The 115,343-nt window shown below is 49.4% G+C and carries 106 protein-coding genes, 5 tRNA genes, 3 rRNA genes and 2 pseudogenes (2 of these 116 cut by a window edge); 85 read left to right on the top strand and 31 right to left on the bottom strand.

Annotation, left to right across the window (positions count from 1 at the left end; translation table 11 throughout):
- The 4 genes from PXC00_RS11605 to PXC00_RS11590 all read left to right on the top strand — a co-directional run.
- Nucleotides 1-220 carry the 3' end of a DUF3793 family protein gene (locus PXC00_RS11605; RefSeq protein WP_275846897.1) on the top strand. The gene continues 350 nt to the left of window position 1, outside the view, so only the last 220 of its 570 coding nucleotides appear in the window; its start codon lies beyond the left edge, outside the window; it ends in the stop codon at nt 218-220.
- Between the two features lie 45 nt (nt 221-265).
- Nucleotides 266-694 carry a flavodoxin gene (locus PXC00_RS11600; RefSeq protein ID WP_275846899.1) on the top strand — a complete coding sequence of 143 codons (429 nt, stop codon included), beginning with the start codon at nt 266-268 and terminating at the stop codon, nt 692-694.
- 279 nt (nt 695-973) lie between these two features.
- Nucleotides 974-1,360, top strand: coding sequence for a metal-dependent transcriptional regulator (locus PXC00_RS11595; RefSeq protein ID WP_275846901.1), 387 nt, complete (start codon nt 974-976; stop codon nt 1,358-1,360).
- Nucleotides 1,361-1,386: 26 nt separating this feature from the next.
- Nucleotides 1,387-1,767, top strand: coding sequence for a heavy-metal-associated domain-containing protein (locus tag PXC00_RS11590; RefSeq protein WP_275846903.1), 381 nt, complete (start codon nt 1,387-1,389; stop codon nt 1,765-1,767).
- Nucleotides 1,768-1,967: 200 nt separating this feature from the next.
- Here PXC00_RS11590 and PXC00_RS11585 read toward each other — a convergent pair whose 3' ends face one another.
- On the bottom strand, nt 1,968-2,075 hold the full coding sequence (locus PXC00_RS11585; RefSeq protein ID WP_316935219.1) for an IS3 family transposase: 108 nt from the start codon (nt 2,073-2,075) through the stop codon (nt 1,968-1,970).
- 183 nt (nt 2,076-2,258) lie between these two features.
- Between PXC00_RS11585 and PXC00_RS14205 the strand changes: the two are divergent.
- The 17 genes and pseudogenes from PXC00_RS14205 to PXC00_RS11505 form a co-directional block, all read left to right on the top strand.
- Nucleotides 2,259-2,794, top strand: a pseudogene (locus PXC00_RS14205) (transposase); the annotation flags it as partial.
- A 294-nt stretch (nt 2,795-3,088) separates the two neighbouring features.
- Entirely contained in the window at nt 3,089-3,514 is a 426-nt protein-coding gene (locus tag PXC00_RS11575; RefSeq protein ID WP_275846907.1) for a hypothetical protein, read from the top strand.
- A gap of 129 nt (nt 3,515-3,643) precedes the next feature.
- Nucleotides 3,644-4,525: a hypothetical protein gene (locus PXC00_RS11570; RefSeq protein WP_275846908.1), complete on the top strand. Its 882-nt coding sequence runs from the start codon at nt 3,644-3,646 to the stop codon at nt 4,523-4,525.
- Nucleotides 4,522-5,232 (top strand): hypothetical protein, encoded by a 711-nt coding sequence (locus PXC00_RS11565; RefSeq protein ID WP_316934982.1) that lies wholly within the window; start codon nt 4,522-4,524, stop codon nt 5,230-5,232. Before PXC00_RS11570 ends, PXC00_RS11565 begins: the two co-directional genes overlap by 4 nt.
- On the top strand, nt 5,222-6,028 hold the full coding sequence (locus PXC00_RS11560; protein ID WP_275846912.1) for a hypothetical protein: 807 nt from the start codon (nt 5,222-5,224) through the stop codon (nt 6,026-6,028). Before PXC00_RS11565 ends, PXC00_RS11560 begins: the two co-directional genes overlap by 11 nt.
- Nucleotides 6,029-6,676: an ATP-binding cassette domain-containing protein gene (locus PXC00_RS11555; protein ID WP_275846914.1), complete on the top strand. Its 648-nt coding sequence runs from the start codon at nt 6,029-6,031 to the stop codon at nt 6,674-6,676. It abuts the gene before it with no gap.
- Nucleotides 6,673-7,353 carry a hypothetical protein gene (locus PXC00_RS11550; RefSeq protein WP_275846916.1) on the top strand — a complete coding sequence of 227 codons (681 nt, stop codon included), beginning with the start codon at nt 6,673-6,675 and terminating at the stop codon, nt 7,351-7,353. Before PXC00_RS11555 ends, PXC00_RS11550 begins: the two co-directional genes overlap by 4 nt.
- Before the next feature lie 823 nt (nt 7,354-8,176).
- The gene (locus PXC00_RS14180; protein ID WP_407654337.1) at nt 8,177-8,374 is read left to right on the top strand and encodes an integrase core domain-containing protein; all 198 of its coding nucleotides are present in this window, start codon (nt 8,177-8,179) and stop codon (nt 8,372-8,374) included.
- Nucleotides 8,375-8,478: 104 nt separating this feature from the next.
- Nucleotides 8,479-8,913, top strand: coding sequence for a hypothetical protein (locus PXC00_RS11545; protein ID WP_275846918.1), 435 nt, complete (start codon nt 8,479-8,481; stop codon nt 8,911-8,913).
- 38 nt (nt 8,914-8,951) lie between these two features.
- Nucleotides 8,952-9,917, top strand: a complete 966-nt coding sequence (locus PXC00_RS11540) for an IS5 family transposase (RefSeq protein WP_316935202.1) — start codon at nt 8,952-8,954, stop codon at nt 9,915-9,917.
- Nucleotides 9,918-9,993: 76 nt separating this feature from the next.
- Nucleotides 9,994-10,890, top strand: coding sequence for a hypothetical protein (locus PXC00_RS11535; protein WP_316934981.1), 897 nt, complete (start codon nt 9,994-9,996; stop codon nt 10,888-10,890).
- Entirely contained in the window at nt 10,887-12,425 is a 1,539-nt protein-coding gene (locus PXC00_RS11530; protein WP_275846770.1) for a Cas10/Cmr2 second palm domain-containing protein, read from the top strand. Before PXC00_RS11535 ends, PXC00_RS11530 begins: the two co-directional genes overlap by 4 nt.
- Nucleotides 12,418-13,524 (top strand): type III-B CRISPR module-associated Cmr3 family protein, encoded by a 1,107-nt coding sequence (locus tag PXC00_RS11525; protein WP_275846768.1) that lies wholly within the window; start codon nt 12,418-12,420, stop codon nt 13,522-13,524. Before PXC00_RS11530 ends, PXC00_RS11525 begins: the two co-directional genes overlap by 8 nt.
- Nucleotides 13,521-14,300, top strand: a complete 780-nt coding sequence (gene cmr4, locus PXC00_RS11520) for a type III-B CRISPR module RAMP protein Cmr4 (protein WP_275846766.1) — start codon at nt 13,521-13,523, stop codon at nt 14,298-14,300. The genes PXC00_RS11525 and cmr4 overlap by 4 nt, the downstream gene beginning before the upstream one ends.
- The gene (locus PXC00_RS11515) at nt 14,297-14,671 is read left to right on the top strand and encodes a type III-B CRISPR module-associated protein Cmr5 (RefSeq protein ID WP_275846763.1); all 375 of its coding nucleotides are present in this window, start codon (nt 14,297-14,299) and stop codon (nt 14,669-14,671) included. Before cmr4 ends, PXC00_RS11515 begins: the two co-directional genes overlap by 4 nt.
- 13 nt (nt 14,672-14,684) lie before the next feature.
- Nucleotides 14,685-15,506: a type III-B CRISPR module RAMP protein Cmr6 gene (gene cmr6 / locus PXC00_RS11510; protein ID WP_275846761.1), complete on the top strand. Its 822-nt coding sequence runs from the start codon at nt 14,685-14,687 to the stop codon at nt 15,504-15,506.
- A gap of 8 nt (nt 15,507-15,514) precedes the next feature.
- Entirely contained in the window at nt 15,515-17,182 is a 1,668-nt protein-coding gene (locus PXC00_RS11505) for a hypothetical protein (RefSeq protein WP_275846759.1), read from the top strand.
- 327 nt (nt 17,183-17,509) lie between these two features.
- Here PXC00_RS11505 and PXC00_RS11500 read toward each other — a convergent pair whose 3' ends face one another.
- A complete protein-coding gene (locus PXC00_RS11500; RefSeq protein ID WP_316934980.1) occupies nt 17,510-17,860 on the bottom strand; it encodes a DDE-type integrase/transposase/recombinase in 351 nt (116 codons plus the stop codon).
- 54 nt (nt 17,861-17,914) lie between these two features.
- Nucleotides 17,915-18,181 carry a hypothetical protein gene (locus PXC00_RS11495; protein WP_275846755.1) on the bottom strand — a complete coding sequence of 89 codons (267 nt, stop codon included), beginning with the start codon at nt 18,179-18,181 and terminating at the stop codon, nt 17,915-17,917.
- Between the two features lie 159 nt (nt 18,182-18,340).
- Here PXC00_RS11495 and PXC00_RS14200 point away from each other — a divergent pair, with 159 nt between their 5' ends.
- The 3 genes from PXC00_RS14200 to PXC00_RS11475 all read left to right on the top strand — a co-directional run bounded on the left by PXC00_RS14200 (nt 18,341) and on the right by PXC00_RS11475 (nt 20,826).
- Nucleotides 18,341-18,574, top strand: coding sequence for a transposase (locus tag PXC00_RS14200; RefSeq protein ID WP_275846753.1), 234 nt, complete (start codon nt 18,341-18,343; stop codon nt 18,572-18,574).
- Between the two features lie 466 nt (nt 18,575-19,040).
- Nucleotides 19,041-20,288 (top strand): Nramp family divalent metal transporter, encoded by a 1,248-nt coding sequence (locus tag PXC00_RS11480; protein WP_275846751.1) that lies wholly within the window; start codon nt 19,041-19,043, stop codon nt 20,286-20,288.
- A 100-nt stretch (nt 20,289-20,388) separates the two neighbouring features.
- Nucleotides 20,389-20,826 (top strand): RrF2 family transcriptional regulator, encoded by a 438-nt coding sequence (locus PXC00_RS11475; protein WP_275846773.1) that lies wholly within the window; start codon nt 20,389-20,391, stop codon nt 20,824-20,826.
- A 98-nt stretch (nt 20,827-20,924) separates the two neighbouring features.
- Here the strand turns inward: PXC00_RS11475 and PXC00_RS11470 are convergent, their stop codons facing one another.
- Complete coding sequence (locus tag PXC00_RS11470) at nt 20,925-21,500, bottom strand: TetR/AcrR family transcriptional regulator (RefSeq protein ID WP_275846749.1); 576 nt, start codon at nt 21,498-21,500, stop codon at nt 20,925-20,927.
- 424 nt (nt 21,501-21,924) lie between these two features.
- On the opposite strand from PXC00_RS11470, the gene PXC00_RS11465 reads away from it, so the two are divergent.
- Both PXC00_RS11465 and PXC00_RS11460 read left to right on the top strand, forming a co-directional pair.
- A complete protein-coding gene (locus PXC00_RS11465; protein WP_275846747.1) occupies nt 21,925-24,426 on the top strand; it encodes a YhgE/Pip domain-containing protein in 2,502 nt (833 codons plus the stop codon).
- A gap of 136 nt (nt 24,427-24,562) precedes the next feature.
- Nucleotides 24,563-25,426, top strand: coding sequence for a patatin-like phospholipase family protein (locus tag PXC00_RS11460; protein ID WP_275846745.1), 864 nt, complete (start codon nt 24,563-24,565; stop codon nt 25,424-25,426).
- A gap of 39 nt (nt 25,427-25,465) precedes the next feature.
- On the opposite strand, the gene PXC00_RS11455 is transcribed toward PXC00_RS11460, so the two are convergent.
- The 3 genes from PXC00_RS11455 to PXC00_RS11445 are packed head-to-tail and all read right to left on the bottom strand — an operon-like array spanning nt 25,466 to nt 28,282.
- On the bottom strand, nt 25,466-27,043 hold the full coding sequence (locus PXC00_RS11455) for an ABC transporter permease (RefSeq protein WP_275846743.1): 1,578 nt from the start codon (nt 27,041-27,043) through the stop codon (nt 25,466-25,468).
- Nucleotides 27,027-27,749, bottom strand: a complete 723-nt coding sequence (locus tag PXC00_RS11450; RefSeq protein ID WP_275846741.1) for an ABC transporter ATP-binding protein — start codon at nt 27,747-27,749, stop codon at nt 27,027-27,029. The genes PXC00_RS11455 and PXC00_RS11450 overlap by 17 nt, the downstream gene beginning before the upstream one ends.
- On the bottom strand, nt 27,743-28,282 hold the full coding sequence (locus PXC00_RS11445; protein WP_275846740.1) for a helix-turn-helix domain-containing protein: 540 nt from the start codon (nt 28,280-28,282) through the stop codon (nt 27,743-27,745). Before PXC00_RS11445 ends, PXC00_RS11450 begins: the two co-directional genes overlap by 7 nt.
- A gap of 155 nt (nt 28,283-28,437) precedes the next feature.
- Here PXC00_RS11445 and PXC00_RS11440 point away from each other — a divergent pair, with 155 nt between their 5' ends.
- The 7 genes from PXC00_RS11440 to PXC00_RS11410 all read left to right on the top strand — a co-directional run bounded on the left by PXC00_RS11440 (nt 28,438) and on the right by PXC00_RS11410 (nt 36,639).
- Nucleotides 28,438-28,710, top strand: a complete 273-nt coding sequence (locus PXC00_RS11440) for a DUF6171 family protein (RefSeq protein ID WP_275846738.1) — start codon at nt 28,438-28,440, stop codon at nt 28,708-28,710.
- Nucleotides 28,711-29,148: 438 nt separating this feature from the next.
- Nucleotides 29,149-30,570 carry an ABC transporter substrate-binding protein gene (locus PXC00_RS11435; RefSeq protein ID WP_275846736.1) on the top strand — a complete coding sequence of 474 codons (1,422 nt, stop codon included), beginning with the start codon at nt 29,149-29,151 and terminating at the stop codon, nt 30,568-30,570.
- Nucleotides 30,571-30,681: 111 nt separating this feature from the next.
- Complete coding sequence (locus tag PXC00_RS11430) at nt 30,682-31,623, top strand: carbohydrate ABC transporter permease (RefSeq protein WP_275846735.1); 942 nt, start codon at nt 30,682-30,684, stop codon at nt 31,621-31,623.
- A 14-nt stretch (nt 31,624-31,637) separates the two neighbouring features.
- Nucleotides 31,638-32,513 (top strand): carbohydrate ABC transporter permease, encoded by an 876-nt coding sequence (locus PXC00_RS11425; protein ID WP_275846733.1) that lies wholly within the window; start codon nt 31,638-31,640, stop codon nt 32,511-32,513.
- A gap of 27 nt (nt 32,514-32,540) precedes the next feature.
- Nucleotides 32,541-34,022 carry an arabinosylfuranosidase ArfA gene (arfA, locus tag PXC00_RS11420; RefSeq protein WP_316934979.1) on the top strand — a complete coding sequence of 494 codons (1,482 nt, stop codon included), beginning with the start codon at nt 32,541-32,543 and terminating at the stop codon, nt 34,020-34,022.
- 11 nt (nt 34,023-34,033) lie between these two features.
- Entirely contained in the window at nt 34,034-35,596 is a 1,563-nt protein-coding gene (locus PXC00_RS11415) for an arabinan endo-1,5-alpha-L-arabinosidase (RefSeq protein WP_316934978.1), read from the top strand.
- Between the two features lie 125 nt (nt 35,597-35,721).
- The gene (locus PXC00_RS11410) at nt 35,722-36,639 is read left to right on the top strand and encodes an ArsR/SmtB family transcription factor (protein WP_275846778.1); all 918 of its coding nucleotides are present in this window, start codon (nt 35,722-35,724) and stop codon (nt 36,637-36,639) included.
- A 75-nt stretch (nt 36,640-36,714) separates the two neighbouring features.
- Here PXC00_RS11410 and PXC00_RS11405 read toward each other — a convergent pair whose 3' ends face one another.
- On the bottom strand, nt 36,715-37,599 hold the full coding sequence (locus PXC00_RS11405; RefSeq protein ID WP_316934977.1) for an aldose 1-epimerase family protein: 885 nt from the start codon (nt 37,597-37,599) through the stop codon (nt 36,715-36,717).
- A gap of 210 nt (nt 37,600-37,809) precedes the next feature.
- Between PXC00_RS11405 and PXC00_RS11400 the strand changes: the two genes are divergently transcribed.
- The 4 genes from PXC00_RS11400 to PXC00_RS11385 all read left to right on the top strand — a co-directional run bounded on the left by PXC00_RS11400 (nt 37,810) and on the right by PXC00_RS11385 (nt 42,365).
- Complete coding sequence (locus PXC00_RS11400; RefSeq protein ID WP_275846779.1) at nt 37,810-39,108, top strand: glycoside hydrolase family 27 protein; 1,299 nt, start codon at nt 37,810-37,812, stop codon at nt 39,106-39,108.
- A 140-nt stretch (nt 39,109-39,248) separates the two neighbouring features.
- Entirely contained in the window at nt 39,249-39,620 is a 372-nt protein-coding gene (locus tag PXC00_RS11395; RefSeq protein ID WP_275846782.1) for a GntR family transcriptional regulator, read from the top strand.
- Nucleotides 39,617-40,516 carry an ABC transporter ATP-binding protein gene (locus PXC00_RS11390; protein WP_275846784.1) on the top strand — a complete coding sequence of 300 codons (900 nt, stop codon included), beginning with the start codon at nt 39,617-39,619 and terminating at the stop codon, nt 40,514-40,516. Before PXC00_RS11395 ends, PXC00_RS11390 begins: the two co-directional genes overlap by 4 nt.
- Entirely contained in the window at nt 40,491-42,365 is a 1,875-nt protein-coding gene (locus PXC00_RS11385; protein ID WP_275846786.1) for a hypothetical protein, read from the top strand. The genes PXC00_RS11390 and PXC00_RS11385 overlap by 26 nt, the downstream gene beginning before the upstream one ends.
- 131 nt (nt 42,366-42,496) lie before the next feature.
- On the opposite strand, the gene PXC00_RS11380 is transcribed toward PXC00_RS11385, so the two are convergent.
- Entirely contained in the window at nt 42,497-42,733 is a 237-nt protein-coding gene (locus PXC00_RS11380; protein ID WP_275846788.1) for a DUF6514 family protein, read from the bottom strand.
- A 354-nt stretch (nt 42,734-43,087) separates the two neighbouring features.
- Here PXC00_RS11380 and PXC00_RS11375 point away from each other — a divergent pair, with 354 nt between their 5' ends.
- A complete protein-coding gene (locus tag PXC00_RS11375; RefSeq protein WP_275846790.1) occupies nt 43,088-45,745 on the top strand; it encodes a cation-translocating P-type ATPase in 2,658 nt (885 codons plus the stop codon).
- Nucleotides 45,746-45,770: 25 nt separating this feature from the next.
- Here the strand turns inward: PXC00_RS11375 and PXC00_RS11370 are convergent, their stop codons facing one another.
- The 5 genes from PXC00_RS11370 to PXC00_RS11350 all read right to left on the bottom strand — a co-directional run bounded on the left by PXC00_RS11370 (nt 45,771) and on the right by PXC00_RS11350 (nt 51,968).
- Nucleotides 45,771-46,877: a lysylphosphatidylglycerol synthase transmembrane domain-containing protein gene (locus tag PXC00_RS11370; protein ID WP_275846792.1), complete on the bottom strand. Its 1,107-nt coding sequence runs from the start codon at nt 46,875-46,877 to the stop codon at nt 45,771-45,773.
- Nucleotides 46,878-46,909: 32 nt separating this feature from the next.
- Nucleotides 46,910-47,986: a lysylphosphatidylglycerol synthase transmembrane domain-containing protein gene (locus PXC00_RS11365; RefSeq protein ID WP_316934976.1), complete on the bottom strand. Its 1,077-nt coding sequence runs from the start codon at nt 47,984-47,986 to the stop codon at nt 46,910-46,912.
- A gap of 63 nt (nt 47,987-48,049) precedes the next feature.
- Nucleotides 48,050-49,129: a lysylphosphatidylglycerol synthase transmembrane domain-containing protein gene (locus PXC00_RS11360; protein ID WP_275846796.1), complete on the bottom strand. Its 1,080-nt coding sequence runs from the start codon at nt 49,127-49,129 to the stop codon at nt 48,050-48,052.
- A gap of 264 nt (nt 49,130-49,393) precedes the next feature.
- A complete protein-coding gene (gene trpS, locus PXC00_RS11355) occupies nt 49,394-50,401 on the bottom strand; it encodes a tryptophan--tRNA ligase (RefSeq protein ID WP_316934975.1) in 1,008 nt (335 codons plus the stop codon).
- Between the two features lie 376 nt (nt 50,402-50,777).
- The gene (locus PXC00_RS11350; protein WP_275846808.1) at nt 50,778-51,968 is read right to left on the bottom strand and encodes an aminotransferase-like domain-containing protein; all 1,191 of its coding nucleotides are present in this window, start codon (nt 51,966-51,968) and stop codon (nt 50,778-50,780) included.
- A 301-nt stretch (nt 51,969-52,269) separates the two neighbouring features.
- Here PXC00_RS11350 and PXC00_RS11345 point away from each other — a divergent pair, with 301 nt between their 5' ends.
- The 14 genes from PXC00_RS11345 to PXC00_RS11280 all read left to right on the top strand — a co-directional run bounded on the left by PXC00_RS11345 (nt 52,270) and on the right by PXC00_RS11280 (nt 64,377).
- Nucleotides 52,270-54,393, top strand: a complete 2,124-nt coding sequence (locus PXC00_RS11345; protein WP_316934974.1) for a SpoIIE family protein phosphatase — start codon at nt 52,270-52,272, stop codon at nt 54,391-54,393.
- Nucleotides 54,394-54,549: 156 nt separating this feature from the next.
- Nucleotides 54,550-55,260, top strand: coding sequence for a hypothetical protein (locus tag PXC00_RS11340; protein WP_275846802.1), 711 nt, complete (start codon nt 54,550-54,552; stop codon nt 55,258-55,260).
- Nucleotides 55,261-55,367: 107 nt separating this feature from the next.
- Nucleotides 55,368-56,636 (top strand): transglutaminase domain-containing protein, encoded by a 1,269-nt coding sequence (locus tag PXC00_RS11335; protein ID WP_275846804.1) that lies wholly within the window; start codon nt 55,368-55,370, stop codon nt 56,634-56,636.
- Nucleotides 56,637-57,117: 481 nt separating this feature from the next.
- Nucleotides 57,118-58,630 (top strand): 16S ribosomal RNA (locus PXC00_RS11330).
- 133 nt (nt 58,631-58,763) lie between these two features.
- A tRNA-Ala gene (locus tag PXC00_RS11325) sits at nt 58,764-58,839 on the top strand.
- A 32-nt stretch (nt 58,840-58,871) separates the two neighbouring features.
- A tRNA-Ile gene (locus PXC00_RS11320) sits at nt 58,872-58,948 on the top strand.
- Between the two features lie 171 nt (nt 58,949-59,119).
- Nucleotides 59,120-61,955 (top strand): 23S ribosomal RNA (locus tag PXC00_RS11315).
- A gap of 70 nt (nt 61,956-62,025) precedes the next feature.
- A tRNA-Lys gene (locus PXC00_RS11310) sits at nt 62,026-62,101 on the top strand.
- Nucleotides 62,102-62,103: 2 nt separating this feature from the next.
- Nucleotides 62,104-62,178, top strand: a tRNA-Glu gene (locus PXC00_RS11305).
- A gap of 61 nt (nt 62,179-62,239) precedes the next feature.
- Nucleotides 62,240-62,356: ribosomal RNA gene (rrf, locus tag PXC00_RS11300) — 5S ribosomal RNA — on the top strand.
- The 16S, 23S and 5S rRNA genes sit together here with 5 tRNA genes alongside, the layout of an rRNA operon.
- A gap of 7 nt (nt 62,357-62,363) precedes the next feature.
- Nucleotides 62,364-62,439, top strand: a tRNA-Asn gene (locus PXC00_RS11295).
- A 185-nt stretch (nt 62,440-62,624) separates the two neighbouring features.
- Nucleotides 62,625-63,083, top strand: a complete 459-nt coding sequence (locus tag PXC00_RS11290) for a GNAT family N-acetyltransferase (RefSeq protein WP_275847144.1) — start codon at nt 62,625-62,627, stop codon at nt 63,081-63,083.
- A gap of 86 nt (nt 63,084-63,169) precedes the next feature.
- Complete coding sequence (locus PXC00_RS11285; protein ID WP_316934972.1) at nt 63,170-63,538, top strand: helix-turn-helix domain-containing protein; 369 nt, start codon at nt 63,170-63,172, stop codon at nt 63,536-63,538.
- Nucleotides 63,532-64,377, top strand: a complete 846-nt coding sequence (locus PXC00_RS11280) for an IS3 family transposase (RefSeq protein ID WP_316935218.1) — start codon at nt 63,532-63,534, stop codon at nt 64,375-64,377. Before PXC00_RS11285 ends, PXC00_RS11280 begins: the two co-directional genes overlap by 7 nt.
- Before the next feature lie 65 nt (nt 64,378-64,442).
- Here the strand turns inward: PXC00_RS11280 and PXC00_RS11275 are convergent, their stop codons facing one another.
- Nucleotides 64,443-66,032, bottom strand: coding sequence for a glycoside hydrolase family 25 protein (locus PXC00_RS11275; protein WP_316934971.1), 1,590 nt, complete (start codon nt 66,030-66,032; stop codon nt 64,443-64,445).
- A 271-nt stretch (nt 66,033-66,303) separates the two neighbouring features.
- Between PXC00_RS11275 and PXC00_RS11270 the strand changes: the two genes are divergently transcribed.
- Both PXC00_RS11270 and PXC00_RS11265 read left to right on the top strand, forming a co-directional pair.
- Nucleotides 66,304-67,014 (top strand): 5'-methylthioadenosine/adenosylhomocysteine nucleosidase, encoded by a 711-nt coding sequence (locus PXC00_RS11270; protein ID WP_275847036.1) that lies wholly within the window; start codon nt 66,304-66,306, stop codon nt 67,012-67,014.
- Nucleotides 67,014-67,598 (top strand): cyclase family protein, encoded by a 585-nt coding sequence (locus PXC00_RS11265; protein ID WP_316934970.1) that lies wholly within the window; start codon nt 67,014-67,016, stop codon nt 67,596-67,598. The genes PXC00_RS11270 and PXC00_RS11265 overlap by 1 nt, the downstream gene beginning before the upstream one ends.
- Before the next feature lie 63 nt (nt 67,599-67,661).
- On the opposite strand, the gene lexA is transcribed toward PXC00_RS11265, so the two are convergent.
- Nucleotides 67,662-68,252 (bottom strand): transcriptional repressor LexA, encoded by a 591-nt coding sequence (gene lexA / locus PXC00_RS11260; protein WP_275847032.1) that lies wholly within the window; start codon nt 68,250-68,252, stop codon nt 67,662-67,664.
- Nucleotides 68,253-68,737: 485 nt separating this feature from the next.
- On the opposite strand from lexA, the gene PXC00_RS11255 reads away from it, so the two are divergent.
- Both PXC00_RS11255 and PXC00_RS11250 read left to right on the top strand, forming a co-directional pair.
- Nucleotides 68,738-69,526: a M23 family metallopeptidase gene (locus PXC00_RS11255; protein WP_316934969.1), complete on the top strand. Its 789-nt coding sequence runs from the start codon at nt 68,738-68,740 to the stop codon at nt 69,524-69,526.
- Nucleotides 69,527-69,813: 287 nt separating this feature from the next.
- Nucleotides 69,814-70,248, top strand: coding sequence for a hypothetical protein (locus PXC00_RS11250; protein ID WP_275847028.1), 435 nt, complete (start codon nt 69,814-69,816; stop codon nt 70,246-70,248).
- 50 nt (nt 70,249-70,298) lie between these two features.
- On the opposite strand, the gene spoIIID is transcribed toward PXC00_RS11250, so the two are convergent.
- Nucleotides 70,299-70,562, bottom strand: coding sequence for a sporulation transcriptional regulator SpoIIID (gene spoIIID, locus PXC00_RS11245; RefSeq protein ID WP_275847026.1), 264 nt, complete (start codon nt 70,560-70,562; stop codon nt 70,299-70,301).
- 52 nt (nt 70,563-70,614) lie between these two features.
- Nucleotides 70,615-70,824 (bottom strand): helix-turn-helix domain-containing protein, encoded by a 210-nt coding sequence (locus PXC00_RS14170; protein WP_407654272.1) that lies wholly within the window; start codon nt 70,822-70,824, stop codon nt 70,615-70,617.
- Between the two features lie 158 nt (nt 70,825-70,982).
- Between PXC00_RS14170 and PXC00_RS11240 the strand changes: the two genes are divergently transcribed.
- Nucleotides 70,983-71,225, top strand: a complete 243-nt coding sequence (locus PXC00_RS11240) for a helix-turn-helix domain-containing protein (RefSeq protein ID WP_275847024.1) — start codon at nt 70,983-70,985, stop codon at nt 71,223-71,225.
- A 39-nt stretch (nt 71,226-71,264) separates the two neighbouring features.
- Here PXC00_RS11240 and PXC00_RS11235 read toward each other — a convergent pair whose 3' ends face one another.
- From PXC00_RS11235 to PXC00_RS11210, 6 genes are all read right to left on the bottom strand, one after another.
- Nucleotides 71,265-71,441, bottom strand: coding sequence for a hypothetical protein (locus PXC00_RS11235; RefSeq protein ID WP_275847022.1), 177 nt, complete (start codon nt 71,439-71,441; stop codon nt 71,265-71,267).
- 294 nt (nt 71,442-71,735) lie between these two features.
- On the bottom strand, nt 71,736-72,461 hold the full coding sequence (locus PXC00_RS11230; protein ID WP_275847040.1) for a transposase: 726 nt from the start codon (nt 72,459-72,461) through the stop codon (nt 71,736-71,738).
- The gene (locus PXC00_RS11225; RefSeq protein WP_275847020.1) at nt 72,458-72,904 is read right to left on the bottom strand and encodes a hypothetical protein; all 447 of its coding nucleotides are present in this window, start codon (nt 72,902-72,904) and stop codon (nt 72,458-72,460) included. Before PXC00_RS11225 ends, PXC00_RS11230 begins: the two co-directional genes overlap by 4 nt.
- Before the next feature lies 1 nt (nt 72,905).
- On the bottom strand, nt 72,906-73,325 hold the full coding sequence (locus PXC00_RS11220) for a transposase (protein ID WP_316934968.1): 420 nt from the start codon (nt 73,323-73,325) through the stop codon (nt 72,906-72,908).
- Between the two features lie 103 nt (nt 73,326-73,428).
- Nucleotides 73,429-74,394: an IS5 family transposase gene (locus PXC00_RS11215; protein WP_316935204.1), complete on the bottom strand. Its 966-nt coding sequence runs from the start codon at nt 74,392-74,394 to the stop codon at nt 73,429-73,431.
- 124 nt (nt 74,395-74,518) lie between these two features.
- Nucleotides 74,519-75,415 carry an AraC family transcriptional regulator gene (locus PXC00_RS11210; protein ID WP_275845189.1) on the bottom strand — a complete coding sequence of 299 codons (897 nt, stop codon included), beginning with the start codon at nt 75,413-75,415 and terminating at the stop codon, nt 74,519-74,521.
- Nucleotides 75,416-75,677: 262 nt separating this feature from the next.
- Here PXC00_RS11210 and PXC00_RS11205 point away from each other — a divergent pair, with 262 nt between their 5' ends.
- The 7 genes from PXC00_RS11205 (at nt 75,678) to PXC00_RS11175 (ending at nt 84,001) form a co-directional block, all read left to right on the top strand.
- Entirely contained in the window at nt 75,678-77,222 is a 1,545-nt protein-coding gene (locus PXC00_RS11205; RefSeq protein ID WP_275845188.1) for a glycoside hydrolase family 43 protein, read from the top strand.
- Nucleotides 77,223-77,252: 30 nt separating this feature from the next.
- Nucleotides 77,253-79,058: a family 43 glycosylhydrolase gene (locus PXC00_RS11200; RefSeq protein WP_275845187.1), complete on the top strand. Its 1,806-nt coding sequence runs from the start codon at nt 77,253-77,255 to the stop codon at nt 79,056-79,058.
- Between the two features lie 58 nt (nt 79,059-79,116).
- A complete protein-coding gene (locus tag PXC00_RS11195) occupies nt 79,117-80,625 on the top strand; it encodes a glycoside hydrolase family 43 protein (RefSeq protein WP_275845186.1) in 1,509 nt (502 codons plus the stop codon).
- A 47-nt stretch (nt 80,626-80,672) separates the two neighbouring features.
- Entirely contained in the window at nt 80,673-81,227 is a 555-nt protein-coding gene (locus PXC00_RS11190) for a Gfo/Idh/MocA family protein (protein WP_275845185.1), read from the top strand.
- On the top strand, nt 81,214-81,507 hold the full coding sequence (locus PXC00_RS11185; RefSeq protein WP_275845184.1) for a helix-turn-helix domain-containing protein: 294 nt from the start codon (nt 81,214-81,216) through the stop codon (nt 81,505-81,507). The genes PXC00_RS11190 and PXC00_RS11185 overlap by 14 nt, the downstream gene beginning before the upstream one ends.
- A 124-nt stretch (nt 81,508-81,631) precedes the next feature.
- A complete protein-coding gene (locus tag PXC00_RS11180) occupies nt 81,632-83,332 on the top strand; it encodes a hypothetical protein (protein WP_275845183.1) in 1,701 nt (566 codons plus the stop codon).
- A gap of 345 nt (nt 83,333-83,677) precedes the next feature.
- Nucleotides 83,678-84,001 carry an SPASM domain-containing protein gene (locus tag PXC00_RS11175; protein ID WP_275845182.1) on the top strand — a complete coding sequence of 108 codons (324 nt, stop codon included), beginning with the start codon at nt 83,678-83,680 and terminating at the stop codon, nt 83,999-84,001.
- 89 nt (nt 84,002-84,090) lie between these two features.
- Here PXC00_RS11175 and PXC00_RS11170 read toward each other — a convergent pair whose 3' ends face one another.
- Nucleotides 84,091-84,966 (bottom strand): LysR family transcriptional regulator, encoded by an 876-nt coding sequence (locus PXC00_RS11170; RefSeq protein ID WP_275845181.1) that lies wholly within the window; start codon nt 84,964-84,966, stop codon nt 84,091-84,093.
- A gap of 248 nt (nt 84,967-85,214) precedes the next feature.
- Here PXC00_RS11170 and PXC00_RS11165 point away from each other — a divergent pair, with 248 nt between their 5' ends.
- The 9 genes and pseudogenes from PXC00_RS11165 (at nt 85,215) to PXC00_RS11125 (ending at nt 95,960) form a co-directional block, all read left to right on the top strand.
- A complete protein-coding gene (locus PXC00_RS11165) occupies nt 85,215-87,638 on the top strand; it encodes a plasma-membrane proton-efflux P-type ATPase (RefSeq protein WP_275845180.1) in 2,424 nt (807 codons plus the stop codon).
- 106 nt (nt 87,639-87,744) lie between these two features.
- A complete protein-coding gene (locus PXC00_RS11160) occupies nt 87,745-88,545 on the top strand; it encodes an ABC-2 family transporter protein (RefSeq protein ID WP_316934966.1) in 801 nt (266 codons plus the stop codon).
- 332 nt (nt 88,546-88,877) lie between these two features.
- Nucleotides 88,878-89,864, top strand: coding sequence for a LacI family DNA-binding transcriptional regulator (locus tag PXC00_RS11155; RefSeq protein WP_275845179.1), 987 nt, complete (start codon nt 88,878-88,880; stop codon nt 89,862-89,864).
- Between the two features lie 235 nt (nt 89,865-90,099).
- Nucleotides 90,100-91,164, top strand: a complete 1,065-nt coding sequence (locus PXC00_RS11150; protein ID WP_275845199.1) for a glycoside hydrolase family 53 protein — start codon at nt 90,100-90,102, stop codon at nt 91,162-91,164.
- Nucleotides 91,165-91,191: 27 nt separating this feature from the next.
- The gene (locus PXC00_RS11145) at nt 91,192-92,412 is read left to right on the top strand and encodes a sugar ABC transporter substrate-binding protein (protein WP_275845178.1); all 1,221 of its coding nucleotides are present in this window, start codon (nt 91,192-91,194) and stop codon (nt 92,410-92,412) included.
- A gap of 7 nt (nt 92,413-92,419) precedes the next feature.
- Nucleotides 92,420-93,331 carry a carbohydrate ABC transporter permease gene (locus tag PXC00_RS11140; protein ID WP_316934965.1) on the top strand — a complete coding sequence of 304 codons (912 nt, stop codon included), beginning with the start codon at nt 92,420-92,422 and terminating at the stop codon, nt 93,329-93,331.
- Nucleotides 93,332-93,333: 2 nt separating this feature from the next.
- The gene (locus PXC00_RS11135) at nt 93,334-94,188 is read left to right on the top strand and encodes a sugar ABC transporter permease (RefSeq protein WP_275845176.1); all 855 of its coding nucleotides are present in this window, start codon (nt 93,334-93,336) and stop codon (nt 94,186-94,188) included.
- 61 nt (nt 94,189-94,249) lie between these two features.
- A pseudogene (locus PXC00_RS11130) lies at nt 94,250-95,845 on the top strand (glycoside hydrolase family 53 protein).
- Nucleotides 95,838-95,960, top strand: a complete 123-nt coding sequence (locus PXC00_RS11125) for a hypothetical protein (RefSeq protein ID WP_275845175.1) — start codon at nt 95,838-95,840, stop codon at nt 95,958-95,960. The pseudogene PXC00_RS11130 and the gene PXC00_RS11125 overlap by 8 nt, the downstream one beginning before the upstream one ends.
- 119 nt (nt 95,961-96,079) lie before the next feature.
- Here the strand turns inward: PXC00_RS11125 and PXC00_RS11120 are convergent, their stop codons facing one another.
- Both PXC00_RS11120 and PXC00_RS11115 read right to left on the bottom strand, forming a co-directional pair.
- Entirely contained in the window at nt 96,080-97,270 is a 1,191-nt protein-coding gene (locus tag PXC00_RS11120; RefSeq protein ID WP_275845174.1) for a M20 family metallopeptidase, read from the bottom strand.
- A 106-nt stretch (nt 97,271-97,376) separates the two neighbouring features.
- Nucleotides 97,377-98,264, bottom strand: a complete 888-nt coding sequence (locus tag PXC00_RS11115) for a transporter substrate-binding domain-containing protein (protein ID WP_275845173.1) — start codon at nt 98,262-98,264, stop codon at nt 97,377-97,379.
- Nucleotides 98,265-98,776: 512 nt separating this feature from the next.
- On the opposite strand from PXC00_RS11115, the gene PXC00_RS11110 reads away from it, so the two are divergent.
- From PXC00_RS11110 to PXC00_RS11075, 8 genes are all read left to right on the top strand, one after another.
- A complete protein-coding gene (locus PXC00_RS11110; protein WP_275845172.1) occupies nt 98,777-99,904 on the top strand; it encodes a pyridoxal phosphate-dependent aminotransferase in 1,128 nt (375 codons plus the stop codon).
- Between the two features lie 2 nt (nt 99,905-99,906).
- The gene (locus PXC00_RS11105) at nt 99,907-100,716 is read left to right on the top strand and encodes an amino acid ABC transporter permease (RefSeq protein WP_275845171.1); all 810 of its coding nucleotides are present in this window, start codon (nt 99,907-99,909) and stop codon (nt 100,714-100,716) included.
- A complete protein-coding gene (locus PXC00_RS11100; RefSeq protein WP_275845170.1) occupies nt 100,704-101,456 on the top strand; it encodes an amino acid ABC transporter ATP-binding protein in 753 nt (250 codons plus the stop codon). The genes PXC00_RS11105 and PXC00_RS11100 overlap by 13 nt, the downstream gene beginning before the upstream one ends.
- A 197-nt stretch (nt 101,457-101,653) precedes the next feature.
- On the top strand, nt 101,654-102,793 hold the full coding sequence (locus PXC00_RS11095; protein ID WP_275845169.1) for a tyramine oxidase subunit B: 1,140 nt from the start codon (nt 101,654-101,656) through the stop codon (nt 102,791-102,793).
- 40 nt (nt 102,794-102,833) lie between these two features.
- On the top strand, nt 102,834-103,160 hold the full coding sequence (locus PXC00_RS11090) for a (2Fe-2S)-binding protein (RefSeq protein WP_275845168.1): 327 nt from the start codon (nt 102,834-102,836) through the stop codon (nt 103,158-103,160).
- Nucleotides 103,157-104,740 (top strand): FAD-dependent oxidoreductase, encoded by a 1,584-nt coding sequence (locus PXC00_RS11085; protein ID WP_275845167.1) that lies wholly within the window; start codon nt 103,157-103,159, stop codon nt 104,738-104,740. Before PXC00_RS11090 ends, PXC00_RS11085 begins: the two co-directional genes overlap by 4 nt.
- Nucleotides 104,737-105,066 (top strand): (2Fe-2S)-binding protein, encoded by a 330-nt coding sequence (locus tag PXC00_RS11080; RefSeq protein ID WP_275845166.1) that lies wholly within the window; start codon nt 104,737-104,739, stop codon nt 105,064-105,066. The genes PXC00_RS11085 and PXC00_RS11080 overlap by 4 nt, the downstream gene beginning before the upstream one ends.
- On the top strand, nt 105,063-106,193 hold the full coding sequence (locus tag PXC00_RS11075) for an NAD(P)/FAD-dependent oxidoreductase (protein WP_275845165.1): 1,131 nt from the start codon (nt 105,063-105,065) through the stop codon (nt 106,191-106,193). Before PXC00_RS11080 ends, PXC00_RS11075 begins: the two co-directional genes overlap by 4 nt.
- Before the next feature lie 78 nt (nt 106,194-106,271).
- Here PXC00_RS11075 and PXC00_RS11070 read toward each other — a convergent pair whose 3' ends face one another.
- Complete coding sequence (locus PXC00_RS11070; protein ID WP_275845164.1) at nt 106,272-107,240, bottom strand: C-terminal binding protein; 969 nt, start codon at nt 107,238-107,240, stop codon at nt 106,272-106,274.
- A 633-nt stretch (nt 107,241-107,873) separates the two neighbouring features.
- Between PXC00_RS11070 and asrA the strand changes: the two genes are divergently transcribed.
- The 4 genes from asrA to PXC00_RS11050 are packed head-to-tail and all read left to right on the top strand — an operon-like array spanning nt 107,874 to nt 111,244.
- The gene (gene asrA / locus PXC00_RS11065; protein WP_275845162.1) at nt 107,874-108,932 is read left to right on the top strand and encodes an anaerobic sulfite reductase subunit AsrA; all 1,059 of its coding nucleotides are present in this window, start codon (nt 107,874-107,876) and stop codon (nt 108,930-108,932) included.
- Nucleotides 108,928-109,725 (top strand): anaerobic sulfite reductase subunit AsrB, encoded by a 798-nt coding sequence (gene asrB / locus PXC00_RS11060; protein ID WP_275845198.1) that lies wholly within the window; start codon nt 108,928-108,930, stop codon nt 109,723-109,725. Before asrA ends, asrB begins: the two co-directional genes overlap by 5 nt.
- A gap of 12 nt (nt 109,726-109,737) precedes the next feature.
- A complete protein-coding gene (gene asrC / locus PXC00_RS11055) occupies nt 109,738-110,763 on the top strand; it encodes a sulfite reductase subunit C (RefSeq protein ID WP_275845161.1) in 1,026 nt (341 codons plus the stop codon).
- Nucleotides 110,764-110,779: 16 nt separating this feature from the next.
- Nucleotides 110,780-111,244, top strand: coding sequence for a ferritin-like domain-containing protein (locus PXC00_RS11050; RefSeq protein WP_275845160.1), 465 nt, complete (start codon nt 110,780-110,782; stop codon nt 111,242-111,244).
- Between the two features lie 246 nt (nt 111,245-111,490).
- On the opposite strand, the gene PXC00_RS11045 is transcribed toward PXC00_RS11050, so the two are convergent.
- The 3 genes from PXC00_RS11045 to PXC00_RS11035 all read right to left on the bottom strand — a co-directional run.
- Nucleotides 111,491-112,867: a hypothetical protein gene (locus PXC00_RS11045; RefSeq protein WP_275845159.1), complete on the bottom strand. Its 1,377-nt coding sequence runs from the start codon at nt 112,865-112,867 to the stop codon at nt 111,491-111,493.
- 346 nt (nt 112,868-113,213) lie between these two features.
- Complete coding sequence (locus PXC00_RS11040; protein ID WP_275845158.1) at nt 113,214-115,031, bottom strand: sensor histidine kinase; 1,818 nt, start codon at nt 115,029-115,031, stop codon at nt 113,214-113,216.
- A protein-coding gene (locus PXC00_RS11035) for a response regulator transcription factor (protein WP_275845157.1) crosses the window boundary here: on the bottom strand, nt 115,028-115,343 show its final stretch. Its footprint extends 1,214 nt past the window's final position; only the last 316 of its 1,530 coding nucleotides appear in the window; the start codon falls outside the window, past its right edge; it ends in the stop codon at nt 115,028-115,030. The genes PXC00_RS11040 and PXC00_RS11035 overlap by 4 nt, the downstream gene beginning before the upstream one ends.

Raw genomic sequence — 115,343 nt, 5'->3', positions numbered from 1 at the left:
TCCACATGAAGTGGGTGTCTTTTTGGGCTATCCGCTTCGGGATGTCATTGGCTTTGTGCAGAACCGCGGGGCGCACTGCACCTGCTGCGGTACCTGGAAATGCTACGGGGATGCACGCGAGGCGCAGCGCTACTTTGCACGCTGTGAAAAGTGTCGGGAGATTTATCGTGCAATGTTCCGGCAGGGTACGCCGGTTTTGCGGCTCGTTGTGGCCGCTTAATCTGATAAATGGTTCCAACTACTTAACGAAAGGACTTGAGATTCGATGAAGAAAACAGCTGTCGTATATTGGAGCGGAACAGGCAATACGGAAACCATGGCAAACTTGGTTTTGGAGGGGATTTCCGCGGCAGGCGGACAGGGCAGCCTGTTTCCGGCAGGGGATTTTTCCGCTGAGCAGGCAAAAACATTTGAGGCTTTTGCGCTGGGGTGCCCTTCGATGGGAACCGAACAACTGGAGGAGTCTGAATTTGAACCGCTCTATGAGGAACTGAAACCGTTGCTTTCCGGCAAACCGGTGGTGCTGTTCGGCTCTTACGGTTGGGGCGACGGCGAGTGGATGCGCAATTGGGCAGAAGACTGCGAATCCGCCGGTGCCAACCTTGTGGCTGAACCGGTGACAGCCAACGGCGCACCTGACACGGACGCTTCCGAAGCCTGCAAGGCACTGGGACAGGCGGTTGCCAAAGCCTGACAACGTATCATTCTCTAATTCTTTTTTGATTTTCCTGCATCCTGTTTTCCTTCTTTTAGCGGGCATACAAAGCGCTCTGTGCGGTGCTTTGTATGCCCGCTTTTGGCAGCCAACTGTGAAAAAACGTGCGTGAAAAATGCTTGACAGAAGCAGTTAGCGGTGTTAAACTTAGAAAAGATAACAGGTTAGATTATTCTAACTTTTCGGTCCGGCCTTGAGGTTAGAGAATGCTAATTTTGGCTGGGCACGCAGAATTTCGGACGGGAGTGCAAGCGGCTTATGGAGTTCACGGAAACGCATCTGCGGTATTTGCTTGCGATTTATTCCATTGCCAGGCTGGAGCGCGATGTCTGCTCAACCAGCATTGCGCGCTACCTAAAGGTCAGCGGCGCATCGGTTTCGCGGATGTTGCGGGTGTTGATGGAAAAGCAGTGGATTGTCAAAAAGCGTTATGGAAAGATTTACTTGACAGATCAGGGGTTCCTGCTTGCGCGGGACTTTGACCGGAAGATGAAGATGCTGGAGCAACGGATTCCCATGATGCAACTGCCGTACGAAAAGGAAGAAGCGGAAGAACTGGCTTTTGCAATGGCGGCGGTGCTTTTGCGCAGAGAGCAGGCTGCTTGTGACGGGGAAACCTGCCCGGCATCATGCAAGGCAGAGTAAGCTGCACACAGAAAGGGGAGTCAAAAATGGCAACTGCAATCATCGTTGTTCTGCTGGTACTGCTGGCAGTTTACAGTGTCAAAAGTTTTACTAAAAAGATGGCGAACGGCTGCTGCGGCGGCGGAGACGCCCCGCATAAAGAGAAAGTGGCGGATCGCGACCCGTCCCATTACCCCTATCATGCCACGCTGAAAATAGGTGGGATGTCCTGCAAAAATTGTGAAATTCGGGTGGAAAATGCACTGAACACGCTAGATGGCGTGTGGGCGCGCGTCAGTCTGCGGGACAAAGCGGCCGATGTGCGCTTGAAGCGCCCCTTAAGCGCGGAGCAGCTGGCCGCGCCGGTGTGCCGAGCGGGCTACTCGGTGTCGGATGTCACCTTTTCGAACGATGGAAAAGCAGCATAAACTTGAAATTCAGAAAACACAGGCGGGACGTGGCGGGCAAACCGACGGTGCCCCAAATGAAAAGGAACCCAGCCAACGCATACAGCGAAGGATGGGTTCCTTTTTCGAAGATAGAGTACAATGGTCTTCTGTCAAGATTTAGTTCAAATTGAAATGAGAAATTCTACGGACTAACCGACCATCAATTTTGTAGAGCATTTCTATTCATCCGGTGATATATAATCATAGTGACTGTGAATTCGGACAGTATTGTAAAAGGTTTTGATGTACTCGAACACCAAGCGATAGGCTTGCTGATGATCTTGAATGTGGAAGCAATTCGGCCATTAAATCGCATTAGGCCTGTCCGGGTTGAATTTTTCATCTAGGGCATTATGCAGTTCTCGGCTAAAGGCGGAGTCCCTTGTTGTTGTATTCCACGGCTTTCCTCATAGTGCCTTGATGCCCATACCTTTCATATATTTTCAGACAGTACGTTCGGAAATGATTTCCCGATGCTCAGCATGCTGGAAGGGCTTTGTGCCCAGCTCATGGAAGCAGAGGTTTCCGGCTTTATCGGAGCAGAGAAGAATGTTCATTGCTCCGGCAGGAGTGACTACCGCTGCGGCTATCGGCCGCGAAGGCTGGATACCCGGATGGGAACAATGTATCTGATGGTGCCGAAGCTTCGGAATCACGGATATATCCAGTTTTTCGTGACGGAACGCAAACGCAGCAAAGCGGCGTTCATTTAAAGCCATTCAGGAAGCATTCATACAGGGAGTCTCCGCCCGAAAGATGGAGAAATTGGCCCAAAGTCTGAAAATAGTAAATCTCTCACACAGTCAGATCAGCGAGATGACGAAGGGGCTTGACGAGCAGGTGTAGGACTTTCGAACCCCTTCTTTGGCCAATACCCGGTATCCCGTTATTTGGACAGATGCCCTATACGAAAAAGTCCGCATGGACGGCCGTGTTGTCAGTATGGCGGTGATGGTTGTCTGCGGTGTCAATGAGCAAGAGCAGAGAGGTTCTAGCCGTGGAGCCATGTTGTTGGGACTTTTTCCAACAAGGATTCTTATGTGCGGTTGGTCACCATTTATCTCATGGAGTATGCTGAGGACTGGTCCGTTTTCAGAGTATGCTTAAACCCGAAATCCGTTCAGGCACTGCTGCGAAATGCAGCGTAATTCATTCCCCGGAATCCCTAAATTGTGAACCTTCTTACCACTACCCAATATTATTTTATATCATTTAACGGTTGACATTTTTGGACTAATTGTTATAATGTATTTATACCATAATAAACCAATTAGCGGATGAAAGAAAGGAAGTTGTCCAAATGAAAAAATTATCAAAAAAAGTTTTTGGCATTGCTTCAGCAGCCTTGATGGCTGTTTCGATTGTCACACCTGCGTTTGCTGCGAATAACAAATTTCATTGGGTGCAAGTATTACCACGAATGTCAGGAGAAACAAAAATTGCTCATGCAGGAGTCAAAGATCCAAATGGTACCACTACTACTTCTGTTTGGCTTAATGATTTATCGAAAGGAACTAGTGTTTACTTTAATGTGAGAATTTATCAATCTGGAGATAATTCATTCGGAGAAGAACTTTGCCCAACATTTATTTTAAAACCAGGACAATCTTCCACTAGGGGATTATCTCGCCATATTAACCAAAATACCGTTCTGGAATTAACTGGCGGAAATAATGATAAGGAGATTGTTAGAACAACAGCCATTGGAGACTGCAATTTTGGATAATTTCAGAGTAAATTATTCATTTTGATCGAATGAATAGAATGCTAATCGGAACATCATAATCCATATTTACACTTGATGATGTTTCGGTTAGCATTCATCATCTTTTTTGGGGTGAAGAAAGGAAGAGAAATGTTTCAAAAAGAATTCAAAAGAAACTTTTGCTCTATGTTTCGACAAAAAGAATTTTATATTTCATTTTTACTGTCTTGTTCTATATCAACCATCCCATTATTATTGAGCATGTGGACATTTTATCATAAAAGCCAAATGTATATGCGTCCTGCATGGTCATATTGGGGAGGGAGCGGTACATGGTTTGAGTGGTGGGACAAAATGGGAAGTACAGAAATTTATGTGCGTGTGTTTAATGTCTTTTGCATGATTTTCCTTCCACTGTTAGCATCGTTAGCATATTCCTATATTCATTATGATAATTTGAAAATGGGAATCATTGAAGCTGTAATACCGCGGTTGGGCCGAAGAATATATTATCGAATGAATAGTTTGCTTGTTTTTTTGGCAGGATTCATTATTTCAGCAGTTCCTTTTGTTTTACAGCAAATTATTTTACTGGTTATGCTTCCTTATTCATCTTTATCAACTTTAGGCTCTACTTTTCTTACAGATAACTATGCTTCTTCTTTGCTTGGTCTGTCAGGGTGTCTTGATGCTTTGCAAATTGCACATCCCTATCTTTTTAATTTGATGACGGCATTGAGCATTAGTATTACGGCTGGTACTGCGGCACTATGTGCTTTTTCATTTTCTTTGTATTTTCATAAAAATAGATTTGTGGTTATTTTGTTCATTCCGTTTTTGTTTTTTGTTGCAATACCCGCTATTTTGAGCGCTATGAAGGGAATTTTTCCTTTGATTTCGAGTTACGCAACGATTGGAACAAATGGAAACTACCATTTTGGGATATGGCTAATTGAGATTCTTTTAATACTTTTCATAAATTTTTCAATGATTGAGTTTAAAATAAAGAAAGTCAAGGACGAAACGATATGATTCGGCAGTATTATCAGCGAAAATTTTGTATGCCATTCACATGGATCATTCTCGCGGCAAATTTTTGCCGCTTTATATTAATTATTTCTGATTATTCTAAGCGCTACAGTCCTGATATTAAATTTCGCATTGTCTTTGGGACCGATGATGTCATGGTTTTGTTTTTCTTTCCGCTTTTTTTGTTCTATTGCTTCTGGTGCGTTACCTCTTTTCAGAGGTCAGAAGTGGTTTATCGATTTGAGACATTTCAGAAAGCTTGGTATCAAGCTGAATATATTTTATTGTTGGAAAGTGTTTCATATATTTGTATTTATTATATCATGGTTTTTTTGACTTATTTTTTGGTGAATGATGTGTCTGCTTTTCAGATTTTGTTTCCAAAAGCATTCGCTCTTATTATCGTACAATGTATGACAGCATTCGCATATTCTCTTATACTTATGGTTTTTTCCGTTTTTGCGAAAAATGTTGTTGTAGGATTTTTAATTAGTTACTTATTTATTATGCTTGAAAAGGTGTATGTAGCTGTTTCTGGAAAAGAACCGGTTTATTTTATAGGAGGTATGCTTTTTCAACTACAAAGTAAGTTGTCAGTCATAACAATTATATTGCTCCTTGCCACAATTGTAATTTTTCATTTTTTAGGATTGAAATTTTATAGAAATCAAGATGTTTTATCGAAAAATGGGAATCAAAATGAAAATTAAAAGAATACTACACGGGTCGCAGTGGTTGCTCATTGCAGTTATATTAGATGCTTTTGTAATGCTTCAACTTTCTCAATATTCACCTCCAACAGCAGAAACTTTTTATCTAATGGTCTTTTCCTTAGCGGGGCCTATAAATGATGTAAATACTTTGCTGTTAATAGAATGGTTTATGGTTTACCTGATTTTCTTTTTTGCGGTTTGTAACTCTTTTTTAGAGGATTTTCAGATTAATTATTTGTATATTTTTCCTCGCATTGGTACAAAAAGAAAATGGTTACATCAACAAACACTGTACCTTCTTTTAAAAACAGCTGTTTTCTGGGCACTGCTCTTTTGTATTGCCTTTCTCTACACACAGTTTTTTTCCTTTGCAAAAGCACAAAATGCTATTTTTTATATAGAATTATATATTGGTCTCTTGCTATCTTCGTTTTGTATTGTGTTTTTAGAAAATGTACTGTCCTTACAATTGGGAGCCGCATTGTCTTTTATAATCGGAAGCAGTGTGTTTCTTCTTTCAATATTGATTGGTATGTTTTTATATGACAGCAATCCACTAAATGGGTGGCTGTTCTCTATGATGCCTACTTTAGCATCCCTACTTCAGTGGCATTCTGACAGTTATATTATTAAATCTGTAAAAGACGGTTATTTTTCATATCCTCCGTTAAATGGATTTACTTTATTAAAAAGCTGGGGCATATCTTTTTTGTACTTAATTGTTATGCATCAATACTTATATAGAATGATAGAGAAAAAAGATTCTATGAATTTTGTGAAGGGGGAAAAATAATTGGATGCCGTAGAAATCTGTGGGTTTACTAAAATCTTAAAAGGACGAGAGGTCTTGAAAGATATTAATCTGACTTTAAAACAGGGGACCGTAAATGGGCTGTTTGGACATAATGGATCCGGAAAGTCAATGCTAATGAGGGCAATTTCTGGCCTGATTTATCCGACTAAGGGCTCTGTAACGGTGTTTGGAAAAGAACTTGGGAAAGATATCTCCTTTCCGTCCAGCATGGGGATAGTAATTGAGAATGTGGGCTTCTGGCCGTACTATACAGGATTTGAAAATCTCAAAACGCTCGCTGCTATAAAAAATAAAATTACGGATGAGCAGATTAAGCATAGTATTCAGCGAGTGGGTCTTGACCCTGAAGACAAACGTACTTATCGAAAATATTCGTTAGGAATGAAACAGCGGCTTGGTATCGCACAGGCGATTATGGAAGAACCTGAATTATTAATGCTGGATGAGCCGACGAATGCTTTGGATGATGATGGAATAGAAAAAATTCGGCAAATTATTCATGAAGAAAATGAGCGCGGTGCAACAATTGTTTTAGCCAGCCATAATAAAGAGGATCTTAGGTTGCTTTGTGATCACTTTTATAAAATGAATGATGGTTGTTTGGCAGAGGGAGAGATAGAAAAATGAAAAAACGGTGGTATTTTATTCCGACTTTTTTGTTTATTATTTGTTTCCTTTCGGCCATAATTATTCGGCCGTCCTTTCAACATGATGAAAGTAAAATATATGATTATGATTTTGAAACAGTAAACTCTTTAAATACAGTTTCACAAGAATTTCAGACCAAGGATACTCAAAAAATTGCCCAGAGGCTGATTGCAGAGTCTGATTTGATTATAAGAGGTGTCTACGATGGGAACCGTATAATCACGGGTCAGGGGTTTTACACACCAGTTAAGGTAACGCAAGTTTTGAAAGGTGATAAAAAACAAGAGGGTCAGATGATAAACTTGCTTGAAGAGGAAACAATTTTTACGTTTACAAAATATATCAATACAGGTGGATTGGCTTATATCCCTATACAAAAAAATCAAGAATATCTTTTATTGCTGAAAAAGGCTAAATTTGATTCAAATCGTCAATTAACCTCGTTCGAACGAAGTCAATACTATCCTATAACACAGACCGCTGCGGGAGCATATCGGATTTCTGGAAACAAACAAACAAAAGTTTTTAATTGGGACAAAAAGCGTGAGTGTTTGAACTCGTTAACAGGCTATGATTTACCTGTTCAGGACTCAAAAGAATTGGACTTTTATTACAATATAAAAGATAACGTATTTCAATCACTCCATGTTTCCTGAAGATAGTTATCCACGGATATTGAAACTTCGAAACAACTCCTCCTTATCATTTTGTGTAGGCAGACTGTGTCAGGGGAAGTTCGTATTTTAGGCCCCCGGACGGTGAATGAAGTTGCGTTTCGCAGCAGTGCCTGGATGAATGTTGGATTCAGGTATGCTCTGGGAACTATAATAGCCTAGGAAACTCGACAAAAAATGGCATAAAGATAATGAACCTGATAGAATAAAAATAGAAAAGGAAGTAGGTTGATTATTCATGAAAAAGAGGAACCTTCAACGCCGACTTTAAAGCAAAAATTGTGCCGGAAGTACTGCGCGGGAAAAAGAAATGAATCGTCACCGCCGCAGAAAATGAGATCGTGCCCAATCAGATTCGCAATTGAAAATCGGAGTTTCTGAAAAACGCAGCTGCCGCATTTGACGATAAGAAGCCGAAGATTTAAGAACAGAGCTGAAGGACAAGGAGTACGAAGCAGACAGCCTTTACAAAAAATAGGACAGTTGAACACTCAGATCGACTGGCTCAAAAAAAATCTGAAAAATTGTTTGAATCTGGTTGGAGAGTCAATATACTCCGCGTTTAAACGGGTAGCAAAGAACTGTCGCTTTCTACAGCGGTTGACCTGCTGGATGTAAACCAGCCGAGAGCGCATATTACACTCCGTCTGACTCTTCGGAGCAAGAACTGGCAGCAAAAAAATCTGATTGACCGGCTGCATACAGATAATCCGGCATGGGGATTCTGACAGCAATCCAAACAGCTTAAAAAGCAGCGCCTTCCCATTGGGTTGACAATATTATGATCGAACGCTGATTCCGCGCCCTGAAATATGATAAGGATTATTTGAAGGATTACGAAGATATCCGGGATGCCCGCAGACAGATCGTGAATTTCATCCACGGGTATAATTTCGAAAAGCTGCATTCGGCCCTTGGGTACCAAATTCCTGCGAAAAATTATAATTCCGTCTTGATGACGCAGATGTGTAGCAAAATAACTTGGAAATATCAAGTTCATTAAACCTTAGTTTGTTTTTTGCCTTGGCAATTTAGCTGCTATAAATGCAACATTATAGCATGAGATTGCAATTACGGACAATAATCACATTTAAAAGGAAGAGGAAAATGAATGTTCTAACGAAAGAATATAATTTAACACAGCAAACGCCTTTGATTCATTTTCAAAGCGGCGAGACAGGCGCAACTCTGCGTGCGAGCGAAGTCAAGCCAAAGTTTGACAGGTTTTTGCTTAAACGGCTTGGAGATGGAGATTATGAAAAAGGGATAGATACAGCCAGGGAAAATGGCTGGCTTATCGGCGAACATCCGGCGCTTAAGTATAAGATGAGGTTTAAAGCAATAGGGAATGTGTCTAAATCTAATCCTATATATGAGACAAAAGACAAAAACGGAAAACTTAAAACTTTTTGTTATGGCTGTTATTTCTTAACTGAAAAGAATGATACGACACAATCTTCTTTCTATGAAAAAGTAAAATTACAAATTATCTGTTTTGACAAAGAATTAGGGCAACACCGCACAGAAAAAAAGCTGCGGTAAGAAGCGAGATATGATAAAATAGGTATATGGATAAGCAGATGAGTATGTCAGCTCTGTGCGATGAACTGGCACAGGCGCGTACGAAGAAAAAAGAATTTCTCGAGCAGATTGAGCGCATCGTTCCATGGGGGAAATGGGTGGCCATGATCAAGCCGTGCTACTACAAAGGAGAGCACGGAAACAAGCCCTATGATTTGGAACTGATGCTGCGGCTGTATCTGCTGCAAAACCTATATAATCTATCCGACGAAGCAACGGTGGCTGAAACGATCGACAGTCGTGCCTTTTCGGATTTCTGCGGCGTGGAATCAAGCAATCAGGTGCCGGACGGGGATACGCTGGGAAGATTTCGTAATATTCTCATACAAAACGGTTTGCAGGAGCAGTTGTTTGCGCAGGTGGCAAATTTGCTGCAACAAAAGGGACTGCTTCTGAAAAAGGGTACCATTGTGGATTCCACCATCATAGCCGCTCCGTCCTCCACGAAAAATCAGGAGAAGCAGCGAGACCCGGATGCACATCAGGTGAAGAAGGGCAATGCGTGGCACTTTGGCTACAAGGCACATGTTGGGGTGGATAAGGATAGCGGGCTTGTTCACACGGTTGAGGTAACGGCCGCCAATGTCCATGATGTCGCCATGACCTCCAAACTGCTGACCGGAGAGGAAAGCGTTGTATACGGAGACAGCGGATATTTGGGAGCGGAAAAGCGCGAGGATGCCATTATAAAGAACAATGCTGGCAAGCGTATCCGTTACAAGTTCAATCGTCGCCCATCGCAAATCAAAAAGGGTTCCAACAGGTCGCAAGCCCAACTCAAGCGCAGAGAGCACGAAAAGTCATCGGTTCGTGCCAAAGTAGAACATGTTTTTGCCGTTGTGAAAGGTCTGTTACGGTACCGAAAGACGCGATACCGAGGTCTGCAAAAGCAGACCGCCAAACTGAATATGATGTTTGCGTTGGCGAATCTGATTCTGGCTGACAGGCCCTGCCTGTCAGTCTGATTGCGTTTGCCTTCGCAGATATAATTGGGAGAGTTCCTCGCTGTTTGCCGCCTTTGGCAGATGGCGTGGATTTTTTATGCCATTGTGCGGTGTTGCCTTAGATGAAATAATTAAAGGTTCAATCGACAAATTTTTTGCGATAAACAACTTTGGATTAAGGCAAAATAAAGGCTTTGGGAGTTTTATCATTAGGGATAAAGAAAATGAAAGTTGCAATTATGCAAATACTTCCGGTTATTATTTAAATATCAACTCTACTGATAATAAAGATATATTAAATGGAATTAAAGAATTTTATCAAGAGTTAAAAAACGGAATAAATTATAATGGCGAATATAAGCCGTCTTTTCTTATGAAAGAATTTTTTAAAGAACGCTTAAATGATAAAAAAGCAATGAAGATTGAGATACTTAATACAGGTAAATTTGAACTTGATAGTAAGAAAGAAAATAAAAAATATAACAATCAATTTGTTACGGATAAAAATGCCCTCAAAAAGGATAGAGAAACCAATTATGAATATATAAGAGGTATGCTTGGCTTTGCGAATTTTTATTCTTTTCGGAAAGTAAAATTGAAAGAAAATCTTAATGTTATGTTTGACCTCACGTTTAATGTTAACGGAGGCGAAATAGAACGCTTTAAATCACCAATAACTTTCAAACCGATTAAACTAGGGAAAGCAACAAAAGTTTTTATTATCTTTGATGACGACAATTTAAACAGGATAAATGGAAAAGAAATCTATTTAAAACCCAACAAGATTAATGAAAAATATTTAAAACAATGTACGAGAAATTTATCCTATGAGCAGTGCCAAAAATATATTAAAGTTATAAATTCAGAAATTGATAACATAGAACCCATAAAACTTAATTTAAAAATTCCTGTAGATTTTTTAAAATCGCTAATGAAAGCAGCAAAAGAAAGCAAAAAATTCAAAAATCTTTTTTGTGGAGGTGAACCTCAATGACTAACCAAACCTACATTGCTATAACAATCGGCCCCATCTACGACACAATCACCCTTACAAGCTCCCCTGCTGGACTTTGGGCGGCAAGCTATATGTTTTCTTACATATCAAAAAGGCTTTGCGAAATTATAGTTGCCAATGGAATAACGGAAAAGCCTGAAAATATAATTTCTCCGTATTTTGATAATAAAAAAGCTGCTTCAGACGGAATCGGACGATACCACGACAGAATTGTTTTTATTCCAAGTGACGCTGATTCCGCACTTAAAGAACTTGATGAAGCTTTTAATGAAATCTGCGCTGACTTGTCAATGATATTCAGCGATAACGGCAGTCAAAAAGACTGGTTTAGAGATTATCTACAGCTTCATGCGGTTGTGTTTAGCTGCGACAAACAGCCCCTTTTGGAATGCTCAAAATATCTCGACCCGATAGAACTTGAAAAGACATTTCCAATAGGTGGGGAAAGCCCAGTAAAAGAGCTTTTGGACAGCTCTAAAAATAATCAGAATATCACAATAAAAACCAAAATAAGAGATAAAATGAGCGATGGAAATTGGCCTTTTCCGAATGCAGCAGGCAAAAATGGCAAAGGACGCCTGCCGGATATGGAGGATATAACAGGTCGACGCTCTGAAACAAAAAGCAGTCGAAAACGCAAAAAAATAAACTCTTACTATGCGATTGTAAAAACTGACGGAGATGGCTTTGGCAAATATATTGAGAAACTTGAAAGCGGTGAAGAACGCAAATTTTCTGAAAAATGCTTTGCTTATTGCTCGGATTCGGCAAATTTGATTAAAGATTATGGAGGAATACCGATTTATGCCGGCGGCGACGACTTGCTTTTCATTGCGCCGCTGAAGGATAAAGAAAACGGCGAACGCACAATAATCGATTTAATGGATGACTTAAAAAATAAGTTCGAGTGCCATTTTGGTAAAGGAGAGGACAAGCCGACGCTTTCGGCAGGAGTTGTTATACGCTATTTTAAATATCCGCTTTATGAAGCGTTTGACGAGGCGAATTATCAGCTTTTTCAGCTTTCTAAAAAAGTATATGAAAAAGACGGAAAAGGCGGGAAAAACTCTGTTTCCGTTTCCCTTCAAAAGCACAGTGGAAAATCGGTTGAATTTATTTTAGACAAATTTAATAAAAGCAACGTGACAGAAAAGCTTATTGAGCTTATGAAACTGCACGAAAATGGTGAAGTCCTTCAATCAATTAAGGATAAAATTTGGAAGTATAAAATGCTTTTTATTCATGCCCAAGCAACCGACGCAGATGCACTAAAAAGTGTTTTTGCCAATACCTTTGACGATGATATTCACAATCATTACGAGGACATTTTAAATAGGGTTCGCGAACTTTATGAAGCTTTAGAACCAACCGAGCTGCTTGTTGACCATAGGCTGAATGAACATAAAGAAAAATCGAAAGAAGAAATCAGGCGGCAATTACGGCTTGAAATGCTTGATCAAATGCTTAGGTTTGCGAAGTTTTGGGGAGAGGACGGTGAGGAAAACGATGATTAATAAAGTTATTTTTATAAAGCTCACTCCGTTAGAACCGTATTTTCTCGGCGGCGAACGTGTCTTTGAAATAGGAGAGCAAAACACCCATTATTACATAAGGTCGCTTGATGTTCCGACGCAGACGACGCTTTTCGGGGTTTTGCGATTTATGATGATGAGCGATACGAGAAAGAAAAGCAGTAATGAAAAATACGCTGATAAGCCACGCTTAAACAATGCCGGTTCAACAAGCTTTAACCTGCTTGATAACAGCAAAAGCTTTGGCTGTATCGAGAAAATTTCGCCGCTTTATATCGTTGATAACGACAATAAACTCTACATTCCAACGCCCTCGGATCACAACTCGAATTCAAATGTAGGCGATGACGGCAAAATTATCTACACTCCTTTTAAAACAGATTCAGACTATTATAAAGAAGTCGAAACAACTGACGGGCTGAAAAAATTTCCTGAAGATTATAATGCGAAAAGAGGCAATATCGGGGGCTGGATGCGTGTTGATAACGGGGAAATCTGCATGGATTTGCTAAAAAGCGTTCCCAGAGTGGGAATTTACAAAAAAGGTGACATTGAAGCCTTTTTCAAGCGCGAATATAAAATGCTTAAAAAAGGCTTTTCCTTTGGCTTTTTTGCATATTTTGACGAAAACAAACGTGGCGCACAGACCGGCGAATATATCAAGCAAAAAATTGTTTATTTAGGACAGGGGAAATCACCTTTTTCTGTTGATACATATGGAGATGTTGATGAAAACATTTTTTCAGAGCCAACAGATAAAACAAAAGAGCTTTTACAGCCGCATATTTTATATGCTCAATCTGATTTATATTTAAATGAAATTTATGAAAACGTCCGTGATTTTTATAAAAATTTTTGCTTTGTAAATGCTGAAACCAAGGACTTTCGCGGCTTTGTTACCGACTTTACAAAAACTGATATTAAAAACAGATTTAAGCGCTATTCGATGACGATTAAGCTTATAAAAGCCGGTAGTATTTTTTACGCGAAAAAAAATACTGATTTGATAAAAAAATTCGATACATCTCATGCGAAAATTGCCGGATTCAACAACATTATTTTTAAAGGAGAAAACCTATGAAACCACATATTTTTAAGATTGAATGCCTGACTGATATGCATGTAGGAAACGGCGAGGCAAATTACAACATTATCGACAACGAGGTACAGAAGGATACAGTTTTGCAGGACGTGCCGATTATTCAATCATCTGGAGTTAAAGGTGCGTTAAAACAGCATTTTGAGGGAATTTGGGGAAAGGAATCAAAATATACTAAGCAAGTTTTCGGCGGCGAAATTGAAACAACAGACGCAGATGGCAGCAAGAAAAAAACTACAAAGGAAGGCGCATATAAATTTTTCACAGCCGTTTGTCTTGCGCGTCCGCTTAGAGTTTCAGATGGCGAAAAGCCTTATGTCCTCGCAACTTCATACGATGTTTTGGATTCGTTTAAATCCCTTTTGGATGGGCTTAAACTTAAGAGTGGATATGAAAATTTAATAGGCAGTTTTTTTGATGGAGATAAAGTTGAGGTCGAGGGGAAGCCGACTGTTTTAAAGAAAACTAGTTCTAAAAAATCTATTTTTAAGGAGGATTTCGTCGTTTTTAACAGTTTGCAGGACTTTGCGCTTCCCGTCCGCGCCCGAAACTTCCTAGATGATGGAGGAATAAGCAAAAATCTCTGGTATGAAGAGCTTGTTCCTCACAAAAGCATTTTCTATTTTGCAATTCTTGTTCCCGACGACGACCAGCTTTTTGCTGAATTTAAAGAAAAATTAGAAGCTTCGCCGGTTCAGTTCGGCGGCAATGCAAGCGTTGGAAACGGCTATACAACAGTCACGGAGGTAGAGGTATGAACAAGCGAAAAGTTGACGCGCTTATTCCTCGTGCGTATGATATTTTAGCCAAAGTTGAAATTGCAAAAGACGGCAAAATTGATAAAGCGTGGCGAGGACAGATTGCGTCATTCGGTGCGGCTATTTCAATGGGAAGCCTGCTTTCGGCGGTCTGCTTTTTCAGCGATAACGGAAATGCCGCAGTCGAGCGAAAAAAGTTGATGAATGGGATTTTTTTGTTAATCAAAGATGAATATTCAAAGCAAATCAGCAATGCGAATACGCTGTTCGAGCTTATTAGTCAAAAATCCAATGGCAAGAAGCTTAAGGAAGATATTCTAAACGCGGCAATAGCTTTAAAGCTTGCTATGAACCTTTACACTTTGGAATAGGGAGAAAAAGCCGATGGTGAACTCAAGCAAAAGGAATCTTAACTATTTGTTTTACAAGGCTTATTATGACGAATCAAACGACAAGAACTACGACAAGTGCAACAAGGATTTGTGCGAAAGGGCTTTTAATCTTTCCGAAAAAAATATTCTTTTTCCAACGCATAGTTTTCGCTTGAAAACGACCTACCCAGGATTGCTTATCGGAATCGGAAACACTCACGCGGCGGGCAATAATATCGATAAAGAAAGCAAAAAAGAAATCAAACTTGGCTTTACTCTCGATTATGTAACCGTCTTGCCGATTATTCCTGGAAGCACGATTAAAGGCATTCTCCGAAGTGCGTTTGACAATTATGGGGAATTTGTGAGCAAATTATTGGGAAATATTGAAATAACCGAGCTTACTAAAAAAATATTTGCTGAAGGAACGGAAAAAATTATTTTTTACGACGCAATCCCCGTTAGGGCGAATGAAAGCAACCATCTTTTCGGCTTGGACAACATCACACCTCATTATCCGGATTTGCTTGAAAATCCAATTCCTCTGACTATGCTTAAGGTCTTGCCGGAGGTTGTTTATATGTTTCGGTTTGGCTTCGACAGGTGGAATAATTTCAGCGGAGTTGATTCTGAGGCTCTCTTAGATGCTTTCAAAAACATTATACTAACGCTTGGAGTCGGCGCGAAAACCAATGTCGGTTATGGCGCAATGGAGGAAACAGAGGAAATAGCGGTTGAAGGAGTATGCCAAAAATGCGGAGCAAAAACAGGATTTAATAAAAAAACAAACAAGGTTTATCAATTTTGCAATAAGTGCAATTCAAAGAAAAAGTGAGGCCTGAAATGGAAAACGAAAAAATGCTGCCGTATAGCTATCATACGTTTTTGTTCCCGTTTTTGTGGGATAACGGCGGAGAAACTGAATGGAACGATTTTAAGAAGATATTAGACATCGGAAAACGTTGGATTGATACAAACTGGAATGGTGAAGAAATACCGGGAAACAGGTGTAAAGATGAGTGGCATTTGGATTATGCCGCCTATCAATATTTTACAGAGCCGGCAAGAGCCATTTTATTTAATTCAAGAAATGATGGCGCCGTTCACAGCTTCAGATATAAATATAAAGACAGATATTCAAATAAAATCGGTAAATATATCATTGTAAAGAATCAATCAGATATGGTGCTTGACATCTTTGATATAAAGCTTAATATTTATGAAAGTGGTGTTGCAATTCTTATATTCGAGCTTGAAAATTATAACTATAAGACCCTTAAAGAAGTCAATAAAATCAACGAATATGGTCGCAGAATAAATATGCCGTACATCCCAGATGGTACAAGTCATACTCTTTGCGCCGACGAGATAAAAATTAAGTTTTGCGATGATGATTTTGCGTGTGAAAATTATAAGCAAACCCTAGCAGAACTTGATGAATCCTTTGAAAGCGCAAAAAATAAAATGTCGTTAACTTATGTTATGAGCCCCATTAAGAAGCTTATTGACGGGGGCGGGCTGGAAAACGGAGGACTTCAAGTTACCACAAAAAAAGTTAATGTTGATGTTAATAAATTTTTTATACAGCCGTGTGTTGACGACAGAATGTTTGTTTGCTGTCTTATCAGAGATGCCAAAGCTTTACAAGGCTTAACCGAATGGATACCCATCGGTGAAAGCGGCGAATATTCTTACTTAAATGATTGCTATATGAAGGACCATAAATTTTCTGATGATTTTTACAAAACAATTTTTATTGAAAACGAAATTACCTGTGTAAGCCGAAGAATGAAAAAAGAGCTTCTTAAAAAATGCGTTTATGACAGATGGATTGACTATGGCACATTATATGCCTGTACGCATCATTCTATGATTTGTTTTACAGGGGAATCTGCTGATTTGATACATGTTTATAACTCATTTCTAACCATGTACATTCAGCTTGCTATTCTTGTCTTGGCACAGCGTGCAACTATTTTAGCGCTTTCGGCAAAAGCGTCCAAAGTGTCAAATGAGCTTAAGGAAGATAAGCGAAAAACAACAAAAAATCATTTGGAAAAAATTGAAGAGCTTCAGAAAAAATACGTCATAGCGCAAAATCAACTGTTTATCACGGAGGCGACCGTCCAAGAGCAGGGCGTAGAGATTTACGCGCTTATCAGAGAACAATTATACATAAATGCGAACAAGGCGGAGCTTGACGAGCAGATGAGCAATTTACGCGATGTTGCCGATATTGCCAACGAAAGGATGGAGCGTGAAGCTGATGATAAGCTCAACTGTATTTTACTTTGGTTCACAGTTGTAGGATGTTTATTAGCGTTTATTCAGACCATACTTACGGTTTTCTCGAGCAAAATAATAAAAATAATATCACAATGCTTATTTATTGTTGGAGTTTTTTGCATATTAGTTTTCTCATTAATAAAGCGTATCAGAAGGAAACATAATGGCTCGAAAGTCAAGACAAAAAGCCAGAGAAAATTTAATGAACCGGGTCATTCCAAATGATTTTTTGCAGGGGTTTAGTACAATGAGGCTCGCAAATTCGAGAAGGGTTAGGAACTGTAGGTTAGTCAAATATGTTGGACAGTGTAAGCATGGAGAAATTCGATAGGAGAGAGTCAGTGAAGAGGGCGCATCGGTAAATTATTTGAGCGGAATAGATGAACAGACAGCTGATGATTGCAATCATTAAGGGAATAAAAGCGGTGAGAGCCATAAAAGCGCTTTTGATCTTTCCGATTGCGCGCTCCACCTTGCCGTTATGCCGTGGGGTGTAAGGCCGAATGTGCTTGTGACGAATGTGCATTTTAGCGGCAGTGGCTTCAAAAAGAGTCAGCAGGTTTTTTTAGATGGGGAAAAGCGATTGGTAAATTCAAAGCCATTGTCGGTCTGTACGCATTCCACATGTATGCCGCGGCGTTTAAACCATCGAACCGCTTTCTGAAGGAAATCAGCAGAAGAATAGGTACTTTGCTCTGGGTAGGCCGCAAGAAAATGCAGACGCGAATACTCATCAATCGCTGTATACTGAAACAGACGAAGCTCCGGGTCGGCAATACAGCGCCGAGGAATGACCTTTACGTCAATCTGGATGCGTTCTCCGGGATGTGTCATCTGTTCATATGGCTTTGGCTGATACTTTTTCTTCGGTTTGGGTTCGGGGAACATTCCCATTCGCCGCATGACACGGAACAAGCTTTCCGGGAATCGCTGGTAATCGCGTTTTCGCAGCCGGTGTCACAATTCAATCATGCCAAGCTCTGGATTCCTGCGACGCATATTCCGGATGAGTTCCAACTCTTCTTCCGTATGCTGATTGGGATGGCTGTGTGGACGGTTCGAGTGATTCGCGAGAGACGAAAGAGTCCCGTCGTACCGGGCTTTCCAGAAGTAAATGTACGACCGGCTTCTGTTGTATTTTCGACTGGCGCGGCTGACACCAAACTTCTCTGCGTAGCAAATTAGGGATAGCCTGTACTTCATGTCTTGTGTTACACCGTTCATGCAGGAATGGCACTTCCTTTCGGATAATTGTTGCTGGGCAACGCAATCATAACCGATGGCGTCCATTCCTGTCTCTATTTTTTCTCAACTGTCCAACATCTATTGTAGTTCTACATTCCTGAAATCCTAAAATTGCGAACTTCTCTTGACACTGCCTTTATGGGAATTGGCTTTCTGAAAGAAGAGCAGGTGCCGGATGCCACTACGCTTTGCAAGTTCCGGAAGCTGCTTAACGATAACGGAATAACAAAGCTGTTTTTCGACAGCGTAAAGTCATTTTTAGACCGTCACGGAAAGCTGATGCATGGCGGGACAATTGTAGACGCTACGATCATTGACGCACCGAGTTCAACGAAAAACACGGAGAAACAACGTTACCTGGAAATGCCCTAGGTAAAAAAAGGGGAAAGACGGCCCGGATATTTGGTGGTTCCGGTATATGGAGTATCAGAAGTCACGCGTGCGTTCCAAAGTAGAATATGCTTTTTTGTGATCAAAAGAATCTTCGGTTATCGAAAAGTACGGTACCGGGGCCTTGCTAAAAACCGAACACAGGCGCACATATTATGCGCAAGCGCAAACCTCTACATGCTGGCTCAAGCCGAGCGGTGCAGGGGTTATTAGCTGTTGAAAGACGGCTGCGGTTTTTCAACAATCCGAAAGTCTGTACGGTCGGAATTTCCTTTTAAGCTGAACCCTATTCTGATTGGCCCTTTATTCAGCAGTTACTTAGGCCATTTTTTGTCGAGTTTTATAAGAATCATTATAAACCACTTGACCTTTCTGCTGCGGTATGATATGTTTGATGTGGGTAAGCGTATGCTAACTTTATTTTGGAAACACAGGAGGAAACTCGCTTATGCATCTTTTTTCCGGAGAGCACCATCCCCGCGGCGGGGTGCTTAGCTTTTTTCGCTACATAGGGCCGGGTCTGCTGGTGACCGTTGGATTTATTGACCCTGGTAACTGGGCTTCCAATATTGCGGCAGGCTCTGGTTATGGCTATTCCCTTTTGTGGATGGTGACGCTTTCAACCTTTATGCTCATTCTGCTGCAGCACAATGCCGCACACCTGGGCATTGTGACCGGAAAATGTCTGTCTGAGGCTGCTACGGCTTACCTCAAGCCATGGGTACGCAATGTGGTGCTGGCAACGGCGATGCTGGCGGCGGTTTCGACGGCGCTGGCAGAGATTTTGGGTGGCGCCATTGCCCTGCAGATGCTGTTTCACCTGCCCCTGAAGATTGGTGCACTGCTGGTGACGGGCGTGGCGTTGCTGCTGCAGTTCACCAATGCTTACTCGAAAATCGAAAAAATTATTATCGGGTTCGTTTCTGTGATTGGTCTGTCGTTTCTGGTGGAAATCTGCATGGTGAAAATCGACTGGGGCGCGGCGGCTGTGGGCTGGGTCAAGCCGTCGTTTCCCGCCGGCTCCCTGCCGGTCATCATGAGTGTGCTGGGCGCAGTGGTCATGCCGCACAATCTGTTTTTGCACTCGGAAGTCATTCAAAGCCGGCAGTGGAATCTGGAGGATGATGCGGTCATCTCCAGACAGCTTCGGTATGAGTTCGGTGACACGCTGCTTTCCATGCTGATTGGCTGGGCCATCAACAGCGCTATGATTCTGGTTTCTGCGGCAGTGTTCTTTAAGCAGGGTACGCAGGTGTCCGACCTTTCGCAGGCAGGCAGTATGCTGACACCGCTGCTCGGCGGCGCCGCGTCTGTGCTGTTTGCAGCAGCGTTGCTGTTTGCGGGGCTGTCTTCCAGCATTACGGCGGGCATGGCGGGTGGTTCGATTTTTGCCGGTATTTTTTCCGAACCGTATGATATTGCAGACAGCCACACCAAAGCGGGCGTGCTGCTGACCATGCTTCCTGCGGCGGTAATCATACTGTTTATCCAGTCTCCCTTTGACGGGCTGCTTTATTCGCAGATGCTGTTGAGTTTGCAACTGCCCTTTACGATTTTTACGCTGATTGCGCTGACCTCTTCCAAACGGGTCATGGGGAAGTACGCCAATCCAACCGGCAGTAAGATTCTGCTGTGGGGAATCGGCATTTTAGTTACAGCACTGAACTTGGCGCTGCTGGCAAGCGAACTGGGATGAATCCGCTTGCTGGGGCAGCCCAGACGGAAATCATTTGGCGGACGTTGAAAGCGCCGCCAAACTATGCTATGATAGGGCAGTAGAATGGAAGGATGAGCGTATGAAGATTTCCACCAAAGGGAGATATGCGCTGCGCATGATGCTGGACCTTGCCGAACATCAGGATGACGGGTATGTTTCGCTGAACGCCATCGCGCAGCGGCAGGAAATTTCCAAAAAATATTTGGAGCAGATTGTTCCCATTTTAAACAGTGCCGGTTACCTGTTGACCAGCCGAGGCTCCCAGGGCGGATACCGGCTGGCACAGCTGCCTGTGGAGTATACGGTGGGCGGTCTGCTGCGCCTGACGGAAAGTGGATTAAATCCGGTACCGTGCCTGGAGCAGCAGCCGAACCCCTGCCGCCGCAGTGCCGACTGCCCGACGCTGCCAGTGTGGCAGGGGCTGAGCCGTGTAATTGCGGAGTATTTGGACGGCATTACGCTGCAGGACATTCTGGAGCAGCACAATCAGGCGTGCGTGAACGATTATGTTATTTAACCGGCCGCTGTAAAGAAAGCTTTGCAGCGGTTTTTTGAGTCTGCGTCCGGAAGAAAGCGGAGCGGCCGCTCCTTTTGAGGAGGGCTGCTCCGCTTTCTTTACGCGGTTGCAAGGATACTGCTGCGAATCATCTGCTGCGCGGCTTCCGAAACAGAGCGCAGCGGCAGGTTGGTTTCGGAACGGAACCATTCCAGATACATGGAAACCAGACCGGCGGCGGCAAATTCCAGCGAAAGCTCCCGCAGCTTTGGGCGAGAGGTCGGGCGCTGCGCCGCAAGCAGGCGCAGTTCCTCTTTGAGCGCTTGCTTGACGCTGACCAGAAAGCTGCCGAAGTACTCGCTGCGCACCAGCTGGTGGTAAAACGGCCGATCACGCTGAATCAGGTCGTTGAGTCCGGAAAAAAGTTCACTGATGCCGCTCTGCCGGTTGGCAAAGTCGCAGGCGTGCAGCAGCGTGTGCAGGCTGCGCAGCAGGTCGGATTCGATTTCACGGAAGACATCGGTCAGGTCTGCATAATGCAGGTAAAAGGTCTTGCGGCTGATATTGGCGGTTTCTGTCAGTTCCCGCACGGTGATTTCGGAAACAGCTTTTCGGGACATCAGCTGAATCAGCGCGTTGTGAATGGCTTGCTTAGTCTTTAAAATTCGCCGGTCGGCGCTGTGCATCTGTACCATGTTCTGCTCCTTTTCTGTGCAAAAACTGATTTCTGCACAAGTGCGTCTTTTTCTACATCTGTGTATTATAGCATGCTTATGTAGAAACTGCAACCGAGAGCGAGACTTTCTAAAAACCGCGGAAGAAAGCGGATTGCAGTCTGCTGGGCAGCGGAATACGGCAGAAACCGAAAAACGAAAAAATTTAAATATGCATAAAAATATTTATAATAATTCGTATAAAATAGGGATGAATTAAATCCCGGAATTTTTTTGATTGGACAGTTTTCGAAATTTGTAAAAAAATTATACACAGGTCTGTCCGTGACTATTGTAGCGGAAATACAGCTTTGCTAAACTGGACTTCGTTGGGAGCCAAACGGCTTCTGAAACTGCCCACAGCACTGTGCGGCAGCGGATACTTTCGAAGAAAGGAGTATGCAACATGATAAAGCGAGAGTGGCAGAAACTGTGGCGCAATAAATTCTTGGTTCTGGCGGTGCTGATCATGGCACTGATTCCGACTTTGTATGCGACCATTTTTCTTGCCTCTATGTGGGACCCCTACGGACAGATTGATCAGCTTCCCGTGGCAGTGGTCAACAACGACAAGCCGGTGACGTACGAGAGCAAAAAACTCAGTGTCGGCAGCGACTTAGTTGACCGGCTGAAAAAAGAAAAGCCACTGAACTGCAACTTTGTCAGCGCGGCGACCGCCGCCGCGGGTCTGAAAGACCACAGCTACTATATGGTCATTACGATTCCGGAGGATTTTTCAAAAAATGCAACAACGCTGATGGATGACAGCCCGAAGAAAATGGAACTGCACTACGAGTTAAACTCCGGTGCCAATTTCATTGCCTCCAAGCTTTCGACCAGCGCCTCCGACCGGATTACCAAACAGGTCAGCGAAGAGGTCACCAAGACCTATGCGGAGACGTTGTTCAGCAAACTGGATGAAATTAAGGACGGTTTTTCCGCCGCGGCGGACGGTTCGCAGAAATTGGACAGCGGCGCGAAGGAACTTGCCACCGGCAACCAGACCATCACGCAGAACCTGCAGAAGCTGGCAAGCTCCAGCCTGACGTTCCGTGACGGCGCCAGCCAACTGGAGGTCGGAATCAAGCAGTATCAGGCCGGCGCACAGCAGTTGGCGAGCGGCACGCAGCAGCTTGCCGACGGCGCCGGTCAAATGCAGAGCGGTGTATCGGCGCTGAACACCGGCGCGGGCACGCTGCAGAAGGGCGTTACGCAGTACACGCAGGGCGCAGGGAAGATTGACAGCGGCCTGCAGAAGCTGTCGAAAAATTCCCAGAGTCTCAAGTCTGGCGCGGCGCAGGTGTCGCAGGGGCTGACACAGCTGCAGACGCAGCTGCCGGCACTGACTTCCGGCCTGACCAAATTAAGCGAGGGCGGCGCAAGCCTGCAGGAAGGCATTGATGCCTACACCAGCGGTGTGAGCCAGCTTTCCGCAGGCGCCAAGCAGCTGGAACAAAACGGTGGGCAGCTGGGCAGCGGTGCTTCCAGCCTGGCAAGCGGCGCAGAAACCGTTTCTACGACCCTGCAGGCTGCTGCACAGAAGTTTCAGCAGAGCGATCCTGCAGCTGCTGCCGTTATGCAGAAAATTGCGGCGCAGGTAAACAGCAGCCTTGTGCCGGGCGCCAAACAGCTGGCAAACGGTGTGAGCACGTACACCACTGGCGTTTCAACGCTTGCGTCCGGTTTGGAAAAGCTGGACAGCAGTACGGCATCGCTGAAAGCAGGCTCCAAGCAGCTGACAGACGGTGTCCAGCAGATTGGGGCAAAGGCGCCGGCTCTTTCCAAGGGGCTGCAGCAGCTGACCGTTGGCGCGTCCGCCGTTTCCAGCGGTGTAAATGCCTACACGGACGGCGTGGCACAGCTGACTGCCGGCAGTACCACGCTGACGAAAAACAGCGCGGCGCTGGTCAGCGGTTCGCAGCAACTCAGCAGCGGACTTACGCAGCTGAGCGGCAAAGTACCGGCACTGGTCAGCGGCGTACAGCAGGTCAACAGCGGTGCGCAGAAACTGGGCACCAGCGCGAATGCCCTGGTTTCCGGTGCAGACCAGTTGGGCAGCGGCGCACAGCAGATCAGCGACGGCGCGGGCAAGTTGGCAGATGGCTCTGCCACACTGGGCAGCGGCCTTTCTACCTTGAAAAATGGCACCGCCGAACTGAGCACCAAGCTTTCGGACGGCAACAAGAAGGTTTCGGACGTGCACACCTCTGACGCGACTTCACAGATGATGAGCGAGCCGGTCACTGCGGTTCTGTCTGACTACGCACCTGCCAAAGACAACCTGCACGGCATGGCGCCGTACATGATGTCGATTGCACTGTTCATCGGCGGCATCGTTATGTGCTTCATTTATCCGGTGTTTGATCCTTCTGTGGAATCACCGCGCAACGGCACTGTCTGGTGGGCAAGTAAAGCATCAGTTTGGATGCTGGTTGCGGTGGCGCAGGCAGTGGTTGAAGTAACCATGCTGATGGCACTCAACGGATTGCGCCCGGAAAATGTCGGGCTGACGTATCTGGTGGCGATTTTGACCTCCATGGCGTTTATGGCGCTCATCAGCCTGTTTGCAACCGCATTGGGCCGCGTTGGTTCGTTCATCATGATCGTGTTCATGATTCTGCAGATCAGCGGTTCTGCCGGTACGTATCCGATTGAGATTACAAACGGCTTTTACCAGAAGCTGCGCCCGTACCTGCCAATGACCTACAGCGTGGATGCGTTCCGCCAGGCGGTCGATATGGGCAGCAAAGGCCCCGGTGTTGCGGGCGACCTGTTTGTACTCATTATGGTTGCCATGGTCAGCACCTTCCTGTGCATTATTTTCTACAGCGCACGCGTTTTTGTAAAGGAGCGCAAGGGGCACGAATTGGCTCCGGCAATTCTTTCTGCGCAGATGATGCACGACTGATTCGTTTTTTAAAAGGGGACCTCGGCTGCAAGCCGCCGGGGTCTCTTTTTGTCTGCCGCCGGATGTTCTTGTGTTTTGCGCCGGGTTCTTCTATAATGAGCAGTAAGAAAAAGAAAAGCGTAGGAGGGATGCTGTCGTGTCAGTCGGTTTGGTTTTGGAGGGTGGCGGAATGCGCGGGGCGTACACCGCCGGTGTGTTGGACGAGTTTCTGAAAAACAACGTTTTGTTTCCGGTTATTTACGCGGTTTCCGCGGGTTCTTGCTGTGCGCTGAGTTATCTTTCCGGACAGTACGAGCGAAACAAAGAAATCTTTTACCGCTATGTTGCAGACAGCCGGTATGTGAGTATTCATAACCTGCGGCAGACCGGCTCCCTGTTTGGCTTTGACTTCATATTCGGCGAGCTGTTTCAAAAGCTGGTTCCATTTGATGAGGAGGCGTTCCGCGGTTCAAAAATGCGGCTGATGGCAGGGGCAACCGACTTGCTGACCGGCGGCATGGCGTACTTCAGTCAGGCAGACATGGACGAGCGTTTTCTGCCGATTCAAGCTTCCAGCTCTCTGCCGTTTTTGTCCAACGTCATTACCATTAACGGACGACCGTACCTGGACGGCGGCATTGCCGCGCCGGTGCCCTATGAGCGTTCCTTGGCAGACGGAAATGCCAAAAATGTGGTGGTCCTCACGCGAGATTACTCCTTCCGCAAGGCGGCACAGCCGGATTATCCGCGTGCGGTTATCAATGCGTGGTACCATGATTATCCCGCATTCGTAGATACGCTGCAGGCGCGGCCGAATGTGTACAATCATCAGCTGCTGTCCATTCGTCGGCAGGAGGAGATGGGAAACATGGTTGTGCTGCGTCCGAGCGGGCCGATTAACATCAGCCGCTACGAAAAGAATCCCGAAACGCTCATGGAAATCTATCGCATGGGCCGCCGGGACGCGCAGCAGAAGCTTCCGTTGGTACAGCGGTTGCTGGAACAGAACGGAATTTCCTAAAAAACACGCCGGTTCCTTTGAGGAAACCGGCGTGTTTTTTTAGGAAATGGCTGTTAGGCTGACGTGGTGAATCATGCGGTACAGGAACAGGGTAAGCACGGCAAACAGCACCGAGGTGACGGTCAAAATCAGGTTCGCCAGACCGGCAGACAACAGCAGCACAAGAATCAGCGGAACCCCTGCACTGAGAAGACCGAGCAGCATGGTGATGACGACAGCAGCGCTCTGCTTTACAACGGCAGCTTCAGAGTCCCAGCTAAAGTTCGGCATCTTGAGGTTGATGAACAGCCCGAGCACCGAAGAAAACAGGATGTAAAGCAGGGGAACCAGCAGCAGCCAGAGTGTTTCCACAGCGTTCAGACGCAGCACGGACAGCACAATGAGCACCGTTGCTGCCCAGCAGGGCAGTGCAATCGTCAGGCTGACCAGCAGCTTACTATTTAAGATTTCCTTAGAGGAAAGCGGCAGGCTCTTGAGGAGGTCCCACTGCTTGCCCTCGATAGAAATTGCCGAAGCAGTGGTGGGGGAAATACAGGCGAGCAGCGCCACAAACAGCGGCAGCAGCAGCCGGAACTTTGGAACTTCGTGAAACAGCGGTGTGCCTGCCACTGCGATGGCGACGGCGGTAATGACCATCATGAGATAGCAGGTGACGGTGTTGAGCACATACACACTGGATGCGAAGTAACGCTTTAATTCCTTGCGGTACAGCGCCTTGGGAACCGAGGTTTGCGCCTGTGTGCGCATGACGTAGTTCCGCTTGGCTTCATGGGCAGAGAGCGCCGTGCTGATGGCAACAAATTTGCGCTGGACAACCCACGCGAACAGCCCGAATAGCAGCAGGGAAATCCCCATGAAAAGCAGGTAACTGCCCAAACTGCCGTCAACAGCTCCCTCGGAAAACAGGACAGCCGGCGGGTAAAAAGTGCAGACTTCGTCGTACAGCACAGCCGCCGCAGCGGTTATTTGGTCTGTGGTGCATTCTGAACTGATTGCGGAAAATGCAAACGAGGCGACACACACCGCGAGAACCGCCACCACGGACAGCAGCGTTGTAAAAAATGTTTTGTGCTTCATGCGGGACGAAACTGCCGTGACCAGAGCGCCGATGGCGGCGGCAACCGTAATCGGCAGAAGCGGAATGAAGAAAATACCGAGCAGCATAGCAATGTAAAACGAAGCCGCGGGTTTTTGGAAGAACCCGTACACCACCATGCCCGGCAAAATCACCGGCAAGCTTAGGACAACGTCAAACAGATAAATGGTCAGAAAGCGGCTAATGAGAATCGCCGCGGGTTCCACCGGCAGCACAATGACCCTTTCGTAGGTCTGCAGGTTAAACAGAATGCCGCCCGACTTGAAAATGGTAAAAAACAGAATCATCAAGCTAACCAGAATGCAGAGCAGTGCCGGTACGATTCTTGCCATGCCGATGATAGCCAGTCCGGCGGTGAGCACAGCGATGTAAAACATGAGAAGCAAGCCGGCGAACAGAGACAAAGCAGCCAGAAGCACCCCATTCCTCTGCTTTTTTGTGTTCATGCCCCGGCGGGCTTCGTGTGGGCTGAACGCGCCGCGCAGTTCTACGCCGGTGAGCAGCTTAATCTGCTTCCACATGAGCGACCACCTCCAGAAATACAGATTCCAATGACTGCCCGTGTGTCAACTCCTCAGTTTTGCCGGAGGTGACCAGACTGCCGTTTTTGATGATGGCAATTTTGTTGCACAGCTTTTCCGCAACGTCCAGTACGTGGGTGGAGAAAAAAATGGCGCTGCCTTCGCGGCAGAGTTCCCGCATGATTTCTTTTAGGGTAAAGGCTGCCTGCGGGTCCAGCCCAACAAACGGCTCATCCAGCACCAAAAGCTTGGGGTGATGGGCTAAGGCTGCGATGACTGCCAGCTTTTGCTTCATGCCATGGGAGTAAGAGGAGATCGGGTCGCCGAGCGCCGAAGTAATTTCAAAGACTTTGGCGTATTTCTGGATGCGGTCGGTGCGGTCGTCCTGTGAAATTCCGAAAATGTCCGCGATGAAGTTCAGGTACTGGATGCCGGTCAGATGCTCGTAAAGATCCGGGTTGTCAGGAATGTAAGCGGTCAGCGATTTGCACAGGATGGGTTCTTCCTGAATGGAGTGCCCGTCGATGCGGATTTCCCCTTCGTCGAAGTCTAAAATGCCGACTGCGCACTTGATGGTGGTGGTTTTACCGGCGCCGTTGTGGCCGATGAAGCCGTAGATATCGCCGGCCTCAATGTCCAGCGTGAGGTTGGAAACGGCTTTTTTGCCGCCTTTGTAGGTCTTGGAAAGATTCTTGATGTTTAGCATGGGGACTCTCCTTTGCTTGGCTTTGGCGGAGCGGAAATAAAGGTCAGACATCTTTCTTTTCGCCCTGCACTGGGTTTGTTGTTGAGGTATGTTTGATAAACCTGACCGATCCGGCGGAGCAGCTCGGCAAATTCATCGTCAGTGAGCAGCAGCGTGCAGGAAGAAACGCTGAGCAAATCTTTTTGCGCGTCTGCTGTATCATGTGTTTGAAAATACTGGGCAAATGAAGTCATAACCGCGTACAACAGGTTTTGAATGAGCGCGGAAACTTCTTTTTCAGAAGCATTCTCTCCCATGGGCTGTGCAGTCAGGCAGTAGGTTTTCTCCTCTGTGCCGCGCACTGGGTGGGTTTCTAAAACTTGCAAGTATCCCGCATCATAAAGCATTTTAATGTGGCGGTACAGACTGGCACGCGGAATATCCGGAAGCGCCTCAGCCAGCTGTCCGGAAGTGCCTTTCTTGTGCAAAACGAAATACTGGATGATTCGCTGGCGCGCCGGATTCATGAGAATATCTGCCGGATTTTTCGGCATACAACCACCCTTTCCTTTCTCTTGCCATGCGATGCTATCAGAATAGTCTTATTTTTGAGAAAAGTCAATAGGCAGGCCGTGCTTGCACGCCGGGCGGCTTTGTAGTATGATTTTTACGAAGAAACCGCTGCGGCGGCCGGAAAGGACAGGGAGCAATGAACACACTGGACCGTCCCCCCTGCAGGCGGTGCCTGCTGGAAGATATGACGGAAGAAACGAAGCTGTTTGCAACGGTGCGGGAGTATTTGGCGGCGGTTCCGCGGAACGTGAAAACGCCGGACTCTGCATACCGTGCACGCTTGGAAACCTGCCGCAGATGTGAAAATCTGCGCAACGGTATGTGCGCGCTGTGCGGCTGCTTTGTGGAAATGCGGGCAGTAAAAGCGACAAATACCTGCCCGGACACACCGCCACGCTGGTCCGAATAGTTGATGCAGTATTTCACGGGTGTAAAAAGGAGCAGACGGCAGTCCTGCCGGTACGAGTAAAAACCGTATGGCAGGGCTGTTTTTTGCGTTTAGTTGAAAAAGCGATTCATGAAATGAAAATACGCAGGGTTGTTAAATGTAAAAATAATCCAATTATGGTATGAACTCGTTTCGAAGTTTTCGTTAATCTTAATTATAATAATTATCTTAACAATAAATTTTGCGGTACGAGTCTTCCAAACAAAAATTATGAAGATATCAGAGAAATGGAAAATTAAAAGAGAAAAAATTTGCTTCTTTGTGCAAAAAAGCATTGACATAGGCAAACAATCATGTTAATATTGGCTCATGAAAGCAAAAGGAATATAATTAAATAAATTCTTAATTATATTTCGTGGGCGCTGGAGACGCCCAAAAAAACATTTGGGAGGATTTGTAATGAAGAAAGTTACACGCGTTACAAGCTTGCTGCTTTCAGCGGCTTTGGTAGCAGGCAGTATGGCTGGCTGCGGAAGCAGCAGCAGCGGCGCAAAAACAGCTGATGGGAAGGCAAATCTGAATATCCTGGTGTATATGCAGGATCACGAAAAGAAAGTTTACACCAAGCTGATCAATGAGTTTAAAAAAACACATGCAAGTGAAGTCGGAAACATCAATTTTCAAGTTACGACACAGGATGAGTACAACACGAAAATGACAGCAGCCATGACTTCCAAAAAGCTGCCGGATATTTTTTATGTTGGACCGGATTCTGTGCGCAGCTACGTCGACAATGGTTATGTGATGCCGTTGGATGATTTGATTGCTAAAAACAAGGATGTTAAGATTGATGATCTTTGGCCGACCATTATCAAGTCTTACCGCTATGATGGAAGCAAGACGGGGCAGGGCAAGCTTTATGCGCTTCCGAAAGACCTTTCCACCTTTGCCTATGCGTACAACAAAGATATGTTTGACAAGGCGGGAATCGCCTATCCGGATCCCAACAAGCCGTACACCTATCAGGAATTCCTGAAAGTTTGCCAGAAACTCACCAAGGACACAAACGGTGACGGCAAAACGGATCAATGGGGAGCAAGTTTTGCAGATTCATTTATGTTGAATCCATTCATCTACGGCAATGGCGCACATTACCTGACTGACGATTACAGCAAAGTGGATATTGTTGGGCAGAAAGCATTTAAAGACGCTCTGCAGTTCTACTGTGACTTGACGACAAAATATAAAGTAACGCCGACCGTACAGGAAGATTCCGCCGTTGGTCCTTATCAGCGCTGGCTGGCAGGTCAGGTTGGCTTCTATGGCTGCGGCACTTGGGATGTCGGTGCATTCATGGACAAAAAGACGCTGCCGTTTAACTGGAATCTCTGCGCATGGCCGGTTGGTGACAGCGGGAAAACAACAACATGGCTTGGCACAGTCGGATATGCAATTTCCAGCAAGTGCCAGAGTCCTGACATTGCACTCCAACTGATTTCTTACCTTTCCACAAATCTGAACGGACAAAAAGAAGTTTCTGGTGCAACCGGCGAAGAATCCATTCAGCTGCCGAACATTATGTCCTATGCAAAGGGTGACTTTAAGAATGCTGTGAAGGCGGGAAAAGTCAAGTATCCTTCAAACGTTGATGTCATGTTCAATTACATTGGCAGTGAAAATAACTACAAGGGAATCTTTACAGAAACAACCTATACGTACAATTCTGATTGGTTCAATACGTTCACAGATGGCTTGACCGATGTAAAGTCCGGCAAAAAGACAGTTGACCAGTATATCACAGAGATTCAGCCCAAGATGCAAAAGGATCTTGACAAGGCGATTGCCCTGCAGAACAAAAACAAAAAGTCAAGTTCTAAATAAAACATTTAGAGTTTTCTCATCACTGAAAGTTCTAATAAAGAAAGAGCCGCCGCGCTGGTTGCCGCGGTTCTTTTCTTATCGATAACGCTGAAAATCGAGGAGGTTTTCCTTATGACAACTGCTGCGAGGGCTGCAGAAAAGCAGCCCAAGGCTCCCAAAAAGAAACTTGGCAAGGTGGCTTTGAAAGAGGAACGCACAGCCTATCTATTTATCCTTCTACCCTGTGTCGGGTTTCTGCTGTTCACAATTTATCCGCTCCTTTTTTCCGTTGCAGCCAGTGCAACGGACTGGACCGGTATGAATGATATGGTTTTTAACGGCTTTCAAAACTACACGCAGCTTTTTCAAGATGAAAAGTTTTGGAAATCGTTGGCGAATACCTTAATCTACTTAATTGGCATTCCGATCGGAATGATTTTAGGTTTGCTTCTGGCCATGGGTATGAACCGGAAAATTGTTGGTGTGCGTGTGCTGCGCACCATGTACTATATTCCGGTGATTTCCTCATTGGTTGCAGTTTCCATCCTTTGGGCATGGGTATACAACTATGACTACGGCTTGCTTAACAACATTCTGCGTATGTTCTTCCACGTACAGGGGCCGGCTTGGCTGAGCAGTGAAAGCTGGGTCAAAGTGGCCATGATTATTTTCATGGTATGGGGCGGCTTGGGCAACAGCATTGTACTATACCTGGCAGGCTTGCAGAACATTCCACGCGTGTATTACGAAGCGGCTGAAATTGACGGTGCAAATGCTTGGCAAAAGTTCCGCCATATCACACTGGCGCTGATCAGCCCGGTTACTTTCTATATTTTGATTACCAGCCTTATTGGCGGTATGCAGGTCTTCGTACAGGTGCAAGTCATGGTTTCTGACGGCGGCACAAACTACAGTGCGGCTACCGTTGTGTTTTACGAGTATCAGCAGGCATTTGAGAGTGGCGCGATGGGTTACAGCTGCGCAATTGCTTGGATTCTTGCACTCATCATCCTGGTGTTGACACTGGTGAATTTCAAACTGCAGAAACATTGGGTCAACACCATGGATGAATAAGGAGGGAAAAGAAAATGGCGAAGGCAAATGCTGTTTCGATGCCGCGGGGAGTAGCTTCTAGAAGAACCCGCATTATCAATATTATTATTACAATTGTATTGTGGCTTGGCGCGATTGTAATGGTATTTCCACTGATTTACATGGTCTTTATGTCGTTTATGACGAAAAATCAGATTCTTTCCGCAAATTTTTCGATTTTGCCGCATCCGTGGGTGTTCGGAAAATACAGTGAAGTGCTGCAAAAAGGCAACTTTATTAGTGGCGTTATCAACAGCTTTACAGTTGCAATACCGGTACTGCTGTTTGGCGGCTTCAGTTCCACACTGGCGGCTTTTGCGTTTTCAAAAATGCATTTCCGTGGCCGGAAAGTGATTTTCTTTGTACTGCTTTCAGCAATCATGATGCCATTTGCGGCAGTCATGATTCCACAGTATGTTATGTTTACAAACATTGGATGGACAGATACCCTGCTGCCTCTGATTATTCCGGGCTGCCTTGGGAACATCGGCATGATATTTTTCCTGCAGCAGAATGCAGGTGGTGTACCGTCCAGCTTGATTGAGGCCGCAAAGATCGATGGCTGCGGGTATTTTCGCATTTACTGGCAAATGTATCTGCCGTTGATGAAGGGCGCTATTGCCACACAGTTGATTCTGTGGTTTATGGGAATTTGGAACGATTATCTTGCACCAACGATCTTCCTGCAGGATGAGAGCAAATGGACTCTTCAGGTGGTTATTCGTTCGTTCAACTCCTATTATGCGGTGCAAAGCGACTATGCGCTGATTATGGCTGCTTCCGTAATTGCAATGATTCCGACGCTGTTGCTGTTCTTCTTCTTCCAGCGGTACATCATTGAGTCTGTTGCAATTACTGGTATGAAGAGCTGATTTTGGTTTTAGAAAGGATTCAAGCAAATGAAACAGGCAAAACTGCACGTTGAAAAGGATTTTCGCGTTGCACAGGTGGACGACCGGCTGTTCAGCTCGTTTTTGGAACATCTGGGGCGCGCCATTTACACAGGCATTTATGAGCCGGAGCATCCGCTGGCGGATGCAAACGGCTACCGGACGGATGTGCTCAAACTTATTCAGCAGCTGGGCATTTCCCATATCCGCTACCCCGGCGGCAACTTTCTTTCCGGTTACGACTGGAAAGACGGCATTGGCCCCAAGGCGGAACGTCCGCGCCGGTTGGACTTGGCGTGGCACACGATTGAGAGCAACCAGTTCGGCATTGATGAATTTTACGACTGGAGCCAAAAGGCGGGCACGCAGATTATGGGCGCGGTCAATATGGGCACCGGCACGCCCAAAGACGCAGGGCAGCTGGTGGAGTACTGCAACTATCCCGGCGGCACGTACTGGAGCGATTTGCGTGCAAAGAACGGCCATAAAGACCCCCTGAACATCAAGCTCTGGTGCATCGGAAACGAGATGGACGGCGAATGGCAGATTTGCCACCTGGATGCGGACGACTACGGCAAAAAAGCAGTGGAAGCCGCAAAAATCATGCGCTGGATTGACGACAGCATCGAGTTGGTCGCCTGCGGCAGTGCCAGCACCATGCAGAAGACATACCCGGAGTGGGACCGCAAGGTGATGGAATACACCTACGATTATGTGGACTATCTGTCACTGCACCGCTACTACGAAAACGAGGGTAATGACTTCGATTTCCTCGCTTCGTTTGTGGATATGGACCGCTTCATTCACACCTTAGAGGGTACCGCAGACTACGTCAAGGCGCTTAAGCGCGGCAGCAAAGACATCAACTTCTCCTTTGATGAGTGGAACGTCTGGTATCAGCTCAAGCAGAAGGCACATCCGTGGCAGGAGGCGCCGGAGATTCTGGAAGACCACTACACACTGTTGGATGCACTGGTGTTTGCCGGGATGAGCATGACGCTGCTGAACCACGCAGACCGTGTGAAGATTGCGTGCTTAGCGCAGCTGGTCAACGTCATCGCGCCGATTTTCACGAAAAAGGGCGGCGGCGTTCTCAAGCAGAGCATTTTCTACCCGTTCGCTTATCTGTCGAAGTACGGCCGTGGCACGGTGCTCAAGCCGGTCGTCACAGCGCCGGCCGCCGAGAGCCGCTACGGTGAAACGCCGCTGCTGCAGCAGAGCGTGGTTTACAACGAGCAGGAAAAGACGGTCACCGTGTTTGCGCTGAACATCGGCGCGGAAGAGATGCAGCTTACGCTGAACCTGCGTTCCTTCGGGGAAGTGACCATGCAGGAGCACATCTGCATGGCAGGTGACCTTTCCGCTGTCAATACGTTTGCGCAGCCGGACGCGGTTGTGCCAAAGCAGCTTCCGGTACAGCAGGGGACGCTGCGCACCTGCGACGTCGTTCTGCCGCCGCAGTCCTATCATGTGCTGCGCTTTAAATTGTAAGGAGGCCCGCTTTGGGTTACAACAAAGCAAGACATCTATTTCGAAAAACAATGTGTGTGGTACTCAGTGCGGTTTTGCTGATGGGTTCCGCTGGCTGCGGAGCAAGTGCCAATCACGCGGGGATGGAGGAACTGCAAATGCCAAAAGAAGCAGACTTCGCTTTTGGTACGACAAAATACAGCGAAAATGCACAGGTGGGCGGTCATGATCCCTGCATGATTAAGGATACTTCCAGTGGATATTACTATGCCTATTCTACGGATAATTCGGTGGATTCGACAAAGCCGGGCAAGGGCATTCAGATTCGTCGGTCAAAAGATTTGGTGAATTGGGAGTACGTTGGAATTGCTCTGTCAGAGAAAGCTATTCTGCAGGCGCAGGACAACGGCCCAGACGAAAAGGCGGTGGAAACGTTCTGGGCGCCCTGTGTGCAGTATGTTAACGGTCAGTATCGACTGTACTACGCCGCAACAAAGGCCTTTGGCAGTGACGAATCGCGCATTTGGCTTGCAACGTCGGCTTCTCCACAAGGCCCATTTGAAAACCGGGGCATTGTTGTCAGCAGCTGGGCGGAAGATGGCGCTCCGACCGGTCCAAACGCGATTGATCCGGAAATTGTGACGACGCCGGAAGGTAAAACGTACATGACGTACGGCTCGTTTTTCGGCGGCATTTTCCTGAAAGAGCTGAAAGCGGACGGAATGGCGGTCAACACCGACCGCAAGTCGGCGGATTATTTTGGAACGTGCATTGCCAATAAGGGCGGCAGCGCAATCGATGGCCCGGAGGGGTCATCCATCCTTTATAACAAGGCGACCGGATATTACTATCTGTTTTTGTCCTATGGATGGTTGGGAGATACCTATGACATCCGTGTGGGCCGCAGTAAGGCGGTTACCGGTCCCTATAAAGATTACTTGGGTCATGAGATGACCGAAAAGCAAACGGGTCTGACCACCGGAACGAAGCTTGCCGCAAGCTACCGCTTTACGGCGTCAAAGCCGGGCGGAACGCAAAAATATACCGGCGATGACTGGGCTTGGGGTGGCTTTCGCGGACCCGGCCACGGCTCGCCGTACCAGGATGGCGATAACTTTTATTTCATTCATCATATTCGAGACGGCGCCGACTGCTATAAAACGGAATCTGATGGCAAAGATACGTATACGATGCATTATATGATGGTACGCAAAATGTACTTTGTCGATGGTTGGCCGGTGCTCAGTCCGGAGCGATACGCCGGAGAAAAAGAGCAGAAAATTTCGGCGGGTACACTTTCTGGAAATTGGGAGTGCATTTCTTTCACTAGTTATGACAACAGTCAGGAAACGTCAGTGAAGGCATCTCTCAGTCCGCTTGGAGAGGATGGAACCGGCAAGCTGGAGCTTGACGGGAAGTCCGGAAGCTGGAGTTACAATGAGGGACAGAACCTGCTGACTTTGAAACTGCCGGATGGAAGCGTTCTGCACGCGAAAGCGGAAACCTGCTGGGATCTTGAAAACAGCAAGGCAGCCCTGTGCTTTACCGGTTTGAGCAGTGACGGCGTTGCATGGTGGGGAAAGTCCACAACCTAAAAACAAGCAGGTCTTTTCCGCAGCATCAGAAATACCCACCAGTTCTTTGGTGGGTATTTCTATGGAATTTTTTAAGGAATCATGTTATAATTAAGTTTCTTATTAAAAGCAGAGGAGAGTATGCTATGCGGGAATACTTGACAAAAGAGGAGACGGTGACTTTTTGCAAAGCACTTAGCTCTGAACTGCGGGTGGATATGCTGCAGTATATTTATAAGCACAAGGGCGTCAGCCTGATTGATTTGGCAGACACGCTGGGGGTCAGCCGTGCGGCGATTACACAGAACATGAAAATTTTGACTGAGGCTGATCTGGTGGAGATCAAACCGGTCAGCGGTCAGCGGGATGCCCGCAAAGCCTGCTTTTTGAAGGAGGACCGCTTTGCAATTTCTCTGGGCGAGCGGTTTGATTCCGATAATATTTATTTTGCGGAGATTCCCATCGGGCAGTATACAGACTATAAGGCGCAGCCGACCTGCGGCATTGCGAATACCTCCTCGCTGATTGGTATTGTCGATGACCCGCGTTATTTTGACGACCCGCTGCGCGTGGGCGCCAGTATCCTTTGGTTCAGCTCCGGTTTTGTCGAGTATCGGCTGCCAAATTACCTGCAGGAGGGGCAGCACCCCGTGGAACTGCAGATTTCAATGGAGCTTTCTTCGGAAGCCCCCGGCATTGCGGAAAACTGGCCGAGCGATATTTACTTTTACCTGAACGATACCCTGCTGGGCAGTTGGACAAGTCCCGGCGATTTCGGGGAAGTGCGCGGGCTGTACACGCCGGACTGGTGGTTTTCAAATTGGAATCAGTATGGTCTGCTCAAACTGCTTTCTGTCAACCAGCACGGTACGTTCATTGATGGTGCGATGGTTTCACCCGTGACGATTCAGAGCTTGGGACTCAACGAAAAGAGCGACTTCCGGTTTCGCATTGCCGCGCCTGCGGATTCCGTGCACGCCGGTGGGCTGACGCTGTTTGGTCACGGATTTGGAAACTACAATCAGGATATTAAACTGCACGTGATTTACGAGAATCAGGCATAGTCCAGAAGAAAGCAGCGGTACCCGCAAGCGCATTGCGCCGGATACCGCTGCTTATTTAAATGATGCCAAAACGCTTCAAAAAACCGTGATGGTAAATGCATATTCCGCGGTTTCTCCCACAGGGAGCAGACGCATACCGCGTTTATGGGCAAGGCAATCATCCTCATCGGTCGCGGTGCTGCAGCCGGTCCAAGGCTCCAGTGCAACGAAGGGCGCTTCACCGGCCGGTGACCAGATGCCGAGGTATGCAAAGTCGGCAAAGTCCAGCCGCACACCGTACCCGCTTTTGCCGCCGCGCAGCGTGACGGTGCGGTCGGGCACCTTTTCCAGTACCAGTGCGTCGTGGTCAAACAGGCTGTGCCGCAGCGGCAGGACTGCCGCATGGTTCAGTACCGGAACGCGCCGGGAAAAATCCAGCAGACCATCTGTTTCGGCAAGCATCGGAGAGGAGCAGGTCATTTCCTGCGAAAAATGCAGACTGTAATCCGTAAAGGCTTCGCCGGACGCTTGACCGACCGGCACTTGAAACGCCGGGTGACCGCCCACGACAAAAGGCAGGGGCAGCGTGCCGGTGTTGGTCACCGAAAAACGTGTTTCTAAGGTGCCGGGCTTTAAAATACGGTAGCACATCTGCAGACGAAACGGGTAGGGGTACTGCCGCAGAGTTTCCGCGCTGGATACCAGCTCATAAAGTACGGAATCTGTGCTCTGCCGCAGTATGGTGTGTTCCAGATTGCGTGCAAGCCCGTGACGGCCCATGCGGCAGGGACCTGCTTCGGAAACAGCCTGCCCGCCGCGCAGACTGCCGACAATCGGGAACAGAATCGGCGCGCGGCGCGGCCACCATTTGGGGTCGCCCTGCCACAGGTACTCCCGCCCGTCCAGGGCAAGGCTGCTCAGCTGTGCGCCGAGGGAATCTACTTTGACGGTAAAAGAACTGCTTTGCAGGGATGTAATCATCAAAAGCCACTGCTTTCCGTATAAAATTCGGAGTATACCGTAATTTTATTCTAACAGTTGCCAAACTGTTTGTAAAGACGCGGAAAAAACGACCGAAAATTTCTGAAACGGCTTGCAAAGCATCTGCACAGGCGTTAGAATAACGGGGAAATCCATTCGGAAGCCATGAGAACAGCGCTGCTTGGGCAGTGCACAAGGGAGGAACACAGAATGCTGCGCAAAAAAGACAAAGTGGCCATGACCCCGCCGATGGGGTGGAACAGCTGGGACTGCTGGGCTGCAACCGTGAACGAAAAACAGCTGCTGGAAAACGCCGACTATATGGCGGCGCATTTGAAGCCGTTTGGCTGGGAGTACGTGGTCTGCGACATCCAGTGGTCAGAACCGCTTGCCGGCACCGGTGAGCGGGAGTACCGCAACTTTGCCCGTCTGACGCTGGACGAATACGGCCGCCAGATGCCGGCGGAAAACCGCTTCCCCTCGGCGGCGGGCGGCGCGGGGTTCGCGCCGATTGCCGAGAAAATCCACAGCATGGGGCTGAAGTTCGGCATTCATATCATGCGCGGCATTCCGCGGCAGGCGGTGCATGAGCATCTGCCGGTGTTGGGCACAGATGTGACTGCCGACCAGGTGGCGCTGTTTCACTCCATCAGCTGTTGGAACGGCGATATGTATGGACTGGACCCCCAAAAACCGGAATCGCAGGCATACTATGACTCCATTTTTCAGCTGTATGCCGCTTGGGGTGTGGACTTCGTCAAGGTGGATGATATTTGCAATACGAATATGTACCCGAACAATCCCTATTCGGCAGAAAAAGAAATCGAAATGATTCGCCGCGCCATTGACCGCAGCGGCCGTGACATGGTGCTGAGCCTGTCGCCCGGGCCGGCGGTCATTGAAAAGGCGTGGCACATGGAAAAGCACGCAAATATGTGGCGCGTTACCGATGATTTCTGGGACAAGTGGGAACTGCTCAAGGCGATGTTTGAGCGCTGTGAGGTCTGGCAGAAGCACGTTTCTCCCGGCTGCTGGCCGGACTGCGATATGCTGCCGCTTGGGCGCATCGGCATGGGCTTTCACAGCGGCAGGAAAACCAACTTTACCCGCGCGGAGCAGGTGACCATGATGACGCTTTGGAGTATTTTTCGGTCACCGCTGATGATGGGTGGCAACCTGCCGGACTGTGACAACTGGACGCTCTCGCTGCTGACCAATGCGGAAGTTCTGCATCTGCTCAAACATTCCCACGATGCCTGTCAGCTGGTACGGGACGATACACAAGCGGTTTGGACCAGTGTGGATGATGACGAAGGGCGTTACCTGGCATTGTTTAACCTGTGTGACGCGCAGGCGGAAGTTTCCTGCCCACTGAGCGAACTGGAGCTTTCCAGTGCATGGGTGCGCGACCTGTGGCAGAAAAAAGATCTTGGCGCGGTGCAAGGCAGCGTGTCTGCTTTGCTGGCGCCGCATGGTGCAGCCCTGCTGAAGTTAACGCGGGCGCACTAACTTCGTTTTGTGTTAGACAGCCTCTTCTGGGGGGCTGCCTTTTTTTATATATGCGTATGAACTGTACTATTGACAATCATACAGATGCGTGCTATGCTGTTCTGCAGAAAAGATTCCATGATTGCCTTGGAGGTGATTAGGTGTTTCATTTGGATTATAGAAGCGGCGAACCGATTTATGAGCAGCTGTATCATGCCGTCACAAAGATGGCGGCGTTCGGCGGTTTTAACGGCGAAACGCAGCTGCCCAGCGTGCGTGCGCTTGCGCAGGAGCTGGGCGTGAATCCTGCCACGGTGCAGAAAGCGTATCAGCTGCTGGAGCGGGATGGCATTATCTGCTCGGTGCCCGGCAAGGGCTCCTTTTTGACTAACGACCCGGCCGCTGTCACGCAGCAGCAGAACCATGCAAAAAAGCAGCTGGCGGCAGCTGTGCGGGAAGCACGGAACGCGGGACTGACAGAAGAGGATATTTTGGCGGCGATACGCGCCGCGCTGGGAGGGAAAGCAACATGATTGAAGCACAAGACCTGACAAAAACGTTCGGCGCAGTGACAGCGCTGGATCATATCGGCGTTTCCATCGGTTCCGGTTCCATTTATGGGCTGGTGGGCAGCAACGGCGCGGGAAAAAGCACTTTCCTGCGGCTGCTGGCGGGGGTTTACCACGCAGATGGCGGCAGGCTGGAAATTGACGGTGTGTCTCCGTTTGAAAACAGCAAGGTTAAGCAGCGGGTGTTTTTCATCAGCGACTATCCGTACTTTTTTCCGCGTGCCACCGTGGAGAAAATGGCAGCGTACTATCGTATGCTGTACCCGCACTGGAGTGAGGACACCTATCAGCGGATGCTGCGCCTTTTTCCGCTTCATGCCAAGCAACAGATGGGGCAGATGAGCAAAGGGATGCAGCGGCAGGCGGCGCTGATTTGCGCGCTTGCCTGCCAGCCGGATTACCTGCTGCTGGATGAAATTTTTGACGGACTGGACCCGGTCATGCGCCAGCTGCTCAAGCGGCTGGTTTCCGGCGAAGTGAGCGACCGCGGTATGACCGTACTGATTGCCAGTCATAACCTGCGCGAACTGGAGGACTTTTCAGATCACATCGGGCTGTTTCACAAAGGCGGCGTGCTGTTTGAGCGCGAACTGGATGACCTGAAGCTTGGTATCTGCAAAGTGCAGGCGGTGTTCCGCCCGATGATTGATCCGGCGTCGCTGACCAAGCTGAAAATTCTGCAGAGCAAGGTGCAGGGCTCCATTTTGGAGCTGGTTGTGCAAAACAGCCGTGAAGAAGCTTTGGCGGTTCTGGAATCTTTGCATCCTTTGGCGTCAGAGGCACTGCCGCTGACGCTGGAGGAAGTCTTTATCTGCGAAATGGAGGTGAACGGGTATGACATTGACAGTATCCTTGCGTGAGCGCTTGCGGGAGGGCATTCAAACATTTCTCTGGTCGCTGAAAGCGGAGCGCGGCCTGCTGGGCATCAATCTGGTTGCCTGTCTGGTTCTGTTTCCGCTCATGACGGGAATGCAGCTTTCCCATGTGCGGGAGGGCGTGCAGAACGCCACGATCGACTGGTACCAATACAATGGATCCAGCGCACTGCTTGTGCAGGGAATGGCGGCGGCTGCGATAGAGCTGCTGCTGATTTTGGTTTTAATCGGGACGTTGTTCAGCTATATGCACAGCCGCCGCGCACTGGACTTGCTGCACGCCGTGCCGGTGGGGCGGGTGCCGATGCTGCTGGGCCGCTGGGGAACATCCTTGGTGGTTGTGCTGCTGCCGCTGTTTGTCGGCTGTGTGCTGAATGACGCGGTGGTTGCGGCAAACGGATTGGCGGCGCAGGCCGGCTGTACCGTCGGCTTGTTTGCAAAGTTGGCGCTGCCGCTTTTTGCGGCGCTGAGCTTCAGCATTTTTGTCTGCGTTTGCTGCGGCAATACCTTTAACACGATTCTGTCCATCATCGTCATCAATCTGTGCTGGCCGATGCTGCTGTGGCTGAGCAATGCGCTGCTGTGCAATATTCTGCCGGGCTTTGTGGATGATTCCAGTGCCTTGCTGCAGGCAGCAAGCCTGCCCGCTACATTGTTCTCGCCCGGCGGCGCGGCGCTGCTTGCTCCGTATTTGCTGATTTCCGGCGAGCAGGGGGCTTCGGCGGGCGGCACTTTGCTTTACTGGCTTCTGTTCGGCGTGTTGGTGCTTGTCGCGGCGGCGGTTCTGTACCGCCGCCGGAAAAGCGAGAGCGCCGAAAGCAGCTTTGCTTTTCCGGTGCCCAAACTGGTGATTCAGTTTTTGGTTTCCACAGCGGCGGCGCTGCTGGGCGGCATGGTACTGGCAAATGTGTATCCGAATTTGTGCCTGCAGGGCATTGCCCTCGGCGGCCTCCTGACGTTCCTGCTGTTGGAGGTTATTTTCAGCCGCGGGTTCCATACCATGAAAAAAATGCTGCCGGCGTTGGGCATTTTTGTAGGAGCCTGGGTGTTGGTCATTCTGTGCGTGACAAATGACGTGACAGGGTTCGTTACGAATGTTCCGCAGGCAGCGGATGTTTCTTCCGTGGAGGTCGGGGAGTTCGGGACGACGTATTACATGACCGATGTGAAAGAGGTTGATGGACGTATGACCGGCTCAAGCCATCCGGTACCGGCCAAGGTGACAGAAGAAAGCGAAATTCAGGCGCTGGCGAATGCGCACCGCAGCATAGCCGACGACTTTGTTTCCACACACAAGCCGTATACTTATGGAATTATCAACCGCACGGATCACCCGCTTTCGTTGACTTACCATTTGAAGAATGGAAAAACACTGACACGCATTTACTACGCCGGTTCATCAGCGCACACGAATGAAAACTTTGTGCGGATTACCGATCTGGCAGAGGTCCGGCAAAGCGTGTTTGCTATGACCCTGCTGGAGCCGGAGGATTTGCAGTCGGTATATATCTTCAGCAGGAATGCACAAACGAAGGCACAGTCGAAGAAGTATACGCTGACTGCGTCGGAAGCACTGGAACTGCAGCAGGCAATACTGGCCGATGAAGACGTGCTTAAACCGTATACCAGTTTGTTTACAGGGAAAGACGAAAAGACTGCCGATGATTACATAGAGATTGATACCACATCGAATATCACGCCAAAAGCCGGCAGCAAGCTTGAAAAAACGCTCGGCACCACCGAGCCGGTCAGTTTCGGTACCCTCAATGAGGAGTTGCCGCCGGAAGCCGTGCACCTGCGTGCATTTTTGAAAGAAAAAGGCATACTCAAATAGAATAGAGAAAAAACGAAAGCCTCGGATTTTTACTCCGGGGCTTTCGTTTTTATAGGCGAATTGTGTTTTGTGTTTTTGTCCGTTTTGCTGAAGCCAAAGCGGTGGCGCGCACGCCGGTGCAAAAACCGGTGTTAGTCAGGAAAGCTGTAATCTTCCAGTACCTCAGACAGGTTTTCCGGAAAGACCGTGTTGCGGAGCAGCGTTTGCGCAAGGTTGACCGCCCGGTCACGATTACCCGATACTGTGCCGGAAGCAGATTCGGTTTTAATTTCCGAGATTGCGACCCCAAAGCTTCCGTCTGTGCCATAAACGTAGTAGATGAGCTGTGTGTTGCCAACTGCGGTCTTACCGATTTCTTCTTTTGTCATTTTTGATTCTCCTTATTTCTCTTTTTGCTTGTGAATGCTGTGACAAACGGTCACATACGTTGTCCTGTGAAACCCTGCGATTTTGTCTGTGCAAGTATAATCGTACTTGGTTTCACATACATATGCAAGAGAGAAAAAAGAGAAATTTTAGTTTTCCAGAACCATCAAGATATAGGGCTCGAAAACCTTTAATAAGGATACAGATGGTATATGCGGCAAGAAAAAGAGAAAATTTTGTATAATAGGTGTGCAAAAGTGGAAAACTAAGCGAAATTGATGCTAATAATTTTTACTATTCGTAATGAATTAAGGACATATTGCACAGAGTTTTAAATGCGGGAGGATGACAATCCAATGAAGCAATGGCACACACTCTCTGCGGAGCAATGTGCGGCGGAAACCGGCACACACACGGAGGGGCTTTCTGCGGCACAGGCCGCGCACAGACTGCAAACCTATGGACACAATGCTTTAACACCGCCACCGGGAAAGTCGCTGCTGCGGCGTTTTTTGGCACAGTTTCGGGATTTTATGGTCATTATCCTGCTGCTTGCGGCGGCGGTGTCTTTTCTGACCTCATGGGTGCAGGGAGACGCGGATTACATAGACTCCATTATTATACTCCTAATTGTCAACGTTAACGCGGTGATTGGCTTGGTGCAGGAAGACCGCGCGGAAAAGGCACTGACTGCCCTGCAGGATTTGTCCGCACCGCTTGCAAAAGTGGAGCGGGACGGGCGGCGCTTGCAGGTTCCGGCGCAAGACCTGGTGCCGGGAGATCTGGTGCTGCTGGAGGCTGGCGACTTGGTGCCGGCAGACATTCGGCTGACGCAGGCGGTCAATCTGCGTGCACAGGAAAGTGCACTGACGGGGGAAAGCAAGGCAGTTTTCAAGGACGAGCGCGTGCTTTGCCGCGCGGAAACGCCGTTGGGCGACCGGCGCAACCTGTGTTTTGCCGCGACAAGCATTGCCGCGGGCCACGGGCGCGGCATTGTTGTTGCGACCGGTATGCAGACGCAAATGGGGCACATCGCCCGGATGCTGACCGCGCAGGAGCCGCCGCAGACACCGCTGCAGAAAAAACTGGAGGCAACCGGCAAAGTTTTGGGTATCGGGGCGCTGGCACTTTGCGGCGTTATCTTTCTCATGGGGCTGGTGCAGGGAACGCAGCCACTGGATATGCTTTTGACTTCCATTTCGCTTGCGGTGGCCGCCATCCCGGAAGGGCTGCCGGCGGTTGTAACCATTGTGCTGGCAGCCGGAATGCGCCGCATGGCAGACCGCAAAGCGATTGTGCGCCACATGATGGCAGTGGAAACGTTGGGCAGTGCCAGTGTGATCTGCAGCGACAAAACCGGTACGCTGACGCAGAACCACATGACTGTGACCGAACTGCGGGATGCTTCCGGTAAGATTCCGGTGCATACGCCGCGTGGGCGCCGGCTGCTGGAGGCCGCGGCTCTCTGTACCAACTGTACGGTGGATGGCAGCCACGTGTTCGGAGAAGCCACGGAAACAGCCCTGTGTGAAGCGGCAGGCAGCAAAGCAATGCTGGACCGCCAATTTCCCCGCGTGCGGGAAGTTCCTTTTTCCTCCGCAAGGAAGCGCATGACGGTGGTGGTGCGCCTGCCGGACGGGCGGTTCCGTGTGATTGTCAAAGGGGCGCCGGATGTACTGGAACCCCTATGCCGCACCGGCTGCGCACCGCGGCAGAATCATGAGATGGCGGCGCGCGCGCTGCGTGTTCTGGCGGTTGCTGTCAAAGAACTTCCCGCGCTCAGCGGGGTCACGGATGCTGCGCTGGAAAGCGGCCTGCAGTTTCTCGGTTTAATCGGCATGGAGGATCCGCCGCGGCCGGAGGTGCGGGAAGCTGTGCGCCTTTGCCGGTGTGCGGGGATTCGTCCGGTCATGATTACCGGCGACCACGCGGACACGGCGGCGGCGATAGCCCGCACGCTGGGCATTCTGACAGACGGCAAAGTGCTGACCGGGCCGGAACTGGACGCGATGCCGCAGGATCGCCTGACCAAGCAGATTTATGCTTATTCCGTTTTTGCGCGGGTTTCTCCGGAACATAAGGTGCGCATTGTGCAGGCGTTTCAGACGCGTGGCGAAGTGGTTGCCATGACTGGGGACGGTGTCAATGACGCGCCTGCGCTGAAAGCCGCCGACATCGGCTGTGCCATGGGGCGCAGCGGCACAGATGTGGCAAAAGGTGCGGCGGATATGATTTTGGCAGATGACAACTTTGCCACCATTGTGGAGGCGGTGCGTGAGGGGCGCGGCATTTACAGCAATATCCGCCGTACCATTCATTTTCTGCTGTCCTGCAACGTGGGTGAACTGCTTGCAGTGTTTACCAGCTTTCTGCTGCGGCTGCCGCTGCCGCTGGTGGCTATTCAGCTGCTGTGGGTCAATCTGGTGACGGACTCGTTCCCAGCGCTGGCACTGGGGGTGGAGCCGATTGACCGTGGCGTGATGGAGAAAAAACCAATTCGGCGCGGCAGCAGTATTTTTGCACACGGGCTGGGTTGGTCCATTCTGGTGGAGGGCTGTTTGATTGGGGCGCTCTCCCTGCTGGCATATACCATTGGCAGGGTCTTCTTTGACGCCAATCCGGCAAGTCCGGTTATTGGCAGAACCATGGGCTTTGCCGTGCTCAGCCTTTCACAGCTGGCGCACGCTTATAATATGCGCAGCGACACGCACTCCCTGTTTGAGCCGGGCAGACCGAAGAATCGGAAGCTGACGGCGGCGACTATTGCCTGCGCGGCAGCCATGGCGGCGGTGGTCGCTGTGCCGTCTCTGGCCGCTGTGTTTAAAACCGCGGTGCTCTCGCCGCTGCAATGGTTGGTGACTCTGGCGCTTTCCGTGTGTCCGATTGCCATTGTTGAGCTGGAAAAAGGGATTCAGCGCGGCATCCACGGACATCCTCAGGGCGCGCAGAAGCCGCTGCAGAAAAAGAAAACTTCCGCCGGCTCTGCCGAAGCAAAGCGCACGGAAGCATCGTAAGAAGATTTCCGCGGGGATGCTGCTGTCAGGACAGCGGCTGCCGCGGTTTTTTCCTTTTTTTGCGGGAGAAAGAATGGCTGGCAGCGTGGAACAGATGCGGCAGCGGGCTGCCGATGTAGCGGCGTGTCAAAGCCGAAACCACCAGAAAGCCCACCGCCATGCCGGCGTAGTAGGTCACCACGCGCCACACAAGCAGCGCAGGGGTAATCATGGTGCTGAAGAAAATGCGGAAAAAGGCATTGAAAGCGGCCTCAAAGCCACCGGAGTTACCCGGCAGCGGAACCAAGGAGGCAACCATCATAGCAAAGATTTTCGCGGACATCAGCAGCCACGGCGATGCATCGTGAAAGCCGAACGCACGGTAAACGCAGTATGTGTCCAAACTGCCGACGGCCAGCTGGATGACGGTGATGGCGCAGATGGCAAGGTACAGTTTCCAGCCGCGGCCGATGGTGCGGAATCCCTCACGGAATGTGTCGAACTGCCCGGTGATGCGGCTGCCGGTCTGCTCCGGGTTTTTGACCAAGTGCAGCTTGGCAAGGCCGCGCAGAATCGCCTGCAGCGGTCGGGTGATGAGGTCAGCCTTGAACGAGACCAGCAGCAGACCGGCAATCAGAACAACATTGGCAAGCAGGCCAAAGGCGGTCAGCCACATCATTTTTGAAACATTCTGCGTAAAAAACGGCAGTGCTGTGCAGATCATGGAGAGGGAAAACAGAAACATGGTGATTTGGTAAGTGACTGATTTTGCTGAAATCACAGCGGCGCTTTCGCCGGGTGCAATGCCCATTTTATTCATGCAGTACAGCTGCATCGGTGGCCCGCCGGAAGAAAGCGGCGTGATAGAGCCGTAAAAAATGCCGGACATGGCAACCAGAAACGCCTGCCCGTACGCCCATCCCGGGTGCAGGCGCCGCGCCAGCATCCAGTATACCGCGCCCTCCAGCAGCCAGGTGGCTGCCACGGTGCCGAATGTCAGCAGCACCCAGAAAGGGCGCAGATGCTTCATGATTTGCAGGGTGTTCTGCGGGGTATCCTTGCGGAACAGAAGCGTCAGTAGAATGGTCATGGTCAGGACAAGCGTCAGAATCGTTACCCAGTAACGCTTGAAAAACCGTTTGAGTTTATACATGAGCCGACCTCCAGAAGTCTGTTGCCTGCCGCTCAAGGGGCATCGCCGTCCGGCGGCAGAGAAGCGGCAGAGGAATCCGGACGGGTATGCAGATATTTGCGGGCGCCGATGGAAACATACAGCAAACCGAACACAATGGAGCCATAGTAGGTCAGCAGACGCCAGACCAGCATGGCGGGGGTGGTCAGGCTGCCGAAGAAAATACGGCAGAATGCATCAAAGGAAAGCTCCGCGCCGCCTGCGTTGCCGGGCAGCGGGACGAAGGCGATGACCATGGTTGCAAAAACCTCTGCGGAAACAATCTGGCTGGCAGGCGCACCGGAAAGGTGAAATGCCCGGTAAATGAAGTAGGTGTCCAGACTGCCGAAAACCAGCTGTACCACGGTGATGAGGCAGACCGCCAGGTACAGCTTCCAGCTGTGCCCCATGGTTTCAAATCCGTCGTGAAAGGAATCCAACTGTTGGATTGCGCTTTCATATTTCTTCTCAGGTTCCTTGAGCAGGTGGATTTTTCCGAGCCAGCGTATCACGGCGTGCAGCCACCGGTAGATGAATTTGACCCGTACGGAAACCAGTACGACACCGGCAATGAAGAGAATGTTGGTTGCCAGACCAAATACGGTGAAAACAGCGAGGTTTGACACGTTCTTTACAAAGAACGGCAGCTCTGTACAGATGAGAATCAGCGAAAAAACAACCATCGTGGTTTGGTGTGTAATGGTTTTAGCAGAGATAATAGCGGCGCTTTTGGCGCCCTCCATGCCCATTTTGGACATATAGTAAATCTGCATGGGCTGGGCGCCCATGGCGGCAGGGGTGATGCAGGCGTAAAAAATGCCGGTAATGCCAATCATAAAGGATTTTCCGTAGGTCCAGCCGGGGTACAGGTGGCGGCACAGCAGCCAGTTGCACAGCGCCTCCATCAGCCATGTGCCCACCAGTGTTGCCGCAGCCATCAGCATCCAGTACGGACTCAGGGAACTGAAGATGTGTGCCAGCTCCGGCAGACTCTTTTCACGGAACAGCGAAAAGAGAAGAATGCCCATGGTGATGGACAGCACAAGGATGGTAAATAAATGCTTTTTCAAAAGCCGCAGAAACTTTGACATACAAACTTCTCCCGTTTCTCAATCCCGGCAGACAGTGCAAAGGACTTTTGTGACCACTGCGCCTTATGCGGATTTTTTTTCGACGGCGGATGTGCCGCCGGTGTCTTTCGGCGGTACGGCGCCAACATATTTGCGTGCACCGGCAAAGACAAAAATACACCCGAACAGAATACTGCCGTAGTAGGTCAGCAGACGCCAAACCAGCAGCGCCGGTGTCAGCAGGTTCTGAAAGAAGACATGGCAGAACGCGGAAAAGGAAACCTCCGCCCCACCGGAGCCGCCCGGCAGCGGCACGAACGCTGCCACCATGTTAGCAAAGACCTGCGCCGCGATCATGACCAGCAGCGTGGCGCCGCGCAGGTGAAACGCCCGGTAAATGCAGTAGGTTACGGAACTGCTGACGAAAATCTGCACGACGGTCAGCAGGCAGACGGCAAGGTAAAGCTTCCAGTTTCGCCCCATGACCTTGAAGCCGGCGTGAAACGTGTCCAAGTGCGCAATGATGGATGCATATTTCTTTTCCGGCTCCTTGACCAAATGCATTTTGCCGAGCAGATTCAGCAGGCTGTGCAGCAGCCGGTAGATGAAGCCGGCATTTACAGAAACCAGCACGACCGCCAGAATAAAGAGCACATTAGAAACCACCCCGAAAAGCGTCAGAAACGCCAGATTACTGACATTGCGTACGAAAAAGGGCAGCTCGCTGCCGATGAGCAGCAGAGAAAACAGAACCATCGTGATCTGGTAGGTGATGGTCTTGACAGAAATGACCGCGGCGCTGTGGCCCGGCTGCATCCCCATTTTGGACATATAATAAATCTGCATGGGCTGCCCGCCGGTTGAAAAGGGCGTGACCGCGCTGTAAAACAAGCCGGTCATTCCAATCATAAAGGCGCGGCCAAAGCTCCAGTGCGGGTACAGGTGGCGGCACAGCAGCCAGTCGGCAGTGCCCTCCAGCAGCCAGGTGACAGCCAGCGTGGCAAAGGCAAGCAGCATCCAGCCAACGCTTAAACTGCTGAAAATCTTTGAAAGCTGCTGTACGCTGTTCCCGCGGAACAGAAACACCAGCAGAATCGCCATGGAAATGGCGAGCGTAACAATGGTGAACAGGTTCTTTTTCAGGACGTTCTTGAATTTTGACATAGCCTCCTCCAGTCGTTGCCGTATGCGGCGGGCGGCTTTGGGAGCACAGACCCGTACCCTTTCGGAAAAGGGAAAATACGGTAGTTGTTTCCTATCATATCGCATTTTCGGGGGATGTACAAGGAATTTTGGGAAAAACCGCTGGTGCAGATGCCTCTGCAGGTTAGCCTGCGTAAAAACAGGCCGCGCCATGCACAGGCAGAAAAAAGAAACGCCTTCGCGCTGCCGGAACTCCGGGGGAAGACGTTTGCAGCCGGTTCTGCCTTACAGCACGAAGCCGACTTTTTTCATAACTTTCTGCAGGGTGCGGTTGGCAATCCGCGCCGCTTGCTCCGCGCCCGCGTCCCAGCACTGCTGCAGGTAAGCTTTATCGCCACTGTACTGTGCGAAGCGCTCCTGAATGGGGCGCAGATGCTCGATGACGGCCTCACCGACTGCCTGCTTAAAGTCGCCGTAGCCCTTTCCGGCAAAGTCATGCTCGATTTCCGCATAGCTTTCGCCGGTGACACAGGCGTAAATATCCATCAGGTTGTTGATGCCCGCTTTGCCCTCGCCGTAGTGAATGCTGGCCTCGCTGTCGGTGACGGCGCGTTTGAATTTGCGCAGAATATCCTCCGGCTTGTCCAGAACGTACACACAGCCGTTGACGTTTTCATCACTCTTGCTCATTTTGTGCAGGGGGTCTTGCAGGCTCATGATGCGGCGGCCGCCCTTGAGCACCAGAGCATTCGGCAGGGTAAACGTGGGGGAGTAGGCATTGTTAAAACGATCCGCGATGTTGCGGGTCAGCTCCACGTGCTGGGTTTGGTCCTCCCCGACCGGCACCAGGTCTGCCTGGTACAGCAGAATATCGGCAGCCATCAGGCTGGGGTAGGTAAACAGACCGGCATTGATGTTGTCGGCGTGCTTTTTGGATTTGTCCTTAAACTGTGTCATGCGCTGCAGCTCACCGAACTGGGTGTAGCAGTCTAAAATCCAGGCAAGCTGCGAGTGCGCCGCCACGTGGCTCTGCAGGAAAAACGGGCTGCGCTTGGGGTCAATGCCGCACGCCAGAAGCAGGGCGTAAGCCTCCAGGGTATTGCGGCGCAGTTTGGCGGGTTCCTGCCGCACAGTGATGGTGTGCAGGTCGGCAAGTGCAAAAATGCAGTCGTACTCCTTCTGCAGCGCTGCCCAGTTTTTAAGGGCGCCCAAATAGTTGCCGAGCGTGACGCTGCCGCTGGGCTGAATGGCGCTGAAAACGCGCTTTCTGCGTTCTGCTGGTTGGTTTTCCATAGAATCATCCTCCTGATGCGTTCGTTTGCGTACCGGTTGTGCAGAGGCGGCACAGGGTGTTTAAGAAAAAAGCTTCTGCCCCTTTCTGCAAGGGACAGAAGCGTAAACTTCTGCGGTACCACCCAAATTGGCGCAACGCGCCCGCTTTTTGTGCCAAGCCGCACACTCCGGGATAACGGGCGGAAAGCCCCGGTTCCCCTACTGGGCAGAAGCTGCCGTTCGGTTTACCCTCAAAAGTCCATTCGGCGGGTGCCGCGACACCGGTTTGCACCTGTTCCGGTTCTCTGTGGGGGCGGCAAACCCGCTTACTCGTCTTTCTCACAGGTTTTTACTGTCTATAGCTTTGTGGCTATTATAGGGCAGGGCGGCCGCTTTGTCAAGCGTTCGGCCACTTTGCCGCCAGTTCGCCGAGAATGGCGATGCCGCGGGCTAAGTCCTCGTTGGTCGGTGAGGAGTAATTGATGCGGAAGCTTTGGCAGGGCTGCGTTTCGTCTGTCAAAAATGCGTTGCCGGGCACGACACAGACCTTGTGCAGAACCGCCGCTTTGCAGTACGCCGGCATGGGAATGGAATCCGGCAGCGTGCACCACAGAAACAGCCCGCCCTCAATCGGCCGGAACGCGAGCAGGGGTGCGGTTTCGCGCAGGGCCTTTTCGGCAACGGCGTACTTCTGCGCATAAATCTTCTGTAGGTTTTTAAGATGTTTTTCAAAGTCCCATCCGTGCAGAAAGCGGTGAATGACCAGTTGGCTCCAGATGTTGGTGTGCACATCGCTGCCCTGCTTGCAAACCACCATCTTCTGAATCAGAGCGCTGCCGCCTGCCGCAAAGCCGACGCGCATACCGGGAGAAATGGTTTTGCTGAATGTTCCGGCATACAGAACGCGGCCTTCAGTGTCTAAGGTTTTGATGGCGGGAATTGCTTCACCGGCAAAGCGCAGGTCGCCGTAAGGGTTGTCCTCCAGAATCAGGGTGTTGTATTTCTGCGCCAGTGCGTAAATGCCGCGCCGCTTTTCCCAACTGGTGGTCAGACCAGTGGGATTCTGAAAATTGGGAATGGTGTAGATAAACTTTACCCGCTTGTCCGTTTTCAGAATTTCTTCCAACTTGGCGAGATCCATGCCGTCTTCCTGCATGGGAACCCCCTTGAGGACGGCATTATAGGAACGGAAGGAGTTGAGCGCGCCGATAAAGCTGGGTTCCTCGCACACAACCGTGTCGCCTTCGTTCAGGACAGACTTGCCGAGCAGGTCCATAATCTGCTCGGCACCGCTGGTAATGAGTACGGCGTCGCCGGGGGTGGCAATGCTGCAGTGCTGCTTCAGAAAGACGGCAACGTCTTCCCGCAGGGCAGGCAAGCCTTCGGTCACGCTGTACTGCAGGGCGTCAATCGGCTGTTCCTGCAGAACGGCTTCGCTGCACGCGCGCACGGCGTCCACCGGAAACGCGTCTGGCGCTGGATTGCCCGCAGAAAGCGAAATGACTGCGGGGTCTGTGGCGTATTTAAAGATTTCACGAATCGCAGAGGGTTTCAAGTTGCTGACACGGTCGGAAAAGCGGTACTCCATTCCTATCACACCTTTTGTATTTAGTATCTCAAATTGCGCCTTTTTGTACATCTGCGGCGAAAAAAATTTGACCCCGCGGCGGTGCAGGCGCTCCTTTTTTTCTATTTTAGCACGTTCTGACGGGATGTGCCATAAAAAAGTATAATTATACGGCTGGTTATGATGGGTTCCGACACATTACTATTTGTATAATTAGATTACAAGCCTGTAAGAATTCAGCGGGTCTTTTTCGCCAGCAGACAGAACGGCTGCCCGATTGCGGCGGCAGTTCATGATAGAAGTGGAAACGGAGTGGACAAGAATGACAAAAGAGCAGTTGCTCACGTGGGAAAAACCACGTGCAGTAATGAGGAACATCGCGCAGCAGGCAATTTTTTTCGCCTTGGGGCTGCTGTCGGCGCGCGCGGTAGTGTTTGACCGATGTGCCCCGTTCGGTATTGCGATGGCGGCGGCGTGCCCGTGGAAATGTGCGCCGGCTGCGGTGCTGGGGGCGGCACTGGGCTACATACTGCCGGGCACAGTTACGGTGCCGATGCATTGCTTGATGGCGCTGCTTGCCTGCTTCGGCATCCGCTGGGTACTGCAAAATGCGGCGGGGCGCTTTCTGCGCGCCAAGGCGGGCTTTGCCGCAGGAGCTGCAGGCGTGCCGCTGCTGTGCACCGGCATGATCGTGTACTTTGTAAATGGATACTCCGGTACAGCGGCCGCTTATGCGGTTGCGGAGGCACTGTTGGCAGGTGCGTGGGCGTACTTCTTTTCGCGCACCGTCGATCTTTTTGCTGAGCAGCAGCCGTTGGGGGATTACCTGCCGCAGGAGATGACCTGCGCCGCGTTTTCGGCGGGGGTTTTTTTGCTGGCACTTGCTGCGCTGCGGGTCGGACCGGTGACGGCAGGCGGAATTTTGGCGGTACTGATTATCCTGTACGCCAGCGAATACGGCGGCGTCGCGGGCGGCAGCGTTGCGGGTGTGGCTGCCGGCACTTGCTTTGCGTTTACCGGTGACGGACTTTCGGGGCTGGCGGGCGCTTACGGCGTCGGCGGGCTGATGGCGGGGCTGTTTGCACCGATGGGCCGCCTGCCGGCTGCCTGCGCGTTTATCCTGAGCAGCGCGGTGGCCAGTTTGCCTGCGGCGGTTACTTCGCAGCGTATGGACACGCTTTGGGAAGTGGCGGTGGCTTCTGTGGTGTATATACTAATGCCGGAGCGGCTGACCGCAAACCTGTTCCGGCGTGTTGCCGCACGACCGGGAGTTCGCGAAACGCCGCGTGCCCAGGATCTGCGCCGCACGGTGGTGACGCGGCTGGACCATGCCGCCTGTGCATTGGGGGAAGTTGCCAGCACTGTGGAGCAGGTCGGTGAAAAGTTGGACAAGTCCCAACAAAGCCGCCCACAGTCCGCTTTGCAGGAGCTGCACCGCACGCAGACCGCGCAGAACCGGCGATGCATGGTGCGGCAGTTCTCCGCGGTCAGCACTGTGCTGGAAGAAATGGCTTCGGAATTTGAACTGTTTGAACACAGTGATGAAACCAGCGCGGAGCTGGTTTCGGAGGTGCTGTATGAATTTGCCCTGCAGCCGCTGGACGTCAGCTGCCGGGTTGACCGTTTTGAGCGGATGACCATTGAAATTCTGGCGATGCGCGGTGAAGATGTGCGGGTCAATAAAGCAGAGCTGACACGGGAGATTTCCAAGGTGTGCGGGCGCACGTTTTCCCAGCCGAGCATCAGCCGCACGCAGACCTCCTGGCGGCTGGTGTTCTGCGAGCGGCCGCTGTACCGTGTGGTCATGGGCAGTGCACGCCACAACTGCTGCAATAACACCCTTTGCGGGGACAGCACGCGCTGCTTTGAGGACGGCACGGGGCGTTTTCTGGCAATTTTGAGTGATGGCATGGGCTCCGGCGGTCGTGCGGCGGTAGACGGCGTGATGGTTTCCGACCTGCTGGCACAGCTGATTCAGGCAGGCGTGGGGTTTGACAGTGCGCTGCAGATTGTAAACACGGCCATGGGGGTCAAGTCCGGGGACGAGTCCAGCGCAACGGTGGATTTGGTCAGTATCGATTTGTATACCGGCTTTACGGAATTCCGGAAAGCAGGCGCCGCCATGAGCTTTGTGCGCACGCAGGGGCAGGTTCATCCGGTGGATGCGCCGGGGGTTCCGGTCGGCATTCTGGAGCAGGTCACTTTCCACTGCCTGCAGGAAGAACTGGCGGCAGACGATTTGGTTGTTCTGGTCAGCGACGGCGCACTCTGCGAGGGGACTGCTTGGATGACGGCGCTGCTGGAAGGTTCCTGCGAAGCAAAAACGCCGCAGGAACTGGCGGAGGCGATTGTGGCCGGCGCGGTTGCGCGCCGCAGTGACGGGCACGATGATGACGTGACGGCCATCGTTTTGAAACTGCATGCTTACCGGCAGCAGGCAGAATGAAAGGCGGGAACCTTCCTTTTCTATATATAGGGTGCAAAGTTCGACAGCGGCTGCGGTTTGCGGCCGCTGCTTTTTCGCGGGCTGTCTGCCCGTTGCGTTTTCTGCCGCCGCGTGCTAAAATGAGGGAAACAAACCGGAAAGTTGGGGACGGCAGAGATGCAGCAGTTTATTTTGGGCGCGGTTTTACTGATTGCGGGAATCCTTTTGGACTTGATTTATAACCGTATGCGGCAGACAGATGCAAAGCCGGAGCAGATTTTGGATGTGCGGGAGGTTTCGGCACATCTGCGTGAGGGAAAGTCGGGTACTTTTACTGTGCGTGCGCCTCTGCAGACAGAGCAGCCGAGTGTGTCGGCACTGGACGGAAAGGCAGCGGCTTACTGGGAGGCACGCGTGCTTGCCCTGGAGGGAAACCGCCAGCGCGAAGTGTACAGCGGAAAAAGTGAAGGGCAGCCGTTTCTGCAGGATGCGCCGGGCGAAGAAAAATTGTGGGTAGATATTCCTTCGTTCGGGGACAGCGCGGAACTGCTGCCGTCCCATATGGACACGGCGCAGCCCGGTTCTGAGCTGTTCCGGACGGTGGAAAAGCTGGTTTCCTACCATCCGGGAAAAGCGTTTTGCGGGTACCGAGTGCTGGAGGGATGCATTCGCCCAGGGCAGCAGGTGCTGCTGAGCGGCACGGTGCGGCGGCATGACGGCAAGCTGCTTGCACAGGCCGGTGTGCACGGGCAGAGCCGGCTGACTTACCGTGAACCGGAAGCGGCATCCGGACAAGCACAGCTTTCCACGTCCGGAAAAGTGCTGCTTGCGGTTGGCGCGGCTGCCGTTGTGGCAGGCCTGCTGCTGGTAATTAGTGGACTGCTTTAAAAGATGCAAAGCGGGGGAAGCCCCGCCTTTTTTTATTTGGGGATAGGCAAACGGCGGAAAAACAGGTATAATACTGGTGTTAACAGAAATTGAAAAGAGGCCGAAGCATGAAAAAACCGATTCGTCTGGCGGCACTGCTGCTGTCGCTTTCCCTGCTCACCGGCTGTACGGCTTCTGCCGGCGATCTTTGGTCCTGGAAAATTGCAGATACACCCTCCTCTGCGGCGGCTGCCGTGACAGAGGCAAAAACGCAGAAACAGGCTGGCGCCTGCACACCGGTGGCGCAGCGCAGCGACTACAAAAGTCTGTCAAATGAAAAATGCCGCCATTTATATGATAAATTGCTGGACTGTGCGCAGAACATTACAGACAGTAAAACAGAAAACGGCTATCTGGTAAAAACCGCCAACCTGTTCACAGAAAAATTGTCGGATAACGAAACCCGGCGTACCGTGATGGCGTTCTTTAACGATAATCCTCAGATCTTTTGGCTTTCTAACCAATATACCTATTCATTTACCCTTACCGGCACCAGTGTGCAGCTTTACAGCCGTGTGCGTGCCGAAGAACGCACACGGCTGCAGAAAAAGCTTGACACCGTGGTCGGGCAGATCCTTTCCGGGGTCACTTCTGCGGATTCGGAACTGGAACGGGAGGACAAGCTGTTTGACGCACTGGCGGATCGCTGCACATATGATAGCGCCGCATCTGCGGACACCCAGCAGACAGACTGGCAGCCTTATACCGCTTATGGTGCCTTGGTAACGGGCAAAGCAGTGTGTGACGGCTATTCGCGCGCGATGCAACTGCTGTGCAGTCAGGCAGGTCTGCAGTGCAGGTTGGTAAACGGCAACTCAAAGGGCGCGGCGCATATCTGGAACTTGATTTCAATCGGCGGTGCCTGGTACCACTTTGACGGCACTTGGATGGACGGCGGCATTCGCACGTATGACTACTTTAATGTTACCGATGCGGTCATCAAGCGGGATCACACGCTCAGCCCGCAGAACGGTGATGTGGCAGACTGCAACTTTCCGCTGCCCGCCGCAGACTCTGAGCAGGCAAATTATTATCAGAAATGTGCGGTGCAGATACCGGCGCTGAATGCGGAGGTACGCGAGCAGATTGTGCAGGCGCTTGTGCACGCAGCACAGCAGCAGAAGCATTCCATGGCACTCCGCCTTTCTGACGACTTGGATTTCAACAAAACCGTTGGACAGCTTTTTAATGGCGTGCCCTATTTCTTTCAGGCCTGCGTGCAGGAGGCAAATGGACGTCTTTCGTCCGGAAAGGCACTTTCCTATACAGAAATGCAGTACAGCGCCGCGGCTTCGCAGAACGGTGTCAGTGTCCAGCTGGCGTATGCGCAAAGCTAATCTATATATAATAGAAGAAAGAAATTACCGGCTGTTCGGCGCCAACTTTCTGCTTTTGCAGCGAAAATGGCGTAAAATCGCGCACCACAGCGGTTGGTACGGGAGCAGAAGCCCAGTGCTTCTGCGGTTTTTGACGGATTTTCGCAGGAAAACAGAAAAAACCCGAAAAAAGATTAAAAAAGGTGTTGACAGGCGGGGAATGGCGTGGTATTATATATGAGTCGCCGCGAGAGAGACACAAAAAACTAAACAAGCTGCTGCAAAGCGGGGCGGGAAGTTGAAAGGTGTTTGTCGAGAATGACGGCAGCAGGACCTTGAAAATTAAACAACGATGACAGAATGAACGGACCCGAAAATTCCGAGAGGAATGGCGAGAAGCTGACTCGCGAAAAAACAGCAAAAGCGATACGCAAGCGTATCTATTGAGAGCTTTCAAAAGCTTTAAGATTGATTTGGGCATCGAAAGATGTTTAGATATCATATTTTAGAGAGTTTGATCCTGGCTCAGGACGAACGCTGGCGGCGTGCCTAACACATGCAAGTCGAACGAAGCTTAGGACTTCGGTTTTAAGCTTAGTGGCGGACGGGTGAGTAACGCGTGAGTAACCTGCCTTACAGAGGGGGATAACGTCTGGAAACGGACGCTAATACCGCATGACATTTCAGCACCACATGGTGCAGAAATCAAAGGAGCAATCCGCTGTAAGATGGACTCGCGTCCGATTAGCTAGATGGTGAGATAACAGCCCACCATGGCGACGATCGGTAGCCGGACTGAGAGGTTGAACGGCCACATTGGGACTGAGACACGGCCCAGACTCCTACGGGAGGCAGCAGTGGGGGATATTGCACAATGGAGGAAACTCTGATGCAGCAACGCCGCGTGAAGGAAGACGGTCTTCGGATTGTAAACTTTTGTACTTGGGGACGATAATGACGGTACCCAAGCAGCAAGCTCCGGCTAACTACGTGCCAGCAGCCGCGGTAATACGTAGGGAGCGAGCGTTGTCCGGATTTACTGGGTGTAAAGGGTGCGTAGGCGGCTTGGCAAGTCAGTTGTGAAAACTATGGGCTCAACCCATAGCCTGCAATTGAAACTGTTGAGCTTGAGTGAAGTAGAGGTAGGTGGAATTCCCGGTGTAGCGGTGAAATGCGTAGAGATCGGGAGGAACACCAGTGGCGAAGGCGACCTACTGGGCTTTAACTGACGCTGAGGCACGAAAGCATGGGTAGCAAACAGGATTAGATACCCTGGTAGTCCATGCCGTAAACGATGATTACTAGGTGTGGGGGGTCTGACCCCCTCCGTGCCGGAGTTAACACAATAAGTAATCCACCTGGGGAGTACGACCGCAAGGTTGAAACTCAAAGGAATTGACGGGGGCCCGCACAAGCAGTGGAGTATGTGGTTTAATTCGAAGCAACGCGAAGAACCTTACCAGGTCTTGACATCCAGCTAACGAAGCAGAGATGCATTAGGTGCCCTTCGGGGAAAGCTGAGACAGGTGGTGCATGGTTGTCGTCAGCTCGTGTCGTGAGATGTTGGGTTAAGTCCCGCAACGAGCGCAACCCTTACTGTTAGTTGCTACGCAAGAGCACTCTAGCAGGACTGCCGTTGACAAAACGGAGGAAGGTGGGGACGACGTCAAATCATCATGCCCCTTATGACCTGGGCTACACACGTACTACAATGGCCATTAACAAAGAGAAGCGAAACCGCGAGGTGGAGCAAACCTATAAAAATGGTCTCAGTTCGGATTGTAGGCTGAAACCCGCCTGCATGAAGTTGGAATTGCTAGTAATCGCGGATCATAATGCCGCGGTGAATACGTTCCCGGGCCTTGTACACACCGCCCGTCACACCATGGGAGCCGGTAATACCCGAAGTCAGTTGCCTAACCGCAAGGAGGGCGCTGCCGAAGGTAGGATTGGCGACTGGGGTGAAGTCGTAACAAGGTAGCCGTATCAGAAGGTGCGGCTGGATCACCTCCTTTCTATGGAGAGCTGAGCAGATGAAACAAGCTGCTCTAACATCCAAGGTTGGTCGGATCCGTCTGTTAATCGTTGTTTAATTTTGAGGGTCTTGAAAGAGACACTCAAAGGTGGATGGGAAACAGCCACCAGTATGGGGGTATAGCTCAGCTGGGAGAGCGCCTGCTTTGCAAGCAGGAGGTCAACGGTTCGATCCCGTTTATCTCCACCAGGGGCTTCTGGTGAGAACCGGAGCCGGGAAATGGGCTTATAGCTCAGCCGGTTAGAGCGCACGCCTGATAAGCGTGAGGTCGGTGGTTCGAGTCCACCTAAGCCCACCAGTGGGGAGACCCCCACGGGGAAACCCGAAAGGCAGCTGTACATTGAAAACTGAATAAAGAAAGATTGCGAAAACGATATCAAGTAAAGTTAAAAAAATTACTACAATTTTGCAATTTACGAGTTCATGTTGAAGAACGAACAATATGAAGCATGAGAACCAAAGAACACATGGTCAAGCTACAAAGAGCGCAAGGGGAATGCCTTGGCACTGGAAGCCGAAGAAGGACGCAACGAACTGCGATAAGCTATGGGGAGCCGTAAGTAGGCCGTGATCCATAGATTTCCGAATGGAGCAATCCGGCTGGAGTCATGTCCAGTCATCGTAAAGTGAATTCATAGCTTTGCGAGGGGAACCGCCTGAACTGAAACATCTAAGTAGGGCGAGGAAGAGACATCAAATGAGATTCTGCTAGTAGTGGCGAGCGAACGCGGAAGAGGCCAAACCGAGGGTAGCAATACTTTCGGGGTTCGGACAGCATTTAGCATGCAGAGCTTTAGTTGAACGGTCTGGGAAGGCCGGCCAAAGAATGTGAGAGCCACGTAAACGAAAAGGCGAAGCAGCGAGCTGTATCCAGAGTACCGCCGGACACGTGAAACCCGGTGGGAAGACGGGGGGACCACCCTCCAAGCCTAAATACTACCCAGTGACCGATAGAGAATAGTACTGTGAAGGAAAGGTGAAAAGCACCCCGGGAGGGGAGTGAAATAGAACCTGAAACCTTGTGCTTACAAGCACCGAGAGCCCGTCAAAGGGTGATCGGGTACCTTTTGTAGAATGGTCCGGCGAGTGAATGTAACTGGCAAGGTTAAGGACTTCAGGTCCGGAGCCGTAGCGAGAGCAAGTCTGAATAGGGCGCACAAAGTCAGTTGTATTCGACCCGAAACCGGGTGACCTACCCATGTCCAGGTTGAAGTGAGGGTAAAACCTCATGGAGGACCGAACCGACTCCCGTTGAAATGGTAGCGGATGAGGTGTGGGTAGCGGAGAAATTCCAATCGAACCCGGAGATAGCTGGTTCTCTCCGAAATAGCTTTAGGGCTAGCCTCGTACTCAAGAGATTACCGGAGGTAAAGCACTGAATGGTTAAGGGGCCGAGAGGCTACCAAGACCTATCAAACTCAGAATGCCGGATAATTGATGTACGGGAGTCAGACGGCGGGAGATAAGTTTCGTCGTCAAAAGGGAAACAGCCCAGACCCACAGCTAAGGTCCCCAAACACGGTTAAGTGGAAAAGGATGTGGGGTTGCACAGACAACCAGGATGTTGGCTCAGAAGCAGCCATACATTAAAAGAGTGCGTAATAGCTCACTGGTCGAGTGACCCTGCGCCGAAAATTTAACGGGGCTAAATCGTGTACCGAAGCTTGGGATCCGAAAGGATGGTAGGAGAGCGTTCTGTATGGGGTGAAATCAAAGCGGAAGCGTTGGTGGACTGTACAGAAGTGAGAATGCCGGAATAAGTAGCGCGAAATGTGTGAGAATCATATTGGCCGAAAGTCTAAGGATTTTGGAGGAAGGTTCGTCCGCTCCAAGTAAGCCGGGAGCTAAGGCGAGGCCGAAAGGCGTAGTCGATGCACATACGGTGGAAATTCCGTAGCCGCCAAAAGATTTAAGATAAGTGACACCTGCAAAGCGAATAACCCGGGCGATGGTTGCCCCGGGCGCAAGGGACCGAAATTAGAGTAGGGAAGTATTCGCAGCGCAGGGCGAGAAAAGCTTATTGTATATCTGAGGCGCCCGTACCGCAAACCGACACAGGTAGACAGGAAGAGAATTCTAAGGCCAACGGGAGAAGGGTAGTTAAGGAACTCGGCAAATTGGCCCCGTAACTTCGGAATAAGGGGCGCCTCCCTCAGGGGAGGCCGCAGTGAAAAGGCTCAGGCGACTGTTTATCAAAAACACAGGTTTCTGCCAAATCGAAAGATGACGTATAGGAGCTGACACCTGCCCGGTGCTGGAAGGTTAAGAGGAGATGTGCAAGCATTGAATTGAAGCCCCAGTAAACGGCGGCCGTAACTATAACGGTCCTAAGGTAGCGAAATTCCTTGTCGGGTAAGTTCCGACCCGCACGAATGGTGTAACGATCTGAGCACTGTCTCAATTACCCGCCCGGCGAAATTGTAGTACCGGTGAAGATGCCGGTTACCCGCGACAAGACGGAAAGACCCCATGGAGCTTTACTGCAGTTTAATATTGGGTTTCGATGGTTTATGTACAGGATAGGTGGGAGACATGGAAACATGCGCGCCAGCGTGTGTGGAGTCACCCTTGGGATACCACCCTTAAACCATTGGAATTCTAACCTGCGGCCGTGAAACCGGCCGGGGGACATTGTTAGACGGGCAGTTTGACTGGGGCGGTCGCCTCCTAAAAGGTAACGGAGGCGCTCAAAGGTTAGCTCGGCACGGACGGAAACCGTGCTTCTGAGTGTAAACGCAAAAGCTAGCCTAACTGCGAGGATGACAATCCGGGCAGTAACGAAAGTTGGAGTTAGTGATCCGGCGGTATGAGAGTGGAATTGCCGTCGCTCAACGGATAAAAGCTACCCTGGGGATAACAGGCTGATCTCCCCCAAGAGTCCACATCGACGGGGAGGTTTGGCACCTCGATGTCGGCTCATCACATCCTGGGGCTGTATTCGGTCCCAAGGGTTCGGCTGTTCGCCGATTAAAGTGGTACGCGAGCTGGGTTCAGAACGTCGTGAGACAGTTCGGTCCCTATCTGTCGTGGGCGCAGGATATTTGAGGAGAGCTGTCCTTAGTACGAGAGGACCGGGATGGACGCACCGCTGGCGCACCAGTTGTCATGCCAATGGCACAGCTGGGCAACTAAGTGCGGATCGGATAAACGCTGAAAGCATCTAAGCGTGAAGCCGACTCCAAGATAAGATATCCCATTGCGTAAGCAAGTAAGACCCCTTGAAGACTACAAGGTTGATAGGCTGCGTGTGTAAGCATGGTAACATGTTTAGCTTGGCAGTACTAATAGGTCGAGGGCTTGACCATAGTTCATGGTTCTGTCCATATCCAATTCGTAATCTTATTCTTTATTCAGTTTTCAGTGCACAGGCAATATGCGCCATTAGCTCAGTTGGTAGAGCACCTGACTCTTAATCAGGGTGTCCGGGGTTCGAGCCCCCGATGACGCACCAACGGCCCGTTGGTCAAGCGGTTAAGACAGCGGCCTCTCACGCCGTTAACGTGGGTTCGAATCCCGCACGGGTCACCATTAGAGAATACGAAAGAAAAGTTCATATAGCTGATTACTGCGAAAGCAGATCAATTAGATTGTTGGTGCTGATGACGGTGAGGGTCCACCTGTTCCCATTCCGAACACAGAAGTTAAGCTCACTCGTGCCGAAAATACTTGGCTGGTAACGGCCCGGGAAATTAGGTAGGTGCCAACTTTTATATTCCTCCTTAGCTCAGCTGGTAGAGCATGCGGCTGTTAACCGCAGGGTCGTTGGTTCGAGCCCAACAGGGGGAGCCAAACGGTTGCGTGCAGGAGGTTGTACGCGCAGAGAGCCACCGGAAAATCCGGTGGCTTTTTTGTTATATTTTTTTGCTGCAAGAACAGAAAAAATTCAAAAACTGTACATGATTGTCCGCTTCAGACAGTGTATAATATCTCCGTTCTAAAGAACTTTGCAAATACAGCAGCTAGGAGAAATGGAGATGGATGAGATTCGAATCGCAGCAGAAGACATTCAGTCTGAAGATGCACGGCTTCTGATTGATGAGTTGTCAATGGTTCTGCTGCAAATGACCGGCAGTGACGGCAGAAGTACATTTTGTTACACAGATATGGCGGATGCCCGCTCGGTTTTTGCCGTTGCCCGTGACGCGCAGGGGAATCCTCTGGGATGCGGCGCGCTGCGCAGATGGTCGGAGGATACAGCAGAAATCAAGCGGATGTATGCGCGCAAGAATGCCCAAGGGGTCGGCAGCAAGCTGATCGCTTTTTTGGAACAAAGTGCGCAGAACTTTCAGTTTGAGCGGGTTCAGTTGCAGACGCGCGTGGTAAACCAGAACGCTGTACGGTTTTATGAACGAAATGGTTATAGTCAAATTCCCAATTACGGAATTTATGAACATCTGTCCGAAGCAATTTGCTTTCAAAAAGAACTGAAATGAACATAAAAAATACCTCCGACTTTTTGAACTGCACCCTTTTAGTTAGACAGTATGATATACTGAAATAACTAAAGGGGTGTTTTTATATGCCAAAAGGAATACCAAACAAACGCTATACGCCGGAATTCAAGGTTATGGTAGTGGAAACGATGCGTAAGGAGAAGTTAAGCTACTGTGAAGCCGCGCGACAATTTGAAGTAAGTGATTCTAAACGAATAGCCTCATGGGAGCGTATCTATCTCACAGAAGGTCCTGAAGGTCTGGCTGTAGAACGACGGGGACGTGCCAGTGCCGCCAGCGGCACGCGAAAAGGCCGCATTTCTAAGCTGAATAAGCAAGTGGAAGAGGACTTAATTGCAGAGAATCAGCGTTTACGAGCGGAGAATGATTACTTAAAAAACTTGCAAGCCTTGGTTTTGGAAGACGAGCGAAAAGCGCGCAAAAAACGCTGGTAATTCGAGGACTGAGGCAAAGTTATTCACTGGACATTCTGCTGGAAGTCGCCCAGCTTGCGCGTTCGACCTATTACTACCATGAAAAACGGTTGACAAAAGCAGACAAATACAGCAACGCTAAAGAGACTATTACCGCAATCTACCATGAAAACAAAGGCCGCTACGGTTACCGGCGTATCACAGCAGAACTGCACAAACGCGGCTTTCCGCTGAACCACAAGACCGTGCAGCGATTGATGAAGCAACTAGGTCTTGTCTGCCGAGTCCGTATGAAAAAGTACCGCTCTTACAAGGGCGAAGTGGGTAGAATCGCACCAAACTTGTTGGAACGGAACTTCGAGGCTGAAAAACCGAACCAGAAATGGGTGACCGATGTGACGGAATTCAGTCTGTTCGGTCAGAAGCTTTATCTTTCGCCAATTCTTGATTTGTGCAGCAGAGATATTGTCAGCTATACCATCTCCGACAGACCTGTGCTCTCCATGGTGACCCAGATGTTGGACAAGGCTTTCGTAAGAATTCCGGACAAAACCAATCTCATTCTGCATTCTGACCAGGGCTGGCAATATCAGCACAAACAATACCAACGAATGCTCAAAGAAAAAGGGATTCGACAGAGCATGAGCCGCAAAGGCAATTGTTTGGATAACGCTGTGATAGAAAATTTCTTTGGCTTACTAAAAACAGAATTGCTGTATTTACAGGAATTCGAGTCCATGGAGCACTTCAAGGCCGAACTTATTGACTATCTCGATTACTACAACAACCGCCGTTCTAAGGCAAAGCTAAAGGGCTTGCCGCCTGCGATTCACAGACTACAAGCCCTTTCGGTTGCTTAATAAAATTATTTGTCTAACTTTTTTGGGTCATTTCATTTCGGAGAGCGGCATTTTAATTGGTGCATTTACCCTTGATAATTTGGCTGACTCATTCGGCCGGGAGCAGGGGTGCTGCGGTCGTTATCTGCAGGCAGGCTGTATGTTGTTTGCCCGCCACGCCGTAAGCGATTGCTTGCAGACGAACGCAAGGTGGTGCTGCTGTCATCAGCTTCATCGATATCCGCAGAAATATCGCTCAGGTGGTTTAAACCGGTGCTGCGAATGATTTCCGCGTAATCCAGAGATGTGACGTCCATGTCAACACTACCGCTAATGCCGCCGACAGAACCAGAGCTTGTGTACTGCCACATTGGCGCGTATGCTGTATTGAGTGCATCGCTGACGGTTCCGTCTGCCTGGACAGAGGAGCAAAAATGGGCGTACCACAAATCGTAAGTACCGAGCTGCTCCATGTCAAAATAATTCTTTATGTAGTCGGAGTTTGCATAGTTCATGGCGTAATACTGATTTTCTTCAATGGTGCTGCAGAATGCTTTTGCCATGCTGGTGGCGAGAGCCTTGTCAATTTTCACATGAGCGGCTTTCTGCGCATAGCGCACGGTGTCATACTCTAAATCATAGCAAACCGGATATTCCACGGTGTGCCCTTGCAGTGCGTTTAAGCAGTCCTGCGCTTCTTCCGCTGCTTCTGTTGCATTGGTAGCATAGCTGAACCAATACACGCCGACCGGAATGCCCAGCCGGTTGCATTCAGTAATATTGCGTTCAAAATAAGCGTCGAGATTGTTGCTGCCGTAGCCGGCGCGGAGCATGACAAAATCCACACCGGACTTTTTCACGGTCTCCCAGTCAATATTCTTCTGCCACTCCGAAACATCAATCCCCTTTTTGTAGGATAGGCTGCTGCTTTCTGAAGAAACCGTTGGCGTAAAGCGGTAGGGACTGCTGACGGGCAATGCAGCAGCAGTGTTGGTGGTCTTAATGGCGTTTGCGGCGAAGACCGAGTAGGAAACGCCGTCAACGACAACGTAAATACCGCTGCCGCCGGCTTTTTGGGCGGTGATTTTGTAAAGGTAAACCTTGTTGCCGTCTTTGTCGGTCGTTCCGGGCGGTGCATACGTGGAGAAAACAGAGCCGGTTCCGCATTGGAATGTTGCGTTGGAGTGAGAATTTTTCAGCGTGATTTTAAAGGTGTAGGACTGGCCGATTTTCAGCGTCATGGGTTGGTTGGTATCGCTGACAAACGGATTGGAAGTGGGCTGGTCAATAATCTGTGCCTGAAAGATTCGGTTTTTGTCCAGATACAGACCACAGGTTTGTCCAACTTTGCCCGTTCCGGTGATGGTGTAGCGCGTCGTTTTACTGGAACGGTTGTAGGACCAGGTGGTGCCAGTCACGGCGCAGGAACTGTTTCCAGAGGTAAAATTGACGGGCTTGCTGCTGGTAACATCAAAGAAAACAGTATGACCCTTTACCAAGTTGATCAGGTAGGAACCCTTGCTGAGTTCCTGCTCGGTCAGCGGATGACCGGAAACCGTGACACCGGTTATGGAAGTGGGATGGGCGTAGGTGGCTGCATATGCGCAGGGCGTGAAGGCAAACAGCATTCCCACTGTCAGCACAGCAGCCGTCAGGCTTTTTAGCGTTTTGTTCATGTTTGAACCTGCCTCTTTTTGTTCTCTGGATTTTGCCGGAAAATGCCTTGCTTTTCGACAAGAATTTACATAATAAATGATAACAAAATTGTAACGGCGATGCAACCCCTGCGGCAAAGATTTTAGGGTGCAAACCGGCATTTTTTCTGCAAAGTTTGTGAAATCCCATATGGAAAAGTTGAAGCGGTTCCATTGCTTTTCAGACGTGCAGAAGATATAATGAGACCATGCTCGGAAAGAAAGCAAATTCGTTATGTTTAGGAGAATGCAGATGATTGGGATTATTGGGGCAATGGAAGTCGAAGTGGAACAACTGCTGGAGCATATGCAGCAGACGGGGAGCAAAACGATGAGCGGCATTTGCTTTCATGAAGGCATCATGGCTGGGGTGGAGTGTGTTGTGGCGCAGTGCGGAATCGGCAAAGTGGCTGCTGCGGTTTGCACGCAGACGATGATTTTCCTGTACCAGCCACAGGCAGTGCTTTTTGAAGGGGTTGCCGGCGGAATCGGCAAAGATGTGCACATTGGCGACTTGGTGGTTGCCACCAGTTTGGTACAGCACGATATGGATACTTCGGCGCTGGGTGACCCAGTCGGGTATATCAGCGCACTCAAGGAGATTTTTCTGCCGGTTCCGGAAAAAACCGTGAACCTGCTGGCAGACTGTGCCGAAGCGGTTTATCAAGGCCATGTGTGTAAAGGAGTCATCGCAACCGGTGACCAATTTATTGCGGATAACGCAAAAATGCATCAGCTGGCAGAGGACTTTGGCGCCGTTGCGTGTGAGATGGAGGGCGGCTCCATGGCGCAGGTTTGCTGTATGGCAGGTGTGAACTATGCGGTGCTCCGCTCGATTTCAGACAATGGCGATGACGGCGCAGCGGTGGACTTTCCCACTTTTGCCGAGGAATCTGCCCACAAAAACACAGCACTGCTTTTGGCAGCCTTACCGAAACTTGCAAAGCAAATGGAGAATGTGTAATGGAACTGATTGATATTACTAAGGAACTGTTCAGTACGCCGGCGTACCCCGGCGACCCGACAGCCAGCCTGCACTTTGTGCAGCGAATCGAGAACGGCGATGCCTGCAACCTGAGCGTCCTAAATGCGGGCAATCACAACGGCACGCATATGGACGCGCCGCTGCATTTTGTGGAAAATGGCGCCGACATCAGCCAGATGGATCTCAGCCGCTGCTGCGGTCCCTGTGTGGTGGTGCAGGCGCAGGGGGTGTTGGATATGCAGCAGATGGAGCAGCTGCTGCAAGATACGGAAATGCCGGAGCGCCTTTTGCTGGCCGGTGAGGTCTGGCTTTCACGCGAGGCAGCAGTGGCGGCAGCCATGGCGGGAGTCCGGCTGATTGGCACACAGCAGGCGAGCATTGCGCCGGCGGATGACCCGGCAGGTGCGCATTGTGCATTACTTTCTGCAGAAGTGGCAGTTTTAGAAAATTTGGCGCTGGACCGGGTGCAGCCGGGCGCTTATTTTCTGACTGCGTTTCCCCTGAAGAATCGAGGGGCAGAGGCTGCCATGGTTCGCGCGGTTCTTATTAACGGCAGTTGGTAAAGAAAGGGCAGGTACGTTCCCCCCATGGGAGCGCACCTGCCTTTTCTTTTCGGTAAGCAGCTTTCAGTAATTTCGTACAAGCGCCACAACGCGCCCTAAAATGGTCACTTCTTTTGCGTAAATCGGGGAAAATTCCGGATTTTCCGGCTGCAAGCGGATGCGATCCGGTTCGCGGAAAATCCGCTTAACCGTAGCTTCACCGTCAATCATGGCAACGACGATTTCGCCGTCTTCGGCGGTCGGCGTCTGCTTCACGATGACAATATCACGATTCAGAATGCCGATATCGCGCATACTCTCTCCACGGACGTTCAGAGCAAAGTATGTGGCATCCGAAGTGCGGCGCGGCGGAAGGTAGGGGATGTAACCCTCAATTTCCTCGGTGGCAAGGATTGGCTGCCCTGCGGCAACACGCCCAAGGAGTGGAACCTGCAGGGGGATGGCGTCGTCATCCCCGGTGATGTGAATGGCGCGGTTCAGACCGGCATCCCGCGTAATGTACCCTTTGCGCTCCAGTGTTTTTAGGTGTGCGTGCACACTGGAGGTTGACTTTAGCCCGGTTGCAGCGCAGATTTCCCGCACAGTGGGTGGCAAACCGGTCCGCGAGCGGCTTTTCAGGTAGTCATATACCTTTTGCTGACTGGCTGTTAACATATGTGGATTCCTCCTGTGCCGAGAGGCAGGCCCTGCCGGCGGCAGAGGCGGTGCTCCTCTTCTTTTGTGAGAATCATGAGTGGATTTGTCACTAGTATAACACAAAAAAAGAGAAATCGCAAACGTTTGTTTGCAACTGCCATTCTTCATAAAATATTCACACAATATTAACAACTTTTGAGCGATAGTGCTTTATAATATCCTTGTAATCAAGTTCAGCGGAGCCGCACCGTTCACTTGATGTATGTTCTACCCTCCTCAATATACCCCTCAAGCTATTGAAAAAAACCGGGTGCCGCAGCCCGGCTTTTTTCTGCGCTTGGGCGCAAAAGTTCCCTGCAGGCAAGCCCAACGGGCTGTTGCAGGGGCTTTTTTGTGTAGCTTTGAAACTGGAAATGACTGCTCACGAAGTACGCAAATATTTGCTAGAAAAGGTGTATATTTTCCTGCCCTGCGTCCATACTGTGGTTGGAGGTGAACAGGAATTGAACAATGAGGATTATCGGCAGGATGAGGAACAGAAAGAGGAAAACCCGACTGAGTATACGCCCCAAAGAAAACCCGCCGAACAGAAACCAAGCCCCGGAAAAAAAGGGTTTTACATTGCCCTGGCGGTTTGTCTGGTCGCGGTGGCTGTAGCGGGTTGGACAACCTATGACAGCGTGCACCAGTATAAAAAAGCATCCGTAGCCATACCGACGGTTGTTTCAGAAGCGGAAACCGTGGTTTCCGAGGAACCGGCTGCGGCCAGCACTGAAACCGCGTCTTCCCCGGCGGGAAAGGACGAATCCAAACCGCAGAGTAAGGCGACGCAAGCCGCGACCAAAAGCCAGAAAAAGGCGGTAGAAGCCGCGGCGGTGGTCACGAAATTGGAAATGCCCGTCAAGGATGCGGCGGTGCAGCAGGCATTCAGTGAAACACCGCTGTACTCCAAGACGATGAAGGATTGGCGTGCCCACACGGGTGTGGACCTGCGTGCGGACAAAGGCACTGCTGTCATAGCTGCTGCGGATGGCACGGTGCAGTCCATTTCGACAGTGGACGGTATGGGCTGCACCGTACAGATGACGCATACCGGCGGCTTAACCACTTGGTACTGCGGCATTGGGAATGTAGCGGTCAAAAAGGGCGATGTGCTTAAAGCCGGGCAGAAGCTTGGTGTTGTGGACACGGTGCCGAGCGAAGCGGCAGGCGCGTCACATCTGCATTTTGCTGTCCAGAAAAACGGAACCTTTGTCGACCCGGCGCCGTTTTTGCAGCAAAGAGCCAAGTGACCGTGAAAACAGCCTATAAGTGAAAAAATATCACAAGATAAATTTATCTTGTGATATTTTTTTATGCAATTTATAAAAATCGGCGTTGCTTTTTCATGCCGCATCTGGTATAATAAAGTCGAAGGAGGTAGCAAAATAGACAAATAAGAAAAGGCGAAAGTTCGATTGATTGTTCATAAAATATACACTTTTTATTTCTTTTGGCTTCGCAATTCCCTTTTATAATGGGATTGTTGATTGCAAAAAGGTCCTGTGCGTTTTGCGCACGGAAGAAAGGAGTCCTGATTTTGAACAGCAAAAACGCAGTGCTTGTGTGTGTGACTGGCCAGCATGATTGTGACCGCCTGATTCATGCAGGGAGCAGCATTGCCCGCCAGCGCGGTGTGCAGCTGCAGGTGCTGTGCGTTCAGCCCACAAGCAAGGGAGTCAACGGAGACTGTGAAGAATTGGAGTATCTGCGTCAGACTTCCAATGAAGCCGATGCGGAAATGACCATATATTTTAACGATGAGGCCGCTTGCACAGCGGCGGCTTTTGCCCAGCAGGTTCATGCGGTACATATTGTGACCGGCATGGCAGAAGAGCCGGTGAATGGTTTTATTGATGTACTGCACAGCCTGCTGCCGAAAATTCCGATTTCCATGGTAGCGAAGGACCGAAAGATTTATAATATCTGTCCGGAGGACGAAAGCTGTATACCAAGACTTGCCTATTCGATTTAAGTGAAAAGCAGGGTTCGGTGAGAGAAAAGCCTTTCACCGGACCCTGCTTTTCACTTTTTCAGCAAATGCAGCCTTTCGTATTTTTCCTTGGTCGCCTGTCCGCCGCGGATGTGCCGCTGGGCTTTGTTGACCGCCAACACGTGCTGTACCTGCCGGTACAGCTGGCGGTCAATCTGCTTGAGGCGCTGTGTAACGTCCTTATGTACGGTACTTTTAGAGACACCAAATTTTTTGGCGGCCGCGCGGACGGTCGCTTTTTGCTCCACAATGTAAACACCGAGCTCAACGGCTCGCTCTTCCACGATGCCTTTCATAAACGCACCCTCCCGCATTTCGTTATTGGATTCTATGCGAGATTTTCGCGGTTTATGAGAAAGATGAGGTGTTTACACTTGTGTTTTGGAAAGGAACTTGTCCCAGGAAGCAAGGTGGCAGATTCGCTTTAGCTTGGACGAGCGTTTGCAGGCTGGGCGGCGTGCGCCCGGTTTCTATATAGGCAACCGCAGAGCGGTCAAGATGAAGATAATCCGCAAGTTGCTGTTGTGGCAGGTCATGTTCTAAGCGCACATAGCGCAAGTGTTTGCCGAGTGGTTGATTCGTTCGGATTCCATCTCCATTTCATTCCGATATTGAAGAGGATCTTTTGTAATTGTACTATTATAGTGCAATTACAGCATTCATCGCGGGTAAAATCAATATAGAATTGTGCGAAATAAGTGCAGGCAGGTATTGAAATGAACGGTGAAGAGAACAAACGAATTGGACAGCATTTGGGGGAACTGCGACGACAGCGAGGATTGACACAAGAACAGCTTTGTGCGAAATTGCAGGTGGCTGGGTGTGACCTGACGCGAAGTGCACTTGCAAAAATTGAAGTGGGACAGCGTTCTATCTATCCAGACGAATTGAAGGCATTGAAGGTTGTCCTGCAAGTTTCTTATGAAAAAATCCTTGAGGGAAATACAAAGAGCGTATAGGCAGCGGCCTGTACGCTCTTTGTGGTATTGGTAAGATTTTTACGAAGCCTGCTGCGAATTCAATAATTCAGCAGACTTGTCCGCATATTTTTGAATGGCCTGTTTGAATTTCGGGGTGTTTGCTTCAATTAGAATTGGCAGTATGTAAGAAATCATTTCATCAACAGAATTTGGATTATGAAAATGGAACTTAAGTTTCCCTTTGGATTGCGGCACGATAATCGCCTTCCTCCCATCAGAATTCCTTCAACTTATATGAGGGAGATGGTGGATTCAGAACAGGAATCCGATGTCGCTCCTAAAGACGACAAAAGGAAACAAAATAAAAAGCAGAATGAGGCTGCTTCAAAATTTTGGTTTTGTGGTGGTCCCCTGTACTTGTTGAAAAGACGTTTTTAAAGACGATTTTGTTGAAAACTTGCTTTGCGCGGACGATTGTGAGCATGACAAAGCAGAGGCTGTGCTCTCCTGCACCGTCTCTCGGCTTTCGCTTTTCTGTTTGTTGGGGAACTACTCTTTTTGAAGACAAAACAAATGCGTTTTCAGGCGTCCCGCGTTGCATTTTGCCCACAGCTTGTTCAGGTTGTACCCCAGACACAAGAGGTAAAGTTCGGTGGAAATGTTTGTCCGGCCCCGGGTGAGGAAGCGTTTGAATTTGCGGTTGCTTTTCAATACCCCAAAAGCGCCTTCCACCTGAATGGAGCGGTTGACCCGGAGCATAATTCCTCTTTCACCTGTAATATTTTGCTTTGAACGGTCGCTGAGCCGCAGCAAATCCAATTTAACCGATAATTTCTTTGCAGCGCCATTCTTTGCCTTGCAGCAAGCTTCACGGCATGGGCAGCCCGTACAACTCTCACACCGGTAATATGCTGACGTCAGGAAATGTCCCTGCCGGTTCCGCTGCGTGCTTTCACGGCAGAAAACAAGCTTCCTCCCGGCTGCGCAGAAATAACAGTCCTGCTGTTCGTCATAGCTCATATTTTCCCGGCGGCCAATTTGCTGCTTGAACTTTTTGGTCTTCCGGGTCTCGTAATTGATGGGCTTAATGAAGCTGGTTTGCCAAATATCCTCCAAATACAGGTAGTTATCCAAACTCTCGTAGCCCGCATCCGCCACAATATCCCGGTATTGTTTCCCGTGTTGTTGTTCCAGCCGGCGTAGGAAGGGACGCAAAGTCCCACTGTCCGTTCGGTTCGGGAAAGCGGCGACGCCGGCAATGTATTCGCTGTTCACGGCAATCTGCACATTGTAGCCAGGTTTGAGCTGCCCGTTGCGCAGTGATCTTCCTTCATGTGCATAAACGTGGCGTCCGGGTCTGTTTTGGAGTAACTGTTGCGGCTATTTCCCATCGTGAACAACTTCTTTTCATAATCCTCCCACTTTTCCAGCAGAGTGTGAAGCCTCTCATATGCTCGCTGCTCAGGAGGCTTACGACGACCGGTCCCATGTACAAACACGATTCCGGCCTTTTCGCAGGCCATCTTTTCAGATCCGACCAACGCCCGAAGCTTTTTCAGCGTCACGTTGCCGGAAATTTCATGTTGTTCAAATTCCTGCCGGACAGCTTCCTGCACCTTGGCCAGGTGCTTTTCCGTGGTCTTCCGCCACACGAATGTGTAACGGTTCGCCTTGCTTTCCAGCTTGGTGCCGTCAATGAAGACCTCCTCATGCTCCATTTCACCTATTTATTCCATCTTGCAGATAAACTGGTAAAACAAGCCTTCCACTGTCTCTTTGGTGCGCCCGGTGCGAAACCGTGCAAAGGTACTGTAGTTCCGCCACCGGCTCCCCCTGCAGCAGCCACATGAAATCCACGCGTTTCCGGCAGGCTTCCTCCAATTTGTGAGTCGAGTAGATGCCGCACATATACCCATATACCAGTACTTCAAAGAGAATCCGGGGTTCGGCTGCCGATTTTCTTCCTTGTGAAGAATAGGCGCAATACAGCTTCCTGTAATCCAGTTCCTCAAGCTGGGCGCTGGCAAGCCGTACCGGATCATCCTGAAGTATTGTGATTTCCATATTCATCGGAAACATCAGCTGTTGATATTTCCTCTCAAATCTGTTATGCTCTAAGAGCTTTTGATTTTGTTTCACAACTAAGGCAACACCGCACAATGGTATAAAAAATCCACGCCATCTGCCAAAGGCGGCAAACAGCGAGGAACTCTCCCAATTATATCTGCGAAGGCAAACGCAATCAGACTGACAGGCAGGGCCTGTCAGCCAGAATCAGATTCGCCAACGCAAACATCATATTCAGTTTGGCGGTCTGCTTTTGCAGACCTCGGTATCGCGTCTTTCGGTACCGTAACAGACCTTTCACAACGGCAAAAACATGTTCTACTTTGGCACGAACCGATGACTTTTCGTGCTCTCTGCGCTTGAGTTGGGCTTGCGACCTGTTGGAACCCTTTTTGATTTGCGATGGGCGACGATTGAACTTGTAACGGATACGCTTGCCAGCATTGTTCTTTATAATGGCATCCTCGCGCTTTTCCGCTCCCAAATATCCGCTGTCTCCGTATACAACGCTTTCCTCTCCGGTCAGCAGTTTGGAGGTCATGGCGACATCATGGACATTGGCGGCCGTTACCTCAACCGTGTGAACAAGCCCGCTATCCTTATCCACCCCAACATGTGCCTTGTAGCCAAAGTGCCACGCATTGCCCTTCTTCACCTGATGTGCATCCGGGTCTCGCTGCTTCTCCTGATTTTTCGTGGAGGACGGAGCGGCTATGATGGTGGAATCCACAATGGTACCCTTTTTCAGAAGCAGTCCCTTTTGTTGCAGCAAATTTGCCACCTGCGCAAACAACTGCTCCTGCAAACCGTTTTGTATGAGAATATTACGAAATCTTCCCAGCGTATCCCCGTCCGGCACCTGATTGCTTGATTCCACGCCGCAGAAATCCGAAAAGGCACGACTGTCGATCGTTTCAGCCACCGTTGCTTCGTCGGATAGATTATATAGGTTTTGCAGCAGATACAGCCGCAGCATCAGTTCCAAATCATAGGGCTTGTTTCCGTGCTCTCCTTTGTAGTAGCATGGCTTGATCATGGCCACCCATTTCCCCCATGGAACGATGCGCTCAATCTGCTCGAGAAATTCTTTTTTCTTCGTACGCACCTGTGCCAGTTCATCGCACAGAGCTGACATACTCATCTGCTTATCCATATACCTATTTTATCATATCTCGCTTCTTACTGCAGCTTTTTTTCTGTGCGGTGTTGCCTTAATTTCTTAATTGGAACTTTTGTAGATTTTTTTGCGTTCAAAACACAAAATTCTATCGTCTGTTTTTCAAATATTGAGTAGGCGTAATTCCGTTGTACTGGCGAAAAATACGGTTAAAATAGCTTGTCGTTCCAAATCCAAGACTCATGGCAACTTCTGTAACAGACAAGGTCCGTGCTTCTAAAAGCTCTTCCGCACGACGAATTTTATTCATATTACAGAAGTCTACATATGAGCGGCCGATGATTTTTTTAAAGGTGCGGCTAAAATACGAATAGCTCATACCTGCCAATTTTGCAGCTTCATTGAGTTCCAATCTCTCTTCCGGATACTTAATCAAATGGTTTAAAACGGTTTGTAGCTGTGCAACATCTGAAAAAATACACGCATTCTGCGTAATGGTTAAATATCCGTTTTCCAAAAGAAAAGTTAGCACTCCAAGGGTTAGATAATCCAGCTTCCATTCATATAGCGGACAATAATGAATACGTCGCTCCGCAGAGGACAACGGTGTTATAAAAGTTGGTGAAAGATCCACCAACTGCGCAAGAAGCGTTTCTAGAATGGAACACGCATCTACATTGATTAAGCAATGCTTGTAGAGCTTTCCGGTTGGTGCTAACAGAGAGCTCTGATGAAATGTGGAAGCACATTTATTTAGAAAATTATAGCCGAACTGCAAAATCATATTAGAACTTTTGCCGTTGCCACGATAACCGTGCATGCACAAAGGTGGCTTTACTAAAAGACAGTGTGCCTTTGTAGGTATACGTTCTCCATTTATGAAACTCTCACCATCTCCTTCTAACAGATACTCCAGTTCGAAAAAAGAATGGCAATGATTTGGAAAGCCAAACGATTCTTCCTGTATTCCATTTTGATAGACGCAGCAGCTTACATTGATTTCTGCCGGATTTTCCTCATTTTGGAATTTTTCTTGGTACAGCATATGGGCATCCACCTTCTGCTTGTGTTTTGCATTCTAATAGGATAAGTTTAACGGATTTTTTTGTTATGTGCAAGGCGGATTTTTCGAAAACGTTTCTAAAGACAAAATCGGACTACTTTCAGGAAAACTTATGCCTAGCAATCGGCTGTTATTTCTTCTATAATGCTAAGAATAATTCCAGTGTTTTACGCATTTACATCCTACAGAATGCGCCGCATGTTCTCGATTCTTTTATCAACACAATTGTGAGGAAGGTGTAGAATTGAAAAGAAATCCGATTATATACTCAGACTTTCCAGATCCGGATATTATCCGTGTGGAAAACACGTATTATATGGCCAGCACAACGATGCATTTTATGCCGGGATGTGATATTTTACGCTCGTATAATCTGACCGACTGGGAACTTATTGCCCATGCTTTCGAAAAATTGGAAGATACCCCCGGGCATTTACTGCAGGGAGAGAACAATGTTTATGGTCAGGGAATGTGGGCGCCTTCTTTACGCTATCATAAGGGAACTTATTACATTACATTTACGGCCAATGATACCCATGAAACCTATCTGCTGTCTTCAAAAGACCCGGAGGGGCCTTGGGAAAAACGGACGATTGCGGGCTTCTATTATGATAATGGCCTCTTCTTTGACGAAGATGACCGCGTATACATTGTTCATGGGCAGAAGGTGCTTCATTTAACAGAGATGGATGAAGGCTTGCACGGCCCAAAGGCAAACGGTCTGGACCGCGTGATTGCCGAAGATGAAGAGAATGCCAGCTTAGGCTTTGAGGGATCTCACCTTTACAAACGCGAAGGAAAGTATTACCTCTTCACCTGCCATGCAGAACATGGAAAAAAGAAGTCCCAGGTTTGTTTTGTATCAGACAGTTTAACGGGAACTTTTCGTGGCAAATGTATCATCGATGATGATATGGGCTTTCACAATTTGGGTGTTGCGCAAGGTGGTATGATTGATACGCCGCAGGGGAACTGGTACGCATTTATGTTTCAGGATCGGGGCGCAGTTGGCAGAGCACCCATGCTGATGCCCCTTCACTTCGAAAATGATTTTCCGGTTATTGGAGAGGACGGCCAGGTTCCAAGTGCAGTTGACGGAGTCAATACACGGTCAGAGTATTCGTATGCACCGCTGAACGGCGATGATGACTTTCGTTACGTTCCTGATGCAACGGGTCAAGTCCGCCTGAAGTTATTTTGGCAATTCAATCATACGCCGCATGCGGATTTGTGGTCTGTGACAGAGCGTCCCGGCGCGTTCCGTCTGCATTCCGGGAAAATTTGCAAAAACCTTGTACAGGCATATAACACGTTGACACAACGTACAGTTGGCCCTGTTTGTTCTGCCTCAGTGACGGTAGACGGTACAAATATGAAGGAAGGGGACTTCGCGGGCCTGTGTGCTTTTCAGGGATGCTACAGCGCATTGGCGCTTACGCGCACGGATAGCGGCTTTAAATTGATTTTGCAGGGAAAGCCGGCTAAAGACGAATCTATCTTCGGGGATTATGATTACACCCAGCCAGCCATAGAGTTTGCAAGTGTTTCTGTTGCGCAGCCGTCGGTTCGGCTGAAAGCTTGCTTTGACTTTACGGATAAGATAGATGAGGTAAGGTTCTTTTACTGGAGCAATGAGCACTGGGCACCATTGGGAACACCTCAAAAATTATATTTTAAAGTGGATCATTTTACCGGATGCCGCGCAGGACTGTTCCTTTTTTCCACAGAAGAAACTGGAGGCACCGCAGATTTTATTGATTTTCGCTTTGAAAAATCTTTGGAATTATAGAAATGAATCAAATTGCAGGAGTGATGAAACATGAGTAAAGAAAATCCATGGATTCTTTGTTATACACGTCAGCCACTGGAAGATATTTTGTACGCACCACGCCTTGCGTATTCTATGCACTTAGCGTACAGTGAAGACGGGGAGCATTTTTCCGCACTGAACCATAACTCTGGGGTGCTGTTTGCGAAAGCAACCGAAAATGCCGACCGCACGATGAATCCGAAAAGTCTGAAAAAGCCCTATTTGTTTCGTTTGTCGGACGGTAGCTATGGCATTGTTGCTGTTCGTGTGGAAGCAGACGGCGAACCGGATGCGGAAAGCCGCGGTGCAGTTCTGCTTTTTACAACGAAGGACTTTCTGCAGTACCGGGAAGTGGGACTGCTCCCGCTCACAGCGGATCAATTCGTAGAAACCGTGCAATGCTGTTATCTTGAAGATCAAAAAAGGTATCGTGTCCTTTGGCAGGATGCGCAAGGCTGGCACAGCAAGGAAACGGAAGATTTGTATGGACTGAATATGGCAGTACCATCGACAGCGGCGTCCGCCCCAGCGGAGGAACACGTTGCGCTTTCCAATACAGGTATTGAGGGAATCGTGCCCGGCAATGCTATGCCGGTTTCAGCAGAAGTTGCGGAGACGGTAAGGCTCCGCCTTTCCACACCGGAAAACATCCGTATTTCGGTTCCTGAAAAAGTAACGGCTTCTGATGAAGCTGCCCTTGCAAATACCAAAGTGACTGCTTTTTACAGCGACGGTACCACCGCACAAAAAAAGGTTGACTGGGACACCTCTGCTGTAGATTGGAGTACCTCCGGAGAATACCAGGTTTCCGGAACAGTTCATCAGGATCATTTTCCTTTCCCCTTTGCAACCAACCGTGCGGATCCATGCATTCGTGCGTGGAATGGCAACTACTATTTCATCGCTACAAATGATGCAGACAGCAACCATACGCTCTACATTCGAAAAGCACGCTCAATTCCCGAACTGGCGAACGCGGAAGAAACTCTTCTGCTGGATTCAGACACGTATGCATCTGTAAAAGGACTGCTTTGGGCGCCTGAATTCCATGTGATTCAAGGTGAGCTGTATATTTTCTTTGCCTGCACCACTGGTGAATTTTTCTGGGAAGAATCTCATGTAATGAAATTGCGGCAGGGAGGAGAGCCTGCTTGCCGTGAAGATTGGAGTATGCCTGAAAAAGTAGTGCGCAAGGATGGCTCTCCACTCTGCGAAGCCGGTAAAGTCATTTCTCTGGATATGACGGTTATTGAGGGGAGAGAGTATTATGTGGCGTGGTCAGAGCGCCAGTTTAAGCCAGTCGACATTGGCGCCTGGGTTTATCTTGCCAAGATTGATCCCCGCGAGCCCTGGAAGCTCATTAGCGATCCGATTCTCCTCACAAAGCCAGAGTATGGTTGGGAAAACAACCATACATTTGTAGACGAGGGACCGTTTGCACTGCAAACAGACCGACATCTCTTTTTGACGTTTTCAGCAGCTGCTGTAGATGCAACTTATACAGTAGGACTGCTGTCAGCAGAACCGGATGCGGATTTGTCGAATCCATCCAGCTGGACGAAAGGCAATTATCCCATCCTGACCAGTCGGAGCGTTCCGGGAGAGTTTGGGCCGGGACACAATGCTTATGTGACGGATGAAGACGGAGACATCTGGAACACCTATCACGCACGGCCCGGTGTTAAAGGAAGCAGAAGTTCCGGAATTCGCCGTGTTCATTTTGATGTAGCGGGTTATCCGATTTTGGATTTAACGGAAGAAAGGGACTTACAACCATCGCTGCGGCAGGTTTCGATGGTTGTAGAGGTTCTATAAGAAGGAAAGAGAGCCGTTGCGGTCTGTTTGCAGCAGAATATAAAGATGGAGGCAATTCATGTTCTATCAGAATCCCATTATTCGGGGCTTTTATCCTGACCCCAGTATTTGTAGAGTTGGCAACAAATATTACTTGGTGTGCAGTTCTTTTCAGTATTTCCCGGGTGTGCCTTTGTTTGAAAGTGAAGACCTGCTTAATTGGGAACAGATTGGCTACTGCCTTACAAGAACAAGCCAGCTGAATTTGCAGGATGAGCGAGCCTCCGGAGGAATTTACGCACCGACCCTCCGCTACTGCGACGGGCGCTTTTATATGGTAACGACCAACGTGCATACCGGCAATTTTTATGTGTGGACAGATGATATTTACGGGGAGTGGTCAGACCCGGTTTTTGTGGAGCAGGGTGGCATTGACCCATCCCTTTTCTTCGAGGACGGTAAGGCATACTTTATAAGTAACGGAAAAAGCGATGATGGAGTTACGGGAATTACGCAGTGCGAAATAGACATTGAAACCGGTAAAAAACTCACTCCCGGTCGAAACATTTGGTGCGGTACAGGCGGGCGCTTTTTAGAGGGTCCGCACCTGTATAAAATCGGGAAAGCCTATTACTTGATGGCAGCCGAAGGCGGTACTGAGTACGGTCATATGGTCGTGTATGCAAAAAGCGACTCCCCTTACGGTCCGTTTGAGGGATACTCGGCGAATCCGGTACTGACAAACCGGGATAAGGGCGGTTACCCTGTGCAGGGAGTAGGGCACGCTGATTTGGTACAGGACTTTAGCGGTAACTGGTGGTTGGTACATTTGGCTTTTCGGCAAATCGGCTATTTCGATATGTATCATCACTTAGGGCGCGAGGTGTTTCTTACGCCGGTGACCTTTGCAGATAACGGCTGGTTCACTGCCGGTGAAAACGGGACGGCTGTACGGAAGGTTGAAACCAATCGGATTTCGGACACGGTTGTGCAGAACCGAAAAGAAGTGTACACTTTTTCTAATACATCTTTTCAGAAAGATTGGTGCATGCTGCGCACACCTGCATCGGAAAACTATCAATTTACAGCAGAAGAGTTGCGGCTAACGGGTACTGCTGTAACATTGAGCGCTTGTGGCTCTCCAACATTTCTTGGACTGCGCCAGAAAGAAATGACCGCACAGATTTCCTGCGAGATTTCTGTTCCGAAAGGGGAAGCCGGAGTGACGCTGTATATGGATGAGAACCATCATTACGATCTTGCTGTACAGCAAACCGAAAGCGGCACACAACTGTTAAAGCGTGTTTGTGTCGGCGACATTCAATATATTCCGCTGACAGAGTCGCTGCCCAAAACAGCTGCTCCTGTGACTTTGCAAATCACAGCAAGCCCAAACAACTATACCTTTTGTGTGCAGATTGGTGAAAAGGCGTATTCTTTCGGTCAAAACCAGACCAAGTATCTTTCTACGGAAGTTGCCGGTGGCTTTACCGGTGTTATGATTGGCCTGTACGCCCAAGGAGAGCAGCAGTCTTGCGGCAAACCGGCAGTGTTCCGAAATTTTTCCTGTGTATATGAGAAACCGTGAAGTGATTTTCCGAGAACTTATATAATTAAGAGCAAGGAGAGATTTGAATGACTTCTTTTGTGATTTTAGGCGCAGGCGGGATTGCCAATAAATTTGCGGATGCTGTGGCGCTTTTGCCGGATGTGTCTGTAAAAGCGGTTGCCAGTAAGCACATTGAAAAGGCTGAACGCTTTGCGCAGAAACACGGCATTGCCGGTGCCTACTGTGATTATGAAGAGATGCTCAAACAGGAAAAACCGGATGCGGCTTATATTGCCACTACGGTTAATTTCCATCACGATTTGTTGCTGCTCTGTATCCGTTATGGGATTCCTGTGCTTTGTGAAAAAGCCATGGTGATGAACAGTGCTGAGGCAAAGGAAGTGTTTGCAGCAGCAAAATCAGCCAATGTTTATGTCATGGAGGCCATGTGGTCCCGATTCCTATGTCAATATAGAGGACTGATTGCGAAATTAAATGGAACCTGTAGGAATGCGGAATACCTTGCCGTAATACAAAGTCACAGTTACGCTGGCAATCTCGTTTTTAATCGTGTTATACGGCCGATTGAGATGTTTGGCTATTTAAATGTTAGAGGGGAATCTCGATATGTGCTTAAGTGATGTGGAGCGCGAGACCGGTTATACACGGCAGTATATCAACCGCGCCTTTCATGAAGAAATCGGTTTTTCTGTCATTCAGTTTGAAAAAATACTGCGTCTGCACAGTGCGATGCAGCGTCTTTCTGAGGTGCCAGTATCACAGCGGAAGAGTGCGGAGCTGCGTGTTGCACTGGAAATGGGATATAGTGACCAGTCACACTTTATTAAAGATTTTAAAAAATACACAGGAGCCACACCCTTGCAGTATTCCAACCAATTTTGCAATATGCAGAGTCTGTAGAATCCCTATTTTGCTATTTGACCGGCAGGTGCGCAGCGGGTAATTCCTTGTAAAGAAGCAGATAGAAATGATTGAAAAATTCCTTAAGTGGGTTTATAATTAAACCACACAAGGAGGAAAGATTATGAAAAACTTTCAAACAAAGCTGATTGCAGTGGCGATGGTTGCTGCAATGGCAGTATCAGGGATGAGCGTGCCTGCATTTGCAGCGGGAAATGACACCTCTTCCACAGGGTATTCCACAAGCACATCCAGCACCCAGCAAAATGGAACGGCAGTCATCACGACTTTCGGCGTTGATGGGGAAGCAAGTACCATTACGGTGGATTTAAGTGGAAAAGATGCGGAAAAAGAAGTGCAGGTTCCTTTGGAAGCAGTCTTCCCCGTGCAGGTAAACTCTTCTGCAGCAGTATCTTTCAACTGCGGAGACAAAGCGGTTGCCACAGCAGGGACAACGAAAGCGTTTTCTGCGGGAACGACCTTTTTCAACATCATGCCGTGGGGAAAAGTTGGGGATAAAACAGGCGTATATGCCAACGGCGTAAAGCTTTTTACTATGGTGACGGTCAAAGCCCCGTTTACCTGTGACACTTCCGACACAGTAAAGCTGAATCAGGCAAACGCAAAGCACCTGTTCCAGATTACGACAAATAGTACTGATACGGTTTCCGCAAACACCGCAAACGGCAAGGTGGTGACGGTGGACAGTGCCGCTTACAACAATACGCAGTACAAGACCAAGGACAACGGCGATGGCACAAAGACCGTTTACTTCTATGCCCGTGCACTGCAGAGTTCTTACTGGCCTACGGGTGTTTACGCGCAGATTAACGGTGGCACTTACCGCCTGTTTGTTTCTTCCTCGTCTACAGGCTCAACTACAGGGAACACCACGCCTTCTTCCTCCACGGTTCCCGCTGCAACAGGAACGGGTTCCTCCGCGTTTGTTTGTGACACTTCAGGAACAGTCGAGAAGTCCTGCTACGGTGCAGTGAGTGGAGCGCATAATAACTACACTTATAAAGTAACGGCAGATAAAGATGCGATTGTCACTTCCAGTGTGGACGACAGCAAGGTTGCTTCTGTCAGCAAAACCAAAGAGGAAGTCAAAAACGGCAAGCGAAATGTGTATTTCAAAGTCGTTGCAAAACCGTATACAGGGGATCTGTATCATTACACGGAAACGCAGAACAAGAAGGATGCGCTGGGTAAAAAAAGTGTAACAGGACAAAATGCGGACGGCTATCAGGAAACAAGCGTCATGGTAAAGGTTAATAACGAGGATGCCAAAAAGGTCTTTACTTTTGCAACAACTGTGAATCCAGACTTAACGCTGCCTTGTTATGATGAATATAAATGGCTTCCTACCTGCGGAGCATTTTTAGATGGCCGCTGCACGGAAAAGTACGGAGATGCAATTGGGGCTAAGGTTTCCCAAATTACGACCTGTCTCAATCCAGACACGCTTCTCCGTACCGCAAAGTATTTGGGGTTGAAAGTGGGAGATACGCCGAAGAGTGATTCTATCCAAATCTCGTATATAAAAGGTTCGTCTCGTCCGGAAGATGGTCACGGAAGTTTAATTGAACATATCAACAGTAACACAACCGTGGCTCTTTCTGAAGGGTCTACGTTTTATGATCCAAACCAGACTTTATCGTTAGCTTATCTGACAGGGTTTACGTCGACGGATTTCGGGGGAATGGAAAAACGCTCGGATGGAATATATGTAAATATAAAGACAGGAGAAATCCATCAAGGGGGGATGCATACAGAAGCCTATTCCTATGATGATGTAATCTTAAAATATGTATATTTGAAATAAGGACATTTTTTAAATTTGACGGGAAGCAGTTGTTTTTAACTGCTTCCTTTTTTTGTATCTATTTGAGATCTTCCAAGCTGAAATATTCGTCTTTTTTTAGAATCCCATTTTTTTTTATAATGAAGGAAGTCAGAAAGCTGTTCAAATTATTTTCCTGCAATTCTGAAAGGAGAACTCTTTTTTTATGAAGAAAATACGTTCTAAAAAAGTAGTTGCTTTTCTGATGGCGGTAATGATGGGTGTTTCTTCTTTTGGAACGCTCCCCGTTTTCGCTTCCTCAGGAAGTTCAACCACTCTCCAATATCGATTGTAGTCTTACAATCCGTTGAAGCTGTGGGATATGTTGTGGAAGCAGACAGTTCGGTTTATCCGTGTGATTTTTATATGCTGGACCAGTACCGCCTGGGCAACCTGAATCAGGACGGTTACCCCGCGCTTGACCGGAAGCGGGCAGAAATCGGTTTTGTGGAACAGTCGGTGGCATTGCCGGAGGAATGCAAAACCTGTCCGTATGTTTTCCTGTGCCGGAACGGCTGCCGCAGGTGCCGGGATGCCCAGGGGAAAAATATTTTTTGTGAAAGCCACCAGCGGTTTTTCGCCTATGCGCAGGGAAGAATGAAAAGCGTGGCCGAAGCTTGCCGGAATGCGAGTACGATTGGAAACAGATGAAGCAAATAGAAGGCAGGCACAGCGGTGCGGGCGGGAGCATTTACAAAGATTCCCGTCCGCACTTTGATGTTTAACGGCTTTAAGCTGAATTAAGATTTCTCTGCCTGCACACCAAATTGATTTTGCAGGAGGAAGGAAACAACCGCTTTGGAAAGATGCTTGTCTTTGTGGCGGATCAGATAAAAATACCGTTCGAAGCGGATGCCCCGGATGGGAATTTGAATCAGCCGCTTCTGCTGCAGGCTTTGTTCTACCAGACCGAAAGGCAGCACGGAGAATCCAATTCCAGCTTCCACCGCGCTGATAATAGCCCCGGTGCTGATGCTTTCCCACTCTGGCGTTACGGTAATTCCCTGTGTCAGCAGGGTGCTGTCAAAGAGTTCCCGGGTGCCGCTGCCCCTTTCCCGCAGAAGAAACGGAATTTCCGTCAAATCCTCCGGGCGCAGTTCCGTACGGTTTGCCCAGGCACTGTTTGCCCCGCAGACCGGCACGAGCAAATCTTTCCGAAGCTTTTCGCAGAGAATGTTTTCGGAATGCACGGTTCCTTCAATCATAGCAAAGTCCAGTTCATTTGCAAGAATCTTTTTTTCAATCTGAGAGGAATTGTCGATGGTGACAAAGACCCGCACGTTCGGATACGCGGCTCGGAACTTTTTGACATACCCCGGCATCAGGCGTGTTCCGATGGTGATGCTGGAACCGATACGGAGGGATTCGAGTGCGCACCAGCTTTTCAGGTCGGATTCCGCCTCACCGAACAGAGAAATGATTTTGTGCGCATATCCCAGCAGCTTTGCTCCTTCATCGGTAAGGTATAACTTATGAGCAATCCGGTCAAACAGCTGCACACCGTAATACTGTTCCAGCTCCTTGATGCACAGGCTCACGGCAGGCTGTGTAATATGCAGTGCCGCAGCGGCCTTGGTTATACTGCCGCAGCGACAGACCGCGGCAAAAACTTTCATGTGACGAAATGTCGTAGAATCATCCTCTTTTCAGCGGAAGTAATTGAATTTAAAATAATAAAATATTATGTTCAATATAATATTATATTATTTTACTTATGGCAATTCAAGTGCTACAATAAAATTGGAAACAAAAAGGTTCTTTCAGCAGAATCTATTTTGAGCTGCGGAGCAGGCAGTGCTTGTTCCTGCGGCTCGACCGGAAACGCCGGAAGCAAACTAGGAAAATGCGATATGGAGGAAGAAATATGGAACCTGAAATGAAAGCGACGAACGAGTATCGTTCCATGGCTGTGGATGCGGTCATGAAGGCGCTGAAAGGCAATACCGGCGGGCTTTCTGAGGCAGAGGCAGCAGAGCGGCTGCGAAAATTTGGGCCAAATGAAATTCAGGAAGCGAAAAAAAATCCCGTTTTACAGTTTTTAAAGCGGTATTGGGGCCCCATGCCGTGGCTTCTTGAGTTTGCCATGGCGCTGACCATCTTTGTGCGGCATTACACGGAGGCGATTTTAATCTTTGTGTTGCTGACTGTGAACGCTGTGATTGGATTTGTGCAGTCGCGCAATTCGCAGAAAGCGGTAGCATTGCTGAAAAAGCAGCTGCAAATCAAAACAAAAGTTCTACGGAACGGGCAGTGGGTGTTAAGAGATGCCAAGGATCTGGTTCCGGGGGATCTTTTAAATTTGCGGCTCGGGGATCTTGTCCCTGCCGACGTGTATGTGCTGGAGGGGGAGGTGTCCGTTGACGCATCCGCGCTGACCGGGGAATCCCTGCCGCAGGATGTTTCTCCAGCGGGCGTGGTTTACTCCGGCTCCATCATCAAGCGCGGAGAAACCAAAGCGATGGTGGTCAACACGGCACGCAACACCTATTTTGGAAAAACCGTTTCCCTAGTGCAGATTGCAAAGCCGACTTCCAAGCAGCAGAAAATCATGTTTAGCATTGTCAAGTACATGATGTACCTGGGAGTTGCCGCTTCTGCGGTGGTCACCTGCTATGCTTTGGTCATTCATAAAGATCTTATGTCGATTTTGTCCTTAATCATTGTTTTCCTCATGGGGGCCATTCCGGTTGCGCTGCCCGCCGTTATGACGATTGTGCAGGCGGTCGGCGCGCTGAACCTTTCCAAAAGAGGCGTGTTGGTTACGCGGCTGGATTCTTTGGAGGACGCGGCGTCCATTGATACATTTTGCTTTGATAAAACAGGAACAATCACGCAGAATGAGCTTTCGGTAACAGATTGCGCGGCGTTCGGTTCCTTCCATAAAGACGAAGCAATCCGGTTTGCGGCGCTCGCCTCCAAGGCGGAGGAAATGGACGCGATTGATACGGCAATTTTGCACTACGCTCAAACCGAAAAAGTGGACGCGGAGCAGTGCCGGCAGCTTTCTTATCTTCCTTTCAGCCCGGCGAACAAACGGACGGAAGCAACGGCGGAAATCGGCGGCGTAAAATTTCGGATTTTCAAGGGTGCGCCGCAGATCATTTTGAAGCTCTGTGCCGGAATTGAGCCGCAAATGAAAAAAGCGGTGAATGACGCGGTCGATGCATACTCCACCAGAGGGTACCGTACCATCGCGGTGGCGGTTCGGCAGGGAGAAGAGGACGGGGCGGCTTGTAAGTTTGTCGGCCTTCTGGCGCTTTCTGATCCACCGCGGGAGGACTCCGGGGAAATGATTCGGGAGATTCAGAAACTGGGGATTCGCACGCTGATGTTGACGGGAGATAACCAGGCGATTGCGCGGGAGATTGCCGGCCAGGTGGGAATCGGAACGCGGATTCACAGCGCCAAGGAATTGGATGGGCTGAGCCACGATGAGCAGGTGAAGCTAATCGACAACTGCGACGGATTTGCCGAGGTTTACCCAGAGGATAAATTCAAGATTGTTCAGCTTCTGCAAACGGAAGGCCACATGGTGGGCATGACCGGAGACGGCGTAAACGATTCACCAGCCCTGAAACAAGCGGAATTGGGAACGGCAGTCAGCGCGGCGACCGATGTGGCGAAAGCTTCCGCCAGCGTTGTTCTGACAAAACCGGGCCTTAGCGAAATCATTAATACCATTGATGTAAGCAGACAGACTTATCAGCGTATGCTGACATGGGTCATCAATAAAATCACCAAAGTGGTTGAGGTTGTTGTGCTGTTTACGGCCGGATTCTTTTGGATGCACAATATGCTGATTTCTTTACTTGGTATGTCCCTGCTGGTGTTTGCAAACGACTTTGTTACCATGACGATTGCTTCGGACAATGTTCGGTCAACACGCACGCCTAACTCGTGGAAAATGAAGAGCATTATTTCTGCGTCCCTGTGCCTGGGCGTTCTGTTTGCTTTGGAGGATTTGTTGGTTGCCTACATCGGCGTTTCTTACTTCCACCTGAACTATGAAATGCTTTGCACGCTTGTCATGCTCAGCCTAGTCTTTAATACACAGTTCCGCATTTTGATTGTACGGGAACGCCAGCACTTTTGGTCATCCGTACCGAGCGGAAAGCTTCTTGGAATCAGCCTTTTGGCGATTGTGGCGTTTGCCCTGCTTGGCGTACTGGGCGATTTGGTGCCGGCGCTGGCATGGCAGCAGGTTGCGATTCTGCTTGGAATCGGCGTGTGCTTTATGGTTCTCGTTGATTTTGTCAAATACGGCCTGTTCCGTCTTTTCCATGTGTAATCCTGTAATCCCTGCCGGGAAAAAGCGCTGTCTTCTTCGGGCTTGGGCAGTGCCCTTACAAATATGAAATGAAAACGAATCCGGAAAATTAGGGCAACACCGCACAATGGCGTGGATTTTTTATACCATTGTACGGTGTTGCCTTTATTCTCTGCTGCGAATATCGTTTCAGCGTGCAATCCGTTTCCGCGTAGATTTCTTGTTGAACTTTTTGGAAGGAGGGTCATTCTGGTTAATCAATTATGTTTTTTTCAGTGCAGGGAACCATTTGCTGTCAGCTAATGCATCTTCGAGTTCATACAATATGACCCTCGTCTACTACTTTCAAATATTTATAGGTTTGTTTTACGGTGCTTTCATTGATAATATAACCGACCTGAAATACTATGTTTCGCGGGGAGATTTAGACTGGATGCTTCTGAAACCCGTGGATTCCCAATTCTATATTTCTTTTCGCTTTATCAGCTTCGGGCACATTGTGAGCGGGCTTGTTGCAGTTCCCGTTTTGCTTCGTGCCGTACAACAAGCGGGCGGTGCTTTGTCGTGTACGAATCTGCTCATCGGCGGCATCTATTTGCTGCTCTCATTATGTAACGCACACTCCGTCTTAACGATTGTTACGAGCCTTGCCATCGCGTTAACTGCATCTGGAAACGTGTCCGGCGTTGTAATGCCGATGATTGATCTGGCGAAGTATCCACGCCAGATGTATCCCCGAAAGGCATTTGCGCTTTTGACAGCCATCGTGCCGGTTATCGGAACCTGCAATTTGGGGAACGCCGCTTTGATGGGGAAGTGGGACCGGGGAACGCTGGCTTCCAGCACGCTCATTGCAGTATTCCTGCTTTTTGCAACCCATTTTGTCTTTCATAAATTATGCATCTATTATAAAAGCAGTGGAAGCTGAAAATAGAAATACGAAGTATGTCGGATGAAGACGGGCAAGAAGAGAATCCAAAAGGGCAAGATGTTTGTAATAAACCGGCACACCTCCGATGAACTTGCTGCCCTTTCGCTGTATGCGTTTTAAGCGAAGCATGAATATTTAATCATAAAGCTATCAAATAGTGCCCCTAAAATTGGGAAACAGGCAACCTGATACAAGCTTTAAATTCCCAAGTATTTTATTACGATGAAGTGACCGATTTGCTATTGCAGCTTTAAGTTTAGTAAAATATTTCGTTGACATAGTAAAATATTTCCCTTAAAATAAAGGAAAGAAGTGTTGAGGAGGTTCCTATGGCAACGATTAAAGAAATTGCCGCTCAAGCCGGCGTTTCGGCTGCTACGGTGTCACGTGTGCTAAATTATGATGAAAAAATATCTGTGAGCGAAGAAACAAAAGCATTGATCTTTCAAACGGCAGAGCAGTTGGGCTATAAGAAAAAAGTGGTGCATCCTAAAATTGACCGGGTTGTTCTGCTGAACTGGGTGGCAGAGAAAGAGGAACTGGAGGATGTGTATTACCAGACGATTTACGCGGAACTACTCAAACAAGCTCAAAAGATTAATATTCATCTTACTGTTTTAAATAAGCGGGACGGTCTGTCTGCCATGGACAAAAACGCCAGAGCGTTTCTTGCTGTCGGCTGGTTTTCCAGAAAAGAGTTGGATCAACTGTACGGCTTATGCAAACGGGGTGTCTTTATCGACTCTTCTCCGGATGAAAAATTGTTTGACGCGGTTCGTCCGAATCTGGATTCTTTTGTGACGCAGATTGTGGATTACTTCGTTGCGCAGGGGCATTTGCACATTGGATATGTAGGGGGAACAGACCGGGACATCAATAACGGGAAAGCAGTCATGGATGTAAGGGAATGGTCATTCCGTCAGAGTATGCTTTATTATAAGCGGCTCAATGAAGCGAACATCTGGACTACCGCGCACATTTCTGTGGAAGAGGGCTATCAACTGGGGTGCAAAATTGTAAACAGCAAAGAAATGCCTTCTGCCCTTGTCATTGGCAGTGATACCCTTGCTGTTGGTGTCCTTCAGGCGCTCAATGAATCCAATGTGAAGATACCGGAGCAGGTTTCGGTATTCAGCATGAATGATGTTAGTGTGGCAAAATACATGTCTCCTCCGCTGACTTCTTTTCATATTGATATACCGACCATCTGCCAGTCCGCACTGGACTTGCTGCAGGAAAGGATGATCCGGCACCGCAGTGTTACAAAGACTGTTTTTATCAATGGTACACCGGTTTTTCGAAAAAGCACAAAGTAAACGGACAAAACACAACAAGGGATTGCTGTAAAACGAAAGTTTTGCGGCAGTCCCTTTGTCAATTTCCCACAAAAACAAATTCGACATGTTGACAATTATGCTAAAATCATAAAAATATGTTGACATCCTCTGGCGAAGATGCTATATTGATTGCATAAATATTTTACCATAAAATTAATAAAATATTTACTGAAACAAATTAAGAAGAATCGTGAGGAGTTAGGGTTTGAATTTGATGAAAGGCATGGATGTTTCCCTGGCAAAAGAGCTGGAGCGGGCGGGCGCCGAGTATGGCATTGGCGGGGAGAAAATGGATCTTTTCCAGCTGCTGCACCGATGCGGGTGCAATTTGATCCGCCTGCGCTTGTGGGTGAACCCCTACAGCGAAACAGGCGAATCCTACGGAGGAGGTGAAAATGACTTGGCGACCACTCTGGAGTTGGCCCGCCGTGCAAAAAGAAATGGGATGCCGTTTATGCTGGACTTTCACTACAGCGACTTTTGGGCAGATCCCGCAAAGCAAATTAAACCGAAAGCGTGGCGAAACCTTTCCGGAGGTGCGTTGATTCGTCAGGTTTATCAGTATACAAAAAGTGTCATGCTGTCCTTTCGGGACGTTGATTTGCTTCCGCAGTATGTGCAGATTGGAAATGAGATTACTAATGGCTTGCTCTGGCCGGACGGGAGTACCGAGCATCCGGCGGGAATGGCTGAATTGTTGGATGCCGGAACACGTGCGGTTCGAGAGGTCGATCCGGATGCAAAGATTGTTTTTCATCTGGACTTCGGAACAGACAATCAGCTGTACCGCAAATGGTTCAGCAGCATTGCGCCGTACGGACTGGATTTTGATGTTATCGGAATGTCATACTACCCGCATTGGAACGGCAGTCTGGAAAAGCTGTTAGAAAACATGAATGACATCAGCAGCAGACTAGGGAAAGACGTGCTGGTTGCAGAAACATCAATCGGTTATACAACGGATTCCCTGGGCTGCAAAGGAATCGTTTTTTCGCAGGAACAGGCGCAGGCAACCGGCTATCCGGCAACCGAGGCAGGGCAGGAGCAGTTTTTACAGGATTTGTTTCAAACGGTACGGCGTGTGCAAGACGGGCGCGGATTGGGTGTGATCTATTGGGAGCCTGCGTGGCTTCCGATTCCCAGGTGTACATGGACCAGCCCTGCTGGTCAGTTATATCTGCAGGATTCTGTAGAGGCTGGAAATGCAAATGCGAATCAGGCGTTGTTTCAGGCAAACGGCAATGCCAATTTGGCACTGCTGCATCTCAAAAATATGTAACGGTGATTTGTAAAAGGAGGAGTTCGTATGAAAAAGGCACTGAGTATGATTTTGACATTGGCAATGGCAGCAGCAACTCTGACAGGCTGTTCGGGCGGCGCCGGCAGTACGGCCGGCAGTGCGGCAACTTCAAAAAAGCTGACCATCTGGACAAACATGAAAGTGGAAACGCCGGCGCTGCAGAAGTTGGGAAACGAGTGGGGAAAAAAGAACGGGTATCAGGTAAAGGTCGTTCATCAGTCCCCAACGATTCAGCAGTTTGCGCAGGCGGCGAAGAGCGCGGACGGTCCGGATGCCGTGGTCGGGATTCCTAATGACCAGCTTGCGGATTATATAAATGCCAAGCTTGCCATGGAAGTTCCGAAAGATACTTACAAGAATCAGGACTTTTCAGAAGCGGCGGTTCAGTCCTGCTACGCAGAGGGAAAACGCTATGCGACACCAATTGCTGTGGAAACCGTGGCATTGTTTTATAACACAGACCTTGTGTCAAAAGCACCGGCAACTTGGGAAGACCTTGTGAAAACAGCGCAGGGAAAAGGCGGGGTTCAATTTGACGCGACCAGCATTTATTATGACCTTGGCTTCTTGAGAGCCTGCGGCGGCTACATTTTCCAATATAAAGACGGGGCTTATAATGTTCAGGATATTGGCCTGAACAACGATGGGGCTGTGAAAGCCTATACGTTTATCAATTCGCTGTGCAAGACTTATAAATATGTTTCAAAGGATGTAACCGCCGATATTGCACGCAGCAATTTTCAAAATGGGAAAACGGCATTTTACATTGGCGGACCGTGGGATATTGATGGCTTTCAATCGGCGGGCACTCATTTCAAAGTGGTCGAAATGCCGACATTTAACGGGCAGCCGTTCGTTACCCCAGTAGGTACGCAGGTTGGGTTTGTCAGCAGCCAATCCAAAAATCAGCAGGCGGCATGGGACTTTATATCTTATGTTACAAATGACGGAGCCGAAGCGCTGTATCAGGCAGGCTCCAGAATCCCGGCTAAATTAGCAGAGCAGAAAAAGGATACGATTAACAAGAAAGAGTCCACACGTGCGTTTATTGCACAGATCAACCATGGAGAACCGATGCCGACCGTGTCTGAAATGGGAAAGCTTTGGGACATTCATACCAATAATATTCGCTCCATGTGGGCAGGCGAATTGACACCGGAAGAGGCGGCTGACAACATTGTGAAGCAACTGAAAGAAGCAGATCAGTTAATGGATGCCGCGAAGTGAGGCAGTTATGAAACAAAAAGACAACAAAAGGGCCGGCCCCTTTTTACTTCCGGCACTGATTTCTATTTTCCTTGTAACAGTCATTCCGATTCTATACACAATTTTCATTTCCTTTACAAATTACAATATGTATCACCTTGAGCAGTTTTCGCTCGTAGGATTTGCAAATTATCGGGAGGTCTGCACCGGAAGTATACAAAAGGTCTTTTTCCCGGTTTTAGGCTGGTCTGTGTGCTTTGCTGCATTCAGCACCTTTGGGGCTTATTTTATGGGAATGCTTCTCGCAGTACTTCTGAATAATCCGCATATGAAGGAATCGAAAATTTACAGGTCCATTTTAATTGTTCCGTGGGCGCTACCAGCAACAATTGCAATTTTAGCTTGGCAGGGGTTGCTGAATGAAAGATACGGCGGAATTAACAGTTTGCTGCATCTGTTTGGAATTACGCAGAACATACCTTGGATGACTGATCCGTTTTGGGCACGATTCGCGATCATTATCGTAAATATCTGGCTTGGCTTTCCCTATATGATGAATGTGTGTCTTGGCGGACTGCAGGCGGTTTCCAAAGATTATTACGAAGCTGCGGAAATGGATGGTGCAACAAAATTACAGCGCTTTCGATTCATCACGTTTCCGTTGGTAACACAGTTGTCGATTCCCTTGGTCATTTCTTCTTTTGCTGCAAATTTCAATAACTTCGGGAATATTTATATGATTACGCAGGGCGGACCTGCAAGAGTGGATAATCAATTCGCAGGGTACACGGATATTTTGGCCAGTACGGCATATAAGATGACAACGTGGTCAAACCGGTATGAACTTTCAGCAACATTCAGCGTCCTGTGCTTTTTGATCATTGGTACCTTTACGCTTCTCTGGATGCACGCATCCGGCTCTTTTCGGGAGGTGGATTAGGCATGAAGAATCATTTGTATCACAAAAAACTGACACGTGCTGAGTTGCGAACCCTGTGGGTCAGCAGAGTCATTATATGGGTTATCATTCTTTTGGTGCTTTTTCCGGTGGCATGGATTGTGATGTCCTCTTTTTCAGAGGGAGACAGTTTCTTTTTGTCCTCTTTGTTTCCCAAACGGCTCAGTACACAGCATTATGCTGATTTGTTGCAAAAAACAGATTTCCTGCTGTGGGTTTGCAATTCACTGAAACTGTGTATCATTGTTGCGGTGATTCAGCTTGCACTGACATCGCTTGCTGCATATGCTTTTTCAAGGATGCGTTTCACAGGCCGAAGGTACGGGCTAATGACCCTGTTGGTTCTGCAGGTTTTTCCCAATACGATGGCTGTTGCAGGGTACTACATCTTGATTTACAAATTCAGTTTGGTAGATAGCGCGGTTGCGTTGATTTTTGTGCTGGCAGGCGGAAGTGCTTTTAATATCTGGCTTTTAAAATCCTACATAGACAGCATACCGCTTGAACTGGACGAAGCAGCTAAAATCGATGGCGCGGGAGAATTCGTGGTGTTTTCAAGGATTATACTGCCTTTGGCCTCTCCGCAGTTAGTAGTCATTTTTCTGTTCTCTTTTATTGCCACCTACAGTGAATATGTCATTACCTCTATCTTCCTGCAAACGCCGGGTAAAATGACGTTGGCGCTTGGTTTACAGTCGTTTATCACGAACCAATTTGCTGCGCACTGGACTTTGTTCTCAGCTGCCGCAGTCCTTTCTTCCATTCCGATTATGATTGTTTTTATGGCACTACAAAAGTATATTCAAAACGGTTTAATTGCAGGAGGTGTGAAAGGTTGAAAAAATTTCATTTTTTAGAAGTATAGGAAAGAAGAGTTTGGCTGTTTTCCTTTGCGTGGAGATGCTTTTGGCACAAGTTCCGTTCTTGACAGGCGTTCATGCGGCGGCGTATAGGGAGGATACGTTTATACGTGGTGTGGATGTTTCTACTTTAGATATGCTGGAGAAACTAGGCGCGAAGTATTACAGTCAAGGCAGACAGGATGATGCACTGAAAATTTTGCATGACAATGGTGCAAACTATGTAAGACTGAAACTTTAGGTAGATCCTTACGATGTCAATCGTCAACCATACGGCGGTGGCAATAACGATTTCGCTACAACGCTTCGGTTGGCAAAACGGGCAAAGGCGCTTGGAATGAATATTCTCTTGGACTTTCATTACAGTGATTTTTGGGCAGATCCGGCAAATCAAATAAAGCCGAAAGCATGGAAAAGTCTGTCTTATGATGCATTGAAGCAGCAGTTGTATGGCTATACCAAAGATACGCTGGATCAGTTTGCGGGGCAGGGCATCTATCCTTCCATGGTTCAAGTGGGAAATGAAATTTCATCCGGTATTCTGCACGATGATGGGAAAGTTGGGAACGGGCAAAGTTTTAACAAACTGGCAGATTTATTGGAGAGTGCTGTCCGCGGCGTACGGATGTCAAAAGACAAAACAGCTAAGATTGTTTTGCATCTTGATCAGGGAGGAAAAAACGGTCTTTACAAGTGGTATTTTGACAACCTATTAAAAGTAAAACCGAAGCTGGACTTTGATGTGATAGGCTTGTCTTACTATCCGATGTGGCACGGCAGCATGGAAGGTCTTCAGTACAATCTCAATAGTTTGGCAAAAACCTATCAAAAAGAGGTTTGTGTAGTGGAAACTGCGTATGCATGGACCACACAGGATGGTGATGGCGCAGGCAACGTATTTATCGCGGGAGATGAGAAAGTCGGTGGCTACGCACCAACAGTGCAGGGGCAAACACAGTTTATCAATGATCTTAAATCCATTATTTATCATGTGCCGAATCACAAAGGAATTGGTTTTTTCTACTGGGAGCCGGAGTGGATTCCTGTAAAGGGCGGCACGTATGCAACAGACGCCGGTGTGAAGTATAAGCAGGACACTGTAAATCCGAGTAATACTTGGGATAACATGACATTGTTTGATTTTAAGGGGCGTGCCTTGAGTTCCATGGCAGTGCTTCGTCGTCCGTCTGAAAATTACATTCAAAATGATGGATTCGAAACAGACCTTGCTTCCTCACAAGCGGATTGGCAGATTTGGACAGCTGATCATCAGGCAGGAACCGTTCGTACGGAGTATGGAAATGCATATGAAGGGCAGTATAAAGCGACTTTTTGGGCTAAAAAAAGTTACGGTGCCTCCCTTTATAAAACATTTACCAACCTTCCCAATGGGACTTATCAATTTAGTATTGAGGCAATGTCTAATGGAAAGCAAAAGGCGCTGTACTTATATGCCAAAAATTATGGAAAGGCTGAAATTAGAAAGCCAATCGGTGTCAGTGACATCAACTGGAATCGGTTTGTCCTGCAGAATATTGAGGTAACCAATCATCAGTGCGAAATTGGAATTTATACAGATGCCAATGCTGGAGATTGGTGCAACCTTGACTCGGCATCTTTCAGAAAGATTGCATAAAATCCAGACACGACAGGAATACGCATTGCTGGATGTGCAGGCGGCTGCGATGGCGGCAAAGCGAAGTAGCAGCGTGGAGAAGTTTGACATCGTACAGGATTATTTGCGGATGTAAGATTCGGGTTATCCGCCAAAAGGGAAGTGGCATCGGGCAATGAAGCGGATACGTGCTGGCTGAACCGGTATTTTATCCAAACAGCGCAGGGTAAGGTTTCGAGGTTTAGAGAATCGCAGTCATGAAACGGATGTCTGCATCCCTTGCTGAAATTCCTGCTTGACCTGCAACAGAAGGGCCGGTTCTTCCGTGAGCCGCGCAATCGCCAAGGCAAATGCTTCTGCCGTTTGCAGCAGCTTCCTGTGGGCTTCTTCTGTGTTTACAACCTGCAAAAACGCTTCTTCGTGTGGGGCTGCTACGCCGCTGCCCACGCCGATATGTCCGTAGAAAACCGGTACACAGGAACTAACACTGCCAATATCCGTGGAACCGGTCAACTCAGGCTCTTGTACAAAATCTGTAATGCCGCATTCTTTGAGGCTTTGCTCCATCAGCCCACAAAGTGTCCGGTTCACCGTAAGGGAATCAAAGCTGTTTTCGAACTTGCTGATTTCCAGCCTGGCTCCGGTCATCAGCGCCGCCCCGCGCGCGCAGTTTTTAACCCGTTCCGAAACGTCATCCAGCGCGGTGCGGCTTTTTGCGCGCGCGTAAAACTTGCACGCGGCATAACTGGGAATGATGTTTGGTGCCTCGCCGCCAGACGAAAGAATGCCGTGAACCCGTACATCCGGGCGCAGCTGCTGGCGCAGTGCATTGATTCCCGCAAACGTGAGGTTCGCGGCGTCCAGCGCATTGATGCCCAGGTAAGGGGTCGCCGCTGCATGACTTGCTTTCCCAAAAAACGCGAACTGCCAGGAGTCAATTGCAAGTGCGGAAACGTGCAGGTTAGTTTGTCTGCCCAGATGCATCTGCAGCACCGCATCTATGTCTTGAAAGGCGCCAGCACGCAGCAAGTCAATTTTCCTGCCGATGGTTTCTTCTGCAGGCGTGCCAAGTACCACCACGGTGCCCTGCATTTGTGGGCAGGCTTTAGCAAGCAGCAGGGCACCGCCGAGCGCGGATGCCGCAATCCAGTTATGCCCGCAGGCGTGCGCCGGTTTATTTTCGGCGCCGTAGCCAGGCAGAGCGTCATACTCCGCAAGCAGTGCAATCCGGCTGCCGCCTGTGCCGCCGAACTCAGCCCGAAACGCGGTTTTTAGACCACAGTAAGGAGCCTGTACCTGAAAGCCTTCCTTTCGCAGCAGGGCAGTTAAAAACGCCGCGCTTTGATATTCTGTATCGCCCAGTTCCGGGTGATTGAAAAGATAGTTGCTGATTCCGGTGATTTCCTGCTTCATCTGCTGTGCGGCTTCTGCAATTCGCTGCTTCATCGGTGTTTCCCTCCGTTAAAATTCTCAGAAAAGTCCGCAGCACCAAAAAGTCCCGCTTTTCGGGACTTCTGGTGCCGCGGACTTTTTGTGCTGCTGTTTTTGTAAATCAGGTCGCGGGCTGGTGGTCAACTGCCCACTGCATGGTTTTTGCTTGGTCGGTTGTGCTGATGCTTTTCAACGCCGTGTTGATTTTGCCCTGCAGCTCCGTATTGTTCAGCGCGAGAGCAGCACAAACGTGGGTCTGCTCTTCGTCTACCTGAAAGCCGTTTCCGTCTGCAAACTCAATCATTTTGAGGTTCGAATATGCCTTGACGGCGGCCATGCCGGTTGGCTTGTCACAGGAAAGCACTTCGCTTTTGCCGGAGGTCAGGGAAACCAACATTGTCGGTACATCCGTCAGCGCCGGCTGCACATTTCCACCGGGAATCTGCGAAAGCAAATCATACCATGCTGTGCTCTGCTGCGAGGTACAAGCCGCTCCCTTTAAGTCGCTGAGGCTTTTGGCATTGGCGAACTTTCCGTCTTTTCTGACCAAAACGACAAAGCTGGAAGTGTAATACGGGTCACTGAAAAGCAGTGTCTTTTTGCGCTCGGCTGTTACGGTCATTCCGCAAATACCTGCGTCTACTTTGCCAGAGGTAATCGCCGTTGGAATCGCGGTCCACTCGGTCTTGTAAACCTGCAGCTCGCACCCCATGCTGTCTGCAATCTTCTTTGCAATCTGGATGTCGTAACCGTTGCAGTAGGTATTGGAATCCTGAATCGGAACCGCACCGTTGGAGTTGTCTGTCTGTGTCCAGTTGTAGGGGGCGTACGCACATTCCAGCGCAATCTTAAAAGTTTTCTTTGCCGTCGACTGTGCAGGGGCAGCTGCCGAACCGCCCGCAGACTGACTGCTGCCGGAAGAGCAGCCAGTGAAAAGGACTGCTGCGGTAACTGCCGCCAGCGCCCCTGCCATTATGCGTTTTGCAAATACGTGTATGTTCGTTTTCATCTCTCACTACCTCTTTTTCTGTTAAATTTGCGGGGCTGGTACAGATGGCTTCGTGAATTTGGCTTTGATTATAGGGCAGTTCCTTTTTTCTGTCAAGACGATTATGAAATTTCGTTCAATAATAATTTCATTTATGAGAGACGCTTTACTTTTCATGCCTTTCAATTTATCTGACAAGGATTTGTATACCAAGGTAAATTTATACAAGCGACGAAAAACACACATTTGGCTTAAATTGCGATACTTCCTAGGATGTCAGCTGGATGCTTGTCTGCAAAAAGATTGTTTTTCTGTGCGGAAGCGGCGGGATTTAGATAAAAAGGTATTTACGCAAAAATGGTTAATTCTATAAACTCAATGCACGGATTTGAATAATTTATTTATTAAACTTGCAATTTGCTTGCAATTGCAGCTCCTTTGTTTCATAATATAGGGCATTCCATGAAGTCCGCCGCAAAGGCAGCGGCTTTTGCCCGGGGCAAATTCTTTGGTGTGAAAAGGAGCATCTGAATATGGGGAGATTTATGAGCAGATACTTTCGGGATAAAGAGGGCTACCACCTCGGAGAGGCCCCTAAGGACAGAACCTATATTAAAATCAATGCAAATGAATCGCCCTACCCGCCCTCCCCAGCCGTATTGGAGGTTCTTACAGAGAAGCTGCTGACCACGCAGAACCTTTATGCGGACCCCAAAAGCACAGAATTGACACAGGCAGTCGCTGATTACTACCATATCCGACAGGAGCAGGTTTTTGCAGACAGTGGTTCCGATGTGATTCTGGCGTACTGCCTGCTTGCGTTTGGAAGCGGTCGGGGCGGATTTTGCTTTCCGGATGTCACCTACAATTTTTACAAAACCTTTTCCACCTTTTTTGGCTTACAGGCTCAGGAAATCCCACTGAAAGAGGATTTCAGTATCTGTGTTGACGACTACTGTAACTGCGGGTGCAACGTCCTGCTGGCAAACCCCAATGCTCCCACCGGGCTGAAGATCAGCCTGGCAGACGTGGAGCGTATTGCAGCTGCAAATCCGAACCATCTGGTCATTATCGATGAAGCCTATGTGGACTACGGCAACGAAAGCTGTGTACCCCTCCTTGACCGGTGCCACAACCTGCTGGTGATTCAAACCCTGTCGAAGTCCCGCAGCCTTGCCGGTGCGCGCATTGGCTTTGCAATCTCTTGCGCGGAGAATATCGAGGACCTTTTCCAGATGAAAGCCGCTTTTAATCCGGATAGCATCAACAGTATTTCGCAGGCACTCGGATGTGCCGCCATGCGGGATACGGCATATATGCACCAATGTGTTGGAAAAATCATCCGCACGCGTGAAAAGGTGCGCACGGCACTTTTGCAGCGCGGATTCCATGTGCTGGAGTCCCACACAAACTTCCTGTTCTTCGAACCGGTGGGATTGTCGGCGCAGGCGCTGTATCTGGCGCTCAAGCAGGAGGGCGTTCTGGTACGTTACTACGACCAGCCGCGCATTTGTACCTATATCCGTATGTCCATTGGAACCGAGGAGCAAATGCGCACTGTGCTTGCAAAGATTGACAAAGTCCTGCTCCACTGCTGCAAACCGCGGGCAGCCATCGTTTCTCCTTATGCTTCCTGCCAAACAAGAATTGAGGCGAATTGATTATGACATCACCACAGACTTTCACAGACTGGATGCTGTTCCTTTGGCAGAAATACTCCAGCTTTTTTCTGCAGGGCTGTGTCACAACGCTGGTGCTGGCGCTGGTTGGCACGTTTTTCGGCTGTGTCATCGGCCTTCTGGTCGGTATTCTGCGCACTGCCTCCAAACCGGAGCCGGATGCAAACTTCATCAAAAGATTTCTGTATAAGCTGCTGCAATTCTTGCTGCTCGCCTACATAGAAATTTTTCGCGGCACCCCGATGATGGTGCAGGCAATGGTTGTTTTTTACGGTTCCATGCAGCTTTTCGCCATCAATATGTCTCCGCTTGCCGCCGGCTTTCTGGTGGTTTCCATCAACACCGGCGCTTACATGGCGGAAACGGTGCGCGGCGGCATTGATTCCATCGACAAAGGTCAGGTGGAGGCTGCCAAAGCGATTGGTATGACACACTGGCAGACCATGGTCAGCGTCATCATGCCGCAGACAATCCGCAATATTCTGCCGCAGATTGGCAACAACCTGATTATCAATATCAAGGATACGTCCGTGCTGAATGTCATTTCCGTCACGGAGCTGTACTTTAATGGCAAGTCTGCCGCCGGCATTTACTACCGCTATTTCGAAACCTACATGATTATCAGTGTCCTCTATTTCATCATGACCTTTGCCTGTGCCCGCCTGCTGCGTTGGCTGGAACACAAAATTGACGGCACCGGATTTTACAAGCTGGCAGACCCCCTGACAGATCCGACCGGTGTACTGCCTGAAAAGAAAAAAATCAAAGGAGGGATGCGCATATGGATGCGGTAACTCAGGCGCCTCTTTTAAAGATGGAGCATATCAGCAAAAGATTTGGTGATAACCCGGTTTTGCAGGACATTGACTTTCAGACCTTTCCGCAGGACGTTGTGTGCATCATCGGTGCTTCCGGTTCCGGCAAGTCAACCCTTCTGCGCTGTATTAACCGTCTGGAAACGCCCACCTCCGGCGAAATTACCTTTCATGATACCAGCATTTTTTCCCGCAATTTCAATCTAAGCGCTTACCATGCGCAGGTGGGCATGGTGTTTCAGTCCTTTAATCTGTTTCACAATCTGACCGTTCTCGAAAACTGTATGCTCGGTACGCGGAAAGTGCTGAAAAAGAGCAAAGAAGAAGCCCGCACCCTCGCCATCAAGTACCTGACCAAGGTGGGCATGGCACCGTACATCAACGCGAAACCCGCGCAGCTTTCCGGCGGGCAGCAGCAGCGCGTTGCCATCGCGCGCGCGCTGGCGATGGAGCCCGAGGTGCTGCTTTTTGACGAACCAACCAGCGCACTGGACCCGCAAATGGTTGGAGAAGTGCTGCAGGTTATGCGCAGCCTTGCAAAGGAAGGACTTACCATGATTATTGTGACACACGAAATGGCCTTTGCAAAGGATGTTTCCACACGGGTCATTTTTATGGATCAGGGCGTCATTGCCGAGGAGGGCACCCCTGCGCAGATTTTTGATCAGCCGCAGAATCCCCGTACACAGGAATTTCTCTCCCGCTTTATCAATTCGTAATTCTCTATACTTTCAAGGCGAAAGGCTTTGAAAAACGCAGGATACAACAGACAGAAAAACCGCACCGCTGGGACAGCAGCTGCAAGAAATCTTCGTCCGTGAGTTTGAGGACGAGACACACGCATGGTTTTTGGACTGCACTGCTTTGCTGCAACGTGCTTTTATGAAATTCAAAGGAATGAAGGAGAATCGGGAACATGGATACGTCTATTGATTTTCTGTACTTGAGCGAGGAGGATATGCGCAAAGCCGGCGTGCAGGATATGAAAGGCTGCATTGACACCATGCAGGAAGTCTTTTCCCTGATGAACAAGGGTGATTACCGTATGGGCGGACCCAGCGGAAACGACCACGGCATTAAGATGAGTTTTCCGAAAGCGTCCACCATTCCGGATATGCCGCTGGATGCACCAGATAGGCGCTTTTTTGCAATGCCTGCTTACCTTGGCGGCAAGTTCCATATGTGCGGGATTAAATGTTACGGTTCTAACCCCCAAAACCGCATGCGCGGCCTGCCGCGCTCCATTCTGATGCTGACGCTGATGGATCCCGAAACCGGAGCGCCGCGGGCGTATATGTCTGCCAATGTACTTAGTGCCATGCGCACAGGCGCTGTGCCGGGGTTGGGTGCTCGCCTGCTTTCGGTGAAAAACCCGAAGGTCGTTTCCATTATAGGCCCGGGAGTGATGGGAAAAACGGCAATGGATGCTTTTCTAACGGAACAGCCCAGCCTTGACACCGTCAAGGTAAAAGGTCGCAGCCAAACGGGCATTGATTCTTTTCTTACCTACTGCAAACAGCACTTTCCCGGCATTCGAAACTACAGGGTCTGCAACAGCTATGAGGAGGTCTGCCGCGATGCGGATATCCTTTGCTTCGGTACCACAAACGCCGCAAAGTTCGAAGATAATCCGTACATCAAGGGGGAGTGGCTCAAGCCCGGCGCCCTGCTGATCAGTACCTCTGCGCTGCTTTTAGACGGCGATTTTTTGGCAGACTCGGCAAAGTGCAGACTGGTTACTGATAACTTCAAAATGTATGCCGGCTGGGGGGCAGGCAAGCCGTATCCTACCCAGCGGACGGTTTCGACGCTGCTGGGTATGCTGTTTTACGATCTGGTAACCGCCGGTCAAGTCAAGGAAAGTGAAATCACAGATATCGGTGCTCTCATTAACGGCCGCGCAGAGGGACGCACCTCCGCGGAGCAAATCGTTGTTTACGCGGTCGGCGGTATGCCAACGGAAGACGTCGGCTGGGGCTGCAGATGTTTGGAACGGGCAAAGGCGAGCGGCATCGGCCGCCGACTCAGCCTTTGGGAAAACCCGGCTCTGGCATAAATACGGCACAAAAATCAGACAGCAGCGGGAGGAACCGATTATGAAGCGCATTACGGAACATCCGATTCTGGGCACGATTGCAAAGGGGCGTGCGGTCACTTTTACACTGGATGGAAAAACATTGACCGGCTGCGAGGGGGAGCCCATTGCGGCGGCGCTGAAGGCGAACGGTATCATGATTCACCGTTACACAGCTAAACTGCACAAGCCGCGCGGCATCTTCTGCGCCATCGGCCGCTGCACAGACTGTGTCATGGTCGTGGACGGCAAACCGAATATTCGTACCTGTGTCACTCCGCTCAAAGAGGGGATGCAAGTACAAACACAGGATGGCACGCAGGCGAAGGGCAAGGTGACACAGAAATGAAGCGGTATGATTGCATCATTGTCGGTGCAGGCCCGGCGGGGCTTTGTGCCGCCGCAGAAGCGGCTAAACACGGAATGTCCGTCGCCGTGTTTGATGAAAACGCAAAGCCCGGCGGTCAGCTCTTCAAACAGATTCATAAATTTTTCGGCTCTAAAAAGCACAAGGCAAAAATCCGTGGGTACAAAATCGGTGAGCAGCTGCTTGCCGAGATTGCTTCCAATGTCGATGTGCAGCTGAACGCTCCGGTCATCGGCATCTATCCCGGCAAAGAGGTGGTGGTGCGCCGCGAGGCGGAAATCTGCCATTACAAGGCAGACAGCATTCTTGTGGCAACCGGCGCCTCCGAAAACATGGTACCGTTTGACGGCTGGACGCTGCCGGGTGTCATCGGCGCCGGCGCGGCGCAGACCATGATGAATCTGCACGGCGTGAAGCCCGGCGAAAAAGTGCTGATGCTCGGCAGCGGCAACGTTGGTCTGGTGGTTAGCTTTCAGCTGCTGCAGGCCGGCTGTGACGTCAAGGCAATTGTGGACGCCGCACCGTGTATCGGCGGTTACGGTGTCCACGCCGCAAAAGTGGCGCGCTGCGGGGTTCCGTTTTACCTTTCCCACACGATTACAAAGGCAGAGGGTACCGACTGTGTGACCGGTGTGGTGGTCAATCGCGTGGACGACCACTTCCGGCCGATTCTCGGTACGGAGCAGCACTTTGAGGTTGACACTGTCTGTGTTGCCGTCGGCCTTTCTCCTATGTCGCAGCTGCTGAGGATGGCGGGCTGTGAGATGACAGATGACCCAAAGTGCGGCGGTCTGGTGCCGGTATGCGGTGTGTATGGAGAAACCTCTGTACCGGGTATTTTTGCCGCAGGGGATGTTTCTGGCATTGAGGAGGCAAGTTCCGCGATGATTGAGGGCCGCATGGCGGGAATCTGTGCGGCGGCGTTCCTCGGCTTCTGTTCGGAAGCGGAAAAGCAGGCAGCACTGCAGTCCTTCGGCAAAGACCTCAGCGAATTGCGGCAGGGAATGTTTGCTCCCAAAAATCGCGGCAGACACTTGTCAACAACAGAAGAGGGCATTGCTGTTTCCAATACCCTGCTGACGCAGGGACACCTTACCCGGGAGGAAGCGGAGCGCTTTCCAGGAGTCGTTCATGAAACCGGGCTTCATCCGGTTATCGAGTGTACGCAAAATATTCCGTGTAACCCCTGCCAGGATGCTTGCCCTGTGCACTGCATTCAAATCGGCAGCAGCATTACCGCGCTGCCGCAGGTAGATCCAAGCGCACAGTGTATCGGCTGCGGTATGTGTGTTGCCAGCTGTTCCGGTCAAGCAATTTTTCTGCTGAACGAAACATACGAGCCGGGGTTTGCCACCGTGACGCTGCCCTATGAATTTCTGCCACTTCCCCAAAAGGGAAGCCGGGGCAAGGCGCTTGACCGCGCCGGGAGTCCTGTCTGCGATGCGGAAGTGGTTGACGTAAAAACTTCCCCTGCATTTGACCATACCGCGCTGCTCACCATAAAAGTCCCGAAAGAAAAGCGCATGGACGCGCGCTTTTATAAGGAGGTGTTCGAATCATGAGAAAGGCAAATGACCGGTGCGCCGATATCGGGCCTTTTCTTCCCGCTGCGGATGATGACTGTATTATCTGCCGCTGCGAGGAAGTCACCAAAGGAGAAATCCGCAAAGCGGTGCATGATGGGATGTACACGCTTGCCGAAGTGCGGCGTTACCTGCGCTGTGGCATGGGGCTTTGCCAAGGGCAGACCTGCGGCAGACTGGTAAAGGGCATCATCGCTCGCGAGCTGGGCATAAAACCCGCTGCCCTTGCGGCAGCTACCAGCCGCGCGCCCATGCGCCCAACGGAAATGAAAATTTTGGGCAGCGAGAGCGGAGGTGAAAAATGAGCAGCACAGCGGATGTACTCATCATCGGCAGTGGCATTGTGGGCAGTGCAGCTGCTTACTACCTTGCAAAAAAGGGAAAGTCCGTTACGGTACTGGAGGCTGCAGACGCTGTTGGAAATGGCGGTTCCTCCCGCAACGGCGGCGGGGTGCGGCAGTCCGGCAGGGACCCGCGCGAGCTGCCCCTTGTCATGTGGGGCATTCAAAACCTCTGGCCTGCCCTTGCACAGGAGCTTGACACCAATGTTGAATATGTGCAGAAGGGCAACCTGCGTCTTGGCAAAACCGAAGCACACTTGAAAACACTGCAGAAGTTGACAGACCAAGCCGTGGCGTGCGGCTTGGATGTACGCATGATTGACGGCGACGAGGTGCGTGCCATCAATCCATATCTTTCGCAAGAGGTCATCGGTGCAAGCTGGTGCCCCACAGACGGGCACGCCAACCCTCTCACCACCACACTGGGATACTACAAAAAAGCACGCGCGTTGGGCGCACGCTTCATCACCGGCGAACCGGTGCGCAGTCTGCAAAAGCGCAGAGGCAGAATTTGCGCAGCCGTTACGCCAAGCGGCATCTACGAAGCGGAGCAGATTCTTGTGGCAGCCGGCTGTGAAACGCGGGAACTGACGCTGCCGCTCGGTGTGGATGTACCCATGCGAAAGAAAAAATCCGAGTGTTTGGTCACCGAGGCGGAGCCGCCCCTGTTCGCACAGATGCTCGGCACCGCCGAAGCGGACTTTTACGGTCACCAAACCGCACACGGTTCCTTTGTTTTCGGCGGTTCCACCGGTCTGGAGCCGTTTGGGTTGACAGACGAAGCGTTCCCCGCTTCCACCAGCCTTTCCGCTCCCTGCACCTGCCGCGGCATTATGAAGTATTTCCCTGCGCTTGCGGATGCAAAGATTGTGCGGACCTGGGCCGGCTGGACGGATGCTTCCGCCGATGGTATTCCGGTGCTTGATGAAGCGGACGGTGTGCCGGGGTTGTACCTTGCCTGTGGTTTTTCCGGTCATGGCTTCGGAATCGGTCCCGCTGCGGCATACAGTCTTGCTGAAAGAATGACCGGCGGTACACCCCCGGTGGACTTATCCCCCTTTCGCTGTACGCGCTTTCGAGCAAAGATTTAAGGGCAGCCTGGCACATTCCATTAAGCAAGCCCCCACTTTCTGACGGCTTCTGCCGGAAAGTGGGGGCTTGCTTTGCTTTCAGAAGGAAACGTCCGGATTCACCAGAAACTCCGGTCGCTCACCCTTGCTGAGACGCTGTACCAGCTGTGCAAGCGCTTTTTTACGCGCATCGTAAAAGGATTCCTCCGAAATAAAAGCTGCGTGCGGTGTAATTACCGTGTTTTCCAACTGGAATAGTTCGCTCTGTGCGTTTGTTTCATCTTCAATGACATCAATGCCGGCACCCAGGATTTCGCCCGTTTTCAACGCCTGCACCAGTGCCGGTTCGTCCACAACGGCGCCGCGTGCCGTGTTAATCAGGAATGCGGTTTTTTTCATGCGTTTGAGTTCTGCTTCTCCAATCAGATGGGTTGTTTCCGGCAGCAGCGGGGTGTGCAGGGAAACGAAGTCCGCACGTTCCAACAGTTCGTCCAGGGTTTCCGCTTTCTCGCAGCCGAAGTCCGCAAGGTATGCCTTTGACTTTGTCGGGGCATATACCAGTACCTGCATTTGCAGGGCTTTCAGCAGCGGAACCATTTGTTGGGGAATATTTCCGAAGTAAACAAGGCCCACGGTTTCGCCGCGCAGCCGGTGCAGCGGATACCCAAGCAGTGGATTCCACTGCCTGCGGCGAACGGTACGGTCAAAGTAAGTAATCTTGCGGGCAAGATCTAACATCATGCCCACGGTGTGCGCAGCCACTTCTTCCGCGCAAAAGCCGGGCGCGTTGGTTACGCAGATTTTTCGCTGCGTCGCGGCGGCAAGGTCGATGTTGTTGTAGCCGATGGATTGGAGTGAAATAATTTTCAGCTGCGGCATCCGCGATAGTTTTTCCGCTGTCACCTGCTCATACTCCACCACAAGCCCGGCGGCGTTTCGGGCACATTCTGCCAGGGGCACCTTCCCGTTTTCCTGTCGCAGGCATAGGTCTGTTACGCCCCACTCCCGCAGCAGCTGCATTTCGTACGCCAATGTGTCAGCAACCTGATAATACAGAACCTCCTGCATACCATGCATCCCTCCGTCTGCAAAATTTTACCTAATAAAAACAAAGAAGACCCGCGCTTATCCTCCAAAGAGAGATAAACGCAGGCCTCGCTGCTTTCTGCTTTCAGTATAGCGCAGCGGGATCAGTGTGTCAACACCTACCGGCTGGAAGCCTTTTTTACGTTGCAAGTCACGGAAATCCGGCGTCTTTTCTTTCTCTTGTTAAGCCGCCGCCGCATTTATTTTCATGCAGATCGTATGCGCATTTTTCAAAATTTGTGTGATGCTTCTGCCAGCCTGCGGGCATGATGCTGTCCTGTATATTTTAAATGCTGGAGGTATTGGCAAAACAACTGACTGTTCTGCCATGCATTTTCACAAAGTTGGAGATTTTCCGCACAGCGGCTGCGACCACTAAAACATATCGCATTTTTTCAGCAGATGCAAGCGGAACCCTTTGTGATGGAATCCTCTTTCGTTGCGGTGGTGCTGCCGGCGAAAGCGGTGCGGCTTTCCATACCGTATCTATAGTAAATTAGGCATGAAGATATATTTAATTTAGTATTTTACAAAAGTATATGCAGGTTTTATAATGAAAAGTATCGCATAAGGTGATATTTTATTAACAATGTTAGGCAACATAGGAAGGAAGGAATGGGATTGACTCAGAAAAAGACATACCGGTTGGCGCCGGAGGCCTGTGATGCGCTGTTTGCGGCATTAGAGGAAACATATGACCTTTACGCGCCGGTACGGGTGCCGGCCGGCGGCCGCTATGCACTAACAGACTCCGTGATTTACCGACAGATTCATCGCTTTTCGGAGATCGAATTTCGGGAGCGCTCCACGTACCCGATGAAAGAGGCGCTCACACCAATTTCACAGACGCTGTTTTACTTTACAGAGGACAATTTCCAAGAAAGTAAACCACCGCGGAAGCCTAAGCTGATTTTTGGGCGTGCCTGTGACTTGAATGCAGTTAAGATTCAAGACGACATCTATCTGCACAACGGCCCAGTGGATCTTTTTTACCAGCGTGTACGTGAAGAGGCTCGTTTTGCACTGATGGAGTGTACCACCCAGTTTGATGGTTGTTTCTGCTGCAGCGTGGGTGCAAACGAAACCGACCTGCATTCTCTGGCTTTTTCTTTCCGCGAAGACGGTGCCTTTGTTCAAGTTTGCGACCCGGCGTTTGCGCCATATTTTAAGGATGCCGAGTCTTCGGATTACACCATTCGCTTTCCGCAGGAAAACAAGCTGAAGGTAGACTATCCGGTTATTGACAGTCTGGATCTTGTCAATCAGCTTAAAGAGCATCCCATGTGGAAAGAGTTTGACCAGCGCTGTATTGGATGCGGTTCCTGCACAGTGGCGTGCAGCACCTGCACCTGCTTTGAAACCACAGATATTGCTTACACACAGAATCCGCATGTCGGTGAGCGCCGCCGCACCTGCTCCTCTTGCATGGTTGACGGTTTCGACCAGGTGGCGGGGGGCGCCTGCTTCCGCAAAAAGACTTCTGAAAAGTATCGCTACAAAATTCTGCACAAGGTTTACGGATATGATGCTCGGTTTCACACAGGCCCCATGTGTGTGGGCTGCGGGCGCTGCTCTGCACGCTGTCCGGAGCTGATCAGCTATCCGGCCACGCTGCAGAAGCTTTCGGAAGCTATCGCAGAACTGAAGCAGAAAGGAGAGACTTCGCATGATTGACAATCCGGTGCGGCCGCAGGCTGCAAAAATTTTGGATATTTTTAAGCAGACAGCCACAGAGTGGACTTTCCGCGTTGCGTGCGATGTCCCGGTGCGCCACGGGCAGTTTATGCAGCTGTCCATTCCCAAAGTGGGCGAAGCGCCCATCTCGGTCAGTGGCTTCGGAAATGGTTACGTTGAGTTTACGATTCGCAGCGTTGGTAAGGTAACGGACGAACTGTTTCGGATGCAAAAGGGCGACACGATGTTTTTGCGCGGTTGTTACGGCAACGGCTGGCCTGTGGAAGAGTTGAAAGGCAAAAATCTGGTTATCATCGCCGGCGGCACCGGTGTTTCTCCGGTGAAAAGCCTGATTAACCAAATGTGCGACGAACCAGGCTTTGCAAAAGAAGTGTATCTGATCTTGGGCTTTAAGAACTCTAACAGTATTCTTTTTAAAGAGGACTTGGCACGTTGGAAAGCCGCGGAGCATTTTCATCCGCTTTATACGCTGGACAATGAGGACTATCCGGGCTGGCACAAGGGTTTGGTAACGACCCTGGTAGATGAAGTTCCGCTCAAGTCCTTTGGAGACAATTACGCGTGTATTGTTGTGGGGCCGCCGGTCATGATGAAATTTGCCGGTGCGGAATTGCGGATGCACGGCGTTCCGGAAGAAAAAATCTGGATGTCCTTTGAACGAAAAATGTCCTGCGCCATCGGCAAATGTGGGCATTGCCGTATTGATGAAACCTATGTATGTTTGGACGGCCCGGTGTTTAACTACACCGTTGGCAAGAAACTTGTGGACTAGGAGGGAATGAATTTGGTAGAAGATTGCAATGTCATGGAACTGCGGAACAATTGCTTCCGACAGTCTAAAGTCCCCGGAGAATTCATGCTCCAACTCCGTGTGCCGGGCGCTGTCATTGATGCAAAGTGGCTGGATGTGATTCAGCACGTTTGCCAGACATGGGGAAATGGCAGCTTTCACCTGGGAACACGCCAAACCTTGAATGCTCCCGGCATTCAAGCAAAGGACATTCCAGCTGTGAATGCGTATATCCAGCCTTACTTAAAGGAAATTGAATGTAACGAATGCGGTGTCGATATGGAAACCTCTGCCGGCTATCCTTACATCGCCCCGCGCAACATTATGGCCTGTATCGGTGGGGTGCACTGTATCAAGGCAAATGTGAACACACAGCATATGGCACACGAATTGGAAAAAATCATTTACCCGAACCCCTATCACATTAAAATTTCCGTGTCTGGCTGCCCAAATGACTGCGCGAAGGCGCATTTTCAGGATTTTGGGATTATCGGCTGCACCAAGCCGATTTATGACATCGACCGCTGTATCGGGTGCGGTGCCTGCGTGCGGAAATGCGAAAAAGCTTCGACCCGCGTGCTTTCTCTTAATGCACAGCACAAGGTGGACAAAGACACCTGCTGCTGTGTGGGTTGCGGTGAGTGTGTAACCGCCTGCCCGGCAGGCGCATGGCGCCGACCGGATCAGGATTTCTACAAAATTATTGTTGGCGGTCGTACCGGCAAGCAATACCCGCGTATGGGTAAACTGTTTGCAAATTGGCTCACAGAGGACAGCGTTCTGGCCATCATGAAGAATTGGCCGCGCTTTTCCGAATGGGTTTTGGGGGGCAAACCAATTTACATTCATGGCGGTCATTTGATTGACCGTGCCGGGTACCAAAAGTTTAAGGAGTTTATGCTGGAGGGTGTCACCCTGAATCCGGAAGCGATGATTGCCGAAAATATGAACTGGACAGAAACAGAGTACCGCAGCAATATCCATGTGAAGCCACTTAGCAAACATGTGACCGTTAAGTAAAAGGAGGGTCGAATTCATGAGTGAAGTATTTCAAATCAGTGACCTGCTGAACAGCCTGATTGAATTGGAGAAGACGGGTCATTCGTTTTATGACCAAGCTGCTAAAATCACCAGTGATGCGAAGGCGGCGGATCTTTTCCGATATTTGGCCGGTGAAGAGGAAAAGCATGAAAAGCTCTATATGGATTTAGCGGAAAAATTCCGTGACGAAGCACCTGGCAGCGAGCCGCTGGATGAGGAATACAATGCTTATCTGCAGACTTTGCTCTCCCGCCAGTTTCACTTTAACGATGCGGATCTGCAGTCTTTGGAGGCAGCATTCCGTTTTGCAGTTTCTCTGGAAAAGGACACCCTGCTTTATGTGGGAGAGGTTCGAACCATTCTGGAGGATCGACACACAGAACTATTTAAAATCATTCAAAAAGAAGAGCGCAAGCATCTGAAACTGCTGACGGATTTTCAAGAGAACCAGTCAGCTTGATATTGGAGCGAGTGCAATAACAAGGAAAGTGGCACGCCATATTTTTGGCAGGTGGCGCTTTTTTTGTTTAAAGAGCAGAGAGCGAATAGAAATTGCCTTTTCGCCGTTTGCGTGCCGATTTGATGAAAGATTGGCCGTGGCAAGCAAGCTGCGTGTGCCCTGTGTATGAGGAAGAAGCCGCCCTGAAGCGCCGTATGTGGCGTTTTTCAGGGCGGCTTTTCCACATTTTGCGCAGTTTTCGGGCGGTCAGCTTTGTGCGGCGGCGATGTGCTTCATATAAGAAATGGTGTAGGGCTTTCCGTCTTCTTCTCCGGAAAGCGTAAGCAGTGTCTGACCGGCGGCTGTGGTTGTTATCGAATATTTGGCGGGGGTTGCTTCCTCGCTGTGTGAAACATAGATGCCGGATTTTGTGGTGTCTGTGCCATCGTTGTCATAGGCAAAGACCTGATAATTTGAGGCAGGCTTGCCCATGTAATAACTTTGGCCCTTTCCGTTGGCATCTACTGTGAAAGACAGCTTGTCACCGTCTGCCTTGCCGTTTTCATAGTAGTCCCATGTGCCAACAAAGTCGCTGATTTGTGTCAGGGATTCGGCGGTGCGCGCTGCGGTGTAATCCATATTTTCAAGGCAGAACAGGGAAACGCAGTCTTCGTACATGGCTTTGTCAGCCGTTGTCAGCTCACCGGCGGCCAACCAGTAAGCGTATTTACCGGAGTACAACTTCAGAAGATCCTCTAAATTGCTGCCGTAGCGGAATTCCGTGTGGTAAGTAGAAGCGGGTGTATCGGGCGCAAAAGCAAAGTATTTGAATTCGCCCGCATTGGCGTCCTTGGTTTCAAAAATGGTGAAGTCCATGCCTTCTTGGTCAACGGTTGTTTTGCTTTCGAGGTATTGATAGTTGTGTGAGAAAAGCTGCTTACCGGATGCATCTGTCCCGCTGATTTGGGTGCCGTTTACCATTACCGTAGCCACATCACCGGTAAAGCCGCATTGAAAGCGTGCGCTGTCGGGGTCGCTTTTGTAGGCGTTTACGGCAGTGTCGCCCATCACCGTGGCAGTTACGGAGCTCTGCAGCGTTGCCGCAGTGGCGTCTGCCTTGTCTGCGCCAACAATGGCGGCGCAGTAATCATGCCAATAGGAAGTGTAAGCTTTGCTCAGCATGGTGGAGGAAGTAAACAGCGGCTCATAAGTGCCATGCAGATCGCTCAGCAGTTTCGCTGCCGCAGCGCTTTCTGCGGATTCTGTCGGCTTTTGTCCGACGTAGCCGATAAAGACACGTTGGGTTTCCCCGCCAATGCGGATGTACACACCGGCGGCGCCATCCTTTAAGCATTTGTACCCAAAGTAGTAGGTGGTTTTGCCGTCGGCTTGTTTTACCGGTGCATGGGCGGTAAAAGTGGAAAGTACCGTGCCGTTGCCAACGGTAAAGTACGGGGTGGCTTTTGCGTCATTCGGCGTAATTGCAAAGACATAGGTCTGACCTGCGTTTTTTACAACAGCCTGTGTGGTGTCAGAACGGAAGCCATCTAAATTACCGGCGGCGAAAGCCGGCAGAGCCACCGACGAGGCGGCAATCGCTGCGGTAAGCAGCAGAGCAGGAATTTTCTTGATAGTTTGTTTCACTTGAAGACCTCCCAGTTATTAATCAAAATGTTAGCTTAAACTAACTGAACGACAGAATTTACGCATTGCAGGAAAGAAAAGTGGTATACATTTCAATTAGTTGAGACTAACCAGAATCCAGAATACTATGAAAACAAAAATTTGTCAATCTTTTTTTCAGAATTGTCTGCGATAGAGCAGATTTTAAATAGGCTTGCCTGGAAAACCCAAAAGTCGTGCAGAGAGGTTCCTCCGCACTGCTTCGTATCCGCGTGTTTCTATAAGCTATATTTAAAGGGGCGGCTAATCCGCTATAAAAGCAGAATTTACGGCAAAACAGGAGCTGATACACGGAAAGGCTGGATGATTACTGTAGCAGTGCGTTTAGTTCTTCCAAATGCATGGCGGGAATTCGGATGGTGGCGGTGGTTCCTTCACCCAGACAACTTTGATAAGAGATACCGTAAGCTTCTCCGTAGCATAGCCGAATGCGGGAATGGATGTTTTTGACGCCATAACCGTTGTAGGTGCTTTGGTATTCCTCCTGCAGAATGGTACGCATTTGTTCGGCAGTCATGCCGGGGCCGTCATCCTGTACCTGCAGAAGCAGGTCATTTTCAGAGTGAACGGCACAGATGGTGATGTTGCATTCCACAATAGCCGGATGCTCTGCGATGCCGTGAACGATTGCATTTTCCACAAGCGGCTGCAGGATGATATTCAGACAGGCAAGCTCACGAATCGAATCTGGCACTTGAAGAGAAAGATTGATGGCTCCGCCAAAATGTGCATTTTCAATGTTGACATAGGCTTGTACATGGCGTAACTCATCCGCAATCAGAATGGCCATTTTGCCATGATTTAGGCTTAGCCGGTAAAACTGTCCCAGATTGCGGGCAAGGTCTGCAATTTCAGTTGCGCCGTAGTCCATGGCGCCCCAGTTGATGAGATCCAGTGTATTGTACAAAAAATGCGGGTTTATCTGCGCCTGCAGCGCCTTGAGGTTGGCGGAAGCCACTTTTTTTCCGAGCAGGAAACGTTCCTGCATGGAGTAATGAAGCTGCTCTGCCATCTCATTGAAGGTATGGCAGATTTGATCGATTTCATCCCCAGAGCCTGCCTGTAAAACAAAGCGGTCGGTTGTGCCTTCATCTCCCAGATGTTTCATACGCTGGTTAATCAGCGATAGGCGGCCGGCATAAGAGCGGGACAGCTGGTAAGAAATGACGGCTACAGCAGAGCACAGCCCGACCAGTAAGATGACTGCCAGAATCCAGATAACGCTTGCACGGTGCGAAAGTTCTTTTTGGGGAATGTAAGTAAGGACTTGCCACTTATAGCGTACCAACTGGCGGCTGAATACATAGCAGCGAATGTGCTGCACGGTTCGCAAAGACCAGTCGGCAGGAACATCTTCGCTACTGTTAAGTGCCGCCGCACCGTTGGAACTGCAGATTTCCTTACCGGAAGCAGAGACCAAATAGGTGCTGCTGTGCATTACATCACTGGCATTGTCCAGAATATGGACTAAATTTTTCAGCTGAATTTCCACCTTCACCACATAGAGGCGTTCTTTTCCCTGAGAAGTAATGATCCGCAGCGGCTGGAACAGCGCAAGATATTTCTCTGTCAGTTTTGGGTTGTAGTATTCCTTTTCCCGAATGGTTGCGAAGTAATATTGATTGGCAGACAAAGAATGAAGTAGGTCGGCATAGTCCTTCCGTGATTTCAGTTCAGATTCCGGATAAAAATAGTAATTATTGTTTGCATACATTAAAGAGTCTGGCAGATAAATTCCAATGCGGTAAATATCATTGGAGAGTTCAATGTTTTCAAATTCATCGTTCAAATTATAGAATTCCCGATAGGCTTCCCCAGCGTTTTGATGACTTCCGAAGTTTGGTGAGGAAAGTGTTTCTTTAATCTCCCAGTTCCGCGTAATTAGCTGTGCGATATAGTCCATATTTTGGGCGTGGTTCAGCATAAAATTTTGCGCCTGGTCATTGGTCAGGGTGATCGTATTTTTTAGTTCTTCCTTGTAATAGTGAGAGATAATCGGAAAGGCAACAGCATTGGCAAGGATGATAATGCAGATGGTAGGTACAGTGTACGCACAGAACATTTTCTTTTGCATCGGCCACTGCCTGAACTTTTGGCGGAAGCGCTTTGTGCCCTGTAATGTCATGACACCATCTCCCGATACTCTGAGGGGAGCATACCAGTTTGCTTTTTAAAGAGTTTCCCAAAGTAATTCGCATCCTCATATCCAACCATAGAGGCAATTTGATAAAGCTTTAGTTTGGGGTCTGCCATGTATTCCATTGCTTTTTCAATGCGTATTTTAGTCAGATACTGACCGATGGTCATGCCGGTTTGTTTTTTAAAAATATTGCTCAAATAGGTAGGGGTTAGGTAAACCATTTGAGCCAGCATCTGAATGGATATGGCCTGGTCATCTGGTCGGGTATGCAGGTAGTTTAAAACGGTCTGAATGGCG

Origin of the sequence: Caproicibacterium argilliputei, from assembly GCF_029211325.2 — a bacterium.
GTDB classification, from domain to species: Bacteria; Bacillota; Clostridia; order Oscillospirales; family Acutalibacteraceae; genus Caproicibacterium; species Caproicibacterium argilliputei.
Note: the sequence above shows the minus strand (reverse complement) of the source record. Positions and strands in the feature narration are given on the sequence as shown.

Excerpts from the sequence above, each read along its gene's own strand:
- PXC00_RS11530 (WP_275846770.1), top strand. The coding sequence starts at position 10,887 with ATGACTAACCAAACCTACATTGCTATAACAATCGGCCCCATCTACGAC.
- PXC00_RS11440 (WP_275846738.1), top strand. The coding sequence starts at position 28,438 with ATGAACACACTGGACCGTCCCCCCTGCAGGCGGTGCCTGCTGGAAGAT.
- PXC00_RS11430 (WP_275846735.1), top strand. The coding sequence starts at position 30,682 with ATGACAACTGCTGCGAGGGCTGCAGAAAAGCAGCCCAAGGCTCCCAAA.
- PXC00_RS11170 (WP_275845181.1), bottom strand. The coding sequence starts at position 84,966 with ATGAAAGTTTTTGCCGCGGTCTGTCGCTGCGGCAGTATAACCAAGGCC.
- PXC00_RS11575 (WP_275846907.1), top strand. The coding sequence starts at position 3,089 with ATGAAAAAATTATCAAAAAAAGTTTTTGGCATTGCTTCAGCAGCCTTG.
- PXC00_RS11380 (WP_275846788.1), bottom strand. The coding sequence starts at position 42,733 with ATGACAAAAGAAGAAATCGGTAAGACCGCAGTTGGCAACACACAGCTC.
- PXC00_RS11550 (WP_275846916.1), top strand. The coding sequence starts at position 6,673 with ATGAAAAAACGGTGGTATTTTATTCCGACTTTTTTGTTTATTATTTGT.
- PXC00_RS11270 (WP_275847036.1), top strand. The coding sequence starts at position 66,304 with ATGATTGGGATTATTGGGGCAATGGAAGTCGAAGTGGAACAACTGCTG.
- PXC00_RS11595 (WP_275846901.1), top strand. The coding sequence starts at position 974 with ATGGAGTTCACGGAAACGCATCTGCGGTATTTGCTTGCGATTTATTCC.
- PXC00_RS11100 (WP_275845170.1), top strand. The coding sequence starts at position 100,704 with ATGGATGCGGTAACTCAGGCGCCTCTTTTAAAGATGGAGCATATCAGC.
- PXC00_RS11400 (WP_275846779.1), top strand. The coding sequence starts at position 37,810 with ATGCTGCGCAAAAAAGACAAAGTGGCCATGACCCCGCCGATGGGGTGG.
- PXC00_RS11195 (WP_275845186.1), top strand. The coding sequence starts at position 79,117 with ATGTTCTATCAGAATCCCATTATTCGGGGCTTTTATCCTGACCCCAGT.
- PXC00_RS11375 (WP_275846790.1), top strand. The coding sequence starts at position 43,088 with ATGAAGCAATGGCACACACTCTCTGCGGAGCAATGTGCGGCGGAAACC.
- PXC00_RS11480 (WP_275846751.1), top strand. The coding sequence starts at position 19,041 with ATGCATCTTTTTTCCGGAGAGCACCATCCCCGCGGCGGGGTGCTTAGC.
- PXC00_RS11545 (WP_275846918.1), top strand. The coding sequence starts at position 8,479 with ATGAATGTTCTAACGAAAGAATATAATTTAACACAGCAAACGCCTTTG.
- PXC00_RS11110 (WP_275845172.1), top strand. The coding sequence starts at position 98,777 with ATGGGGAGATTTATGAGCAGATACTTTCGGGATAAAGAGGGCTACCAC.
- PXC00_RS11455 (WP_275846743.1), bottom strand. The coding sequence starts at position 27,043 with ATGTGGAAGCAGATTAAGCTGCTCACCGGCGTAGAACTGCGCGGCGCG.
- PXC00_RS11080 (WP_275845166.1), top strand. The coding sequence starts at position 104,737 with ATGAGAAAGGCAAATGACCGGTGCGCCGATATCGGGCCTTTTCTTCCC.
- PXC00_RS11155 (WP_275845179.1), top strand. The coding sequence starts at position 88,878 with ATGGCAACGATTAAAGAAATTGCCGCTCAAGCCGGCGTTTCGGCTGCT.
- PXC00_RS11135 (WP_275845176.1), top strand. The coding sequence starts at position 93,334 with ATGAAGAATCATTTGTATCACAAAAAACTGACACGTGCTGAGTTGCGA.
- PXC00_RS11145 (WP_275845178.1), top strand. The coding sequence starts at position 91,192 with ATGAAAAAGGCACTGAGTATGATTTTGACATTGGCAATGGCAGCAGCA.
- PXC00_RS11570 (WP_275846908.1), top strand. The coding sequence starts at position 3,644 with ATGTTTCAAAAAGAATTCAAAAGAAACTTTTGCTCTATGTTTCGACAA.
- PXC00_RS11600 (WP_275846899.1), top strand. The coding sequence starts at position 266 with ATGAAGAAAACAGCTGTCGTATATTGGAGCGGAACAGGCAATACGGAA.
- PXC00_RS11385 (WP_275846786.1), top strand. The coding sequence starts at position 40,491 with ATGACATTGACAGTATCCTTGCGTGAGCGCTTGCGGGAGGGCATTCAA.
- PXC00_RS11190 (WP_275845185.1), top strand. The coding sequence starts at position 80,673 with ATGACTTCTTTTGTGATTTTAGGCGCAGGCGGGATTGCCAATAAATTT.
- PXC00_RS11165 (WP_275845180.1), top strand. The coding sequence starts at position 85,215 with ATGGAACCTGAAATGAAAGCGACGAACGAGTATCGTTCCATGGCTGTG.
- PXC00_RS11040 (WP_275845158.1), bottom strand. The coding sequence starts at position 115,031 with ATGACATTACAGGGCACAAAGCGCTTCCGCCAAAAGTTCAGGCAGTGG.
- PXC00_RS11200 (WP_275845187.1), top strand. The coding sequence starts at position 77,253 with ATGAGTAAAGAAAATCCATGGATTCTTTGTTATACACGTCAGCCACTG.
- PXC00_RS11085 (WP_275845167.1), top strand. The coding sequence starts at position 103,157 with ATGAAGCGGTATGATTGCATCATTGTCGGTGCAGGCCCGGCGGGGCTT.
- spoIIID (WP_275847026.1), bottom strand. The coding sequence starts at position 70,562 with ATGAAAGGCATCGTGGAAGAGCGAGCCGTTGAGCTCGGTGTTTACATT.
- PXC00_RS11185 (WP_275845184.1), top strand. The coding sequence starts at position 81,214 with ATGTGCTTAAGTGATGTGGAGCGCGAGACCGGTTATACACGGCAGTAT.
- PXC00_RS11075 (WP_275845165.1), top strand. The coding sequence starts at position 105,063 with ATGAGCAGCACAGCGGATGTACTCATCATCGGCAGTGGCATTGTGGGC.
- PXC00_RS11070 (WP_275845164.1), bottom strand. The coding sequence starts at position 107,240 with ATGCAGGAGGTTCTGTATTATCAGGTTGCTGACACATTGGCGTACGAA.
- PXC00_RS11340 (WP_275846802.1), top strand. The coding sequence starts at position 54,550 with ATGCAGCAGTTTATTTTGGGCGCGGTTTTACTGATTGCGGGAATCCTT.
- PXC00_RS11225 (WP_275847020.1), bottom strand. The coding sequence starts at position 72,904 with ATGGAGCATGAGGAGGTCTTCATTGACGGCACCAAGCTGGAAAGCAAG.
- PXC00_RS11160 (WP_316934966.1), top strand. The coding sequence starts at position 87,745 with ATGGCGTGGATTTTTTATACCATTGTACGGTGTTGCCTTTATTCTCTG.
- cmr4 (WP_275846766.1), top strand. The coding sequence starts at position 13,521 with ATGAAACCACATATTTTTAAGATTGAATGCCTGACTGATATGCATGTA.
- PXC00_RS11470 (WP_275846749.1), bottom strand. The coding sequence starts at position 21,500 with ATGGTACAGATGCACAGCGCCGACCGGCGAATTTTAAAGACTAAGCAA.
- PXC00_RS11450 (WP_275846741.1), bottom strand. The coding sequence starts at position 27,749 with ATGCTAAACATCAAGAATCTTTCCAAGACCTACAAAGGCGGCAAAAAA.
- asrA (WP_275845162.1), top strand. The coding sequence starts at position 107,874 with ATGGGATTGACTCAGAAAAAGACATACCGGTTGGCGCCGGAGGCCTGT.
- PXC00_RS11285 (WP_316934972.1), top strand. The coding sequence starts at position 63,170 with ATGCCAAAAGGAATACCAAACAAACGCTATACGCCGGAATTCAAGGTT.
- PXC00_RS11495 (WP_275846755.1), bottom strand. The coding sequence starts at position 18,181 with ATGAACGGTGTAACACAAGACATGAAGTACAGGCTATCCCTAATTTGC.
- cmr6 (WP_275846761.1), top strand. The coding sequence starts at position 14,685 with ATGGTGAACTCAAGCAAAAGGAATCTTAACTATTTGTTTTACAAGGCT.
- PXC00_RS14200 (WP_275846753.1), top strand. The coding sequence starts at position 18,341 with ATGGGAATTGGCTTTCTGAAAGAAGAGCAGGTGCCGGATGCCACTACG.
- PXC00_RS11370 (WP_275846792.1), bottom strand. The coding sequence starts at position 46,877 with ATGTATAAACTCAAACGGTTTTTCAAGCGTTACTGGGTAACGATTCTG.
- PXC00_RS11365 (WP_316934976.1), bottom strand. The coding sequence starts at position 47,986 with ATGTCAAAGTTTCTGCGGCTTTTGAAAAAGCATTTATTTACCATCCTT.
- PXC00_RS11335 (WP_275846804.1), top strand. The coding sequence starts at position 55,368 with ATGAAAAAACCGATTCGTCTGGCGGCACTGCTGCTGTCGCTTTCCCTG.
- PXC00_RS11525 (WP_275846768.1), top strand. The coding sequence starts at position 12,418 with ATGATTAATAAAGTTATTTTTATAAAGCTCACTCCGTTAGAACCGTAT.
- PXC00_RS11515 (WP_275846763.1), top strand. The coding sequence starts at position 14,297 with ATGAACAAGCGAAAAGTTGACGCGCTTATTCCTCGTGCGTATGATATT.
- PXC00_RS11435 (WP_275846736.1), top strand. The coding sequence starts at position 29,149 with ATGAAGAAAGTTACACGCGTTACAAGCTTGCTGCTTTCAGCGGCTTTG.
- PXC00_RS11535 (WP_316934981.1), top strand. The coding sequence starts at position 9,994 with ATGCCATTGTGCGGTGTTGCCTTAGATGAAATAATTAAAGGTTCAATC.
- PXC00_RS11105 (WP_275845171.1), top strand. The coding sequence starts at position 99,907 with ATGACATCACCACAGACTTTCACAGACTGGATGCTGTTCCTTTGGCAG.
- PXC00_RS11560 (WP_275846912.1), top strand. The coding sequence starts at position 5,222 with ATGAAAATTAAAAGAATACTACACGGGTCGCAGTGGTTGCTCATTGCA.
- PXC00_RS11120 (WP_275845174.1), bottom strand. The coding sequence starts at position 97,270 with ATGAAGCAGCGAATTGCAGAAGCCGCACAGCAGATGAAGCAGGAAATC.
- PXC00_RS11475 (WP_275846773.1), top strand. The coding sequence starts at position 20,389 with ATGAAGATTTCCACCAAAGGGAGATATGCGCTGCGCATGATGCTGGAC.
- PXC00_RS11505 (WP_275846759.1), top strand. The coding sequence starts at position 15,515 with ATGGAAAACGAAAAAATGCTGCCGTATAGCTATCATACGTTTTTGTTC.
- PXC00_RS11210 (WP_275845189.1), bottom strand. The coding sequence starts at position 75,415 with ATGCTGTACCAAGAAAAATTCCAAAATGAGGAAAATCCGGCAGAAATC.
- PXC00_RS11590 (WP_275846903.1), top strand. The coding sequence starts at position 1,387 with ATGGCAACTGCAATCATCGTTGTTCTGCTGGTACTGCTGGCAGTTTAC.
- PXC00_RS11095 (WP_275845169.1), top strand. The coding sequence starts at position 101,654 with ATGGATACGTCTATTGATTTTCTGTACTTGAGCGAGGAGGATATGCGC.
- PXC00_RS11090 (WP_275845168.1), top strand. The coding sequence starts at position 102,834 with ATGAAGCGCATTACGGAACATCCGATTCTGGGCACGATTGCAAAGGGG.
- PXC00_RS11140 (WP_316934965.1), top strand. The coding sequence starts at position 92,420 with ATGAAACAAAAAGACAACAAAAGGGCCGGCCCCTTTTTACTTCCGGCA.
- PXC00_RS11215 (WP_316935204.1), bottom strand. The coding sequence starts at position 74,394 with ATGAGTATGTCAGCTCTGTGCGATGAACTGGCACAGGTGCGTACGAAG.
- PXC00_RS11410 (WP_275846778.1), top strand. The coding sequence starts at position 35,722 with ATGCGGGAATACTTGACAAAAGAGGAGACGGTGACTTTTTGCAAAGCA.
- PXC00_RS11150 (WP_275845199.1), top strand. The coding sequence starts at position 90,100 with ATGAAAGGCATGGATGTTTCCCTGGCAAAAGAGCTGGAGCGGGCGGGC.
- PXC00_RS11265 (WP_316934970.1), top strand. The coding sequence starts at position 67,014 with ATGGAACTGATTGATATTACTAAGGAACTGTTCAGTACGCCGGCGTAC.
- PXC00_RS11540 (WP_316935202.1), top strand. The coding sequence starts at position 8,952 with ATGAGTATGTCAGCTCTGTGCGATGAACTGGCACAGGCGCGTACGAAG.
- PXC00_RS11350 (WP_275846808.1), bottom strand. The coding sequence starts at position 51,968 with ATGGAGTACCGCTTTTCCGACCGTGTCAGCAACTTGAAACCCTCTGCG.
- PXC00_RS11290 (WP_275847144.1), top strand. The coding sequence starts at position 62,625 with ATGGATGAGATTCGAATCGCAGCAGAAGACATTCAGTCTGAAGATGCA.
- PXC00_RS11565 (WP_316934982.1), top strand. The coding sequence starts at position 4,522 with ATGATTCGGCAGTATTATCAGCGAAAATTTTGTATGCCATTCACATGG.
- PXC00_RS11275 (WP_316934971.1), bottom strand. The coding sequence starts at position 66,032 with ATGAACAAAACGCTAAAAAGCCTGACGGCTGCTGTGCTGACAGTGGGA.
- trpS (WP_316934975.1), bottom strand. The coding sequence starts at position 50,401 with ATGGAAAACCAACCAGCAGAACGCAGAAAGCGCGTTTTCAGCGCCATT.
- PXC00_RS11360 (WP_275846796.1), bottom strand. The coding sequence starts at position 49,129 with ATGTCAAAATTCAAGAACGTCCTGAAAAAGAACCTGTTCACCATTGTT.
- PXC00_RS11345 (WP_316934974.1), top strand. The coding sequence starts at position 52,270 with ATGACAAAAGAGCAGTTGCTCACGTGGGAAAAACCACGTGCAGTAATG.
- PXC00_RS11050 (WP_275845160.1), top strand. The coding sequence starts at position 110,780 with ATGAGTGAAGTATTTCAAATCAGTGACCTGCTGAACAGCCTGATTGAA.
- PXC00_RS11390 (WP_275846784.1), top strand. The coding sequence starts at position 39,617 with ATGATTGAAGCACAAGACCTGACAAAAACGTTCGGCGCAGTGACAGCG.
- PXC00_RS11180 (WP_275845183.1), top strand. The coding sequence starts at position 81,632 with ATGAAAAACTTTCAAACAAAGCTGATTGCAGTGGCGATGGTTGCTGCA.
- PXC00_RS11405 (WP_316934977.1), bottom strand. The coding sequence starts at position 37,599 with ATGATTACATCCCTGCAAAGCAGTTCTTTTACCGTCAAAGTAGATTCC.
- PXC00_RS11115 (WP_275845173.1), bottom strand. The coding sequence starts at position 98,264 with ATGAAAACGAACATACACGTATTTGCAAAACGCATAATGGCAGGGGCG.
- arfA (WP_316934979.1), top strand. The coding sequence starts at position 32,541 with ATGAAACAGGCAAAACTGCACGTTGAAAAGGATTTTCGCGTTGCACAG.
- PXC00_RS11500 (WP_316934980.1), bottom strand. The coding sequence starts at position 17,860 with ATGCGGCGAATGGGAATGTTCCCCGAACCCAAACCGAAGAAAAAGTAT.
- PXC00_RS11240 (WP_275847024.1), top strand. The coding sequence starts at position 70,983 with ATGAACGGTGAAGAGAACAAACGAATTGGACAGCATTTGGGGGAACTG.
- PXC00_RS11445 (WP_275846740.1), bottom strand. The coding sequence starts at position 28,282 with ATGCCGAAAAATCCGGCAGATATTCTCATGAATCCGGCGCGCCAGCGA.
- lexA (WP_275847032.1), bottom strand. The coding sequence starts at position 68,252 with ATGTTAACAGCCAGTCAGCAAAAGGTATATGACTACCTGAAAAGCCGC.
- PXC00_RS11465 (WP_275846747.1), top strand. The coding sequence starts at position 21,925 with ATGATAAAGCGAGAGTGGCAGAAACTGTGGCGCAATAAATTCTTGGTT.
- PXC00_RS11425 (WP_275846733.1), top strand. The coding sequence starts at position 31,638 with ATGGCGAAGGCAAATGCTGTTTCGATGCCGCGGGGAGTAGCTTCTAGA.